This window comes from Aeromonas sp. 600479, from assembly GCF_049175515.1.
GTDB classification, from domain to species: Bacteria; Pseudomonadota; Gammaproteobacteria; order Enterobacterales; family Aeromonadaceae; genus Aeromonas; species Aeromonas veronii_A.
Genome location: NZ_JAAKVF010000011.1, coordinates 57,134 through 155,999, shown reverse-complemented (window position 1 = coordinate 155,999; position 98,866 = coordinate 57,134). Strand labels below are relative to the sequence as shown.

Here is a 98,866-nt window from a genome sequence, read left to right as displayed (position 1 = left end):
GAGCGGGAAACGAGACTCGAACTCGCGACCCCGACCTTGGCAAGGTCGTGCTCTACCAACTGAGCTATTCCCGCAACTACCTTAAAACAGGCCGTACAGCATTTGGTTGCTTGCGCTACTGTACGGGAGCCGAATTATAAGAGCAGTCATTCCAATTGCAAGGGCTTTTTTGTCTGGTTGCGCGCGTTCGCTCAAAAGCTGGCCGAACTGTCGATTTTAGCAGCCAGCGCATGACAACCCCTTGCCGGGGAATCAGATCTTGAAGACGTGGCTGCGATAGAACTGCAGCTCGGCGATGGATTCGCGGATATCGTCCAGCGCCTGGTGGGTGCCGCTCTTCTTGAACTGCTCCAGCAGTTCCGGCTGCCAGCGGCGTACCAGCTCCTTGATGGTGCTGACGTCGACGTTGCGGTAGTGGAAGAAGGCTTCCAGCTCGGCCATGTGCTTGACCATGAAGCGGCGATCCTGACCGATGCTATTGCCGCACAGCGGGCTGGTGCGCTCCGGCACCCACTGGCGAATGAAGTCGAGGGTCTCGGCAACGGCTTTCGCCTCGTCATGCTGACTCGCCTTGACCCGGGCCACCAGACCGCTCTTGGTATGGGTGTTGACGTTCCACTCGTCCATCTTGGCCAGCTCTTCATCACTCTGATGAATGGCGATGACCGGCCCTTCGGCCAGCACGTTCAGGTCCTTGTCGGTGACTATGGTGGCAATCTCCAGTACCACGTTCTCTTCGGGGTCGAGACCCGTCATCTCCATGTCGATCCATACCAGGTTCTGCGCGCTGACTGTCATGATTACTCTCTCTGTTGGGAGGAATGGCGGAATTTTGCCAATTTGCATGTATCATACTGGCTTTGGATCTGTTCATAAACTGGCGAATCGAGTGGCAAAGAAAGCAAAACTCAATCTGGGTCAACAAAGACGCGTCCAGGCCAACCGCGAGCGGCGGCTGCAAAAAGAGCACACCACAGAGGTGGATGACACCCTGTTTGGCCCGGCCATCGAAGGGGTGGTGATCAGCCGTTTCGGTCAGCACGCGGACGTGGAAGCGAGCGATGGCACCATTCACCGCAGCAACCTGCGGCGCAGCAGCATCAGCAGTCTGGTCTGCGGCGACATGGTGGTGTGGCGTCCCGGCCTCAATGCCGCAACAGCGGGCGTCATCGAAGCGGTGCATCCGCGCCACTCGGTACTGACCCGGCCGGACTTCTACGACGGGGTCAAACCCATCGCCGCCAATATCGACCAGATCATCATCGTCTCGGCGGTGATGCCCGAGTTCTCCACCAACATCGTCGACCGCTATCTGGTGGCTGCCGAGGATGTGGAGATCCGCCCCCTCATCGTGCTGAACAAGGTCGATATGCTTGATGATGCCGCCAGAACGCGCATCGAGAGCCAGCTCGAAACCTACCGCAAGCTCAATTACGAGGTGCTGCTGGTGAGCTGCGAGAGCGGTGAAGGGCTCGATGAGCTGAAAGCCAAGCTCACCGACAAGATCAGCATCTTCGTTGGCCAGTCCGGGGTGGGCAAGTCGTCCCTCACCAACGCCCTGATGCCGGGGCTGGATGTGCTCACCGGCGAGATCTCCGAAAACTCGGGGCTCGGCCAGCACACCACCACCACGGCGCGGCTCTACCACTTCCCGAGCGGCGGCGATCTCATCGACTCCCCCGGGATCCGCGAGTTCGCCCTCTGGCATCTGGAAGCCGACCGCATCACCTGGTGCTTCGTCGAATTCCGCGACTACCTAGGTGGCTGCAAGTTCCGCGACTGTACCCACAAGGACGATCCCGGCTGTGCCCTGCGCGCCGCGGTCGACGCGGGCGCCATCAGCGCCGATCGCTTCCACAACTATCACCGCATCCTGGAAACCATGCAGGAAGCCCGTCACGGTCGCCAACAGGCGCGCCTGTGACCCTATTCAACCTACCTTGATGATGAACATGAGCATTACTGACAACCTGAAAATTGCCGGTCAATACTGTCTGCCCAAACACGCCCTCTCTCGCCTGGTCGGCAAACTTGCGGCTGCCGAAGCAGGCAACCTCACCACCAGGGTGATCGAGGCCTTTATCAAGCAGTACCAGGTCGACATGAGCGAGGCGCTGCACGAGAGTCCGGCCCACTATAAGAGCTTCAACGAGTTCTTCACCCGCGAGCTCAAGCCCGGTATCCGTCCCGTGGTAGAAGATGCCATGACCCTGGCGCTGCCGGTGGATGGCACCGTCAGCCAGCTCGGCCCCATCCAGCAGGGTCGCATCATTCAGGCCAAGGGCCACGACTACAGCGCCCGCGAGCTGCTGGGCGGTTATGAAGATCTGGTGGCTCCGTTCAAGGATGGCGACTTCGCCACCATCTACCTGGCGCCCAAGGATTATCACCGCATCCACATGCCGCTGGACGGCGTACTGGAGAGCATGGTGTTCGTGCCGGGGGATCTCTTCTCCGTCAACCCGCTCACCGCCGAGAACGTGCCCAACCTGTTTGCCCGCAACGAGCGGGTGGTCGCCACCTTCCGCACTCCGCACGGCCCCATGGCGCTGGTGCTGGTCGGTGCCACTATCGTGGCCAGCATCGAAACCATCTGGGCCGGTAACATTGCTCCGACCAAAGAGAAGAAGGTGGTGCGCTGGGACTACACCGGCGACGAGGCCATCACCCTGCAAAAAGGCGCCGAGATGGGGCTGTTCAAGCTGGGCAGTACTGTCGTCTGCCTGTTTGGTCCGGGCATGCTGGCCGGTTTCGAGCACCATCTGGCCAACGGGGTCACCACCCGCATGGGTCAGCCCTTTGCCAAGCTGGCGGAGCAGGCATGAGCGAGCAACCGAACGCCTCGCAGAAGAACAACCCGCTGCACGGGCTGACGCTGGAGGCCATCGTCACCGCGCTGGTCGAGCACTATGGCTGGGAAGAGCTGGGGCAGCAGATCAATATCCGCTGCTTCACCGATAATCCCAGCATCAAGTCCAGCCTGAAGTTCTTGCGCAAGACCCCCTGGGCTCGGGAGAAGGTCGAAAGCCTCTACCTCTACGTCCAGCGCAAGCAAGCCAAATCGAAGAAGGAAGGGCAAGATGGCCTTTAAGATTACGTACACCTATAAAAAACAGGCCAAAGAGCTCGGCTATGCCAACGACAAGTTCCGCAGCATCTACGACGCCATCGCCGCAGCCGAAGGGCTGGATCTCTCCAGTTTCCACGCCATGGAGGCCCAGCTGGCTCAGGTATGTCGCCGTGACAAGAAAAGCGTGAAGGATTACCAGGAGAACTACTTCAAAGAGTTGGGATTCTCCAACATCGTCATCGAACGGGATATTCAGGAGTAACCATGCGCACCTTGACTCTGATGGCCGCCTCTCTGCTGCTGGCGGCATGCAGTACACCGGAACAACATCTGGTGGGCAGCGATCGCGACAGCCACGGCTGTATCGGCAGTGCGGGCTATCAGTGGTCAACACTGACTGGCAAATGTGTGCGCCTGTTTGAAGAGGGTATCCGGCTCAATCCGACCGATGCCAGCCAGACCAGCAGCGCCTTCGTGCTGTTCAACGCCGATCAGACGCAGGCCGAACTGCATCTACCAAGTGGCGAGCTGCTTGCGCTGACCCGTCAAGGTGCGGAGGGCAACTGGTCGTGGCAGGGCAGCGGCTACACCCTCTTTATCTGGAAGGGTTATGTGCTCAAGCACGGTGACAAGGCGCTCTATCACGGGGAATAACCCCGAGGGATATCGCACTGCGTGGTATCGGCACGATACCCGCGAAAAAAATGCCGACCCAAGGGGTCGGCATTTTTGTATCTGACACAACCGGTTATCAGGCGCGGCTGAGGTAATCGGCCTGCCCTACCCACTTGTAGCTGGTGAGCTCGGTCAACCCCATGGGGCCACGGGCATGCAGCATCTGGGTCGACACCGCCACTTCAGCGCCCAGACCAAACTGGCCGCCATCGGTGAAACGGGTGGAGGCGTTGACATAGACAGCCGCCGAACCGGCGCCATTGACAAAACGCTCGGCGTTGGCCAAATCGTTGGTCAGGATGGCATCGGAGTGGCCGGCGTTGTGCTCGCGCATATGGGCCAGCGCCTCATTCACATCCGCCACCAACTTGACCCCCAGGGTCAGCCCGAGCCACTCGGTATCGAAATCCTCCGGCCCCGCCTCGCACAGGTTGTCGGCACCCGCTAACTGCGTCATGGCGTTGGGCGCGGCCACCAGCGTCACCTTGCGCTCGTTCATCAGCGTCACCAGCTGCGGCAGGAAAGCCGAAGCGACTTTCTCGTGTACCAGCAGGGTATCGAGGGCATTACAGGCGGAGGGGCGTTGCACCTTGGCGTTGTCGATGATCGCCAGAGAGCGCACCAGATCGGCACTCTCGTCGACGAAAATATGGCTGATACCGAACCCGCCGATGATGACCGGGATGGAGCTGTTCTCCTTGCACATCTTGTGCAGGCCGGCACCGCCACGGGGGATGATCATGTCCACATAGCGGTCGAGACGCAGCAACTCGCCGACCAGCGCCCGATCCGGGTTGTCGATGTACTGCACCGCCGCCTCGGGCAGACCGGAGGCCGCCAAGGCATGCTGGATCACCCGCACCAGCTCCAGATTGGAGTGGAAGGTCTCGCGCCCGCCGCGCAATATGCTGGCGTTGCCAGTCTTGAGGCAGAGGCTGGCGATGTCGATGGTGACGTTGGGGCGCGCCTCGTAGATGACGCCGATAACCCCGATAGGCACCCGACGACGAGAGAGTCGCAGGCCATTTTCCAGCACCCGGCTATCCATTTCGGCGCCGACCGGGTCATCCAGCGTGATCACCTTGCGCACATCCGCCACAATCCCGGCCAGCCGGGCCGGATTGAGCAGCAGGCGATCCAGCATCGCCTCTGACAAGCCCGCCTCACGGCCGGCGGCGATATCTTTCGCGTTGGCGGCGAGGACCTGCTCACTGCGCGCCTCCAGCTCGTCGGCGATGGCGGCCAGCGCCCGGTTTTTCTGCGCCGTGCTGACGGTAGCCAGCTGATAGGCGGCTTCACGGGCCGCCTGCCCCATTTTCTCCAGACTCATCTCGGTTCCCTTTTGTTCATGCCGTGCCGCTGATTAGAGCAGCACCATATCGTCTCGATGGATGGCTACTGAACCATATCCATAGCCCAGTACCTGCTCAATCTGATCCGAGTGGACGCCGCGCAGCTTGTCCAGCTCCAGATGATCGTAACGGCAGATACCGCGCGCCAACTCGGCTCCTTTGGGATCAAGAATGCGCACCACATCGCCCCGAATAAAGTCGCCCTTGACTGCGACAATCCCCTTGGGCAGCAGGCTGGAGCCTTTCTCCTTCATGGCGGCCACTGCGCCCTGATCCACATGTACTTCGCCGTGAGGGGGTGGGCCTGCCAGGATCCAGCTCTTGCGCCCTTCCAGCGGGGACGCCAGCGCCGGGAACAGGGTGCCAATCCGCTCGCCCTTGGCGAGACGACCGATCACCTCTGGCATCTGGCCGGTCGCGATCACCACGTTGACACCAGCGCGGCGCGCCACATCGGCGGCCTGCAGCTTGGTAGCCATGCCGCCGGTACCGAGGCCACTGACGCTGTCACCCGCCAGCGAGCGCAGGGTATCGTCGATGGTCTGCACCTCTTCAATGAGCTGGGCATCGGGATTGGTGCGCGGATCGGCGGTAAAGAGCCCCTTCTGGTCGGTCAGCAGGATCAGCAGATCCGCATCCGCCAGAATAGCGGCCCGTGCGGAGAGGTTGTCGTTGTCGCCGACCTTGATCTCGGCGGTCGCCACCGCATCGTTTTCGTTGATGACCGGAATGATGCGGTGATCAAGCAGGGTGCGCATGGTATCGCGGGCATTGAGATAGCGTTCCCGATCTTCCAGATCGGCGCGGGTCAGCAGCATCTGGCCGATATGCAGACCGTAGAGGTTGAACAGATCCTGCCATACCCGAATAAGCTGGGTCTGACCAACAGCCGCCAGCATCTGCTTATTGGGCAGGGTTGGCGCCAGTGGCGGGTGACCCAGATGTTCACGACCGGCGGCGATAGCCCCTGATGTGACGACCACGACCCTGTGGCCGTGACGGTGCAAGGCCGCACACTGTCTGACCAGCTCGACCATATGGGCACGATTGAGCTGGGAAGACCCCCCTGTGAGCACGCTGGTGCCCAACTTGACGACTATGGTTCTGTTTTCCATGGGAGCATAAAGGCTAAAAAAGTAAGGAATATCTTTATACCCACGGCCATGGTGCCCTGCAAGGCAATTCATGGTGCGGTGGAAGAGGAGAAAAAACGGGAGGAGAGAGAACTGGAGCCCTGCGAGTAACAGATGCAACTCGCAGAGCTTCAGGGGATCAGGCTGCCGTTACGGTCAACTCGTTGGTGACCTGCTCGGCAGGAGACAGGTGACACTCAAGCGCGGCCAGCTTGTCGCTGATGAGCTTGTAGAAGCGGTTGAGGGTGCGTTCCACCTCCACCTGATGCTTCTTGGGGATCGGCTTGTCGAGCCACTCACCATCGGCATTGTAAAAACCGAACTGATAGTGATAGCGGAACTGGTGATCGTCCTGCTCCAGCACCAGCCACCAGCCCCAGAACTCCCGTTTGTCCGGCGCCGGCTTGGCGCTGACACAGACCGACAGGCAGTCGAAACGATAATGCCCCTCTTCGCAGAGATCTTCGCGCAAATAGGGGCCAATGGCAGCAAACTGCCTCAGCAGTCGCTTGTAGGTCACTCTTTCAGACATGTTAACCTCCCTGTTAAACAAGCCGCGCCACCTCGGGATGGCGTCAGTTCTTTAGCGCAATGTCAGGTACACAAATGCTGTTTCAGCCACTCGACGATTTCGTCCAGAGCCTTGTCATACACCTCCAGCAAAGGCTGTTTGTCGAATACGATGGCCTTGCCGTTACGACTGGCCGCCGCCAATGCCCGTACATCCTGCTCGGGACAAATGAAATCTCGCTTGTGTCCAATACTCAATATCGGCACTGAGGTGCGAGTCCCCAGTAATCCTTGTGTTTTAAGTGAAAATACCTGGCACTTGGTACGCATGCCGTCCCACTGCGCTGCATCCGCCCCCAACCGGTTGGCCAGACTGTCCCGCATCATGCGCGGACACTTGGCAAACAGCTCCTGATTGGTAAACACCTGATTGACCCCGGCGCCGACACAGACCACAGTCCGCAGCTTGAACGGTTCGATAAACGCCAATCTGGCTGCGATATTGCCCGCCAGACGCATCCCCACCATGGCGATACGCTGATGATCGACCCAGGCCACTTCGGAAAGGTAATGGAGCACCGCCTGATGGAGGCGGCTGGTATCCTGCACCAATGGCCAATGCTCGGCATAGCCAATCCCGGGCATATCGAGGGATAGCATGCCGATACCGTTGGGCTCGAGCCGTTTGAGATAGAAGTTGAGGAAATCGAGCTGCAGGGAGTCGATCCCGCCGCTGATGATCACCAGCGGCACCGGCTTTTCGGTAGTCGGCAGGTGGAGATAACCCTGAATATGCTTGCCGCGAAAAGGCACCTGGATCTCTTTGAGCGGAACCTTGAACAGCCGACCCGCCTCGCGATAGGCCATGTTGCCAAGCAGCTGGGCCTGATCCGCCAGCTCATCGTCTTTGAGATGAGGATAGCTGGCGATGGAGTAATAGCGTACCGCCTTGAGTAACTGTTTCAGGGCGCCAGCATTATCCCCCAGCTCGCGCAGTGCGCGCCCCTGCTTGAAATAGTTGCCAGCCACCTGACTCCACTCGTAAATCCAGTTGCCGGGCACATAACCCTTGATGGTATCGAGATAGCAATCGTGGGTGCGTTCGCCACTAGCCATGGCGATGCGGGCCAGGGTTTGCTCCACCTCGATGGGATCAGCCCCCTGCCAGGCCCAGGAAGGACGACGCAACAGACGATACCAGCTCTTTGACATGGAGCCGTCGATAAACATCTCATCTGACTCGGCTTCCGCCAGGTCAGCCGCACTGGAGTTGGAGATCTCGGATGTTTCCAATACCTTCTTGACGCGGGTAAAGAGCTGTTCGGTCAGGTTAAGGTCTTCGTTCAAGTCCAAGATAGTGTCTCATTCATATCAGGCAATGGTTCATCTTAACCACTTTTGCCGCCACTCAGCCACCCCGCAACAGATTGATAGACAAAAAAACAGGGCTCCAAATTGGAACCCTTTGAAACCATTATTGACAGTTACGGCCAATGGACGCAGCGAGCGTCACATCCCGTTTCCGTTACTTTTCGTCGCAGATCGGTGTAGCGAACTCCAGCGCCATATCCCACGGCTGTTCGATCCAGGTATCCTGCGGGATCGCCACTTCGAAATCGTCCAGCAGCGCTTCGCCCATCGGCTTGGCGAAAATCGCGATGAACTTGGCTTTCGGGTAGAGCTCGCGGATCGCCTTGGCGGTAGTGCCGGTGTCGACCAGATCTTCCACCACCAGCCAGCCTTCGCCGTCACCAGCGGTGGTGGCAGCCTTCACGACCACCAGCTCGCGCTGGCTGTCATGGTCATAGCTGGAGATGCAGAGGGTTTCCACATTACGAATGCCAAGTTCACGGGCCATCAGGGCTGCGGGCACCAGGCCACCACGGCTGACCGCGATGATACCTTTCCACTGGCTGACAGGCAGCTGACGACGGGCCAGACGGCGAGCTTCACGTTGCAGGTTGTCCCACGACACATAGAATTTTTTAGGCATAGTAATGAACTCAACGACTTATAGTTAAAACAAAGGGTTATGACGCAACGGTGCGCCGTGTTATGCAATGCTTACGTAATTCTGCCGCCACTTTGCCGCCATTTTTTGCCTATGAGTGAGGGCTGGCCAGAGGGTTTAATCTGACCGCGTCATCAAGGTGATCGGGGGCAAAGTGTGCGTATCTCATGGTCATCGTGATGCTGCTGTGACCGAGGATGCGCTGTAGGACAAGGATATTACCACCGTTCATCATGAAATGGCTCGCAAACGTATGCCGCAGGACGTGAGAAAGTTGCCCTTCGGGCAGTTTTACCCCTGAATTTTCGGCGGCGTATTCGAATGCGTCATAGCATGGGGGGAACAGCTTGCCCTCATAGAGGCCCCGCTTGGGGATGAGTTCATAGAGTTCTGGCGAGATAGGGACCGAGCGATTGCGCTTGCTCTTGGTCTGGGTGAAGGTCAGCCGGTATTTGCTCACCTGGGATCGGGTCAACCCCTGCACCTCAGACCAGCGGGCGCCGGTGGCCAGACAGAGCTTGACCACAGTGGTCAGGGCCGGAACGCGGGACTTGGCACAGCTGGCCAGCAGCAGGTCGATCTCGGCCGCCGTCAGAAAAGACATCTCGTTTTCTTGGGTCTTCACCTTGCGCAGCCCCGTCAGCGGGTGGGGATTGACCCACTCCCCCAACCGGATCAGCTCGCCGAACACCGCATTGAGCAGCCGCTGCTCATCGTTGACCGTCTTTGGACCTGCCGCCCTGTCTCTGCATCGCCCGGGAAAGATGATGGCCCCAGTGAGCCGCCCCTCGCGGTAGGCAGCAAAATGGCTTTTGTTGAAATCGACGGCGTAGGGGTCACCCATCGCACCGGCCATCAGGTCGAGCTTGCGCCTGACCTGATCCCCCGCGACCAGCGTCTGGCCGTGCAGGCGGTACCACTGCTCGATGATGTCGGATAACCGGCGCTTATCTTCGGTCACCTTGTTGGCCGTCAGCCAGGGGTTGCTGTTGCTCTCTTCGAGTAGCCACTTTTCCCACACCTGCGCCTCGCCCTTGGTGGCGAACCGCTTGCGCTTGCGGGGGCCGTCGCGGCCTTGGGGATAGACTTCGGCAAGCCAGGGGCGCGGCTTGCCGTCATCGAGTTTGCGGACTGTCATTGGCCTAGCCTGTTACCTCTTGCTCTTGGCAGCAGAGACCCAATCTTTTACCGGGACTACTTCACCAGAGCTGAGTAGCGTGACATCCAGAATAATTGATTCTGTTTTGAACGTTCTCAACGCCTTCCGCTCGTGACACCAGCCTTTTATGTGCGTATTGGTAACCTGACTGACGCTAACTTCTCGCTGAGAGAAATCACCCTTGCTGTCGATGTAGGAGAATGCGATTTCCATCAGGTCAGCGCGTGAGTAATGGCTTAAATCTAACTTTGAGTTACTTGTACCTTTTTTAGAAAAGACAGGCCCAGAGGTGTTACTTGGCCTATGGGGATTGGCAGTTTTGTTTTTTTTGGTCGCCTCTTTTTTGTTGGCAAAATAACCAATTACAAAAAGAGCAACCAATACCCAAAAGACTATTTCCATTAACGTTGCACCATTATTTGCTGACGGTTATAAGCCAGTCATGTTCCATACCGGAAACGTTAACAGATAGGCCATTGATGAACTGCTTGCCGGGCTTAATTTCACCGGCGATAACATCATCGACAAGCTGGCCATCAGTGCCAGTAATTACGCTGACTAACTTCTTGGCGATGCCATTGGCCGTAGCATTTTTGGCTTCATAACCAGCCTCGGGGAATGTGCGCAAAGCGACGTTGATGCGGGGAGGGTTATCTCTGAACTCGATCGCCGCATCAGGGCTTTCTTGCATGTAAAAGCCATGCCCATCTTCAAGGCCATAACGTCGAACGGTTGTTAATCCTGACTCTTTCAGAATCGATGCTTCATCAAGCACCGGTGCAGTGACTGCTTGAGTCGTGGCGGTATCGGAAGAGGTGGCACTATTGCCATCGCAACCAGCCAATAACACAACGCCAAGCACCGCAGCAGATATAAAACGCATCACAAAACCCTCTTAGATATCAAAACTTTTTCCCAGCCCATGCCACGCGGCCAACGATGTGCACATCGGCCCGCTGCTCTTTGGTGACCACTTGGGTTTCATAGCCGGGATTGTCGGAAATCACCTTGATGCCGCCGAGCACATCGAATTGCAGCCGCTTGACCAGCAGACTGTCACCGATGCGCAGCACATAGAGGCCATCACGCAGCGCGTCACCGTTGCACAGGTTCACCAGGATGATGTCGTTATTACTGATGGTGGGCTCCATGCTGTCACCCTTGGCGCGGATCACGGCCAGCCGTTCGGGGGATAAACCCTCTTTCTTGAGCCATTCGGTACGGAACGCCATCGGCTCGGTTTTCAGTTCTTCAGAAACAACCGAACCAAAGCCAGCAGAAGCAAACACCTGATAGCAATCGACCAGCGTGTAGTCATGCATCTTGCTGTTGAAAGAAGCGGGTTCTTCAGCCACCGCAGTTTCATCTGCTGGGCCAGTAACATAAGACGGGACTGCGGGGAGTTCTGGAACCTGCTCTGGTCGCTCACCAATACCCAAACACATCCACAGAAACAGGTTCGGCTCATGGCCGCAGATCTGAGCTACCAAGCCAACGGATGGCATCGTTTCGCCAGTGACGTACTTACGAAGTACTGCATCACTGACACCGACACGACGGCCGAAAGACCTATAGCTCTCCCTGCCAATCATAGCTTCCATCCGTTTTGCAAACCCCTTCATATCGAATGCAGTGCCGTTAAGAATCTCCATTTTTTTGCGAGCCTCAGGTTGTTTTGAGATCTACCGGTTGCGCAATGCTGCGCGGCGGTGTATCTTCACCTAAAAGTCCCGTTGAAACCCAAAGATTGCGAGTCACAGGTTGCAACGTTCTAGTGGTGATGAAAAATTGACGCATAGGGGCGCAGTATGACGCAACAAGGCATTAAAAAACAGCCCAAAGGGGCTGCTGTAAAACCGATGGGTGAAACATCTAACCCGTCCGGCGAACCGATGGAAGTCGTATTGCGCGAGCTGGCGGCCATCAAACAGAGCCTTGCGCTCTCCCAACTGCCAGCCATTCCGCTGGAAGCCTTCCTCAACATGCTGCGCGATGACTTCAGTATCGATCTGCCGGTGCGTACCGCTCAGGCGATGATTGCTGATGGCCGTATCCCGCAGATGCCGAAACTTCGCCCCACCGACAAGCCGTGGGTCAATCTGGTTCGCTGGCGTGAAATGGCTAAAGAGCCATCCAACTATCTGCATATGGCACATGAAAACTCCCGTCACCGCATAGCCAAACCTGCAACCACCAAGTCAAAGCAGCAGCGAGCTGCTTAACCTAACGGTAGCGATTGAGCACAGGGGGTTAAAGTGTCTACCAATAAGCCTAGCGCACACACCGGATTTGCGAGCGCCTGCGACCGATTTAAAGCAGCGCACGACCTTGAGGCCATTGCACACGCGATCGGCATGAGCGGCCATGTGCTGCGCAACAAGTTCAATCCGGCGCAAGAGCGGCACAAGTTGACCGCGACCGACCTGATCGACATCTACCGCGTCACCGGTGACGACACCCTGTTTGATGGCCTGCTGTTTGATTGCCAGCTCACCGCCGTTCGCCTGCCTTCTTCCGATGCGGTGATCCAGCCAGAGGCCCGCGCCCAGCAGGCGCTCAACGCTGGCGCCAGCATCCTTGGCGTGACGGCTCAGGCTACCCAGGTGCTCACCGCTGGCCGTGTCACCAAACACCATCGCAATGCGGTGATGACCGGGTTAATGGCGGGCATCGAGCACATGGTGCTGCTCGCCACCGAAATCGAACAGAAATTCAACTCAATCCCCACCCTCGCCTGTGCCGCTGACATGGCGCGCGCCAGCCTGGGCGCATAGGAGAACACCATGAGACTGAAATGCCCCCACTGCCGCCACCAAGCAGGCGTTCGCAAAAGCAAAATGATTACCCCGCTGATCGGCGAGGCCAAATACCAGTGCAGCAATGTCGATTGCGGCCACAGCTTCAATGCGATGTTTGAAATCACCGCGACCATATCCCCCAGCGCGATGCCAAACCCAAGCATCGTGCTGGAAATGTCTCCACGTGCCAAAGAGCTGGCAAAAGCGCGCCAGTTCCCAGCCGTGGAAATCCTCAGAAACAAGGCAAAGGAGACTGCCCAATGAGACTACGCGCCGAGCAGCCGGGGTTGATCCCGCTGCCGTTTTTGCTGATGACCCGCGCCACCGTCGTGAGCGATTGCGACGAGCCAGTGATGCGCAACACCACCCGCTTTGATGGCAGCTATCTGGAAGACCATCAAGGCCGTCGCGGCACCCTGCGCTTTGCGCCGCGCCCGCACTGGCTGACCCAGCTGCTGCAGGCATAACCGGAGGGCCACCCCATGAACGCAACAGCAAAGGTAATTCCGCTCGTTCAACAGACCAACGCCGCAGAAGTGGCACTGGCAGAAATGCGCGCCCGCTTCGGCCGCAATGGGGCGGCCAGCCGCTGGTCACGCCTGCCGACTCGGGCCCGCGCCGTCATCTGTTATGCCGCGGGGATCTCACCGTCGGCAGCAGCGCAGGAGCTGGGCCAGTTCGAGTTTGACCAACAAGAAGCAATCCGGCTCGCACTGGGCGACCTGCTCGCCACCCTGCGGGAGTTTGATGGCTCGGTGCTGCACCGCCGCGAATGGCACCGCTCCGCCCGCCACATTGATGGGCCGACACGCAGCGAGCTGGAACAGGCAGAGCTTGAGAATAAGCGCCGGGCAGAGCTGAACGCTCAGGCCCGCGAATTGGAGAACCGCTTAGCGGTTGCAAGGAAAGTGGTCAGAAACGGCCAATAAAAAACCCCGCTATCGGTGTTGGCGCACCAGCGGGGCTTTCAATCAATCAGCGAGGTAACCCTCATGAACAATCTTACAGCAGAACAGGCGATCCGCAAAGTAGCGAACAGCCTCATTAATACCCACCGCCCCCAGCTGGGGGCATGCCATAGCACCGCCGTAGAAGCGAGCCTTGAGGCGTTGGCAGAGCTGGCCGACGAGTTGAGCCTGCTCGACATCTACGCCGAGCTGACCAAGCGCCTCGAGATCCTGCAGGGTGGCCAGCGGCCGCCGGTGCTGGTTGGCAGTACGCCATCAGACGATTTCGCTTTCCTCAAGCTGTTCAACGAGTTCGCCATCGCCAACCCGCGCGACGCCGACGAATGGCTGTTTACCGATGCCAAAGCCTGCTTTACGTGGCAGGACGATGAGCGAGGGCTGGTATTCCTGCCGCCAGAGGTTGTCGTGCAGCTGGACGATGATGAACTGCCGTTTATGGACGGCCCGCACATCATCGGCGTGGATATGGCCGCGCCTGACCATGATGTCACCGTGGAGTGCCTGTTCCATCCGCCCTTTGCCCACGCGCTGCAAGGGGGTGCCCAATGATCGCCATCACCACCAAGCACACCGCCCCATCACCGGCCGCTGCCGTCGCCTATCTGGTGCGTCACGGCTACATCAACGTGAAAAACAGCTGGCTGCGTGGCCAGCGTCAAGCCGCCCGCATCGAGCTGCTGCCGTCTGGCCGCGCTCGGGTTCTGGAAGGAGTAGCAGCATGAGCGACCTGTTTGAACTGGAGCCGCCCGTTGATGAGCTGGGCAACTGCGAAGCGGGCCCCGCACATCTGCAGGCCCCTGCACCGGTCAGCCAGCTGACCAAGCACTGGGAAGTAGCACAGGAGGAGTTCAACACCTCCGGCAGCGATGCCAAGCACAACCGCAATATCACCAAGGAGCTGCTGGCACTGGGCGCCATCCGCGCCGTGTACTGGCTGGCCGTCGGCAGTGCCGAGCTGGCACTGGCAAAAGAGATCGCCGAGTGGTGGGCCGAATGCGAACCACTCCACGGACTGGGGGAGACCATCAAATGAGCCATCAAATGCACGAAATTATCAAAGATGACGACGGCGTAAATGCTGTGTTCAAGGCTGATATTGCGGCGAAGAACTTCATTATCACTGTGCATAGAGAGGCGCTTCGTCAGATTCAGCGTCAACTGATCATGTTGCGCAGAGCGAATCAGCCTAATACCAACGTTTATGCCATTAAGTCACTGCTCGCTGCCTGCCGCCGTGAAAGGTTAACTATCGCTACTTGTTTGGACATGATCGCGTTTCAAGAAGGCCTGCTGGATGAGAAAGCTGGTCGAGATGCTGCCATCGAAAATGGAACTTTCCTTGAGTGGTTGGGATGGGAACCCTGCGACCAACAAAACGGACTGGGGGAGACCATCCAATGAGCCATCAACAGCTGATCGACGTGTGGATAAACCGGATGCTGAACGCCAGTAACGAGCTGCGAGACCTGCAACGTGACTTGCTCGACCTGCGCAAAGATGGCCCCCACGGCCAGCGCACTCCGGCAAAAACCCATCTGACCCTGTGCCGTCTGGCCCGCCGTTCGGTTAAGGCGGCATCCAGCAAAGTCCGCTCTCTCCACATCGGAGGCGCCATCTAATGACTCACCAAAAAACAGCCGGGCATGCCCCGGCTTTGGGCATCGTGCGCCCTGCATTCCGCATCAACCCTACAAGCAAGGTCACGCTGGAGCCATGCACCAAGTGCAAACAGACCGCTGTTTGCCTGCCGGTGGCTGGCCGTCACGGTCGCCGCGCTTATCCCTACTGTGTCGAAACCTGCTGGCCACTGGCCCGCGCTGCCAGTGAAACCGTGGTGAAGGTTGAACCAGCAAGCCGCCCGCTGATGCGCTGCAGCTGCTGCGGAGAATTCGGCCATGTGCGGCCGGTGATCCTGTCTGGAGATCGCCTGACAAGTCTCGTTTTCTGCGAGCGCGCATGTTGGTCTGACCGTCTGGCCAAGCTGGAGCAAGTCCCCACCTGCGGCCAGTGCGGCCGCTATCTGCAACCGAACGAATACACAAACGGCAAGTGCGGAGTGTGCAAATGAAAGCCATTATCGATACCGCTGTTAACCCCATGGTTGAGTGGCTTACTCAGGGGTATGGCCTTTGCTGCTCGCTGTCGTGGGGCAAAGACAGCACTGTAGTGCTGGCGCTGATGCTGGAGGCCATGAAGCGAGCCAAGGCGGCAGGGGTAACTCTGCCTAAGTGCTTCGCCATCACCAGTGACACAACCATCGAGAACCCGGCTCTGGATGCGTACTTTGAGCACATGGCTGGCGAACTGGAGATGTTTTGCGCCAGAGAGGGGCTGCCGATGGAATACCATCAGGTATCCCCGCCGCTTTCCGCCACATTCCACTATGTCACCGTGGGGCGCGGCAAACTGCCGCGTTACCCGGGGATGAGCCGTGATTGCAGCGTGGACTGGAAGATTGAGCCCATCATCAAGGCCAAGAAGGCTCTGGCCAAGGAGGCTGGGCACCAGATCATCAGTCTGGTTGGAACCCGCTTTAGCGAGTCGGAGGAGCGCGAACAGCGCATGACCGAGCGCGGAGATGAGGCTGGCAAGATCCTCACCAACCCAGATGGTGACCTGTACGCTACCCCGATCGCCGATTGGGATGAGGTCGATGTCTGGACCCTGCTCCAGAAGTGCGATCAGCGTATGGGGCGCCAGCTGATTACCTCATTCACCAAGCATTTTGACCTGCTGGTGTCGCTCTACAAGGACGCGAACGGCGGCTGTGTGTCTGGCATGGCGGACAAGCAGCTCAACAGCTCGGCCTGTGGCGCACGGTTCGGGTGCTGGGCCTGTGTCGCTACCGGTGATCGTGACAAGTCGTTGCAGGCCATGATTGCCAATGACCGCGGAACCTATGGTTATCTGGAGCCCATTGCCAAGCTGCGTGACTGGCTGTTTGGCATCCGTTGGGACATGTCACGCCGTGAGTGGCTCGGGCGATCAGTTGATAAGGAGACGGGCTATATCGTCCTGCAACCTGACTACTTCAACTTCGTCACCCGCCGCGACTTGCTGCGCTTCATGCTGACTATCGATGCGGATGAATGCGCATGGGCTGATGAGCATAACGACGGCTTCCCACGGTTCCAGCTGATCAAGCCTTGGCAGCTGGTCATCATCGACTTCATTTGGTCTGTATACCGGGATGCTCGTCACGCATTCGGCGCGCTGTATGAGTACCACAACATCATGCGTTGCGGCCGCCGCTATTACCCGCCATGCACACAGCCAACCCAACAGGTGAAGATCCCATCACGGCGCTGGTTCAAGCCGCCAGAGGGAATAGCTCCTCCGCACGGAATTGGCGGCCTAACAGACCCCGCCCACATCTACGCAATGCAGCACGCAGGAATTGAGGCGCCAACCATCACCGATCGCCTGACCGGCAAGGAAAAACCAATCCTGTCGTTTGAAGCCTCACAGGAGATGGACATCGACAAAACGGCGGCTCTTGAGTGGCTCGAGCACTTCATCAGCAACCCTATAGCCATTGACTGCACGGGGGAGGACCCTGCAGAGGCAATCAAGTTCTATCTGCACAACCGGATCGTGACCATCAGCAAGGGACAGCCTGCCAGCCTGGACGAAATCATCCAGCGCGCGGAGTTCTGGCAGCGCCTGCAGCGAAAGCTCGGGGTGATGGATATCCAAGCCTATGCGCTTGAGCACTCCATCACTGACGACGAGCACAACGCCATCAAAGGCAATTTTCCTGTTGAGTTCCAGCTTGATCTGTTTCGGGAGTACGCCGCATGAACGAATCCATCACCAACCTGTGCGGTATCCAGCTGCCGCCGAAATACTGCACCGGCTTTGATGCCATCCAGATGGGTAAGGCGGCCAACCAGCTGGCCCGCGTCGAGTGGCACGTTGCCAAGCCGCTGGCAAAGACCTACCTGCGCCGCTACCCAGCCAACCACAAGACGGCAAACGTCTGGCTGCGCCGGATGGTGGATGCCTGCGCCACCGCGCAATCCCGCTTCCCGATCCCGGTGCATCACCTGCGCAACGACATTCGCCGCGAGCTGGTCGCCGCCGAGTGGGCCCGCCGCTGCCAGCAGTTGCTGATGACGGGCGCGAACGAGCGCACCGCCGCCGAGCTGCTGGCTGATCTGGGGGCGCAGGCGCAGGCGTGGCACTTCTGCCCGCCCCTGCCGAACGACCCGCGCACAGCCGCCAGAAAACTGCTTGGCCGCCAGCTGACCGACGAAGAGCGGGCAGATATGGAGCCAGCTGTTGAGAAGTTCGAAGGGGCCGCCGCCAGCCTGCTTGTGCGCCTGCTCGATGAATCGTGGTGGCTGCGCAAGATTAACCGCGCCTGGGCAGTCTATTGCGAGCTGATCGCCATCTTCACCGGTCAGGTGCGCAAGGGGGTTAGCCCCTACGCCAGCGCCCACGCGGTGCGCGAGTTCACACAGCGCAAGGCAGCACAACAGGCGTGGATGGCGAGCATGAGCGCCGTCAATGAGGAGCTGGGGCAAGAGATTGATCTGGCCGACGCCATCATGGGGTCGGTAGCCAACCCCGAGATACGCCGTCATGAGCTGTTTGTGCGGATGCGCGGCTTTGAGGATTTGGCGCAGGAACAGGGCAAGCTGGGCCTGTTCCTGACCCTGACCGCGCCGTCTGGCTATCACGCATGGCGCCAGGGCACGCAAGACAAGAGCAAGACCTACCAGAACGAAGATTTCAACGGCAGCACCCCGACCGAGACCAACCGCCTGTTGTGCAAACAGTGGGCCCGCTTTCGTGCCGCACTGGCCCGCGAGGGGATCATGGCCTTCGGCTTTCGGGTGGCGGAGCCGCACCACGACGGAACCCCGCACTGGCATTGCCTGCTGTTTATCGATCCGGTTCATCAGAACGACTTCTTGACCCTGCTGGCCTACCACTTCACCGATTCAGCCCGGGCAGAACTCAAGATGCCAAACGGCGATCTGCTCGACCAGCTGGCCAAGATGAAAATCCGCAACAAGCTGCCGCGCATCAAGTGGTTGCTGGATGTGAACGACAAGGCGGTGGTGAAGGCCATCAACCCGCGCGTGAACTGGAAGGAGATCGACCCGACCAAGGGCAGCGCCACCGGTTATATCGCCAAATACATCGCCAAGAATATCGACGGCCATAAGGTCGGGATGGACTACGAAGCCGAGGCGCCGATTGACCATACCACCATCGCGGTCGCCGCCTGGGCAAGCTGCTGGCGCATTCGCCAGTTTCAGCAGATCGGCGGGCCGTCTGTGTCGGTCTGGCGCGAGCTGCGCCGCCTGGGCGATGAGGTGATTGAATGGGATTGCGTGCTGGAGGCTGCCCGCTATGCCGCTGATAACAAGCAGTGGGGCCGCTTTATCGAGGCGATGGGCGGCATCGAGACCCCGCGCAAAGACCACCTGATCAAGCTCTCAAAGCGTCTCGACGAAGCCGCCAACAAATACGGCGAGGATGTGCTGCGCCTGATGGGGGTGATCTCCGACGTGGGCCAAACCACCGCCGTCACCCGAACCGACGGCTGGCAGATAGTGCGCAAGGGTGCCGCTGTGTCGTGTTTGGGCGAGCAGCGCGAGCCTGCAGTTGGCGAGCGCAGCGAGTTGCACTCAAGCGGCGGCAGCCGCGCCCCTCGGAGTTCTGTCAATAACTGTACGGAAGGATCCAAAAAGGGGGTTAAAGGATCCGCTCTGGCTAAAGAGCTGAGCCGTATGGGTCTTGATGTGAGTAACGAAGACCTGCTGTTGCGGGGCTGCATCATCAACGCCGACGGCCAATATGTGCGACTGGTCGGAGATCGGTTGATTGTGACCCGCAACTGGCCAGGGGCAGGCGATGCGGTAGCCGACCAGCTGACCGCAGAGGTCGAGGCCGAGCTGGCCCGCAACCGTGCCGCCAGCAGCAGCGAGCTGAAACAGCAGGCCCGCGAGCTGATGCACAACGGCGGCAGCGTGACCGACTGGCTGGCCAGCCTGCCGCTGCAGCAAGCCGATGAGGCGATCGCCACCCTCACCCGCTTGGTGGATGACGAAGAGGATCGCGGGCGCTATCAGCCCACCGAACAGGAGCAGGCCCGCGTTGCGGCCTTGCACGCCGACAACCAGCACCACAGCGCAGAGATTGCCAAGGCGCGGGCGCGCCTGGTCGTTGAGCAAGCATGAGCGGCAGCAGGATTATCAAGAAGAGAGGGAGCTCTCAGCCAACCGAGTATTTCAGTTGCGGCTTGTATTTCTTTTGATGAACTGACCTGCCAAGCAGGTATAAACTTCTCCAAACGGAGCTTTATAGGAAATCAATCAGATGGAACGCCTGAAAGACTTTTTTGCTTCACTAATTATGGAACCGGAAGTCATGAAGTTTTTCGGTGGCATCCTGATGATGGTCTCTTCTGCAGCGTTATTGCTTGGAATGAGATCTCTTATGTTCGAGCACCGTCTTGAACGAGCATTTAGCCGGATCCTTTCTATCACTGATGGCAAAGCTAACCTGCCAACACCACCTGGTTTGTTCGATCAATGGCCACTTATTCAAGCCATGGTGCCAGAAACAGTCATTGGGTTCGTCATTTGGCTCACCTTCCTAGCCACAGGGTGGGTCATTGTTAGTTATGGCAAACAGATCGATCGCATGTTCTGATTTGTCACAATATCACTTCACCACTGGCAGCTCGTCGATCGCAGTGGTATAGCGGGGGCTTAACTGCTCCCGCTTCATCATCCACTCCCGGGTGTCGCGGCCACGGGCCGCAAAGTAGACCTTACCCAGCCGCCCCTGGTTGATCTTGTCGATGACCTGCATCAGCGCCTCGCTGCGCGGGGATGGCTGCTGTGCGGCGAACAGGTCGCCCTGCTGCATGCTGGCGGGGGTGAAGTCGGCCAGCATGACACCCCCTTTCTGGTATCGCTGCTCATCGCGCCAGATGCGCGGGAGCAGCTCCGGGATCAGAGCCAGCAGGGCCCGGGTGTCATGGGTGGGCGTGGCCAGCTTGGTGCTCACCTGGTTGCCGTAATAGGGCTCCCGGTCGCTGAACGGGCTGGTGCGGATGAACAGGGTCACGTGTCGGCAGCACATCCCCTCCCCCCGCAGCTTCTCGGCGGCCCGCTCCATGTAGCCGGCCAGCGCCTGGTGCATGGGGCCGATCTGGGTGATTCGCTCGCCGAAGGAGCGCGAGCAGATGATCTGCTGCTTGGCCTGGGCCTCTTGCTCCAGCTCGGCACAGGGGATCCCCCGTAGCTCCTGCACCGTGCGCTCGACCACCACGCCATAGCGGCGCCGCAGAGCCTTGGGATCGGCGGCGACCAGATCGGCCACCGTCTTGATGCCTTGTGCCTCCAGCTTGGCCGAAAGCCGCCGGCCAATACCCCATATCTTCTCCACCGGGGTAATCGCCATGAGCCGAGCTCGCCGCCCTTCATCACGCAGATCCACCACGCCACCGGTGGCCGGCCACTTCTTGGCGGCATAGTTGGCAAGCTTGGCCAGGGTCTTGGTGGGGCCGATGCCGACCCCCACAGTCAACCCAGTCCACTGCTGCACCCGCTCGCGGACTTGGAGGCCATAGGCCACCAAGTCGCCCGCCCAGGACTCGCTCAGTTCGATAAAGGCCTCGTCGATGCTGTAGACCTCTACCGCCGGGGCCATTCCTTCCAGAATGGTCATCACCCGGTTCGACATATCACCATAGAGGGCATAGTTACTGGAGAACCATACCCCGCCCAGGGCCTCGAAGAACTGGCGGATCTGAAAGTACGGCACACCCATCTTGATGCCAAGCGCTTTGGCCTCTACCGAGCGGGCCACCACGCAGCCATCGTTGTTGGAGAGCACCACGATGGGCCGCCCCTTCAAGTCAGGGCGAAACAGCCGCTCGCAACTGGCGTAGAAGTTGTTCACATCGACCAGGGCGACGGCGCAGCGCTTGTTCATGGGGTATCCACCTGATGCACGATAAAAGACACCACCCCAAAAATCTCCAGCTCCTGCCCCTCACTGAAATGAATGGGCCGATATGCCGGGTTGCCTGGGAGCAAGGCGACTGTGGGCTCAAGCTGCAGCTCCTTGACCGTGAACTCGCCATCGACCGCGGCGACCACCACGCTGCCGTGGCGCGCCTTGCGGCTGCGGTCGACGACCAGCAGGTCACCATCGCGGATCCCATGGTCCACCATGCTGTCACCGGCCGCCCGCACAAAATAGGTGGCCGCTGGGTGGGCAACACATAGCTGATTGAGATCGATGGTCTGCTCGGTGTAATCCTGCGCCGGCGACGGAAAACCGCAGGCAACAGGTGAGAGGAACAGGGGGATCTCTAACAAGGGGGCATCAGGGGTAGGTTGAGCAAACATGCTGGCGACCTCGAAACAACTGTATTTATAAACAGTATAGCAAGACGCCAAAACCGGATCACCGTGCGGCGTTTGGCTCCGGAATTAGTTGAGCGACACAACTAATGATCCTGAGAACACCGCAACCAAAGGAGGGGGATGAGATGTCAAGCTGACCCAATAAGCAACAAATTGTTGCTCATTTTTGAATGAAAGTTATACTGACGACGAGCCGTCAAACCAACGAATCGACAAACCAACGAACTGACAAACCAACAAACCAACAAACCAACAAACCAACAAACCAACAAACCAACGAACCGACAAACCAACGAACCGACAAACCAACGAACCGACGAACCGACGAACCAACGAACCGACGAACCGACGAACCGACGAGAAAATAGGATAATGAACATGGCTCAAACAGTACGCTTAGACGATGACTTCATCGCCGACGTGAAAATCCACGCGTCTGCTGCACATCGCTCTTTGCCGAAGCAGATTGAGTACTGGTCAAAGATCGGCCGCATGGTCGAGGACAACCCAGACCTGCCTTTTAGCTTCATCAAAGACGTGATGCTTGCTGCGGAGCAAATCAAAGAAGGGCAAGTAACTCGCTATGTCAGAAGAACAAAACGAGATTGAGGTTTTTGAGTCTAGCCTGTTTAGCAAGCAGCTCAAAAAGCTCTCTGCAAATGACCTGAAAGTAGTGGAAGACGAGATTGACCGGGTGATTGACGACCCAGAGATCGGCGAACAGAAGAAGGGGGACCTGTCGCACCTGCGTGTACACAAGTTCAAGCTCAAGGGGCAACAGGTACTCTTAGGATACTCCTGGAAAGACGCAGAACTGCAGCTCTACCTGCTGAGCGTTGGCCCTCATGAGAACTTCTATGACGCACTGAAAGAACGTCGCAAGGCCGATTTGAAACTGATCGGTTGACTAAAATGGGCCCGCTCGGGCCCATTCTTTTCCGCTAATGAGCAGTACTCTCCAAGAACGAGGTAGCGATGAGTTTTAACCTGTGTGACCTGCCGCCAGCAGAGAAAGCGCTGATAGAAGTAGACAAGGCCGCAGCCTATGCGGTGTGGAAGGAACGAAACGGCCATCTGGCCACCGCCGAACTGGACAGCAGCGCATTCAAAGGCCATGAGCTGGAGGTGTTCACCAAGGCGCTGGCCAAGTACCGCGCCAGATAGTGGTCACCATCGAGACAACCAGTAAAAGCCCCTCATGCAGGGGCTTTTTATATTAATTGCATATATTTTACATATGCTTTTTATATTTAAGGTAACAAAGCAAGCATTTAAATATCCATCCGGCTCTTGAATAACCACACCACTATTTAAAATACTGCACCACTATCAAAATATTCAGGGTGTATCGTTGATAATTTTCAAGACTTTAAATGGTGTTTAAAGGTGGTTTAAATGCCGTTTAAAGATTTGATGAGCAAGAAGCGTACAAAACCAGTGGTAGCAAGGGTTTTGCTCAATCGTCTAGTGTCTAGTGATCAATTCACTCGCGTGATTAAGCGCCTTGGCTTTGTCGGGTTGACCTATTTTCTGGTGCGGGATGGAGGTCTTTTATTTGCGTATAACATCAAAAGATAACAGATAGGTGTTATTACTCATGATGTGAGATTAGGATGTTTGACTTGCAATAAACAACCTGTCTATCATGCGGCAAAACTTAGTTGCTTAAAACAAAAATCCAGCCATGCCGGAGGGGGTTATTTTGCCTGAAAATAAATATATCTCAGTGAGAGATTTTTATCGCGCCAGAACAGACAGCGAGCAACCTGCCGATCTCAGCATCGCAGATGGGACATTCGTGTCACACAAGGGGCTCATGAGGAAGGATGAGACATGGAGGTGAAGGTATTTGCGGCCCTGCCAATCAGGCTGTATTGGCGATAGGGTATTTTTGTCAGAACACATCTGTGGTCTTCGGAGGCCCCATGCAAGAGAAGCTCGAATCCATCTTGAAAGACGTCCAAGAGATGCGCTACTTGGTTAGAAAGTTGACAGTAACCGAGACACCAGAGGATCTAGGGATAGTGGAAAACTTGATGGAAAGAGGAACCAAGCGGATAGAGAAAAAAGCTCTTCAACTTTTGAAAGGATCTGACGGAAAGTGAAGGATCGCCAAAAGGATCTGGAAAGCTGCGCGCGGCCAGTGCTGGCGTGGGGAGCTGGTAACCGGCACCAGTCTTTCACATGAATGGAAATCGACACATAAAGCGGGCAGGCGAGGCGGGGGGTCGATTGCGCGCGCTGGGTGTTAAGGGAGCCTTCGAGGCTTCGCTCATACACTCAGATGCGTATGGAAGGAGCTCGGGAGTGTGGTTGCCCGGGGATAACCGACGTTGGCCAGGAATGCGATTGGTGAGGTCTGGCAGAATGGAAAATCAGCCAAAGCAAAGCCCCCTGAAGATGGGGGCTTTGAATTAAATCATGGAGGAATTTGGAGGAATTCCGATTTGAAGATAGTCGGTATTCTCAACTTTGCACTGTCAGACCTGCCAGCTTGTAGGGGTTGAACCTGATCACCTCTTCCCCTGCCCAGTCGTTGATCTGCAGCAGGCTGGCCTTGAGGCTGTCCACCTCGTTCACATCGAACACCTGGGCGGCCTTGGTCACATCACCGAAACCGCCGGTATTGTTCGGCATCACCCCCATCAACTGGGGCGGTACCCGATGGGTCGCCAGCTGGTCGTCGCGGCTCACGTTCTTGATGGAGAGAAAATCATCCTTGGCCGCAACCTCGGCCACCGGGATCAACTTCACCCCGTCTTTGCTACCGTTCGGGGTGTAGAGCAACAGGTTGCGGAAGTTGCCGGGGCCCTTGCTCTGGCGCAGCGCCTCTTTCAGCTTCTTGATGTCGTCCTCGTTCTGCACCGCGTCGGTGATGTGCATGATGAACCCGGCATGGCTGCCGTTCTCGTAATACTTGCGGCGGAACAGCGTGGCCGACTCGTTCAGCAGTGTCGAGTTCAGGCCGCCAACATAATCGGGGATGCCGTAAATCTCCTGGTTGATGTCGCTCTCCATCACATGGCCCACCGAACCGATCTGCATCTGCTGCTCCTTCCCGAGCTGCGCAATCCACCAATAGGCATCAAGATCCACCCCGCGCCGCACATACTTGGCCCGCAGATGGTCATAGCGCAACACCCCGCCCAGCCGGTTCAGCACCGCGTGGGGGTAGCAATTTCCGAAAATCAGATAGTCATTCACCAGACCGGTGAACGCCGTCAGGCTCAGTTTGGGATGTGGCACAAAGCAAGAGCGCAAGATGTTGCGCTTCACCTGAATAGCAGAGGCATGATGCACCCCGGCACGATAAACCCGCGCCAGCCCCTGCAAACTCAGCGGCGGCTCATACCAGCGGCCGTTGTGCATCGCCTCCAGGTAATCGAACACCTCCCGCTGACTCAGCACCGGCACCGGCTCGCCAAAGGAAAACGCCTCGATCGCATCAGCGGCGGGCGCTTGGGTCGCCGTCACCGGCGGGGTCTTGCGCGGATTGCGGCGCTTTGTCATGAAAAAATCTCCATCATGCTGGTATTGGTACCGTTGGCGCCTGCCAGCGGCTCATGTAACAGGGCATGCATGGTTGCCCATGCGATATCGGCGTGGCTGGTCTCCTCGGAACGGCTCGCCTCAAACGTCGGCATCTTGCCGCCAGCGGTCACCCCGCGGCGAATGCTCATAAACGCCTGCGCAAGGTCAGTCATCCCGCTGTCAAACTCAAGCCGCCCCTTGTTCATCACATCCTGCGCCTTCATCACCATCTGAATCTTCACGCTCGGGTTGTACTGGATGGAGTGAACCGCCGGATAAAACTGCTTAACCAGCTGATAAACCCCCTCCCCGATCCCCGTCGTGTCGATGCCGATATAGGCCACGTTGTAGCGATCGCACATGGTGCGAATGGCCCGCGCCTGCGCGTCAAAGTCCATCCCCTGCCAGCGGTGGCGCTCCAGCACCCGAAACTTGCCGCCGGGCACCGCAGGCGGCGCCAGCACGGCACAGCCTGCGCTGTCACCCTGCCCGCCCTTCGCCGGGTCATACCCGATCCACACCGGCCGGTTACCCATTGGCCGCATCGCGTGGGGCTTGTAGTCCTCCCACACCTCCCAGCTGTCAACCATGCAGCGCTGCAGCGTGGCGAGCGGGAACACGCTGGACGTGTCATCCATAAACTCGCACATCAGCAGATTGCGGTACTCCTCCTCGGAATACTCGCCGCGCAGCTGGTCCAGGTCGAACAGGTCACAACCACCACGCACCGCATCCTCAACCGTCACAATCTGCCGCCACTGACCATCAGCGCACAGCTTGCCGCTGGCCAGATTGGCGTGGCTAAGGTCAATCTCGACCCGATCGGCCTTCGCCTTGCCTCGGTTGAAGTTGGCACCAGACCAGAACGAATACGCGGGGTGTGACAGGCTGGACGGGGTGGAGATGTAGGTCTGGCGCCACTTCTTGTGCATCGCCATGCCGGAGGCCACCTTGCGGAACTCCAGAAAGCCATGGATCCAGAAATACTCATCCATGTAGATGTTGCCGTGGTAGCTCTGCGCCGTGCGGGCGTTGGTACCGAGGAAGTAGAGGTGCGCCCCGTTCGGGAAAACGAGAGGGTCGCCTTTCAGCTCGACACCCTCCTCCTTGAAAAACTGAATGATGTACTGCTTGAACACATGGGCCTGAGCCTTGCTGGCCGACAAGAAAATCTGATTGCGGCCAGTCACCAGCGCGTCGATAGCCGCCTCGAAGGCGAAAAAGTAGGTTGCCCCGATCTGACGCGACTTGAGCAGGTCACGGATCCGGTACTCAAGGCCAGCCTGATACCAAACCCGCTGATAATCGAACATCGTCGACTCGAACCGCTCAATCAGCCGCTCTTGCTGCTCGGGCTCCACCACATTGCGCTCTGGCGCCTTCTTCGGCCCCTTATTGCGGTTCGCCACCTTCGGGTTGAGATCGGCCTCATTGCCGCCGTTGCTATACCTGTTGACCCGGGCGACCCGCTCCAACTGGCGGCCCAGTAAGTCAATCTCCTTGAAATCGCCACCGGTTTTCATCTCCTTGGCGATCAGCTGGCACAACCTCGCCTCAAGCGCGAAATCGACCCGGTCAATCGGTTTGATGTCATCCCAGCCGTCGCGCTTCTTCCAGGTCGAAACTGTCCCCTCCGGCGTCTGCAGCAATTCAGCAATGGCGCGGAGCGGGTAGCCCTGAAAGAACAGGTGCATGGCCTGCCGTCTGGGTTCGATATGGGGGAAAAGTAAGGGTGCTGTAGTCATGGCGACAGCCTACCGCCCGTCAATGCCGAAAGGATGGCTGCGCGGGTGTGTAGGCGCGCCACACACCCGCAACCGATTGAAGGATTTAGCGCACCAGACAGACCATGAGCCCGACCAGAAACCCAATTCACAAAGGGATCCCAGCATGCCTAAGTCCAAATTTTTCCGCGTCGCCGTCGAAGGGGGCACGACCGACGGGCGCACCATCACCCGCGAATGGATTGAACAGATGGCCGCGCGCTACAACCAGTCCACCTATGGCGCGCGGGTCAATATGGAACACATCAGGGGCTATGACCCCAACGGTCAGTTCAAGATGTACGGCGACATCACCGCAGCCAAGGCCGAAGAGGTCGATCTGGAAGGTGAAAAGCGTCTGGCCCTGTTCGTGCAAATCGACCCGACCCCCGAACTGGTCGAACTGAACAAGAAGCGCCAGAAGGTTTACACCTCCGTCGAAATCCACCCGAACATGAACGACAAAGGCGCCTACCTCATGGGTCTGGCCGTCACCGACAGCCCGGCAAGCCTTGGCACCGAAATGCTCCAGTTCTGCAGCAAAGCGAAGGTAAACCCGCTGGGCGATCGCAAGCAGCACAAGGAGTGCCTGTTCACCGAAGCGCTGGAAACCGTCATCGAATTCGAAGACGACAGCGACAAGGGACCAAGCCTGGCTGAACGCATCAGCTCCTTGTTCAGCAGCCACAAAAAACAATCGGCCGCAGATTTCAGCGACGTCCATCAGGCCGTCGAAGCTGTGGCCAAAGAAGTCACCACCATCAGCGCCGACCTGCAAAAGCAGTTCAAAGAGCAGGCCACCACCATCACCGAACTGACCAGCAAGCTGGAAGGCACAGAAAAAGAACTGGCCGACCTGAAAACCTCGCTGGAACGCCAGGAAGATTTTAGCCACAAGCGCGATCCCGCCACCGGTGGCGATGGCACCACCACCGTATCCACCGATTGCTAAGGAGCATCATCAATGCGTAACGAAACCCGTGTGAAGTTCAACGAATACACCGGTCAGCTGGCCAAGCTCAACGCCATCACCAGCGCCATGGTGCAATTCAACGTGCAGCCGAGCGTCCAGCAGACGCTGGAAACCAAAATGCAGGAGTCGGTCGAATTCCTGCAGATGATCAACGTCATCCCGGTCAACGACATGAAAGGCGAAAAGGTGGGCGTTGGTATCAGCAGCACCATCGCTGGTCGCACCGACACCACCACCAAAGACCGCCAGCCCAACGATCCGAGCGCCCTCTATGACCACAGTTATGAGTGCGCACAGACCAACTACGACACCATGATCGGCTATGCCAAACTGGATGCATGGGCCAAGTTCCCCGACTTCCAGACCCGCATCCGCGACGCCATCATCACCCGTCAGGGGCTTGACCGCATCATGATCGGCTGGCACGGCACCAGTGCAGCCAAAGACACCGATCGCAATGCCAACCCGCTGCTGCAAGATGTCAACATCGGCTGGCTGGAACATATCCGCCAGGACGCACCGGCCCAGGTCATGAAAGAGGTCAAGCCGGGCAGCGGCAAGATCTACATCGACCCGACCAATGGCGACTACAAGAACATCGACGCAGTGGTGTTCGACGTCGTCAGCGAAATGATCAAGCCGTGGTATCAGGACGACACCGATCTGGTGGTCATCTGCGGCCGCAAACTGCTGTCTGACAAGTATTTCCCCATCATCAACGACGCGGGCGACAACCAGAACAAGCTGGCCGCCCAAGTGCTGGTGAGCCAGAAGCAGATCGGCGGCCTCAAGGCCGTGCGCGTCCCCTTCTTCCCAGACAACGCCATGCTGGTCACCAAGCTGGAAAACCTCTCCATCTACTGGCAGGAAGGCGCCCGCCGCCGCCACATCGAAGAAGAGCCGAAGCGCAACCGCATCGTCAACTACGAAAGCTCCAACGATGCCTACGTGGTTGAGGATTACGACTGCGCGGCGCTGGTTGAAAACATCGTCATCGCACCGAAACCGGCCGCGTAAGGGGAATGACATGACATCACCAGCCCGCGCTCACCGCGAACGCATGCTGGCCGCCCTGCAAGGGGCGGCTTCTCCTGAACAGGACCGCACCGCCGCCAACGCCTACGAACTCCAGCTGATGCAGTTGGCAGAACACCGCCGCACCCTCAAGGGCATCCAAAGCATCGAGCGCAAGATTGACGCCAAGCGCACCATGCTGGCCACCTACAAACCGTGGATTGACGGCCTGCTGGCTGCCGATCGCGGCGGTCAGGATGACGTACTTGTGACCATCATGCTCTGGCACCTCGACACCGGCGATCTGGAAGGGGCCTTCAACATGGCCGACTACGTGATCCGCCATGGCCTCAACACCCCAGACCAGTACGACCGCACCGCCCCCACCCTCATTGCCGAAGAAGTGGCCGACACCGCCATCAAACTGCAAGAGGCGGGCACCGGCCCCAGCTATGGCCTGCTCTCTGCCTACCTCGAACTGCTGAAAGAGTCGGACATGTTCGACCAAGTCCACGCCAAGTTGCACAAGGCGGTGGGCCGTGCCGCACTGGCCGAAGGGTTCAAAGAACCGGCAGCCGAGCACTACCGCCGCGCCCTCGAACTGCACGACAAGGTGGGCATCAAAAAAGAGCTGGAAGTGCTCGAGCGCGACATCAAGAAGGACAAAGAAGCCGAACAGGCAGCCAAGGCAGAGGCAGAACAGGCAGCAGCAGAACAAGCCGCCAAAGACGCCGAGCAGCAGGCCACTGAAAACGGCACCACCGAACAGCAAGGCCCCGCCGACGGCGAGACCAGCTAACCGAGCGTACCCCGCACCCTGGGCGGCTCGGGCCTGACGAATGCCAACGGCATACCAGACGGCCCGACCACCGCCCAACAAACAGGGCAGGGGCAAGGAGCCGCCATGACATCAGGATTTCTCCCCACCAATCCGGCCAACAAAGACGAAGGCGAAGTATCCAGCGCCCCGTTCTGGCCGGTCATCAAACTCAAAGACCTGCGCGACATCATGCGCACCGACGGCACCATCACCACCGAACGGCTGCGCCATGCAGTGATTGACGCCGTCGCAGCCGTCAACAGCGATCTGAGCGGCTGGGCCATCAACCGCCAGAGCGAAGGATACGAACAACTGGCCGACGTGCCATCCCAGACCGTCAACGCCGAATCCGTGCTGGTTCACTGGTATCGCCGCGCCGTCTACAGCATGGCCCGCGCCAACCTCTACGAGCGTTACCTCGACAGCTCGGCCACCGCCGAAGCCGTCAAAGACACCGACGCCCGCGACCAGACCGCAAACGACCTCTACCGCGACGCCCGTTTCGCCATCCGCGACATCCTTGGCGAAACCCACACCACGGTTGAACTGATCTGATGCAACTGCGCGCCAAACAGGGGGAAACCCTCGACCTCATCATCAACCGGCACTACGGCTACACCGCGGGCATCACCGAACAGGTGCTGACCCTCAATCCGAGGCTGGCAGACAAGGGGCCCATCCTGCCGATGGGCACTCTCATCACCCTGCCGGATACCCCGACTCAAGCCGAAGCGCCCCTGATCCAGCTATGGGACTAACCATGAGCCGCCTCGACGACGAACTTGAACGACTGGCAGACATCAGCGAGCAGCAACTCGCGGCAAAAATCCACGCCGCCCGCATCAGCGGCACCGGCCCTCACTACTGCATTGACTGCGACGACCCGATCCCGCAGGAGCGCAGAGAAGCGATCCGGGGCTGCGAACGCTGCACCGACTGCCAGACCATCCACGAATTTCAACACGACCGCCAATTCGGCGGCAGACGATAACAACAGCACTAGGAGAGCACGATGCCCGAACCTATCTCATCCAGTGCAGCAACCAGCGCCCTCACCGGTCTGGCCCTGCTGTCGCTATTCCCCGGCGTAGATCCCGGCGTGCTCCTTGGCGCATTCGCCGGGGCGCTGATCTTCATCGTAACCACCGCCGAACTCGGCAACCTGCGCAAGGCGGGGCTGTTCATTGCCGCCTTTGTCGCCGGTGCGCTGGCGGCCCCGCTGGTTGCCGCCATGCTGGCCAGCGTCCTGCCGCAAAGCGTCGAAGTGCCCAAGGCAGTCGGCGCCCTGCTTGCCTCGGCGCTGGCCGTCCACCTGTTGCAGTGGGTCTTGCGCAAAGCGCCTGACGACCTGCTGAAACTTCGCAAAGGAGGCTGACATGCTGACCATCCTCTATGCCCTGATCTGCACTGCCATCGCCATCCGGCTGGCCACCTTCAATCGCAACGGGGGCGACTATCGCCCCCTCCCTGCCATGCTGGCGTGGCTGCTCACCGTCGCGGCGGGCTCTGTCCCGCTGCGCGCCGTGCTCGGAGTAATGCCCGCACCGGATCCAGCAGCCGTGCTGCTGGCCGCCGTGGTGCTCACCGCCCTGCTCGGCTCGCGCGGCTCGGTCATGCGCCTGCTGCCGCGCCGCCACCCGCGCCCCAGCCATGCCTCTGACATCTACCGGAGGTTTCAACCATGACCATCAAAAAAGGCGCCATTGGCGCATCGGTGGCCGAACTGCAACAACTGCTCACCCGGGCAGGCTACAAGGTGGCCGCAGATGGCTGGTTTGGTGACGCCACCGAGCAAGCCGTGCTCGCCTTCCAGCGCGATCACCTCATTGTCGCCATCGGTCAGGCAGGGCCGCGCACCATGGCCGCCCTGCACGGGGCCGCCATCGGCAACCAGCTAACCATCACAGATCTGCAGCAAGCCGCCGACCGCCTCGGTGTCGAACTGGCCAAGCTCGCCGCCTTCGCCCAGGTCGAAGCCGCTGGCGAAGGGTTCGACGAATGCCAGCGCCCGCGCCTGCTGTTCGAGCGTCATGTGTTCTTCAAGCAGATCGCCAAACAGCAAGGCGAAGCCGAGGCCACCCGCCTCGCGGGCCTCTATCCAGCCCTCTGCAACACCAAGCGCGGCGGCTATCAGGGCGGCCCAGCTGAATGGGCCCGCCTGCAAACCGCCATGACCCTGCACCGCGCCGCCGCCATCGAGTCGGCCAGCTGGGGCATGTTCCAGGTGATGGGCTACCACTGGCAGGCGCTGGGCTACGCCTCGGCAGATGACTGGCTGGAAGCTATGCAGCGCAGCGAAACCGAGCACCTGCGCGCCGTGGTCTGCTTTATCGAGCTGGACCCGCAGTTGCACAAGGCGCTCAAGGCGGGCAAGTGGAGCGAGGTGGCCCGCCGCTACAACGGCCCCGCCTACAAAGAAAACCGCTACGACACCAAACTGGCCGAGGCATACGACCACTTTGCCAAGGTCTATCCGGTGCAGGAGGTGGTTGATGTGGCGTAACCTCCTGCGCTCTCCAATCACCTGGCTGCTGCTGGCCTTGGTCGTCACCCTGGGCGGCTGGGGCTGGTCGGCCCGCTCTGCCGCCAAGGCAGAGGGGCAGGTATCCACCCTGCAAAGCGACCTCAAGGCAGCCGACGACAAGGCCAAAGAGACCGCGCTGCGGGAACAGGCCAAAGACAGCACCATTAACACCCTCACCATCGAGCTGACGGCGCAAGCCACCGCCGCCCAGCAGTTGCAGAGCCAGCTCGACCAGCTGGCCACAACAGCCGCAACCCGAGCACAAACCATCGCGAGGCTCAAACGTGAAAATGATGAACTTAAGTCTTGGGCTGATCGCCCTCTGCCTGCTGCTGTTGTCGGCCTGCTCCAGCGCCCCGCCCTCACCGGCGCCGCAGCTTATCAGGCTCACCTGTCCCGCTCCGGCCCCATGCCAGCTCACGCGGGCGGATCCCCTCAATAACGGCGATCTGCTCGACCTGCTGACCACCACCGAGGCCGCCTGGGCAACCTGCGCGGCCAAGGTCGACAGCGTCATCAGCTGTCAGCACCGACTGCAACAAAAAGGGAATGAGGATGGAAAAGCCAAAACAAATCCGTGAGTTGCTGCAACAGTCGGTACCACAACTTGGCCAGAACCCTGAACGGCTCATCCTTACCATAGGCGAAGGCCAGATAGTGGCGACCGGCGCTGAATCCCTCTCGTTTGAATGGCAATATCCGCTCGAAATCGGGGTGATCGATTTTGCCGGTCACCCCGACATGTTGCTGATCCCCCTGATGGCATGGCTACGCCAACATCAGCCGGAACTGTTCACCAACCCGGACAAACGGGAAAACGCCATCAAGTTCCAAGCTGAGGTATTGGCAGGTGACCTCTACGACCTGCTGATCACCATCAAGCTCACCGAGCGGGTCATCGTCACAAAGACAGACCAGGGCATCAGCTGGCAGCACGTACCTGAACCGCCAGAAGACCCCTATGACGGTATCACTTGGGAACTGTTCATCAATCACCAGCCAAACGAGAACAACTTCAACGGCTGGGCATTTGTTGTCGAACAGTCGTGCAGCCTTGGGTTTGACAAACAATGACGGACGCGCTTGAGCAACTTGGCCGGCAAGCGGAAGCTCTGATAGGCAAGCTCTCAGCCACCGAGCGCCGCAAGCTGGCTGCCGAACTGGCCCGTACCATGCGGGCCACCCAGGCAGAACGGATCCGCGCCAACAAACAGCCAGATGGCACCTCTATGACCCCGCGAAAGCCACAGCCAAGGCTGCGCGATCGGCGAGGTGGTACCCGCCGCAAGATGTTCGCCAAGCTGGTCAAGCCTGCATGGTTCAAGGCCACCGCCACCGCCAACGAAGCCGCCGTTGAGTTCAAAGGCAGCGCCAACCGGCTCGCCATCGTCCATCACTTCGGCCTGCGTGACAAAATCAACGGCAAAGAGGTGCAATACCCCGAGCGCCAACTGTTCGGCATAACTGAAACCGATATTAATAGAGTAGAAGATTCTCTGCTCTCCCATCTCATCAAATGAGGCTAGTTACCAAAAAATTAATCACCATTGATATCAAGGTGATGATGTCAATACAGAAATGAGATACGAGGCAGTAAAACCACCTCGTATCATCAAAAATACCATCCATAACAAAGACACTCTATTTTGATACAGGAATTTCAATAACATCACTCTCTGTGGATAAAGTAACTGTTGGTGGTGAGGATATTACTGGAGCATTAACCTTAGTATTTTGGGGGGGAGCTATAACACTTTCTGATTGCGAAACAGGTACGTCAGTGATTATGAGTGGCTTCGGTGCAGTCGGCGCAGGCAATGTCAATTCTTTAGCTACATCATTAGATACAATAAGAGACTCCACTTTTTTCTTTTTCAAACTTTCGACATCAATAGTATTGAGTGTAATAACATAGTTATTTAATAACTGTGATGACGCTTTATACACCTTATTGTTAAAACCAAAAACAGGCCCATAAGTGATAGTGGCCCCAGCGTCAATTTCATCAAGCAGTGTAGTTCTAACAAGAGATAATAATGTCCCTGTAATATATACTAGCTTTTGATTATCTTTAGGTGAAACAAGCTCTGCCCGCTCTAAAACAATATCTCTGGGGACATCTGTTAGTATCGAACGAGCTTGCTGTCTTATTATTACCTCTGCTCTTTGCTCATTGGACAAATTCGCATCGATAGAGACTGCCTTTAATATTGACTCTCCCTCACTCGAAATTAATGAGCTATAAATCAACCCAGATTCCTCTGGAATTGAAGTAACTACAGGTGGTTTCAATGGATCAATAGCTCTCAATACTGGTGTTATAGTGCCATGACTATCAACGATCGCTAGTTGACCAGTCAAAGCGGTTAAATCATGGCGATAAATTGATGCTGGTATAGATGATTCTATTTCTGGTGGCACCATTTTATTTTCAACTACTTCTGTACTTGTAAATTTAACCCCAGAGGGAGAACAGCCGAAAAGCATCGAAGTCAAAGTTGCCAACAAAACCTTATTATAAATCATATGCTCTCCACATTACGATTGTATGTATAATAATCAAGCCAAATGATAACACCCCAAACTAAATTTACGTTCTCTCAGTAAATGCTGCTTATCAACTGCAATAGTAGTTGTTATTTTTCCTATCAACAGGAATGATGTGAGGTTATTTTTACGACTTACATCACACTTCAGTTTATTCTTTTATGTGCTTAGGGCAAATATCTCAATTACCTTTCCTGCTATTACTAAAACAATAGCCTGATCTACCCGACATCGACCGAGCTTCTATGCCAGATCGACAACCAGCCAACTGACACTCTTACACACATGCTCATGACGGGAACAGCCAGCGTCTACAGGGTGAATATGTGCAGCTTAAACACCTCACCACCTAGCGCGGGTGTGTAGCGCCGCCACACACCCGCCGCCGCTGGTCAGCGCAAACGACGCCGCTACACACTCCCCCTCATGAACATTATCGAGCTAAGCAGCAAAATCGACGACCTGATCCGCATCGGCACAGTGACAGAAGTGCGATCCGGTGAATGCCGAGTCAAAACCAAGGGCAACCACACCAACTGGCGGCCCTATCTGGTACTGCGCGCCGGTCGCACTCGCCGCCGCATGCGCCCGAGCGTAGGCGAACAGGTGATCCTGTTAAGCCTTGGGGGTGACCTGCGCAACGCCTTTGTCTTGGCGGGCATCTACCAGGACGAACACCCAGAACCACTAGCCGATGATGACAACGGCGATCTCGACCGCACCGAATACCCGGATGGCGCGGTCATCGAATACAACCCGAACACCGGTGAACTCACCGCAGAGGGCATCAAAAACGCCACCATCACCGCCAGCGTGGCGGTCAAGCTGATCACCCCGCTGGTTGAGTGCTCAGAACTGCTCAAGGCCCAGCGCGTCGTCAGCGAAACCGCCAAGGTGGGCAACATCGAGGTCACCACCCACAAACACAAAGACACTATGCCGGGCGGCGGCACCAGCGGGGGCCCAGTATGAACTGGCATGGCATGAATGCCGCCAATGGCCGCGCCATCAGCGAGACAGCCCACATCCTGCAATCGGTGCGGGATATTCTCACCACCCCCATCGGAACCCGCGTCATGCGCCGCGACTACGGCAGCGAGATATTCAGCCTCATCGACCAGCCACAGCACGGCGCAACCCGCCTGCGCCTGATGGCCGCCACCGTTCACGCGCTCACCCTCTGGGAGCCGCGCATCCGCATCACCAAGGTCGAGATCGGCGCACCTGAACTGGGCGGCGGCTGCGCCGTCACCCTCACATGGCGCCGCGCCGACAACGGCCTGCTCGAATCCGGCACCGTCCAGCTACCGACCGGAGCAACCTCATGAACATCATCGACCTGTCAAAACTGCCAGCCCCGGATGCCCTTGAACTGCTCGACTTCGAGGCCATCCTTGCCGAGCGTAAAGCGGCGCTGATCGCCCTCTATCCGCCAGAGCAGCAAGCCGCCGTTGCCGCCACGCTGGAGCTGGAATCTGAGCCGATGAACAAACATCTGCAAGAGAACGCTTACCGAGAGCTGCTCCTGCGCGCCCGCATCAACAGAGCCGCCGTGGCGAATATGGTGGCATGGTCAACGGGCAACGACCTCGACGGGCTGGTATCAAACTGGGATGTCGAACGGCTGGTCGTGCAACAGGGTGACGATACCGCCACCCCGCCGCTCCCCACCATCATGGAAAGCGACGAAGCACTGCGCGAACGAGCCCTGATGGCATGGGATGCCATGAGCACCGCAGGCCCGCGCGGCGCCTACGAATTTTGGGCCCGCTCGGCAGATGGCCGCATCATCGACGCCAAAGCCATCAGCCCCAGCCCTGCCGTCGCAGTGGTCACCATCATCAGCAGCGAAGGCAACGGCACCGCCAGCGCAGAACTGATCGCCAAAGCCACCGCCGAATGCAGCGACGAAGACCGGCTGCCGGTTGCCGACCGCCTCACCGTACAGAGCGCAGGCATCCTGCCATACACCATCAATGCAAAACTGCACATGGATCTCACCGGCGCAGAGGCAGAAATGGCACTGACAGCAGCCCGCGACGCCTTGGCCGCATGGGTCAACCCGCGCAAGCGGATCGGCGTGCGCATCGCGCGCTCGGGCATTGATGCCGTGCTACATGTGCCGGGCGTCGTCTGGGTTGAGCTGATCGGCTGGGCCGACATCATCCCGACCGACACCCAGGCAGCCTACTGCACCGGCTACACCGTCGAGGTCGCATCATGACCGACCTGCAGCCACCCTCTGCCACGCCGACCGAGCGCAAGCTGGCCACCGTCAACGCCAAAGCTTGCGATCTGCCGGTCGATGTGTTGCGCACCCTCTGGAACCCGCACACCTGCCCGGTCTGGCGCTTGCCAAGTCTGGCCGCCGAGCGGTCGGTCGATCGCTGGGATGAAAACTGGTCGGCAGCGACCAAGCGCAAGGTCATCGCCAACGCCCCGTTCGTGCATCGCCACAAGGGCACCGTCGGCGCATTGCGTCGCGCCGTCGAACCACTCGGCTATCTGATCCGGGTACTGCACTGGTATCAAGAAACCCCGAATGCCACCCCGGGCACCTTCAAGCTCGATGTCGGCGTGCTCGATACCGGCATCACCGAGACGATGTATGCAGAGCTGGAACGTCTCATTGACGACGCCAAGCCACTGACCCGCCACCTGACGGGGCTCGCCATCAGCATGGAAACCCGTGGCCCGCTCTACCTGGGCGCAGCCTGCCACCTTGGCGAAGAACTCACCGTTTACCCCTATCAGCCGGGGCCCATCGTGGTATCAGGCAGCGAGGTATATGGCGCCGCCGTGCACACCATCGACATCACCAGCATCAGCTCGGAGGCTGGCGACTACCACTTCAACAAATGGGCCACAGCAGTTGAAAACAGCTGCGCCCTTGGCTTTACGGAGGTAATTAATGGCGTCCATTAACCAGGGCGATGACGCTGTCGAACGGCTGGATAATGCCGTCACGGCATTCGAACAGATCATGACGGGGCCGGAAGGGCAGACCGTGCAGGTTCCGGGGCACCAACCCCAGCCTACACTGGCCGAACGGGTCAAGCAGAACCTCAAGCCCAGCACCGATGCGGCGGCTGGTTATGCCGCGCAGGCATCAGCCAGCGCCAAGGCTGCGGATGAATCGGCAAAATTAGCATCACAGATCTCCGGTCTTGACACTGTAGCTGATGCCATAGCTATGGCAGCTATGCCGATGCCAGACGTTTGGGTCCCGTTCAGTGACTCGCTCAGAATGTTTGTTGGGTATGGCCGCGAGGTTAAAGTCGGCGACGATGTCATTGCTCGCTTTGTCAATTTCAGCCGGTCAACGACTGCGACATATATTGATAAAACAGGAGAGTTAAAAACTGCCGCCATCAATGAGCCACGATTTGAAAAAGAAGGGCTGTTAATTGAAGGGGTGTCATCAAACCTTATTACTAATACGACAGCGGTTGAACCAGCAGTTACCAGTCCGATCGCATCAGATAGGCTGTCTGTTTCAGTTGATGTCGATGGATGGTTTGTGGCGACACTGAAAGCTGCAGGAGTTGGACAGGTTGCATATATTCGAATCTACGCGACAGGGGAGGCACCAAATGGTGTTGACACATTCACCGCATCGGTAGAGGTCGATACGTCACTATGCTCAGGGACTGCGCTGGTCGGGATGATTCATGGCGATGGCAATGGATATGTAGCCCCACAAAAGGAGGTCGCTGAGAAGTCAAAATCCTTTGTTTCGTTTACTGGTGTTCCTCGGCAGGTTGCCCAAAATCGCTGTGAGTTGCGCATTCAATTTAACACCGCGCTGGCAAAAGAGGGTGATTCAATTCGATTTAGGCGTCAACAAGTCGAAAAGTTGCCATTCCCAACGTCATACATCCCCACGAATGGGTCTGTTGTCACTCGCGCTCAGGATGTTGTGAATATTCCATGGAAGGGGAATATAGAGCCACTCCTGGCAGCTGGAAATAGAACCACCGCTGCAGTGGAGTATAAGCTGATGGGATCGGGACCTGCCCACACAAGTCGTGCGCTTCTATACCACTTTGGTGAGCCAGGCGGCCCTGGGAATCTTATCTTACGCCTTAACTCTGGGTCACCGCTTCTGGCTTTTTATCGTGGCGCATCAACCACTGCGCAGATTGATGTTGGCACTTCTGGCCGCTCTGGGATTGCCGCTATCAGAGTTAAGGCCGACAACGTCACCAATCTGTTTGTCAATGGGGTGCCATCTGGTGGCGGTAGCTCTGCCCCAGCAAAAACGGGGCTTCCTGTTTCCCTGGGAATCGGTGGGTCATCATCCGGTTCATTCCCCCTGTATGGTCACATCAGAAACTTAAAGCTGTGGAATACAGACCTTTCTGACTCGCAGATTAAGGCGCTGCGATGACCCGCAACTACTGCACGGGGCTTGGCCCCGTTTCCCCTGGCACTAACACCTGTTGTCAGCAGCACGACCGCGACTATGGCGCAAAAGGAACAGTCTCTCGCGCCGAGGCTGACCGCTGCCTGCGCCAGTGCATGATGGCCCAGGGTAAGCCGGTGCTGGCTTGGTTGTTCTGGGCCGCTTGCCGCCTTGGCGGCTGGTATTTTTGGAAGGATAAAACCCATGGAAATGATTGATCTTTATCTCAAGGCTGGCAGCAAGTCGGCCATGACAACCGCTCTCAAGACTGCAGGGTTTAGCCAAGATCCAGAAGGTGGGTCGCTTTATAACTCGGAAGCTGCACTTGATGTGATCGGCACCATCTACCAACCAACTGGTGAAACCACAATTGTCGATGGTGAATCGATACCGGTAATGGTTGCACTCCCTGGCTATCACGCCAACGTTCGCACCACCTCGAAAGAACTGGCTGTGGCACTTGATGCACTGCGAACCTATCCAACAACTCCCGTTAGGGTCTGGGCATAAGGAGCTAAAATGGCAAACTTTTTTGCAATACTGACCAATGCGGGAGCGGCCAAACTGGCCAATGCGGCCGCACTAGGCATTCCTCTTAAACTGACCACGATGGCCGTCGGCGATGGTAATGGTCAGGCAGTCACCCCTAATCCGGCAGCAACCAAACTGGTCAACGAAAAGCGCCGCGCCCCGCTGAACGCCCTGTTTGCTGACCCACTTAACGTAAGCCAACTGGTAGCAGAACAGATCATCCCCGAAACCATTGGTGGATGGTGGATCCGTGAACTCGGGCTGTACGACGAAACGGGAACCCTGATCGCTGTGGCCAACTGCCCGGATACCTACAAGCCACTGCTTTCAGAGGGGTCAGGCCGTACCCAGGTAATCCGCATGGTGCTGATTGTCAGCAACACAAGCGCGGTCGAGCTCAAGATTGATCCTGCTGTCGTACTGGCAACCCGCAAGTATGTCGACGACCTGTTGGAAGAACACAAGCAAAGCCGTGACCATCCAGATGCCAGCGAAACAGCCAAAGGCTTTGCCCGCTTCGCAACCCAAACAGAAGTGAACGAGACTATCACAGCCAATCAGAAGGCTGATGCTGTTGTCACGGTGAAAAGCCTGTGGGGGTGGGTAAAGCAGGCCAGCGAAAGCGTGCTCGGCATGATGAAGGTTGCAACACAGGCGCAGACAGACGCTGGGACGGTTGATGACGTTGCCGTCACACCAAAAAAAATACGAAATGGTTTCTCTTACAGCTTGTCGGCATCAGGTTGGTACATCGTGTTCCCATCATGGCTAGGCGGGTTAGTAATCCAGGGAGGGCCTATCGCCCCCATTTTGGCAGGACAGTCCACAGTGATCACGCTACCGATTGCATGGCCAAAAGGCCAGCAAAGAGCGTTGCTGGCGCAACCAGCGGTGATTGGTGATTCAACAGTGCCACTCAGCTTTTGCGTTGACCCATCTCCAGGCGGGAATCAATTCACAATCAGAAATCGATCTACGGTATCAAACGGAAACTCTTTCTGGGTCGCATTTGGTTTTTAAGGGGGTATGGATGAATACGATCTATTTTTTGGCGGACCCAATAGGGTTCTACCCATCCAGCGTGTTTAATACGCCGCCAGACGGCGCTGTTGAGATATCGCAGGATCAATATAACGAATTGATGGAGCAATCCTCGAAAGGGTATGAAATCTCAGCAGATGAGCATGGGAACCCCATCAATTTACCGAAAAAAGAACCAAGCCCGGAACAAATGGCCGAGCAAGAGCAATTTGCAAGAATGGCAACGGCCAATAAACAAATCGCAATCATCGCTCCGGCCGTCGAAGGCGGCTACGCCAAGCCGGAGCACACCCAGTTGTTGGCAGACTGGCAGCGCTACCGATACGAGCTGACGCTGGTGCCAGAACAAACCGGCTGGCCTGAGTCGCCACAATGGCCCACCGAACCGGAAAAGGTCATCTGACCAAACCATCCACCCCGCCCTGTGCGGGGTGTTTTCTTTGTGCCTGCCACCGTCATCGGGTGTGTAGCGGCCCCACACACCCGCGCCAGCTCGCCCGCCGTGCGCCGCCCCTGCATCCTGACCGTGCTTATTGATCACTTCAGATCACCTCCGTCCGGACACAGGAGAACCGCCACCATGGCACTCGACAGTTACCACCACGGCGTGCGCGTCGTCGAAGTCAACGAAGGCACCCGCACCATTCGCACCATCGCCACCGCCGTGATCGGCTTGGTCGCCCATGCGGACGATGCCGACGCCATCACCTTCCCGCTCGATAAACCCGTTGTCATCACCGATGTGCAAAAAGCCGTCGGCAAAGCGGGCACCCAGGGCACATTGGCCAAAACCCTGCAAGCGATCGCCGACACCGTCAACACCATCACCATTGTGGTGCGCGTGGCAAAAGGGGCAACCGATGCAGCCACCAACACCAACGTCATCGGTGCAGCCAAGCCTGACGGCACCTTCACCGGCCTCAAGGCCCTGCAACGGGCCAGCTCTGCCACTGGCATCACCCCGCGCATCATCGGCGCTCCGGGGCTCGACACCCTGCCGGTCGCCACCGAATTGGCCGCCGTCGCCCGCAAGCTGCGCGCCTTCACCTATATCGCCTGCGTCGGCAACACACCGACCGAAGCGAAAGCCTACCGCGCCAACTTCGGCCAGCGTGAAGTCATGCCCATATTTGGCGACTTCACCAAGTGGGATACCGCCGCTTCGGCCCAAGGCACAATCTGGGCCACCGCCAAAGCCATGGCCATGCGGGCGCTCATCGACAAAGAGATCGGCTGGCATAAAACCATCTCCAACGTCGCCGTCACTGGCGTAGACGGTCTGAGCAAACAGGTATTCTGGAGCCTGCAAGACCCCGACACCGACGCGGGCCTGCTCAACGCTGACGACATCACCTGCCTGATCCAGGCAGAAGGCTTCCGCTTCTGGGGGTCACGCACCTGCTCGGACGATCCCCTGTTCGCCTTCGAAAACTACACCCGCACCGCCCAAATCCTCGCCGACACCATCGCCGAGGCGCACATGTGGGCAGTCGATAAACCGATGACCCCTACCCTCGCCAAAGACATCGTCGAAGGCATCAAAGCCAAGGGACGTGAGCTGGTCAGCCTCGGTTACCTCATCGGGTTCGACTGCTGGTACAACGAGGAGGTCAACGACAAAGACACCCTCAAGGCGGGCAAGCTCTACATCGACTACGACTACACCCCCGTGCCGCCGCTTGAAAACCTCATGTTCCAGCAGCGCATCACCGACCGCTATCTGGTCGACTTCGCCGCCCGCGTGGCCGCAGCATAAGGAGCATCAACAATGGCACTACCTCGCAAAATCAAGCGCTTCAACATGTTCGGTCAGGGTGAAAACTGGATCGGCATCGCCGAAGAGTTCACCCCGCCGAAACTCAGCCGCAAGTTTGAAGCCTATCGTGGCGGCGGCATGCCGGGCATCGCAAACATCGACATGGGACTCGATGACAGCGCCCTCGATATTGATTTCACCCTGGGCGGCTATGGCGACGAGGTGCTCGGCTACATCGGCGAACCTAAAGTCGATGGCACCATGATCCGCTTCTCCGGCTCCGTCCAGCGCGATGACACTGGCGAAGTCTCCGCCGTCGAAATCCTCACCCGTGGTCGGGTCAAAGAGATCGACCGAGGAACCTTCAAGGCTGGCGACAACACCCAGGCCAAGGTAAGCATGACCTGCACCTACTACAAAGAGACCATCAACGGCGCCGTCATCCACGAAATCGACACCGTCAACATGATCGAGATCGGGCCGGATGGTGTCGACCGCATGGCCGAACACCGCAAAGCAATGGGCCTCTAACCAACCCAACCGCCACCGGGCGGCACTGCCGCCCGTTACTACATACCGAACAGGACAAACACCATGAAAATGAACACCGTCACCCTCGACACCCCCATCCAGCGCGGCGAAACCACCATCACCGAGATCAACGTGCGCAAACCGCAATCCGGCGAACTGCGCGGTCTCAACCTGACCGACATCCTGCAGATGGATGTCAATGCCCTCACCAAACTGCTGCCGCGCATCACCATCCCGGCTCTGACAGAAGCAGAAGTCAGCGCCCTCGAACCGGCAGACCTGATGCAACTGGGGCATGAGGTAGGCTCTTTTTTGGTACCCAAGAAAATGGCCTACCTCACTGCGTAGACGACCTGATGGCCGACTTGGCCATCATCGCCCACTGGCCGCCGTCTGAAATGGCGGCCATGGAGCTCGACGAGCTGATGGGGTGGCACCAACGCCTTGTTGAGCGATACAACCACATCAACGGGGCAGACGAATCATGAGCACCCTCAAGTTACAAATCCTGCTCGGGGCGGTGGACAAACTCACCGCCCCCCTCAAGGCCGTCACCGGCCAAAGCCGCATCACCGCCAAAGACCTCGCAGACACCAAAGCCAAAGTCCGCGATCTGGAAAAACAGAGCGGCCAGATTGACGGCTATCGCACCCTCGGCAAACAGATCGGCGCCACCCGGGCTGAGCTGACTCAAGCGCAGCAAACCGCCCAGCGCATGGCCCGCGAACTGGCCGCGACCAGCAACCCGACCAAAGCCATGACCCGCGATCTGGAAAAGGCCAAGGTGGCAGTGCGTGACCTCACCAACAAAGAGCGGGAAATGGTCAGCCGCCACGGCGCCATGAAAACCGCCATGCAGCAGGCAGGCATCAACACCAAGCAACTCAGCCAGCACCAGCGCCAACTCAAGACAGATTTGGCCGCCACCACCGCCCAACTGGAACAGCAACGCAGCAAGCTGGCACAGGTCGGCGCACAGCAAAAGCGCCTAGCCCAGGTCAAAGCCAACTACCGCCAGACCCAAGAGCTGCGCGGACAGATTGCAGGTCACGGAGCCGCGGCACTGGCAACCGGAACAGCTATGGGCATGACCACCCTCAAGCCGGTGATTGAGTTCGCCAAGGCCGAAACATCTGTTGTTGACCTCAAGGTGTCGATGATGGGTAAAGGGGGACAACTCAGAAAAGAATTCCAAGCCATCAGCGATCTGGCGACCAAGTTGGGCAACAAGTTGCCGGGCACAACTGCTGACTTCCAGAACATGATGAGCACCTTGATACAGCAAGGCATGAGCGCCAAAGCCATCTTGGGCGGGCTGGGGCAGGCAACCGCCTATCTCGGCGTACAACTCAAAATGCCATATGACCAAGCCGCCCTGTTTGCCGCCAAGCTGCAAGACGCCACCGGCACCGCAGAAAAAGACATGATGGGCCTGATGGACGTGATCCAGCGCTCCTACTATCTGGGCGTGGATAGCGGAAACATGCTCGGGGCATTCAGCAAGCTGACGCCTGCGCTCGGTGTCCTGAAAAAAAGCGGGCTTGATGCAGCTGCTACTCTGGCTCCACTCATAGTCATGGCTGATCAGGCGGCAATGAGTGGTGAAGCTGCTGGTAACGCCTATCGCAAAGTGTTTCAGCTAAGCATGAACACCAAGAAGATCAGCAAAGCGACAAAGGGAACAGGGCTTAATCTCAACTTCACAGACGGGAAAGGGGAATTTGCTGGGCTTGAGAACATGTACGCCCAGCTGGCAAAGCTGAAAACACTGAATACAGAGCGAAGACTACAGGTACTTAAAGACATTTTTGGTGATGATGCCGAAACCCTGCAGGCACTTGAGCTCATGATAAATAAAGGACTCGATGGTTACAGAGAAACCCAGAAAAAGATGGCAGCTCAAGCAGCCCTGCAAGAGCGGGTCAATGCCCAGCTGGGCACCTTGGGTAACCTGTGGGATGCAGCCACCGGCACATTCACCAACGCCATGGTCAACTTCGGGGAGGCCATCAGCCCGGAACTTAAATCGGTTACCGAATGGGTAGCTGACCTATCTGAACGCCTCGGTAACTGGTCAAAGCGAAACCCTGAGCTGTCAAATACCTTGATGCGGGTTGCCGGTTTCACATCAGTAGCCGCCATTGCCTTCGGTGGGTTGTCTCTGGCCGTTGCCGCAATCTTGGGGCCGATGGCAATCATGAAACTGACCTTCGGGGTACTGGGGATTAAAGGAACCCTGCTGGGCAAGGTGATCACCGGATTACTTGCCCCGCTCAAGTGGCTAACCATGGGCTTTGTAAAACTGGGGCTTGCCATCCTCACCACCCCCATCGGCTGGATTATCGCGGGGATTGCCGCCATCGCTGCCGCTGCTTACCTCATCTACAAGAATTGGGATCAGCTCGGGCCGTGGTTCAAATCCACCTGGGAGAAATGCAAAGCGGCTACCGGTGAATTCTGGGACTATCTGACCACCCTGCCATCCAGGGCGCTCAACGCGGGAAAAGCCATCATCGACGGTCTGATCGGCGGTATATCGGCCAAATGGGAAGAGCTCAAGGCCAAGGTGACATCCATCACCGACATTCTGCCGGACTGGATGAAAGGGGATTCATCAACAAAAGTAGCCGTGCAGCACTCATCAACAACACCAGCCGTACAGGCTAGAAAAGAGGGTGGGTTTGCAGGATTTTACGATAAGGGCGGCCTGATCCCGGCGGGTAAATGGGGTATCGCAGGGGAGCATGGGCCAGAAGTGGTGAAAGGCCCCGCCAACATCATCAGCCGTCGTCACACCGCAGCCATGGCATCAGCTGCCATGCTGGCCAGCATGCCACTGGCTGCCATGCAACTGCATCAGGATGCAGTGCGCCCAATCCGAGAGCAGGTCATGCCTGCCGATCTGCGCCAGTCGTCGGAGATAGCAAGGTCTGAGCATCGCATCATAGAAACGCCAAAGCTGGCACCAGCCAGAGTAGGCGGAACGATTCATATCAACGCCCCGATCAGCATCGTCCAGCAGCCGGGGCAATCAGGCGCCGACGTGGCGCAAGAGATAAGCCGTGAACTGGACCGCCGCGAACGGCTGGCATCTGCCCGCACCCGCGCCAGCCTGCGCGACACCAACTAAGGAGACACCACCATGATGATGACCTTGGGCTGGTTCGTGTTCCAGCGCTCAACCTTCGCCCCCCAGTCACAGCAGGACGACCGCGCATGGCGCCACCCGGGCAACCCTCGGGTCGGCGCCCGTCCGGCCTACCAATACACAGGGCCGGATGATGAAACCACCGTGCTATCTGGCACCCTCTACCCTGAACTGACGGGCGGGCCGGTTACCCTCGACCTGCTCCATGAAATGGCCGCCACCGGCAAAGCCTTCCCCCTGATCCAGGGGGATGGCGTGATGCGGGGCTATTTCGTCATCGAACGCACCAGCGTCACCCGCTCCGAATTCTTCTCGGACGGCGCCGCCCGCAAGCTGGATTTCACCATGAACCTCAAGCGGGTGGACGACGACGAAAACACCCTGGGCAACAAGCTGATGGGCCGCGCCATCGGTGGCATCGCCAGTCGGCTGGGCATCAGCAACATCGTCGGCACCATCGGCAACAAGATTGGGGGCCTGCTGTGAGCCTGACAAATAACGTGGTGACGGCTGTCACCAGCACACTGACCAGCCAGCTGGGGCAATTCAGCATCACCGGGGCCGATCATCCGGCCCCGGCTTACCAGCTGCTGATCGACGGCAAGGACGCATCAACCACCATCCGGCCACGCCTGATAAGTCTCAACATCACCGACAATCGCGGGTTTGAAGCCGACACCATCGACATCGAACTCGACGACAGCAACGGCAAGCTGGCGATGCCGCGCCGTGGCGCCAGAATGCGCGTCATGATCGGCTGGCAGGGCCAACCGCTGGTTGATAAGGGGGAATACACCATCGACGAGGTAGAGCACACCGGCACACCGGACAGGCTCACCATCCGGGGCAAATCGGCCGATCTGCGCGGCAACCTCAACAAGCTGCGCCAGACCAGCTATCACCAGCAGACCGTCGGCAGCATTGTCGATGCCATCGCTCGGCGCCACAGCCTGATCCCCGCCTGCGCCGAACGCTTCAAGGGCATGCAGATTGACCACATCGACCAGCAGAACGAAAGCGATCCCGCCTTCCTCACCCGCTTGGCCGGTCAATGTGGCGCCCTGACCACCGTCAAATCGGGGCGGCTGCTCTTTATCGGCCAGGGCAAGGGGCTCACCGCAAGCGGCAAACCGCTCCCCTCCGTCACCATCACCCGCCAGGACGGCGATCAGCACCGCTTCGCAGTCGCTGACCGTGACGCTTACACCGGCGTCGTGGCCAACTGGCACGACCCGAAGAAGGCGACCACCGAAGGATCGACCCTCAAGCGCAAACGCAAGAAGAAGCCAAAGCCGGAGCAGGCGCTGCCGAGTGACACCACCGTCGACAAAGAAGGCCGCGAACTGCTGATTGGCGACAGCGAGAACGTCAAGGTGCTGCGCCACATCTACGCCAACCAGACCAACGCCATGCGCGCCGCCCGCGCCGAGTGGGAACGCCTGCAACGTGGCGTTGCCGAGTTCGAGATCTCCCTCGCCAAAGGCCGCCCCGAACTCTACCCGGAACAATCCACCACAGTCAGGGGATTCAAACCGCAGATCGACGAGGCCAACTGGGTGCTGACCAAAGTCAGCCACAGCCTGAGCAACAGCGGCTACACCAACACCATCAACCTCGAAGTCGCCATCGACGACCTGCCGGAAGTCGAGGAATAGCGAAGCAGGACAACAAGGTTGTGGTAGATACGGTATGAGTGCCGGATGCTGCTTCTGTACATCCACACAGTAATGTTATGATCGAAAAACCCTCAACTCTCGGCCAAACCTAATGAATGCTAACCAGATAAAATCGGCTGTACGGAATGCTATCCAAGCTGTAACTGATGACATGGATTTAGAGCTCGGTGTTGGCCCCATAAACGAGTCTGACTGGGCCTACTTATCTGGTGGGTATGGGCTCTTAAACTGGGAGGTCGGGCTAACTAAGTATGGCAACGATGATTGGTCATTCGACGTTGCCCTGAAAATAGCACCTGGGATGAACACTCTTGATGCTGCAATCCTAGGGGTCTTCAGGCCTGAAACTGATACGCTAGAAATGCATCTGGTCGAGTCCTTCATCAGGAACCCTCAACACCCACTGAAGGGGCGTGTTTTTGAGATGATGGTGATTGCATCTTACTTGTTCATTGCTGCCGTAGATGGTACCAATGTAAGACTGGTGGATGTGGGGCCAGAACTGACAACGTACTATCGTACCTTTGGCTTCGAGACTGACGGGCAAGACATGGTGCAAACCGTGTCAGGACTTGCAGAGCAGTTCATCATGATTGTAGCTGGGACTTCTGATGCCGATAACATGGAGTAAGTTCTGAGCATCAAGCTGGGACTTACTGACCAGTTTTCACTCGACATCAAGTGTCAACAGTGTAGAATTAGTCACCCAAAACGAGCCGGTAGCAGTAGTGAAAAACTACGTGCAACTCGACACAGAGATCTAGCGCACTTTACAGCCAAGAAAAAGTTGACTTTACTGGTATAAAATCAGATCAAATAGGCATGCGTTAGATTAAAGAATTTTAGGCCAACGCAAATAGAGAGCATGACATGAAACATACTCAGCATTGCGCCGATGAACGTAAACTCGGCGCCCAAGATGTATACAGCCGCCTGGGTGAAGCTCTTGGTAACGTACTGGCTGCGACTAAAGAGCTGAAAAAAGACAAATTTAAGTTTAACGGCCCTGAGCTTAGTGGCCCAAGAAAGTGCACGAAACAAGCGGCATGAAAGATTCAGTAATAAAAAAGCACCTTCGGGTGCTTTTTTATTACCTGGAAAACAGAGCCTTATCAGCCAGCAATGTAACTACCGAGTAGCCTCTGCCGCCATTTTGCCGCCACTGCCGAAACAAGCGAACCAGCAATCAAACGTAAGTTACTGATATAAAATGCCTTTTAAGATGTTAAAAATCCCATACTAAAGAGCATAGAACTTTTTCGGCATGTTATCGATCTCGAATAGTTATTTAAAAACAATCACTTAAAATAACAACACCCGCAATTATCCCTGCGGATGCCAGTAAATGGCGGCCCTTGCCCGACTGAATTCAGATTGCACTTCGGCTGCCTCAGGGCTAAGCCTCGGCAGCAAATCTGATAACAATGGAAGCAAGATGGGCTTATCCGGCGATCGGTTAGATGATGTGTCCAAACCGCGGACAGGCTGTTGGGCCGATATGATAGCACCGTTTGCAGAGAAAATGCCTGGCAAACGTATGCCAAAAACAGGAAAAATCGGCATCACCCTCTCCATTCGGCACATCTAGAGCGCCAAACGACTAACCTGCCGTCCCTGCTGCCGAGTCCTAATGGGCTGTACGGCAAATCGCAGATAAAAAAATAGCAGGGGGAGGATTTACCTCACGCACCTGCTGCTTTCTCGCCTCTGCCTGGTTGGGCAGCTCGTCTTAGCGACGAGTGACGAAGGGGTTAGGGTAGCTGAAACCCTGGGTATACAAAGAAGGGGCAAACCAATAGGTTGAGTTGCTGCCTGGCATATTGAAACTCCTGATTGCTTAACAAGTTACGTACCTTTAATGCGGGCTCAAATCCTTGAACGAACACTCGGTTCCATGGAGGCGCACTTGCTTTGCTTCGGTTCCCTGGAGGCTTTCATCGTCATCCTGACGGGTGGCGAACCACGGGAGCTAATTTACCAGTCGGTGCGTTAAATTCAATATTTTTGTGAGATCGGTCACACATTTTCTTTTCTATCGGTCAGCGTCGTCCGAACCTGACGATCGTACTGCCTGGTTGCCATCAGCCAGCACAAGCTGCCTGCGATTTGCGCTGATTGCTCACATTTTTGTGTGATTGACTGTATTATCGTTATCCTCTTCCCCGGCCCGCTGATGGGGCCCTGTTAATTCCGTGCTGGTAAGGAGTCCCGACGTGGCACAGCTTAGCTCTCTCTCTCCCAAACTGATTTGGCATTTCTTCGAACAGATCTGCTCCATCCCCCACCCTTCCAAACATGAAGCCAAACTGAGCGCCTGGATCATCCAATGGGCTCAAGGGGAAGGTCTGGCGGTCAAGCAGGACAAGGTCGGCAACATCATCATCAAGAAACCGGCCACCCCGGGGATGGAAAATCGCAAAGCCGTGGTACTGCAGGCCCACATCGACATGGTGCCGCAGGCCAACGCCGACACCAAACACGACTTCGCGACCGATCCCATCGATGCCTATGTCGATGGCGAGTGGGTCACTGCCCGTGGCACCACCCTGGGTGCCGACAACGGCATCGGCATGGCCGGTTGCCTGGCAGTACTGGCTGACAAGACCATCAAGCACGGCCCGCTGGAAGTGCTGCTGACCACAGACGAAGAGACCGGCATGACCGGCGCTTTCGGTCTGGAAGCGGGCTGGCTGGAGGGCGAAATTTTGCTCAACACCGACTCCGAAGAGGATGGCGAAGTCTATATGGGCTGCGCTGGCGGTGTGGATGCCAATATCCGCTTCCCGCTCGAGCTGGTTGATGCTGCTGAAGGTGAAGCGTTCGAGCTGGCGGTCAAAGGGCTGCGTGGCGGTCACTCCGGTTGCGATATCCATCGCGGCCGTGGCAACGCCAACAAGCTGCTGGTGCGTCTGCTCAAAGCAGCCGAGCCGCTGGGTGTTCGTCTGGCCGAGATCCACGGCGGCACCCTGCGTAACGCCATCCCGCGCGAAGCCCGTGCCACCCTGCTGGTGCCTGCTGCCAGCGTAAACGAGTTCAAGGCGCTGGTTGACCGCTACACCGGGATCTACCAGACCGAACTGGCCGCCACCGAGCCAAACCTGACCGTGCTGGTCAACAGCGCCCCTAAACCGGCCAAGCTGATGAGCGTCTCCCTGCAGCAGCGCCTGCTGGATGCCCTGATGGCCTGCCCGAACGGCGTGATGCGCATGAGCGATGCCATGCCCGGCGTGACCGAAACCTCGACCAACCTGGGGGTCATCAAGACTCAGGATGGCGAAGTGTACGTCCAGTGCCTGATCCGCTCCCTGATCGACTCCGGTCGCGAGAGCATCGAGCAGATGACCCGCTCCCTGTTCACCTTGGCAGGCGCCAGCTGCGAATTCACCGGTGCCTACCCGGGTTGGGCGCCGAACGTGGACTCCCCCGTCATGGCGCTGGTACGCAATAGCTACCAGACCCTGTTCGGCACCATGCCCAACGTCATGGTGATCCATGCCGGTCTCGAGTGCGGTCTGTTCAAGAGTGCCTACCCGGAGTGGGACATGGTCTCCTTCGGCCCGACCATCCGCGGTGCCCACTCCCCTGACGAGAAGGTACATATCCCGGCGGTCGAGCGTTTCTGGCAACTGCTGGTGCACGTGCTGGAAGCGATTCCGGCCAAATAACCCGGCCTGCGCCACACGGCAAAGCAAAGCCCCGCACTGCTGCGGGGCTTTTTATTGTCTGTTACAGCCAGATTTTGGCGCTTACCGGATGCCGCGGGCCTCGCGGATCCACTCCCAGGCTTGCTGGATCTCCTGGGTCTTCTCCTTGGCCATCTCCATCATCTCCGGCGGCAACCCCTTGGCAGCCAGCTTGTCCGGGTGATGTTTGCTCATCTCCTTGCGGTAGGCGCGCTTGATATCCTGATCGCTGTCGCTCTCGCTCACACCCAGCAGCTGGTAGGCATTCTTGAGGCGATCCGCAGAGGGTGCCGCCTGCCGATACTGCTGACCACCGGAATGGCCCCCCTGATACTGGCCATGAGCCTGATTGAAGAAGTTCATCTGCGCCTCGGCCATTGCCAGAATGCGAGCCAGCTCGATGCGGCTGAAACCCAGCTCGTCGGCAATGGTGTGCAGAATGGCACGCTCGCCCTCCTCTACCCGACCATCTGCAAAGGCCGCCTGCAGTTGTACCTCGAGGAAGAAGCGCAGAATGTCGCGCTGGCCGAGGCTGGCACGGCGGAACTCGGCCAGGGTCTCGCGCAGCGGGAAGTCGGCCTCTTTACCGAGACGAAATGACTCCTGTGCCCGAGCACGCTGTTCACCCGCCAGCCGCATCCGATCCATCAGGTTGGAGGCAACCCGGATCTCCTGTTCGGTCACCTGACCGCTAGACTTGGCGATGTGACCCATCACCGAGAAGGTGGCATGGAAAAAGACGGCTTGCTGCTCCTGACTCGGGCCGCGACGAAACGCCCCCTGCAACCCCATGCCACGGTCGAAACGGTGGCCGATCCAGAGGCCAATCAGGGCACCGATGATATTGCCGAGCAGAAAACCGAAGAAGGCGCCCAGCACCTTACCCCAAATACGCATGGTTCAAGACCTCTTGAAGTTAATGAGTGCGGGCCTGGAGCTGGTCATCCAGCTCGCGCAGTCGATCGACCGTGCCGATATCGCGCCACTCGCCAGCGAGCAGGCTGCCGCCCACCCGCCCTTGCGCCATCCAGTCACGGAGCAGGGGCGCCAGCTTGCGGGCACCGCTCGCGAGACCGGCAAAGGCCGCCGGATCATATAGTCCGACCCCGCTGAAGGTAAACGCTGGCGTATCCATGACTCGCCCTTCTTGCAGGGCAAAGTCCCCGCTCGGGTGCTGGGGCGGATTGGGCACCAGCCAAAGGTGGGCCAGATCATCGCCAAGGGGCTGGCTGACCAGTGTGTGATAATCGAGATCGAGCCAGGTATCGCCGTTGATCACCAGAAAAGGGGCTGCGCCCAGCAGTGGCAGCGCCTGCACGATGCCGCCCGCGGTCTCCAGCGCACTCTCCTCGGCTGACCAGTGGATGGTCACCCCAAGCGCACTGCCATCACCAAGGCTCTCGACCAGCTTGTGGCCGAGCCAGGCGTGGTTGATGACCAACTCGGTCACCCCGGCGGCTTTGAGTTTTTCGATGTGATGAACGATGAGTGGTTTGCCCCCTACCGCCAGCAGTGGCTTGGGCAGCAGGTCAGTCAGCGGGCGCATCCGCTCACCACGGCCAGCGGCCAGGATCATCGCCTTCATGATTTAACTCCAGCATTGGCGATCCCCGGCAACACCACCTGCTCCAGCCACTGACCAAAACGGGCCAGTACCGGATAGGCACTACCATGAGTACGACAGACATCCACCACATAGCCGAGGGTACGGGGAATATCCTTGAGATAGCCGGACTTGCCGTCGCGATGATAGAGCCGGGTGAAGATCCCCGCCGCTTTGAGGTGGCGCTGCATGCCGGTCAGGTCGGCATCACGACGGAAACTGGCATAATCAAGCTCGCCAAGCAGACCCTCCTGTTGCAGGGTGACAAAGCCGTGGCGCATCCCTTCATCGATCACCTCGTCCGGCCAGCGTACGTAGCAATCTTTCAGCAGGGAGACCAGGTCATAGCTCAGGGGCCCGATGACCATGTCTTGAAAATCGATGATGGCCAGCCGGCTGCTCTCGGGGGTATCTCCGCCACATACCATCAGGTTGCGACTGTGGAAATCCCGGTGCATGACCCCTTGCGGCTGGGCCAGATTGCAGGCGGTGAGACAAGCAAAGGTCTCGTCCAGCAGTTGCTGCTCTTCGTCGCTCAGGGTCAGTTTTAGATGGTGGCCCAGCAGCCACTCGGGAAAAATGCTGTTCTCCCGTGCCATAAAGGCGGCATCGAAGGGTTCAAGCGCCAGTTCAACCGCCCCCAGGCGGGGCAGCAAATCAATCGCCTTGCCATACCAGGCCAGCACGTTGTGCTCGTTCAGGCGGCTGATAAGCTGGGTATCGCCCAGGTCACTGACCGCCAGCAAGCCCTGTTCGTAGTCCACCGCCTTGACCTCTGGCGCCAACAGCTGACGCGCCAGCAAGGCCGCCGCGTTACGAACAAACTCATGATTTTTTTCGGTTTTCGGGTTGGCATCCACCCAAACCAGACCACCACCGCGATAGTAGCGGCGGAAGCTGGCATCACCGGAAATAAGGGTCAACTGAAGATTGGCATCGCCTGATATCTGGCGTGCCCACCGCAATAGCAGGGAATCGCGATCGTGCATAAGTAGAGGACCAAGGTGGAAAGCAGCACTTGGCTGTTAGCCCTGGCCGCAATAATGCTTTATCATTGCCGGCTAACATAAAGCAATGACATGCAATGTCAACTCGATGAAACCTGTCGTAAAATGCATGCCTTGGATCAACCGTATCTATCACGGATTGCACGAGTCTTTCACATGACCAAATGGACACTGGGGTACCGCTATCCCATCGCCCTGACTATCAGTCTGGCCCCCGCACTTGCCCCTGTGATGGTGCAGGCGGCTCCGTTCGAAGCGCCGCCAGCCACCGGCATTCTTGATAGTCTCTGCTATGACTATGTTCCCAAGATAGAGAAGCCAGCATCGGATCAGGATGCCAACGCACAGCCGGTCGAGGTTGATGCTGACCGTCTCGAGGCCAAACAGGGCGGCACCGCCGTCTATGAAGGTGACGTCAAGGTTCGTCAGGGTGTTCGCAAGTTTGACTCCGACTATGCCCAGCTCGATCAGAAGAGCCGGGATGTCATCGCCATCGGCAACATCTATTACAACGACGGTCAGGTGACCGTCACCAGCGACAAGACCCTCAAATCCAATCTGGATACCAAGAACTCCGAGCTGGAAGAGGGCAAGTATCAGGTGCATGGCTCACCGGTGCGCGGCTTTGCCAAGCGCGTAGTGATGACCAACAACAACCAGAACATCACCATGGAGGGGGCCCAGTACACCACTTGCCCCCCCGGTCAGGAGGTGTGGACCCTCAAGGCAGGCAACATCGATATCGACCAGAAAGAGGTATTCGGTGAAGCCTGGAACGCCAGTCTCTGGCTCTATGACTACCCGGTGTTCTATTTTCCGTACATCAACTTTCCCATCAAGGATGAACGGAAGACAGGTCTGCTCTATCCGGGTTACAAACAGAGTTCCGGCAATGGCATGGAGATCACCCAGCCCTTCTACTGGAACATTGCCCCCAACTACGATGCTACCATCACCTCTCGTTTCATGGACAGGCGAGGCCTGATGGAACAGGTGGAGTTCCGCTACATGCCGGATCCCGCCCATATCGGCACCCTCTATTTTGAAAATCTGAGGGATGACAAGCAGTTTGACTCGGGCAATCCAAGCTTTACCAACCCTTCAACAGGAACGCCGTACCTCTCTGATGGCCATCGCTATCTGCTGAACGTCCGTCACGGCTCCACCCTGATGGATGGTTCGCTACGCTTTGGTATCGATTACACCAAAGTCCGGGACAAGGATTACAACTACTTCAATGACTTCAGTCCGCAAGTAGGTACCCAGGTCGACAGCCAGTTGCAGCAATCCTTTACTGCTGGTTACTACCAACAAAACTGGAACCTCACCTCGGAGATACGCCGCTACCAGATATTGTTGCCTGGTGCTTTGCTGCCTCACGAGATGCTGCCACGCATCAACTACAACTACTACCAGCAGGGTAAGTGGTTCGATCTGGCCTGGAACAGCGAGCTGACCAAGTTTGGCTATGACAGCGGCAGTGCCACTGCCCAGCAAGCCGGTGAACGCTACACAGCCACCAGATTTCATTTAGCGCCCGCCCTGACAATTCCTCTGGTGGATGCGCCCGGCTATTACCTCACCAGCCAGTACAAGCTGATGTTTACCTCCTACAACCAGGAGGTTCCCAAGGATCTGGTAGCCACCGATCGAACCCGCTTCACCGATGTTGAAAGCAAGCAATTGACCCTGGCGGATGGAACCGTCAATCGCACCCTTCCCTCCTTCCGGCTCAAGGGCGGGCTCAACTTCGATCGTTCGATTGACTGGTATGATGGCAAGGGCACCCAGACGCTTGAGCCGGAGTTTCAGTATCTCTATGTACCCTATCGGAATCAGGATGAGATCGGGATCTACGACTCCACCACAACCCGTCAGGATTACTACAGCCTGTTTAGCGATCGCCGCTATGCCGGTCTCGATCGCATTAGTGATGCCAACCGGGTTACCGCTGGCTTGACCAGCCGGGTCTATGACAATGTGGGTGATGAAAGGTTACGCTTGGCGGTGGCTCAGGCCTTCGAAATGACGCCCCCCAAGGTACGCCTCTATCCATCGGATCCCAAGAGCACCAATTCGCGCTCACTGCTCTCGTTCGAAGGTGATGCCCGGATCACCGATGAGTGGTTTGCCCATGTAGGGAGCCAGTACGACACCTCCGAGGGTGATTTTACTGCTGGCAACGGTGCGGTCGAATATCGGGCCGGCAAGCTGACCACCCAGGTCAACTACCGTTATATCCAGGACGGCAACCGGGACTATCGCTACCCGAGCAACCCAAATCTGGCCGAAGACCTCAGCCAGGCTGGCCTGGTGATGATGGCACCGATCGCCGATCAGTGGCAGATGTATGGCGGTTACTACCGTGATATCAAGCAGGATGTGAACATTGACCGCAAGATCGGTGTCAAATACGACTCCTGCTGCTGGAGCATCAACATGAGCCTGGAGTGGCACAACCAGCCGGACAATATCACCCTGAAGCCAACTTCGGAAAAAGTCATTGGTCTGCAATTTGAAATGAAGGGACTTGGCAGTGTGGGTACCGGTGGCCGCAGTGTCACACTGGATACCGAGCTGTTGCCCTATGTTCGCCCGTTTAATCTGAAAGACCAGCAATGATGCTGGTCCAGCCTTGAGAGATGGATATGAAAAAGACCCTGATTGCCCTGCTGACCGCGGGAATGTTCGGCACCATGAGCCAGGCCGCTCTGGCTGCACCCGAGCTGATGGACAAGGTGCTGGCCGTGGTCAACAAGGACGTAGTGCTGTCCAGTCAACAGGACGCACTGGTCAACAAGGTAAAACTCTCCGCCCAGGAGAGCGGCCAGTCCCTGCCTGACGATGCCACTCTGCGCAAACAGGCGCTCGACCGTCTAATCCAGGAGAGCCTTCAGTTACAACTAGCGGATCGCCAGGGGCTGAAGATCAGCGATACCCAGCTGGAACAGGCTATTCAGGGCATCGCCGCCGACAACAAGATGACCCTGGATCAACTGCGTGCCCAGCTCGCCCGTGAAGGGATGACCTATGCCCAGTATCGGGAAGAGGTGCGCCGCGAGATCCTGATGAACGAGGTACGCCGCAACCAGGTGCGCCGTCGCATCAACATCTCCGAGCAGGAGGTGAAGCAAGTGGTGGAGATCCTGAAGAAACAGGGTCAACAGCAGAACGAATACCACGTCGGCCATATCCAGATTGCACTGCCGGACAACCCGACCGCCGCCCAGCTGGATGCAGCCAAGAGCAAGATCGAGCGCATTCTGGCCGCCCTCAAGCAAGGTGCCGACTTCCGCAAACTGGCCATTGCCGAGAGTAACGGTCCCAAGGCGCTGGAAGGGGGTGACTGGGGCTGGATGAGCCCGCAAGAGATGCCGACCCTGATGGCCGAAGCGGTACAGGGTGCCAAGAAGGGCGATATCGTCGGCCCGCTGCGCTCCGGCGCCGGTCTGCACATCGTCAAGGTGTTCGACACCAAGGGCCAGCAGCAGGTGATGCAGACCGAGGTGAAGGCCCGTCACATCCTGATCAAGCCTTCCATCATCCTGAGCGAAGAGAAAGCCAAGGGGATGCTGGACGGCATTCTTCACGACATCAAGAGCGGTAAGGCCAGCTTCGCCAGCATGGCGGAGAAGTACTCCGAAGATCCGGGCTCTGCAGTGCAGGGTGGCGAACTGGGCTGGTCTGACCCCAACGTCTATGTGCCGGAGTTCCGCGACATGGTTAACCGCCTGCAACCGGGCCAGATCAGCGCGCCCTTCCGCACCAGCCACGGCTGGCACATCGTCCAAGTGGAAGATCGTCGCAGCCAGGATGCCACTGACAAGGCTCTGGAACAGCGTGCCTATCAGCTGATCTACAACCGCCGCTTCGTGGAAGAGTCCCAGGCGTGGCTGGATGAGCTGCGTGATGAGGCTTACATCCGTGTCGAAGGATCTGCGAGCTGATGAGCTGCCGTCGCCTTGCCGTTACCCCGGGCGAACCGGCCGGGATCGGCCCGGATCTGGTGCTGCAGATTGCCCAGCAGGATTGGCCGCACCAGTTGGTGGTCATTGCCGATCCAGCTTTGCTGCGCGAGCGGGCGGCCCTGCTGGGGCTGTCCATAGAGCTTGAGCCCTACGATGCAGGAGTCCCTGCTCATCCGCAGCGGGCGGGCACCCTGACCGTCTGTCCGGTCCCCCTCGGAGCCCCCGTGGTACCGGGCGAGCTGAACGAAGGCAACGGCGCCTATGTGCTGGCGACCCTGCAACGCGCCTGCGATTGCAACCTCAGCGGCGAATTTGCCGCCGTGGTGACCGGACCGGTGCACAAGGGGATCATCAACCAGGCCGGCGTCTCGTTCAGCGGCCACACCGAGTTCTTTGCCCAGCAGTCTGGCACCGCCGATGTGGTGATGATGCTGGCAACCGAGGGACTGCGGGTTGCACTGGCGACCACCCATATTCCGCTGGCCTATGTAGCGATGGCCATCACCGAGGATCGCCTCGGCAAGGTGATCCGGATCCTCAACGAGGATCTCGCCACCAAGTTTGGCATCGCCAAACCCCGTATTTACGTCTGCGGCCTCAACCCTCATGCCGGGGAAGGTGGCCATCTCGGACGTGAAGAGATTGACGTGATCGAACCTGCTCTGGCCACACTGCGCCAGGAGGGGATCGATCTGGTCGGCCCATTGCCGGCCGACACCCTGTTCCAGGAGAAATACCTCAAGGATGCGGATGCGGTACTCGCCATGTACCACGACCAGGGGCTGCCAGTGCTCAAATACAAGGGCTTCGGCAGTTCGGTCAATATCACCCTGGGGCTTCCCTTCATCCGCACTTCGGTGGATCACGGCACCGCACTGGATCTGGCAGGCAAGGGCCTCGCCGACTCGGGCAGCCTGATCACCGCGATCAACCACGCCATCAAGATGGTAGAGAAAAAAAGATATGAGCAGTAAGGTGCAGAGCAACAAAGTGCACATGGGCCACACCGCCCGTAAGCGTTTCGGTCAGAACTTCTTGCACGATCGCTACGTGATCGATCAGATCGTGGCCGCCATCAATCCGCAGCCGGGTCAGAACCTGGTGGAGATCGGCCCGGGTCTGGCCGCGCTGACCGAGCCGGTCGCCTCCCAGATGGACAAGATGACCGTGGTCGAGCTGGACCGGGATCTGGCGGCACGTCTGCGTGAGCACCCGACCCTCAAGGACAAGCTGACCGTTATCGAAGCGGATGCCATGCGTTTTGACTTCGGCACCCTGATGGGTGAAGGCAAGGGGCCACTGCGTATCTTCGGCAACCTGCCCTACAACATCTCCACCCCGCTTATCTTCCACCTGTGCGAGTTTGCCGACCGGGTTGAAGACATGCACTTTATGCTGCAAAAGGAAGTGGTTCTGCGTCTGGCCGCCGGTCCCGGCAGCAAGGCCTATGGCCGCCTGAGCGTGATGACCCAGTACTACTGCCAGGTAGTGCCAGTGCTGGAAGTGGGCCCTGGCGCCTTCAAGCCGGCGCCGAAAGTGGACTCTGCCGTGGTACGCCTGATCCCGCACAAGAATCCCACCATAGTCGCCAAGGATATCCGTTGCCTGAACCGCGTCTGTACCGAGGGCTTCGGCCAACGTCGCAAGACCATTCGCAACAGCTTCTCCAACTTCATCACCGACGCCCAGCTGACCGAGCTTGGTATCGATGGCAACCTGCGCCCGGAGAATCTCTCCCTCGAGCAGTTTGTCATGATCGCCAACTGGCTGGCAGATCAGCCAAAGGCCTGATCCTGTGGCACTCCCGCACATCGAGATCCGCCCATACCCCGTATATGTGGCGGAATCCAAAGACCCTTACCAGTTTCACTATCTGATCGAGATTGAGAATCTGGGACCCGGCCCGGTGCAACTGCTGCACCGGCGCTGGCTCATCACCGATGCCAATGGCAAGATGCTGGAAGTGGCAGGCCCAGGCGTGGTCGGGGAACAACCCGTCATTGCCGAAGGTGAGACCTACCGCTACCAGAGCGGCGTGCCGCTGGCGACCCCGCTTGGGGTGATGGAAGGAAGCTATACCCTGCAAGATGGCTCTGGTCAGCAATTCGAGGCGCCCATCGCCCCCTTCACGCTGGCCATCCCCAATATTATCAACTGAGGTTTCATGGCGAACTGTTTTGTCGGTGACATCCAGGGCTGTTACGACGACTTGCGCCGTCTGCTGGATCTTGCCGCGTTCGATCCCGACCAAGACGTGCTATGGCTCTGCGGCGATCTGGTCGCCCGCGGCCCGGACTCCCTCAATACCCTGCGTTTTGTCAAAGGGCTGGGTAACCGCGCCGTTACCGTGCTCGGCAACCACGACCTGCACCTGCTGGCGGTCGCTAATGGCGTTGCACCGCTCAAGAAGAAAGACAAGCTGCAAAGCCTGATGGATGCCCCTGATCGGGATGAACTGCTGGAGTGGCTGCGCCACCGCCCGCTACTGGCCGAACATCCGGATCTCCCCATCTTGATGGTGCATGCCGGTATCTCCCCGGCATGGGATGTCCGCACCGCGCGCAACTGCGCCCGCGAGGTAGAGAGCCTGCTGCGTGGTGACCAGTACAGCTGGCTGCTGCACAACATGTATGGCGACCAGCCCGATGGCTGGAAAGATGATCTGGTCGGGATCGACCGCTACCGCTACATCATCAACACCTTCACCCGGATGCGCTTCTGCTATTTCGACGGTCGTCTCGACTTCAAATGCAAGAAGGGGCCCAAGGAATCGACCCCGGGGCTGCGTCCCTGGTTCGAACAGCGCGAACACCACGTGGATGACCCCATTCTGGTGTTCGGCCACTGGGCAGCCCTGATGGGCAACACCGGCAAGAGCGACATCAAGGCACTCGATACCGGCTGTGTCTGGGGCAACAACTTGACCCTGTGGCGCTACGAGGATGATGCCCTGATCGCCACCCCCTGCCCGGTTCACGCCAGCTAGGGAGTGCGATGCAATCTGGCGGTCGCGATCGCTGCCGCACGGATGGCCACAACTCGTTCCAATAACAAAGCCCGGCAGGTTGCCGGGCTTGCTGTTTTAGGTTCCCTGTTTTCCGACGAATGAAGTTACAACTTGCGCCCCAGCCGCTTCTCGATCTGGCGCCGCTCCCACTCGGGGCCAAACAGCTTGAAGGGCTGAAACACCCGAACAGCATGGGAGGCAAGTCCCAGCCCCCAACCCAGGGTTGGCCACCAGGCCCAGATGTACTCCGGATTGCTCAGGTAGTTGATGACAAACAGCCCGCAGATCACCACCACGTAGCTGGCGACATGGTGATAGAAGCCCTTGAGCTCCTCCACATAGCGCATTGCCGCCCGCTCCTCTGCCGATACCTGCACCGCATCCTGACCCATAGTGTCACTTCCTCTCATCTCGCGCTCCTGTTGCTCTGATCCATCCAGTTGAGCCACATCGAGTTCAAAGACGGCGGCCAGGGCCTTGAGAGATTCCAGTCCGGGTTGCTGCCCCTGCTCGATCCGCTGGATAGTGCGGACACTCAAACCAGTCAACGTTGCCAACTGATCCTGAGACCAACCCCGTTGCAATCTCAACTTCCTGACGATCATCTCGAACTCCTTGTGGTAATTGACAGGGCCAGCATAGGGCTTGCGCCGCGAAAGGTGACACGACAGATAGCCGACATACATCTGACAGTCCTTTAAAATCAGATGGTTAATATTTTGATCTTGTCAGTCAGCCGCTCGTTCCCCCAGATATTGCACAAACCGTAACAGATAACCATCGGGATCCTGCAGCAAAAATTCGCGCTGCCCGGCCAGCATCTCGCCCACTGGATACCAGACCTCAGTGGGCTGCCGGAAAAGTGCAATCTCGGCGGCCTGCAAGCGGTCGAGTAGCGGCTGGATCTCGGTCAGCTCCATCTGCAGATTGATCCCCCGACCGAACGGTGGCTCCAGCGCCCCGACCTGCCAGCCCGCCGGATGTACCTGCTCCAGCATCAGTTGTACCTGTTGCTGTTCAAGATAAGCAAAAGGAGGGTCATCGCGCCGATAGCGGACCGAGAAGCCCAACAAACCGGTATAGAAAACCAGAGATCGAGCCAGATCGGTAACCGACAGCTCCGGTACCATGGGATTCCAATACACCTCATCCACCGCGACAGTAGGGTTCGTCATGGCTTACAGGCTCTGCATCAGCTCGGCGGCAATTTCAAAGGAGCGCAGTCGGGCCTGATGATCGACGATGGGCCCATTGAACATCAGCTCATCGGCACGGGTTTCCGCCAGCAGCGCCTTGAGTCCATGACGAACCTGCTCAGGATCGCCCACCAGAGAGCGGGCCAAGGTCTGCTCCATCGCCATCAGCTCACGGGGAGACCACTCATCGCCAAGCTGGACGACCGGCGCGGGCAGCTTGCCCGCATCACCGCGATGAAGGCGCAAGAACTGCTGCTGCACGGTAGTGAACTGGAAGCGGGCCTCCCGCTCGCTGTCGGCGGCAATCATGTTGATGCAGACCACCGCATGGGGCTTGGGCCAGCGAGCGGAGGGGCGATACTGGCTACGGTAGATCTCCAGCGCTTGCAGCAACATGGCGGGTGCGAAATGGGAGGCAAACCCGAACGGCAAACCCATCGCCGCCGCCAGTTGCGCGCTGTAAAGGCTGGAACCCAGCAGCCAGATGGGCAGATGCAACCCCTGACCGGGCACCGCCTGCACGGCGCCAATCTCGTCGCCAAAGTAGCTCATCAGCTCACGCACATCGGCGGGGAAATCATCCACCTCACCGCTGCGCATACGCCGCAGCGCCCGCATGGTGCGCTGATCGGTCCCGGGGGCACGACCAAGACCGAGATCGATGCGGTCGGGATAGAGAGAAGCCAAGGTGCCAAACTGCTCGGCAATCACCAGTGGCGAGTGGTTCGGCAGCATGATGCCACCCGCGCCGATCCGCAAAGTGGTGGTGGCCTCGGCCAGATGACCGATCAACACCGAGGTGGCGGCACTGGCAATGCCCGGCATGTTGTGGTGTTCGGCCAGCCAGTAGCGCTGGTAACCCCAGCCCTCGGCATGGCGGGCAAGATCCCGCGAACGGCGAAATGACTCGGCAGGCACGGAACCTTCGGCAACAGGCACCAGATCGAGCACGGAATAGGGGATGGCAGACATGGGTCACTCCATTGATTTACAGACCAGTAACAAGTGGGGCAATGTAGCACGGGATACCTGAATGAATCACTATCTCCTGCCAAGCTCTTCCTGGCAGTGGGCAACCATGGAAAAGCACAGATATCAGGCCATTATTGTCATTTCTGTTATCGTATTGACACACTGCTGACAGATCGTCTCCGCAAGCATCACTGTGACAAGGAAATGTCCATGATCACTGCCAGATCCGGGCGCAAGCCCTTCTACGTTCACATTGCCACCCTGTTTACCCTGCTGTTCAGTGTGCTGGGCATGCTGCTGATTCTGCTGCAGTTCCAGCAGGGCTCTCGCCAGATGCTGGAACATGAGCGCCACAACTTCAAACAGTACCGGGAACAGCTGGCCCTCGCTCTGCAACTGAACGAGCAGCCAGCCCGTATGTCCCTCAGCCTGCTAGCCAGCAGCCGACTGGCCGACATGAGCGATCTGGCGAGCCGACTGGAGTATCTGCCGCAGCTGGCAGAGATCCTGGCCAATCGCGACAGCTATGGTGCCGTCTACATCGGCTATGAGAGTGGCGATTTCTTTCTGGTACGAAAACTCACGGAACGGGCCCGGGCCACGTTGCAGGCAGTGCCTGAAGGCAGCCAGTTGCTGGTTCAGAGCCTGAGTAGCGGGCGGGGAGAGTTCCTCTATTTTGACGAGCAGCTGCAACTTTTGGCACGGCGAGCCATGGCGGATTATCGATTCGATCCCCGCAGCCGCGACTGGTACCGGCTGGCTCGCGGTTCATCAAAGATTGTCGCCACCACCCCCTATCTCTTTTTTACCACCAGGGAGCCGGGCATGACGATGGCTGTCACCAGCCATAGCCAACGCGCCGTGATCGGGCTGGATGCCAGTGTCGAGGGGCTCTCGGCCTTGATTGGCGAGCTGCAGTTGCCGCTCCAAAGCCAGGTAGTGTTGTTCGATCGCTCCGCGGCACTGCTGGCGGCCGACCCTGTACATCTGCCAGCCTATGATCAGCTGACCCGGCTGCCAGCGATCACGGCTCTGGGCAGCCCAGTCATGGCCGAGCTGAAAACTAGGCTAGAGAGGACGCCTGTGCTGCTGGATGGCACTCCCCAGGAGCTGACCCTGACCACAGGGGAAGAACAAGAGTGGCTGGTCAATATCTCCCCCCTCGGCAAGGACACCCCTTTTTACATCGCCCTGCTGGTCTCGGCAGATCTGCTTTATCAGCAGGCACGCAACGAAGCGCTGGTCAATGTGGCATGGGCGCTGGGCAGCCTGCTGTTGTTGCTGCCGGTGATCTGGCTGGTCTCCCGCCGTACCGCTACCCCGCTGCTGGCCCTGACCCGTGAGGCTGAGCGGATCCAGCGTTTCGACTTTGGCGAGGGTCAGGTTCCTGAATCAGCCATCCGGGAAATAGATGACCTTGCGCGCACCATGTCCGGCATGCGCCAAACCCTCGGCAACTTCATGAACATGGGTAGAGCACTGGCTGCAGAGCACCGCGTCGACTCCCTGCTAAGCCGCATCCTGCATGAAACCATCGCCGCGGTACAGGCAAAAGGGGGATGCCTCTACCTGGCCCAACAGCAAAAGATGCAGCCGGTCCAGGCCCGCTGGCAGCAAACCGAACTGCCCCTAGGGCAGGTTCCCTGGCCACAACCATTGCTATCCGGCCCGGCCACTTCCCAGCGCATCTCCCTCAGCCTGGATGAGGCGGCCTGGAGGCAACACCTTGACAGTTGGGGTTCCTTTCCCGGCCTATGCCAGCTGGTAGCTGAGCCGCTCTGCAACCATCGTCAGGAGCTGATCGGCTACCTCCTGCTGATCCTGCCAAACTGCAGCGAACAGGAGCTGGCATCGCGCATCAGCCTGATCGAGGCGCTGGCGGGCACTTCGGCCTCCGCCATCGAGAACCAGCGCCTGCTGGAGGAACAGAAACAGCTGCTCGAATCCTTTATCGAGCTGATGGCTGGCGCCATCGACGCCAAGAGTCCATACACCGGCGGCCACTGCCAGCGGGTGCCTGAGCTGACCCGGATGCTGACCGAAGCTGCCTGCGCCCAGCAGCAGGGGCCGTTCGCCGAGTTTCGGCTCAACGAGGAGGAGTGGGAGGCCATCCATATCGCCAGCTGGCTGCACGACTGTGGCAAGGTGACCACCCCGGAGTTCGTGGTCGACAAGGCTACCAAGCTGGAGACCCTCTACGACCGGATCCACGAGATCCGTACCCGCTTCGAGGTGCTCAAGCGCGACGGCTACATCGAGGCGCTGGCGGCCCGCCTGCCGGCATCTGAGCGGGAAGAGGCCAGGAGCGAGGTGGCCCCACTCTGGAGCACCCTGGATCAGGAGTTTGCCTTCATCGCCGAGTGCAATCTGGGCGGCGAGTGGATGGCCCCCGAGAAGATTGAACGGCTCGACGCCATCGCCAGCCGTACCTGGCTGCGCACCCTGGACGATCGACTCGGCATCAGCCGGGAGGAGCTCAAGCTGCGTCAGAAAGAACCGTCTTCCGAGTTGCCCTGCCTCGAGCCACTGCTGGCCGACAAGTGCTGGCACCTTGTGCCTCGTCCAGATGGAGATCGGTTCGACGAGCACAATCCCTGGGGCTTCAAGGTCAAGGTACCGCACCATCTCTACAACCGGGGGGAGAGATACAACCTTGCCATCAGCAGGGGAACCCTCACCGAGGAGGAGCGCTACAAGATCAACGAGCACATCATCCAGACCATACGCATGCTGGAGCACCTCCCCTTCCCCCGTCATCTGCGCTGCGTGCCAGAGATTGCCGGCGGTCATCACGAGCGGATGGATGGCAAGGGTTACCCACGCCAGCTGACCGGAGCACAGATGAGCGTACCAGCCCGCATCATGGCTATCGCCGATATTTTCGAGGCGCTGACCGCCAGTGATCGCCCCTACAAATCTGGCAAGACGGTCTCCCAGGCTCTTGCCATCATGCAGAACATGGTGCGTGAACAGCATATCGACCCGGATCTGTTCGCCCTGTTTGTCAGCAGCGGCATCTGGCGCGATTACGCCAGGCGCTTCCTCGAGAGCGCCCAACTGGATCAGGTGGACGAAACCGCACTGCTGGCCGCACTGGCCTAGGCTGGGTCATATTTTCTTACATTTGCGGGCTGGCCTGAACGCCCCCGGCTGGTTATAACGGTGCCCCTATAGCGAAGGGGGAGCAATAGACTCCCCCTCACTCTTTGTCACACCACACTGTTCAGGTTATCTATGTCAAAACATCTCGTTCTGCTGGGCGCGCTGACGCTCTCCGGCTGCTCCCTGTTGTCTCCCCCAGCCCCCACCGTCACCCCGGTGCACCTTGCCGATACCAGCCAGCGCGGCTTCTACATCGAATGCAGCAGCATGAAAGCCTGCTTCCAGCAGGCCAACCAGACCTGCCCACAAGGTTACAAGGAGACCGATCGCCGCCAGCAGACGCTATACAGTACCCAGTATCTGGGAGGCAGCTACGACGAAGATAAGAAGGTCTACAAGGCGGCCAAGCCCTATAGCATCGCCAACACAGTCCACTCCCTGACAATTCAGTGTCCCGTCACTAGAGGCTGAGCCAGCCTAAGGGCGATGCTCTCCCCTTACCGCGGAAAAGAAAACGGTCAACCCAGGTTGACCGTTTTTCACTATGGCGTAGCCCTTAGAACAGCAGATGCGCTACACCGGCAATTACCGGCAAGGTAACCAGGGTACGCATCAGGAAGATCACAAACAACTCCCACAGTTTGACCGGGATCTTGCTGCCAAGCAGCAGGGCCCCCACTTCCGACATATAGATAAGCTGGGTTACCGACATGGCGGCAATGACGAAGCGGGTCATCTCGCTATCGATGGTCGAGGCCAGCACAGCCGGAATAAACATATCGGCAAAACCGACCATGATGGTCTTGGATGCCGCTTCCGCCTCCGGCAGTTGCAGCAGTTCCAGCAAGGGGACGAAGGGGGCGCCAAGCCAGTTGAAGATGGGGGTGTGTTCGGCCAGCATCAGGGCACAGGTACCGATCGCCATGACCACAGGCAACACGCCAAACAGCATGTCGAGCGCATTTTTTACCCCTTCCCGAGCGACGGCACCGAGATCGGTCATCCGCTCTGCCTTGGTCAATGCACGTTCGAGACCATAACTCATCACACTGTGCTGGTGGGGCACCGCCTCCTGCTTGCGACACAGGGGAGCACCATCGATATAGATATCCTTCTTCCAGCAGAGCGGCGGCAGACGTGGCACCACGATAGCTGCAACCACTCCAGCCAGACAGACCGTCAGATAGAAGGGAACGAACATGTGTTCCAGCTTCACCTGGGAGATCACTACCAGACAGAAGGTGATGGAGACGGCGGAGAAGGTGGTGCCAATCACCGCGGCTTCACGCTGGGTATAGAACTTCCCTTCGTACTGCTTGCTGGTTAGCAGGATGCCGACACTGCCATCCCCCAGCCAGGAGGCAAAGCAGTCCACGGCAGAGCGACCCGGTAACCGGAATACCGGACGCATGATGCGAGTCATCATGGTGCCGACAAATTCCAGCAGACCGAAATCGAGTAACAGTGGCAGCAGCAGACCGGCAAAGATAAATACAGAAAAGAGCACCGGCAGCAGATCATTGAGCACCAGGCCGCCGGTTGCGCCTGAATAAAGCACCTCTGGTCCCACCTGAAAGAAGGTCAGCAGCACGAAAATACCGCCCACCACCCGCACGCAGGCCCAGAAAGGAGAGACGTTGAACAGGCTGTTGAGGAATGGTCTACGCACCAGAATAGCCGGTTTGAACAACCAGGTGATGATAGTCATCAGCATGGTGGTAGTGATCACCGCACTGACCATGGCAACCAGATAATCGGCAAAAATCCGCTGCACCAGCTTGGCCAGCACGGCGACGGGGATGGTGACGTTACCGTCATAGACGACCGGCGTCATGAACAGCAAGATTCCGATCAGTGACGGTATTAGAAACATTAACAAGTTACGGCGGGTATTGACCGCAGGTGCTTTGAGACTCTTTTCCAACATGATATGACTGCCCTAATGTTACTTTTCCCTAGCCCGGCCAACCTGCGTATTCATGCATTAACCGGCAAAACGGGCGCAAGAATACTCTAAAAAAATGCACAAACAAGCCCTTAATGCAGGAATCTGCGCATAAATATTTCCACAGGCAAACCTTCCATTAAAACAATAAGATACAGCTGCGCATATCGATTCAATCGACATCGCCAGATGATTGTTTCGTTATTGTTAATTTTGGTGGGCAGTATAATCGGTTATCAGTGGCAGGCAATAAGTGACATCACAAATATATCTAATGAGTTGCTGTTCGATAGACATAAAAAAACCGGAGCCTGTTCAGGCTCCGGTTTTCAATGAGAGTGACGGGGATCAGTCACGGACGTAGATCACTTCCACACCATCATCATCTTCGTCATCCCAATCATCATCGTCGAGACTTTCGTCAAAGGCCATTGAGGCAGCAAGCGCTTCCGCTTCGGCTTTAGCCAACTGGTTCTTGTGGTAGTCGTCCCACTTGAACTCCACTTTCTCAATCGCCTCTTTGGCATCCTGTTCCAGTTGACGGGGCATGGTATCCAGCAGATCCAGAATGTCGTAGCAGACCTTCTTGGTCCCTTCCTTGCTGATGGCAGTGATGGCATAGACCGGACCTTCGTGGTTAAGGGCCGCCTTGACGCGATCCATCACCTCCTGGGCTTCTTCTTCCAGGATCAGGTCCATCTTGTTAAACACCAACCAGCGCGGCTTGCCAGCCAGTTCCGGGCTGTACTTCTCCAGCTCCTTGACGATGGTCACGGCATTTTCAGCAGGATCGGAGCCATCAACCGGGCAGATATCCACCAGGTGGATCAGCACGCGGCAACGCTCGAGGTGTTTCAGGAAGCGGATACCCAGACCTGCGCCTTCGGCAGCACCTTCGATCAGACCCGGAATATCGGCGATCACGAAGGAGCGAGAGTTCTCGCCACGTACCACACCCAGGTTCGGCACCAGGGTGGTGAAGGGGTAATCAGCCACTTTCGGACGGGCGGCGGAAACGGCACGGATAAAGGTAGATTTACCGGCGTTGGGCAGACCCAGCATACCGACGTCAGCCAGCAGCAGCAGCTCCAGCTTCAGGGTACGCACCTCGCCCGGGGTACCGTTGCTCTTCTGGCGCGGAGCCCGATTGACGGAGCTCTTGAAGCGGGTGTTGCCCAGACCATGGAAACCACCCTTGGCAACCAGCAGCTTCTGCTCGTGGTGAGTCAAGTCACCCAGCAACTCGCCGGTATCGTCATCGGTTGCACGGGTACCGACCGGCACACGCAGGATCTTATCCTTGCCACGGCGACCGGTACAGTTGGCACTCTGGCCATTCTCGCCACGCTCGGCAGCATGGAAACGCTCAAAACGGTAGTCGATCAGGGTGTTGAGGTTCTCATCGGCAACCAGATAGACATCACCGCCGTCACCGCCATCACCACCATCAGGACCACCGTTGGGAATATATTTTTCACGGCGAAAACTTACACAACCGTTACCACCGTCACCGGCATCGACTCGAATCTGGACTTCATCAACAAACTTCATAGGTAACCGTCACCTTAATTCGAAAAACCGATACGCAATTATAGTGGTACAGACCCCTGCGGGCGATACGCATCTTGCCTCTCCGGGCAATCTCGGTACCCGGTTCATCTGCGTTCCGTTTTTTCGTCATTATTTCGGAAAAACAAAAGCCCCGCCTGTTGGCGGGGCTTCGGATCCTTGCGGTCCGTAATTACTCAGCAACGATGCTAACGTACTTACGGTTCAGCGGACCTTTAACTTCGAACTGCACCTTGCCATTCGCGGTAGCGAACAGGGTGTGGTCCTTGCCCAGACCAACGTTCTCACCAGCGTGGAACTTGGTACCGCGCTGACGAACGATGATGCTGCCAGCCAGAACTGTTTCGCCGCCGAAACGCTTCACGCCCAGGCGTTTAGCTTCAGAATCGCGACCGTTGCGGGATGAACCGCCAGCTTTTTTGTGTGCCATCTATCGGACTCCTCTAATTAAGCGCTGATGCCAGTGATTTTGACTTCAGTGAACCACTGACGGTGGCCCGCTTGCTTACGGTGGTGCTTACGACGACGGAACTTGACGATAGTCACTTTCTCGCCACGGCCGTGAGCCACAACTTCAGCTACAACCTTGCCACCTTCAACGAAAGGAGCACCTACTTTAAAAGTGTCGCCTGCAGCAACCATCAGCACTTCGTTGAAGTCGATGGTAGCGCCAGTCTCAACGTTCAGCTTTTCCAGACGAACGATTTGACCTTCGGCCACACGGTGTTGTTTTCCGCCGCTTTGGAATACCGCGTACATTTTATTAACTCCGTAAAGGCATGTCATTTTGCTCAAGGCTAGACATGCGCAAAAACCTATAACAATGGGCGGGCATTCTACGCAAATCGATCTGCTCAGGCAAGGCCATTTTCGCAAAAAGTTTATTTTGTGCGCATATCTGCCGCCGTGGATAAACGCCTAACTGTAACCCATTGTGAAATCGTGTAGAATCCCTGCCACTACTAAAATCGCAGTTATTGCTGCTGTCACGTTACGAGACTTATGGACCAACAGACTATCCGTGCGCTCTGTGCCGCCGACATGACGGCGGTCAATGAACTGATCCTGGCCCGACTCCAGTCCGACGTTAGTCTGATCAATCAGCTGGGTTTCTACATTGTCAGCGCCGGCGGGAAACGGATGCGCCCCATGCTGACCGTGATGGCTGCGCGTGCGCTGGGCTATGAGGGTGAGGATCACCTGAAACTGGCCGCCATCATCGAATTCATTCACACCTCTACCCTGCTGCACGACGACGTGGTCGACGAATCCGACCTGCGCCGTGGCCGGGAGACCGCCAACGCTATGTTTGGCAATGCTGCCAGCGTGCTGGTCGGTGACTACCTCTATAGCCGCTCCTTCCAGATGATGGCCGAACTCTCCAACCTGCGGGTGATGGAGATCCTCTCGGATGCAACCAACACCATCGCCGAAGGGGAAGTGCTGCAGTTGATGAACTGCAACGATCCGGATACCACCGAAGAGAGCTACATGACGGTCATCTATTGCAAGACCGCCAAGCTGTTCGAGGCCGCCACCCGTCTCGCCGCCGTGCTGACCCATCAGCCCGAGCCCGTCGAGCAGGCCATGACCGATTACGGCAAGTATCTGGGCACCGCGTTCCAGATCATCGATGACGTGATGGACTACTGCTCCCAGAGCGAAGAGATGGGCAAGAACGTCGGCGACGATCTGGCCGAAGGCAAACCGACCCTGCCGCTGCTGCGCGCCATGGAAGTGGGTACGCCGGAAGAGCGCCAGCTGGTACGCGATGCCATCGAGCACCGCAACGGCATGGAGCATCTTGAGCAGATCCTTGGTATTCTCGACCGCACTGGCGCGCTGGAGTACTCCCGCATGCGTGCCAGGGAAGAGGCCGACAAGGCCATTGCCGCCCTCGCCATCCTGCCTGACTCCCCGCACAAACAGGCGCTGGAAACACTGGCCCACATGGCCGTGCAGCGCAGTGCCTGAGTAAACGACATGCATGAAAAAAGAGGCCTTCGGCCTCTTTTTTATTGTCTGCTATCTGCTGGACAGTGCATTTCGCCAAACTCAGCGACTCAGCATCCAGAGGATCATGCAACCCGCAACCACTAGCGAGCCGCCGATACGGCGCAACTGCTCCGGTGGCTGATCGCTCAGCAGCCGTAACATCTGCTGCCATGCCCTTGGCATCAACAGCGGGCCGAGCCCCTCGAACAACAGCAGCAATCCCAACCCCATCAGCATGGATGTCAGCATCCGACCTCCTTCAATGCAACCAGCCCCTCGGGTCAACGGCTGGCATTGGCACCAAAAACAAAAGGGTCTGACAATGCAGACCCTTTGAATGTGACCTCGTGGCGATTACTGCTTGGTGCCGTGAGGAGACTTGAGGTAACGGAAGAACTCGCTGTCCGGCTTCAATACCATCAGGTCGTTACCACCGGCGAAGCTCTTGCGATAGGCCTCCATGCTACGCACGAAGCTGAAAAACTCGGGGTCTTTCTTGTAGCTGTCGGCATAGATCTTGGCGGCTTCCGCATCCCCTTCACCGCGCAGCTGGCGAGCGTTACTCTCGGCGTCGGCGATCATGACGGTCACCTTGCGGTCGATATCGGCACGCAGGATTTCAGCCTTTTCGCGACCCTGAGAGCGGTGCTCACGGGCCACAGCGGTACGCTCGGCGCGCATCCGCTGGTAGATGGAGTTGGAGACTTCCACCGGCAGGTTGATCTGCTTGATCCGTACATCCACCACCTTGATACCGAGCTCGGAGGAGCGCGCCATCTTCTTCAGGGCATCTTCCATCACGGTACTGCGCTCACCGGAGACGATGTCCTTGATGGTACGGTTACCAATCTCGGAACGCAGACCGTTGTTGATCTTGCGCTTGAGCAGATCTTCAGCCTGCAGCTTGTTGCCACCACCGGTTGCCAGGTAGTACTTGGAGAAGTCCTCAATCTTCCACTTCACGTAGGAGTCGATGATCAGGTCTTTCTTCTCGGAGGTGACAAAACGGTCGGCCTGGCTGTCAATGGTCTGGATGCGGGCATCCATCTTGCGAACCTGGTCGATGAGCGGCACCTTGAAGTGCAGGCCCGGCTCATAGAGGCGGGGTTCACCGGAGTCAACCCGCTTCACCTTGCCAAACTGCACCACAATCCCCTTCTGACCTTCATCAACGATAAAGACAGAGGAGAAGCAGACCATGGCCGCGACAGCGATTGCACCAATAGCTAGCTTTTTCATCTATCAGTTTCTCCCTGAGCTGAAGCGGTCACCGCTACGCAGCGGCATTGTCGGGGTAGAGTTGGCACCCTCGTTGGAAACGGGGACCTGCTCTGTGACCGGGCCGACAGTGGCACGATCAGACTGGGCAGCCTTCGGCTTGCCAGACAGCTTGTCGAGCGGCAGGTAGATCATGCTGTTGTTGCCAGCCGGCATATCGACCACCACCTTGTTGGCCTGCTGATAGAGCTCTTCCATGGTTTCCAGATAGATACGCTCACGGGTCAGCTCGGGGGCAGCCAGATACTGGGGCAGCAGCTCGTTGAAGCGAGCAACTTCACCCTGGGCTTTCAACACGATCTGGGATTTGTAAGCTTCCGCTTCCTGCTCCAGACGCTTCACCTGGCCACGGGCCTTGGGCTCCACTTCACGGGCATAGGCTTCTGCTTCACGAATGAAACGCTGTTCATCTTCCTGAGCGGAGATGGCGTCATCAAACGCGTCTTTCACCTCTTCCGGCGGACGCGCCGGCAGGAAGTTGACATCGACGATCTGCAGACCCATCTGGTAGGGCTCGATGATGCCATCGATCACCTGCCAGGTCTCCTGACGCACCTTCTCACGACCGGTAGTCAGGACGTCATCCATCCGGGTATGACCCACCACGTAGCGCAGGGCGCTATCGGTGGCCTGACCCAGACTCTCGTCGGCATTGGTCACGCTGAACAGATACTGCTCGGGATTGACCACACGGTACTGCACGTCCATCTCGACCCGTACCACGTTCTCATCCTGAGTCAGCATGAAACCGGAGGCAGGCAGGGAGCGCACGGACTCGACGTCCACCGGGATCACCTGATCGATAAAGGTCGGCTTCCAGCGCAGGCCCGGCTCGACAATATGGGAAAACTTGCCAAACCGCAGCACGGCACCACGCTCCGCTTCGCGAATGGTGTAGAAGCCGCTGACGACCCACACCACCACAGCGACAACCAGCGCGATGGAGATACCAAAGCGACCTACATCGCCGCCAGATTTGCCGCCACCAAACAAGCCACCGAAACGGCGACTCACTTTGCGCAGCATTTCATCCAGATCAGGGGGTCCCTGATTCTTGCCGTTATTCCCCCAAGGGTCACGGTCTTTGCCGTTGTTACCAGGCTCATTCCAAGCCATCAGCGTCTCCATTAATACATGCGGATGGATATCATCTCTATCGGGCCATCATACGTTGAGAAGCCCCTAAGGGTTCATCTTCATCGACGAATCAATGCCTGATAAAGCGTTGTAAACTCTCACCTTCCTGTTTCACGAGGCGGTTCCAGTCGGCCACTTGCAAGCGGACTTCCAGCACGAAATCACCCTCCTCGCTAAAACCTTCCTGCTCAATCCCTTTCAGCTGATAGAGCGCACTGCGCAATCTCGCGGCAGAAGGAGGCAACTGCAGGGTGTGATGCACCATGGAGCCAGCCAGCAATTCGGTCAGCGCCGTAAACAGATGCTCACAACCTTCACCAGTCTGGGCCGACAACCAGACGCGCAACGGGCGCCCCTCGTCATCTCGCTCCAGACCTGCCGGACGATCCGCCAGCTTGTCAATCTTGTTGCAGATCATCAGCTGGGGCCTGTCATCGGCTTCAATCTCGGCCAATACCTGCTGCACGGAGTCGATATTCTCCTGCATCTGCTCATCGGCACAGTCCACCACATGCAGCAGCAGATCCGCTTCACGGGTCTCCTGCAGGGTCGCCTTGAAGGCCGCGACCAGATCATGGGGCAAGTGTCGAATAAATCCAACTGTATCCGCCAAAATCACATCACCCACATCCCGGATCACCAGTTTACGCAGGGTAGGATCCAGAGTTGCGAACAATTGGTCGGCAGCATACACGCTGGCAGCTGTAAGTTGGTTGAACAAAGTGGACTTTCCGGCGTTGGTATAACCAACCAGTGACACCGTCGGCACTTCGTTGCGGTTGCGGGCGCGGCGTCCCTGCTCCCGCTGCTTGGCCACCTTGTCGAGCCGACGCAAAATCGCCTTGATGCGTTCCCGCAGCAGACGTCGGTCAGTTTCAAGCTGGGTTTCACCCGGACCACGCAGACCAATCCCGCCCTTTTGACGCTCAAGGTGGGTCCAGCCTCGCACCAGACGAGTGGAAAGATGGCGCAACTGGGCCAGTTCGACCTGCAGTTTACCTTCATGGGTTCGGGCGCGCTGGGCAAAGATATCGAGGATCAGGCCGGTTCGGTCCACCACTCGGCACTGGAACAGACGCTCCAGATTGCGCTCCTGGGCAGGGGTCAGGGCATGGTTGAAGATAACGACGTCGGCATCCAGCATCTGGACTTGGGACGCTATCTCTTCAGCCTTGCCGCTGCCGACAAAAAATTTGGCGCTGGGCGCACTACGACTGGTGGTGATCACCCCCAGCGCATTGACTCCGGCCGAGCTCACCAACATTTTGAGCTCTTCCAGATCCTCCCGCTCACCCTCATCACTGAAGTTGACATGCACCAGAACGGCCTGTTCGCCAGCTTCATAACGGTCAAACAAGCGCTTGCTCCTTAACAGGAATCATGATGAATCTGAGTTGGCGAGTCGACTCGCCCAGGGATATCACGCCTCGGCATCACCCTGATCATCAGCCGCGCCACCCGGAGTGGGCTGGTGATGATTAACGGCACGGGCCGGTACGACAGTCGAGATGGCGTGCTTGTAAACCATCTGACTCACGGTGTTTTTCAGCAGGATAACAAACTGGTCAAAAGACTCGATCTGACCTTGCAGTTTGATGCCGTTCACCAAATAGATAGAAACAGGAATCCGCTCACGGCGCAGCGCATTCAAAAACGGGTCTTGGAGAGATTGCCCCTTAGCCATTTTTCTTTTCCTTATAGTTTGTTGTTTTTAAACACCGAATATCAATATAACAACCTGATTATACAGGGAGTGTCAAGCCGCACCAGCGCGAGCAAGCACGCGGTCGAGATTGCCAGACTCACCAGATTCCAACCAGGTCACGTCGGGCCAGCCGCGTAACCAGGTCATCTGTCGTTTTGCCAATTGGCGTGTGGCAACAATGCCACGATAACGCATCTCATCATACCCCACTTCACCGCACAGGTAGTCCCACATTTGGCGATAACCCACACAGCGAATGGAGGGGAGATCCGGGGTCAGATCGCCGCGCGCCATCAGCGCACGAACCTCCTGTTCAAAGCCACCTTGCAGCATCTTGTCAAAGCGCTGTTCGATACGCTGATGCAGCAAGGCACGATCGCTCGGGGCGATGGCAAACTGCAGCACCCGATAGGGCAAGCCCTCCCCCTGCACCTGCGTCAGCTCGGTAAGGGTCTTGCCGCTGATGCGGTAGACCTCCAGCGCCCGGGAGAGTCGCTGCGGATCATTGGGGTGGATCCGCGCCCCGGCCACCGGGTCGATGCGTACCAGCTCATCGTGCAGCGCCTGCCAACCGAGGCGGGCAGCCTCTTCCTCAATCCCGGCTCGAATGGCGGGATCGGCGGAGGGCAGCGGAGACAATCCCTCCAGCAACGCCTTGAAATAGAGCATGGTACCGCCCACCAGCAGCGGAATGCGGCCGCGATCGGCGATCTCTTTCATCTCCCGCAGGGCATCCTTGCAAAAATCGGCCGCAGAATAGCTCACTGCGGGATCAAGAATGTCGATCAGCCGGTGCGGGGCCCGTGCCAGCTCATCGGCAGTCGGCTTGGCCGTACCTATATCCATGCCACGATAGATCAGCGCCGAATCGACGCTGATGATGTCGCAAGGCAATGCCTGACACAGTTCAATGGCGAGATCCGTCTTGCCGGAGGCCGTCGGCCCCATCAGAAAAATTGCGGTCGGCAAGTCACTCGCCATGTTCAAACTCCTCCAGCACGGTCGCCAATGAAAGCGGGCGTACCATGCGAATATCTGTCAGTTGGTCAGCGTGAGCGGCTACAAGTTCCGTCAGCAGACGACTGGCAGTTGAAAAATCGTATATCTTCTCGCGGCTTATCCCCTGCTCCACCAGCCATTGGCATAATACTTCAGCCTGCTGACCAGCATCACTGTCAGATCCGCCCTCGATAATTTGCAGCAATTCGGGTAACAGACGCACCAGATCGGTCTGGCGCAGCAGAGCCGGCACCCGAGTCAGGATCATGGTGTCGCGCCCCCCGCTTTTCAACTCCAGCCCCATCCGTTTCAGCAAACGTTCCTGCTCGGTCACCAGCGCGATCAAATTCTTCGGCAATTTGAAGGAGACCGGCAGCAACAGCGGCTGGGCAGCCAGTCCCTGGCCCCAGGTCTCCAGCAGCCAGTGGCGCAGCAGTACCCGCTCGGCGCGTACCAGCGAGAGCAGCGCCAGCTGATTATCACGCTCGATCAACAGGTAGGCCTGCTCCACCAGTGTCAGGGCACGACATCCCCCCTGTTTGGGTGACGGCACTGGATCAGTGGGCTGCGCAGGAGCAGCCTCAGCTGCGATAGGAAGCGTAGTGAGCAGAGCGCCCATGCCGCGCATCGCCTCCCGGCTTGGGGGCTCGGGCGGTTGATAGTTGCTGGCTCGGCCTGCACCACCACCGTTCCCTTCCCGCACCTGTGCAGGTGCCCGGTAGCTGTGCTCGGCACCGTACCACTCGGTACGCGGAGCCTGACCGGGATATTCGATCTGCGGGCTGACCGGCAGCTCGACCAGGGTTTCGGCCAGCGGAGTGTCCTGATGAGCGGCGCTGACCCCTTCGCGACGCAGCGCAGTAAACAGCGCCTGAAAAATAAAGTCGTGGATCAACCGCGCCTGATGAAACCGTACCTCATGCTTGGCCGGGTGGACGTTGACATCCACCTGACGGGGATCCAGCTCGATATAGAGCACATAGGCTGCAAAACGGTCAGCGGGCAGCAGCTCGTCATAGGCCTGACGAATGGCATGATTGATGAGCTTGTCACGCATCATCCGACCGTTGACGTAGGTGTATTGCAGGTCGTTCTGCGGTCTTGCCCCCTCCGGGGTTGCCAGCCAGCCCCACAGACGCACGTCGCTATGCTCGCTCTCTACCGCCAGCGCATGGTGCATGAAGGGGGTGCCGCAAACGGCGGCAAGGCGGCGCTCCTGCTCCGGCACGGTATTGGCGGCCTTGTACTGGCGCACCACCTTGCCATTGTGGCGCAGGATCAGGGTGGCATCGAAGCGGGAGAGCGCGATGCGGCGCACCAGCTCGTCAATATGGGCAAACTCGGTCTTTTCGCTGCGCATGAATTTGCGCCGCGCGGGTGTATTAAAGAAGAGATCCACCACCTCCACCGTGGTGCCCACCGGATGGGCCGCAGGCTTGATGGTGACGCTCATCTCGCGCCCTTCCGCCTGGGCTTGCCAGGCTTCGGACTGCTCGGCGGTGCGGGAGGTGAAGGTGAGACGGGAGACAGAGCTGATGGAGGCGAGCGCCTCGCCACGAAAACCGAGGCTGTTGATCCCTTCCAGATCATCCAGCGTGGCCACCTTGGAGGTTGCATGACGCGACAGCGCAAGTACCAGCTCATCTTTGGCGACACCGCAGCCGTTGTCACGGATGCGGATCAGCTTGACGCCCCCCTTGTCGATGTCGATCTCGACCCGGTCGGCCCCCGCATCCAGGCTGTTCTCCACCAGCTCTTTCACCACAGAAGAGGGCCGCTCCACCACCTCTCCGGCTGCAATCTGGTTGGCCAGAATGGGTGGCAAAATACGGATCGGCATCATTTACTCCTGAATTTCAATCTTGCGGATAGGGAGCCGTTCCACCACCTCTCCACCAACCGGAATCTGGTTGGCCAAGATAGGGGGCAATATACGGATCGGCATCACTTACTCCTGAATTTCAATCTTGCGGATAGAGAGCCGTTCCACCACCTCTCCACCAACCGGAATCTGGTTGGCCAAGATAGGGGGCAATATACGGATCGGCATCACTTACTCCTGAATTTCAATCTTGCGGATAGAGAGCCGTTCCACCACCTCTCCACCAACCGGAATCTGGTTGGCCAGGATAGGGGGTAATATACGGATCGGCATCACTTGCTCCTGAATTTCAATCTTGCTGATGGTATTGGCTAACAGCGAGAGCGGTATCACCCGCTCCCGCGCGTCAGTTTTGCGGAATGTAGAGTACCTGCCCTACCTGAATATTCCGCGATTTGAGCTTGTTGATCTCTACCAGTCGCGCCTGACTCACCCCATGCTTCTCGGCAAGGCGGGAGAGACTCTCCCCCCGCTTGACCACATGGCGGATCATCTGCGACTTGTCATCACTGCGAACGGGGGCGGCAGCGCGGCTCTGCCCCTGCTGGGGAATATAGATGGTCTGACCAATCTGAATATCTCGGCTGCGCAGCTGGTTGATCTCTACCAAAGTGGATTGACTCACTCCATGCTTCTCGGCAAGGCGAGAGAGACTCTCGCCACGTTTGACCACATGGCGGAGCATCCGAGATTTGTCATAGTCGCCCACATTGCTAACCGGCGCACCAGAATCTTGCGCAGCCTCAGAATAGGGCTTGATCACACCGGCACCTGAACCGGTCGCAGTAGCGCCGTCACGCACTGTAGCCGGCATCTTGTTGGTCACCACCGGCTGCGACTGCACCGGCTTGGGCTGGCTCACCGGCTGCGAAGCTACCGGTGCAGAGCGAGTGGTCGCAGCAGGCCTGCTCGCCTGTCCCTTGCCGGTCAGCATGGCCCCCTTGGTCGGGTGGGCGCGGTAATAGTTGCGGATCCCCTCGAAAATGGCGCGGGCCAGCTGATCCTGATAGCTTGAGGTGGCCAGCAGCTTCTCTTCCGCATGGTTGGAGATAAAGCCGGTTTCGACCAGCACCGAGGGAATATCCGGCGCCTTCAGCACAGCCAGACTGGCATGCTCCGGCGCCTTCTTGTGCAGTCGGGCAACCTTGCCCAACGATCGCAGGATCTGACGGCTGACGTCGTAGCCTTCGGCACGGGACTTGTCCATTGAGAGGTCGAGGAAGGTCTGCGCCAGATAGGGGTTGGGATCGGATTCCGCCAATACCTTGCCAACCCCGCCCAGCAGCTCACCCTGCTTCTCCTGCTTCTCCAGCCAGCTTCCCATCTCGCGGTTGGCACGGTTGGTCGAGAGGACCCAGACAGAGGCGCCACGCGGAGTGGAGTTATGGAAGCTGTCCGCATGGACCGACACCAGCAGATCCGCCTTGGCCTTGCGGGCAATCTCGGAACGCTTGTTGAGGTCGACGAAATAGTCGCCACGACGGGTCAGCACGGCGCGCATCCCCGGCTCGCGGTCGATCAGCGCGGCCAGCTTCTGGGAGACCGCCAGCGTCACTCGCTTCTCATAGGTACGACGTGGACCGATGGAGCCCGGGTCTTCCCCACCGTGGCCTGGGTCGATGGCAATCACCACCCCCTTGCCCTTGCCACCCACTGGTGTGGCTTGTACCGCAGCAGCCGACCGCTTCTCTTCATAAGGTAGATCGATCACCAGACGGTGACCATAAGGCCCGGCTGGTGCCAGCGGAAAGACCACCGGCTTGATGGCTGAGCTGAGATCCAGTACCAGCCGCAGGCCACCCTTCTCCAGCGGAGTGCTCTCACGTATCTTGCGCACCAGCTCGCTGTTGTTCTCGACCTGGGCCAGATTGGCAGCGTTGCTCGCCCCTTTCAGATCGATCACCAATCTATCGGGGCCAGCCAGGGTGAAGTAGTTGTAGTTGGGGGCACTGCTCATATCGAGCACCACCCGGGTATTATCCGGTGATGGCCAGATTCGCACACTCTTGAGCTGATTCGCCCAGGAGGGTAATGCCATCAAGGAGAGAGCAATAACAAGGATCAAGCGCACGTAGATGACAACCGTTCCAGAATGGCTTCGCCAATAGCAGTGCGAGCCTCTATCAGAACCTCGCGCTGCTCGCCTACATAGGTGAGGGTAATTTCCAGGTCTGGGGCCGGTAACCAGCCCTCGCCCTTCTCGGACCACTCCACCAGACAGAGAGTATTGGCGGCAAAATAGTCCCGAATGCCCATGAATTCCAGCTCTTCCGGATCAGCCAGGCGATAGAGATCGAAATGGTAGACCTGCCAGCCATCGAGTTCGTAGGGCTCGACCAGGGTGTAAGTCGGGCTTTTTACCTTGCCCTGATGGCCAAGGCCCTGCACCCAGCCGCGGGTAAGGGTGGTTTTACCGGCGCCAAGCGTGCCATGCAAAAACACTGTAGTCGCCTGCTGGCAGGCCTGTGCCAGACGGCCACCAAGTGCCACGGTTGCTGCCTCGTCCGGCAGTGTCATCATCAACTGTTTTGCCATGTTCTTCTTTTTAACTTGTAATGGTGTCGGGATTAACCAGTTTGCGGATCAGCGGCAGCAAGTCTGACGCCAGCATGCCCCGCTCGCCGTCAGCGGCGGCCTGATCTGCAGCCTCGCCGTGGATCACGGCGCCCAGCCAGCTTGCCATGGTGGCAGACCAGCCCTGGGCCAAAAGGGCGGCGATTATACCAGATAACAGATCGCCCATGCCGCCACTTGCCATGCCGGGATTGCCTTCACAACAGAGAGCGACCCGCTCGCCGTCATAAATAAGTGTTCCCGCCCCTTTTAACAAAACCACACCGCCATAACGCCGCTGCAGTGCCTGCACGGCGGCAAACCGGTCGGTTTCAATGTCGGCAATGGAGCATCCCAGCAGGCGCGCTGCTTCGCCGGGATGGGGCGTGAGCACCCAATTATCCTGATGGCGGGGAGATTGCGCCAGCCAATTCAATCCATCGGCGTCCAAAACCAGTGGCAGCCGTTCGGTGAGATAACGGGTGATTTGTACTCTTCCCCACTCATCCTGACCGAGCCCGGGGCCAATGACCCGCACCGACGCCCACCCCTCGTAATCAGCGCTGGTGAGACTCATCAGTTCGGGTTGATAGAGGCTGACCGGCGAATGTTCCGGATGCTGACACACCCGCACCAGCCCGGCCCCCGCCCGCAGGCAGGCGCGAGCCGCCAGCACGATGGCCCCCTGCATGCCGCGATTGCCCCCCACCAGCAGCACCTTGCCATAAGAGCCCTTGTGGGAAGCGCGCGGGCGCGGGGTCAGCAGCGTGCTGAGCTGCGGATAATCGATACGCCAGGCGGCGGGCAGCATAGCTTCATCAGGCGTCACGCCTAGGGGATCACAGTCGAGCTGGCCGACACAATCCACCCCGTCGCCGGTGAGCATTCCCTGCTTGATACCGATAAAGGTGAGGGTGCGAGTGGCCTGCACCACGGCCCCCATGGCACGGCCGGTATCGCCGTTGAGGCCGGAGGGGAGATCCACCGCCAGCACGGGCACAGCCAAGCCATTGATTGTTGCGACGATCTTTGTCAGTAGTGGCGAGAGGGACGTGTTGACGCCGGTGCCAAGCAGGGCATCGACCACCAGATCCGGGGTGGTGTGCTGGTCCTTATCAAACTGCTCGGCCAGCCAGACCCGGCCACCGGCCGCCAGCCACTCATCGGCGGCCCGTCTGGCATCCCCCTTCAGCTGGTCGGGTGCTCTGGCGGCAATCACCACCACCTCGATGCCAATCTGGCGGGCAAGGCGGGCCAGCACATAGCCATCACCGCCGTTATTACCGGGGCCGACGAAAATCCACCAGCAGCGACTGTCGGGCCAATGCAGGGTGGCATAGGTGCGCAGCGCGGCACCGGCTCGCTCCATCAGGGCATAGAGAGGTTGCCCCTCACGCGCGGCCCAGTTGCGCTCCAGTGCGCGGATCTGTTCAGTCTGCCACAACCCCTGTGGTAAACTGCTCCCCTCTTTTGTGCCCAACGCGCCCCTGATGATCTCTACCATGACGGCTCCCGCCTCTTATCAATCGACCCACGCCAGCAAACACCGGCCAGGCCAAGCCGCATGAGCGCACCTGACTTCCACCAGCTGGCCCACGATATCAAGCTCTGGGCACGGGAGCTAGGTTTTGACCAGGCGGGCATCACCGACACCGATCTGCGTATCGAAGAGCCGAGATTGCAGGCCTGGCTGGATGCGGGCTATCACGGCAGCATGGATTACATGGCGCGCCACGGCATGATGCGCGCGCGCCCCCACGAGCTGTTGCCGGGCACGATGCGGGTGTTGTCGGTGCGGATGAACTACCTACCGTTCGAGGCGGGCTTCGCCGCTACCCTGCGCGATCCGACTCTCGGCTATATCAGCCGCTATGCTCTCGGTCGCGACTACCACAAGGTGCTGCGCAACCGGCTCAAACAGCTGGGTGATCGCATCGAAGCGCGCTGCGCCGAGCTGTTTCAAGGCACTGAAGAGACCTTGGGTGAGTGGCGCCCCTTCGTCGACTCCGCCCCCATCCTCGAGCGGCCACTGGCGGCCAAGGCGGGCCTCGGCTGGGTTGGCAAACACTCACTGCTGCTCAACGAATCGGCTGGCTCCTTCTTCTTTCTCGGTGAGCTGTTGATCAACCTGCCGCTGCCGCTCGACCAGCCAGTGGAGAAGGAGCTGTGTGGCAAGTGCGTCGCCTGCATCAACATCTGCCCGACCGGCGCCATTGTCGCCCCCTATGTGGTAGATGGCCGCCGCTGCATCTCCTATCTCACCATCGAGAACGATGGCCCTATTCCGGAAGAGTTCAGGCCCTTGATGGGCAACCGCATCTATGGCTGTGACGACTGCCAGCTTATCTGCCCCTGGAATCGCTATGCCGATGCCAGCCCGGAACCCGATTTCAGCCCCCGCCCCAGCCTGCATCGCCCGCCCCTGCTGGACCTGTGGTGCTGGAGCGAGGCCGAGTTCCTCAAACAGACCGAGGGGAGCCCGATCCGCCGCATCGGCTATCAACGCTGGCGCCGCAATCTGGCGGTAGCCCTTGGCAACGGCCCGGCGACCCCCGAGGTAATCGCCGCCCTGCAACTGGGACTGACCACCGCCGAGCCTATGGTGGCCGAACATATCGAATGGGCGCTGGCCACTCTGGCACTGCGTCAGGATGAGGAGAACAAGAAAACCCGTTTGCTGATCCGCTGCATCGAAAAAGGTTTGCCGGATCACGCATAGGTGATCTGCCCCTTGCCGGATTGCAGCACTTTTTTCATGCTCTGCCGACCCGTCGTGATCAACCCTGCGATCAAGACAACATGGTCGGCACACTAAAAGGACATTACAGATGCAAATGTTGGGAGTGGATATTGGAGGCTCGGGGATCAAGGGTTGCCTGGTCGACACCGAAACAGGCGAACTGATCGGCGAGCGTCATCGCATTGCCACACCGCAACCGGCCACCCCGGCCGCCATCGCCCATACCCTCAAGGCACTGGTCGAACACTTCGACTGGAAAGGGCCGGTGGGCTGCGGTTTTCCAGCCACCATCCACAACGGGGTTGCCAAGAGTGCCGCCAACATCGACAAGAGCTGGATTGAGACCGATGCCGAACATCTGTTTGCCGATGTCACCGGCAAACCCTGCTATGTGCTGAACGATGCCGATGCAGCGGGTCTGGCCGAGATGCGCTTTGGCGCAGGTAAAGATCGCAAGGGGGTCATCATCCTCATCACGGTCGGCACCGGTATCGGCACCGCCATCTTCGTCAACGGCCATCTGCTGCCCAACACCGAGCTGGGTCACCTGATGCTGGAAGGAATGGTCGCCGAGCACTACTGCTCCGATGCGGTGCGCAAACGGGAAGATCTCTCCTGGAACCGCTGGGGCAAGCGCTTCAACAAGTATCTGGCCCGCCTCGAGTTTCTCTTCTCCCCCGACCTCTTCATTCTGGGGGGAGGCAGCGCCGCCAAGCTGGATAAATTTGTCGATCGCATCGAGACCCGGGCACCGCTGATTCCGGCGGCCAGCCTCAATCAGGCAGGTATTATCGGAGCCGCTCTCTACGCAGCCGAACGGCATCAGAGCTGATTGCCCAGCAACACAGTCCCTTATAACCCTCCTATAAAAGAAGGGCCCGGCATGGCTGCCGAGCCCTTCTTTTTATCTGCGTACCAATCCTTCCGGTTTCCTACATATCATCAAGCCGATGCACCCCATGCACCAGACGGTGCAGGCGCGTCTGTTCCAACGCAGCCAGATTGTCGAGCATGGTTGCAGTAGCAGGCGTCGGACACTCCCGAGCCAGATGACCCAACTCACCGACCAGCTGCTCCTCCCAGCGACAAACCAGCGCAAGGATCTCCCCGGTTTGAGCCGAGGCTGGCAGCTCGCAACCGGTAATGGCAGGCAGCATATCCTCGCTAAAACCCTGCTCCAGCCAGGTTTCCCTGACCGCCTCTCCCAGTTGAGCGGCATATTCGTGCAGATGGGCACTAGCCGCATCCTCACGCCCTTGCAGATAGACCAGCAACATCCGGCTGCGTTCGCTGTCCACCTGACTGGTCAAACGCCCGTAACAGAGTCCGAGCTGGTGATGAACCTGCTCAAGATAGTGCAGCAACTCTTTGATCTGTTGGAATCTCATCGCACTGCCCTCCATGCTTGTCGACAACATCAGTATAAAAAACCGGCGCCACCGACCCAATCCCTATCCGAGCCCCTCTTGCGCTGCATCAAGGTTGACACCGACAAAGTGGCGATCAGGTGATCCGGTCACGAATAGGGAACGATTTGTGCAGCAATTTGTGTAACGATGGAGGAGCATTAAGCTAGACAGCAGATGTGAACAGAAACGGGCTAACACACTAATAAAACCAGCCTTACCCGGCATAAACCATCTTTAATTCGGTTATCTGCCGCAGGGACGAAACAGGATCTGGATGAGCAACAATACCATTCTGATCGTTATCCGCCTGACAGAAATCCTTATCACTTTTTTAGACGTCTAGACGTAAAAACATGCGTTGACATGGCCATCCAGACATCTTAGCATCATCCTCCATGATGACAGAGTAACCCAGTGGAACCTCTGCCCAATTTTCCCGCCTGTAGCGCCCTGTGCTTTAAGGCTGTTAGCACGGAAGAATCCATGATTAAGTTGATCGGTCTCAACAAAGTCTACGGTACAGGCAGTGATGCCGTGCACGCCCTGCGTGATGTGAGTCTGCATGTACCCCAAGGCAAAATTTTCGGGGTGATCGGTGCCTCCGGTGCCGGCAAGAGTACCCTCATTCGTTGTGTCAACCTGCTGGAGCGCCCGACAGAGGGTCAAGTCATCGTTGATGGCCAGGATCTGGTCGCCCTGAGCGAACGGGATCTGACCCAGGCTCGCCGCCAGATCGGGATGATTTTCCAGCACTTCAACCTGCTTGCCTCCCGCACCGTGTTTGCCAACATCGCCTTTCCGCTGGAGCTGGCAGGCTGGAGCAAAGAGAAGATCCAGCAACGGGTTGCCGAGCTGCTGGCGCTGGTCGGGCTGGAAGCCCGTGCCCAGGCCTATCCGTCCGAGCTTTCCGGCGGTCAGAAGCAGCGCGTCGCCATTGCCCGCGCACTGGCTCCGGCCCCCAAGGTACTGCTCTGCGACGAGGCCACCTCGGCCCTCGACCCGCAGACCACCCGCTCGATCCTGACCCTGCTCAAGGAGATCAACGTCAAGCTGGGGCTCACCATCCTGCTCATCACCCACGAGATGGACGTGGTGAAGGGGATCTGTGACGAAGTGGCCATCATCAGCGACGGCCGTCTGATCGAGCAGGGCGAAGTGGCCTGGTTCTTCAGTAATGCCAAAACCCAGCTGGCACGTGACTTCATCCACTCTACCATCCATCTGGAGGTACCGCAGGAGTATCAGGATCGGATGAGCAGCGAGCGGGTGCCGGGTAGCTACCCGCTGGTGAAGCTTGGCTTTACCGGCAGCACGGTCGACACGCCGCTGATCTCCGAGGCGAGCCGCCGTTTCAATATCGACATCAGCATTCTGAGCGCGGACATCGAGTACGCCGGTGGCGTCAAATTCGGTTTCCTGCTGGCCGAGCTGTTCGGGGATGAAGCCCAGTGCGAGGCCACCCAGCAGTTCCTTATCGACAACCACATTCAGCTGGAGGTAATGGGTTATGTCCGAAGCCATGATTAATCTGCTCATCACGGCCCTGGGCGACACCCTGATCATGGTGTTTGCCTCCGCCCTGTTCGGCTGCCTGCTGGGTCTGCCGCTCGGCGTGGCACTGCACGTGACCAAGGCGGGCCAGATCCTGGCCAACCCCTTGCTCAACCGTACTCTGGGTATGGTGGTCAACGTGGGTCGCTCGGTGCCCTTTATTATCCTGCTGGTCGCCATCATTCCGCTAACCCGGCTGATTGTCGGCACCAGTATCGGCACCATCGCCGCCATCGTGCCGCTGACTGTCGGCTGCATCCCTTTCATCGCCCGTCTGGTGGAAGGGGCCCTGATGGAAGTGCCGGACGGCCTGCTGGAAGCGGCCAAGGCCATGGGCGCCAAGCCGCTGCAAATAATCACCAAGGTGCTGCTGCCCGAGGCTCTGCCCGGCATCCTCAACAGCGTCACCATTACCCTCGTCACTCTGGTGAACTACTCGGCCATGGCCGGGGCCATCGGTGGCGGTGGTCTGGGGGATGTGGGTATTCGTTATGGTTATCAGCGCTTTGACCCGACCGTCATGCTGGTGACCGTGGTTATCCTGGTAGTACTGGTTCAACTTATCCAGAGCGCGGGTGAGCGCCTGGTCAACAAATGTGATCATCGTTAATCGTCGATTTCTGACAGGAGGTTTTATGAAATTTGGCATCAAATCCGTTGCGGCTGCCCTGCTGGCTGGTCTGGTTCTGGCCGGTTGCGGTCAAAAAGAAGAGAGCAAGGTTCTGAAAGTGGGCGCTATTGCCGGCCCGGAGACCGAACTGGTTGAAGTGGCTGCCAAGGTAGCCAAAGAGAAATACGGTCTGACAGTCGAGGTGGTCAACTTCTCCGACTACGTCACCCCGAACGTGGCGCTGAACGATGGCAGCATCGACGTCAACGCTTTCCAGCACAAACCCTATCTGGATGCACAGGTACGTGATCGCGGCTTCAAGCTGGTGCCGGTTGGCAACACCTTCGTCTACCCGATCGCCGGTTACTCCAAGAAGATCAAGGCGCTGAGCGAGCTGCAAGATGGCGCCCAGATCGCGGTACCGAACGATCCAACCAACCTGGGCCGCTCCCTGATCCTGCTGGCCAAACAGGGTCTGATCACCCTGAAGGATGGCGCCGGTCTGGAAGCAACCGTGCTGGATATCGCCAGCAACCCGCGCAACTTCAAGATTGTCGAGCTGGAAGCAGCCCAGCTGCCCCGTTCGCTGGAAGATGTGGATCTGGCTATCATCAACAACACCTTCGCCGGCCAGATTGGTCTGACCCCGACTGAAAACGGCCTGTTTGTTGAAGACAAAGAGTCCCCCTACGTCAACCTGATCGTCGCCCGCGACAACAACAAGGATGACGAGAAGGTCAAACAGTTCGTACAAGCTTTCCAGACCGATGATGTCTACAAGAAAGGTCTCGAGCTGTTCAAAGGCGGCCTGGTAAAAGGTTGGTAATTGCTCACTCGGCAAAAAAGGCCACGCAATGCGTGGCCTTTTTTATTGGCGCCGCTATCATATCCGCGAGCACGGCAACACGAACATACTCATAACATGAAAAAATGGTATCTGGCCTACTGCAAGCCAAAAGAAGAGGCCCGCGCCCGCGCCCACCTCGATGCCCAGGGTATCGAATCCTATTACCCCATGGTGGAGATCGAGAAGCTGCGCCGGGGCAAGCGAGTTCCGGTACGGGAACCCATGTTCCCCAACTATCTGTTTATCTTTGTCGATTTGGAAGAGGTAACACCGGTCACCCTGAAATCGACCCGCGGCATCAGCCGGATCATCCACTTTGGCAGTGAATGGACCCCCATCAGCAGCAAGCTGGTCTATCAGCTGATGAGTCGCGATGACAGCGATGAGGCGAGAGCCAGCTACGCTAACCTGCCCTGCTCGGGCGACAAGGTGCTGATTGAAGAGGGGCCGCTTGCCGGCTTCGAAGCCATCTATATGGAGCCGGATGGAGAGAAACGGGCGATTTTGCTGGTCAGCCTGCTCAACCGGGAGACCACCAGCAGCTTCGACAACCACACCTTCAGGCGTCTGGACTAAACCCACGGGCCAGACGGCCCGGTGCATGGCAATAGCAATGGCGGGATACTCCCGCCATCTCACGCATCAAGATCAAAGCGGGCGATGACCGCCTTCAGCTTGCCGGTATCGCCAGCCAGTCTGGCTACGATCTCCTCCCCCTGCTGACTGCGCTGACAGGATTGCCGACTGAGCCCGGCAATGTCGTCGACCGTCCCGGATACCTCGGCGGCCACCCGCGACTGCTGCTCGGTTGCCACCGAAATGGCCTCCAGCTGGCCCGACAGCGACCGCACCAGCTGGTTCATGGCACTCAGGGTATCGGTCACCAATCCGACTGCATCCCGCCCTTGCTCTACCAACCGGGTGCCGCTGCTGACGGTGCTCACCGTCTGGCGAGTCTGCTGGGAGATGGCCACAATAGTCTGGCTGATCTCGGCGGTGGATTGATGGGTGCGGGTCGCCAGCTGGCGCACCTCGTCGGCCACCACCGCAAAACCGCGTCCCTGCTCACCTGCCCGCGCCGCCTCGATCGCCGCATTGAGGGCCAGCAAGTTGGTCTGCTCCGCTATCGTGGCGATCACCTCGGTGATCTGCCCAACTTGTTCGCTCTGATGTGCCAGCAGCCCCATGGCCTCGTTGGCCTGCCCAATCATGGCCGCAATCTGCTGCATGGCGTCGGTCATCCGCGCCAGCGCGGCCTCTCCCTGACGAGTCTGGTGTTGCACCTGCTGGGCGCCACCTGCCGCGGCGGCGATATGGCCGGCCACATCCCGGGCGCTGACCGACATCTGATCGATAGCCGCCGCCACCGCATCGACCCGCTGATCCTGCTCCGTCAGATCCGCCACTATGGCTCTGGTGGTGCTGCCCACATCGAGACAGGCCACCTCGACCTGCCCCACTGCCCCCTGCAACTCCCCGACCAGATGATGTAACTGGGCAGACATCCGGTTGATGGAACCAGTCAATTCTCCCAACTCATCCTGCCCCGTGATGGGCAGGGGATCGGCCGCCAGTCGGCCATCCGCAACCTGTCCTGCCCTGGTCACCAAGCTGGCAATGTCACGGGTCAGACGACGACTGAAGAGCCAGGCGACTACCATACCAAGCACAATGGCGCTGCCGGTAGCCAACAGCAGTGTCTGGTTGATGGCACTCCCGGCACGAGTCATTTGCGCCGAAATCTGATCCACCTCGGCACGGGTTTTCCCCACCTGCTGGACCAGCTGCTCGCTGAGGTTGGACTGCATCGGTTCGATGTCGGTGGCCATCAGGTAATTGGCCTGATCCCAATCCGGTGCCTGGCGCTTCTCGATCACCTGCTCAACCAGCTCGGAGAAGGGACTCGCCATCTCTTCAAACAGCTGCCAGAGGCCGCGCTGGGTCTCGGTAAAGAGCGCGGCTTGCTGTTTCACCTCAGCCACCCGCTGCTGATGGAACTGGTAGTAATCCTGATATTTGCTGCGGTATTCGGGATCGCCGGAGATGAGAAAATCCCGCAGGGCAGAGAGTGCGTTGGCGAGGCTGTTATAGGCATCCCCCACCTGTTTGAGCAGCATGCGGCGATCCCCTGTGAGCTGCTCCTGCGGGGTTGCGACCTCCTCATTGGCAAAGGATTGCAGCTGATCGAGCGCCGCCTCCGCCAGTGGCCCAGCCTCCTGCAGCATCAGGGTGTGAGCGGGCAGATTCTCTTCACTCTGGGCGATGGTCCACACTTTCTCCTGATGGCTTTTGAAGGTCTCGAGAGACTTGGCGAGCGCCTGACTGAACGTCTGATGGGCAATCGCCTGCCAGGCCGAGTCCCACTCCTGCTTGAGGCGAGAAGCCTGAACCGGATCCTTGCCGAGGATAAGATAGCCACGCAGGGCTGAAACAGTGGCAACCAGCGCCTTCTGACTCGCCTCATCCCGCTGCAGGGCGGGCAGCGCCTGCTCCAGCAGGGTGTGTTGGGCCTGATTGATCTGGGTCAGCCGGTAATAGACCAGCGTGGAGGAGAGCAGGATCAGCAGGTTGATAAAACCGAAGCTGAGCAGCAACTTGTTTGAAATTTTCATGAACATCCTTGTTCAAACGGAGGATCCAGCCAACAGAATCAGATAGATATCAGTGTAGGCAATCTATCCTGCCAAGTTCGATTCCATGTTTGCAACTCACTGCGTGGCATAGGTCTGGCAGAGAAGAACCCCTGGCAAACATCGCAACCCAGCGTTGCCAGCAACCGCCAGGTCTGCTCATCCTCCACCCCTTCAGCCACCGACTTGAGGCCCAACTTCCGTGCCAGCTCGATGCTGGACTCGATAATTGCCAGACGGGAGGGGTCTTCAAAACAGCGATCGACAAAGGATCTGTCCAGCTTCAATTCGGTAAAGGGCAGAAGCGCCAATTGCTGCATGGAGGAGTAGCCGGTACCGAAGTCATCAATGGAGAGACCAAAGCCGTGCATCCGCAGCCGGGTCAGCACCTCCAGCGACTTGCCCAGATCCTGCACAAAGGCGCTCTCGGTCACCTCCAGGGTGATAAGCTCGGGGTTGATACTCCAGCGTTGACACTGATTGATTAGGGAGTTGCACAGATCGCCCTCGATCAGCGAGGTGGTGGAGAGGTTCATCGACAGATTCAGTGAGAGCCCGGTCTCTTCCCACAAGTGGCCATCACTGAGAGATTTGCCGATGATCACCTCAGTCAACTGATCGATCAGGCCGTTGTGCTCCGCCAGCGGAATAAAGCGCCCCGGGGAGATTAGGCCATACTCCGGGTGCTGCCAACGGGCCAGCGCCTCCATTCCGACCCACTCGCCGGAGGCAAAGCTCACCTTGGGCTGATACCAGGGCAACAGTTGATCCTGCTCGAGCGCCCGACGCAACTCATCCAGCCCGATTCTGTGTCCCTCTTCCTCCCTGGCAGGCTCCTCCTGGGGTGACCAGGCATCGATCAGTTGCTTGAGCTGCTGCTGGGTAGATGGTTTCTCTATGCGGCCGAGCACCTGCAAGCCATAGGCAGCACTCATTCGCAACACGGCTTCCACCACATCGTCTTCAAGGGCACTAGAGAGAATTATCCCTCCCCGAAAACCGCCCAGTGACAGGCGGCGCAGCAGCGCCATGCCATCCATACCCGGCATCCGCAGATCGCAAAACAGGATATCAACGGCGTGTTGCTGGCTCAGTGCCAGCGCCTCGGCACCATCGGCCGCCTCCAGCAGATTCTGGAATCCCAGGCTGCGGACCTGGTGCAGCAGCGCCTTGCGCTGAAATCCATGGTCTTCCACGACCATAATGACTAACTCATGTTGTGCTTTTTTCATCGAGCCATAATCCAATGTCGTGGGCGATCGCCGTCATCAATAGCTGCACCTTGCCGGTGAGCTCCTCCAGTTCATCAAACTGTTTCAATCTGGCAGCCGACTCCAGCCTGGCTGCCTGGCTGGCCAGCTCCTGTAGTCCGACCATGCGGGCCGCGCCCTTGATCCGGTGGGCAGTCTCTACCAATGCACCGAAGTCGTGGCAAACCAAAGCGGCCTTCATATGAGCTCCATCCTGACGATTGGAGTCGAGATATTCCGCCGCCATCACCCGCGCCGTCGGCTCATCGCCAAACAGGGTCAACCAGCGTTCTGCCTGAACGGCCAGTCCGTCATCAATCGCCGCCCCCACAGCACTACCCGCGGTTACCGACTCGGCAAGCCAGTGTGCCAACAGCTGGCGCAGGGTATCCAGCGGGTAGGGCTTGAACAGCATATCGCTCATGCCCGCCTCCACCATACGAGCATGGGCCTCTTCCGAGGTATCTGCTGTTACCCCGATAATGGGCGCCGTCACCCCCGCAGCCCGCAGCGCCTTGGTCAGGGCATAGCCATCCATCACCGGCATGTGGCAATCGGTCAGTAATAAGGAGAATGACTGCCCCTGCCAGGCCCGCAACGCCTTCTCGCCATCCTCTACCACTTGGGCTTCGATCCCGAGGATCGCCAGTTGTCGTGCCAGCAGGGCACGATTGACCGGATGATCATCGGCCACCAGTACCCGTCCTCCCAGCTTGTCAGCCAGCGCAGGCAAGGCAGGAACAACCTGCTCTTGCAGCAACTCGAGGCAACTTTCCAGCAGCAGATCCGGATAGAGAGGGGAGAGCCCCAACCGCCACCACTGCTGACCGCCAACACGGCCACGCAGGGCCTCGTTCGGTGACGCAATTATTCCTCTCAATGCAACATGTTGTAACCAGCCCTGCCACTCACTGCCAAGAGCTTGCTCCAACCACTGCTGGTCAGCCAGCAGCAATCCTTCCAGTGAGCGGTTGAGCTGGCCGGCATCCAGATGCTTGAGCCTGGCCCCCAACCGCAGCATGGCCGACTCGAGATTGGCATCGGCGCTAAAAAACCACCATTCGGTGCCAGTCAGCGGGGGCGCATCCCATTGAGGATGGGCCAGCGGCACAGTAAAGCGGAAACGGGAGCCCTCTCCCGCCTTGCTGGTCAGGGTCAGTTCGCCGCCCATTTTGCGCACCAGCTGATCACAGATCGCCAGCCCCAGACCTGTTCCACCAAAGCGGCGGTTGATATCGGACTCAACCTGCTCAAACGGGGTAAATAACAATGCCTGTTTCTCTTCGGCAATCCCGATGCCGGTATCACGGATGCTGATGGCAAGATGCTCGCGCAGGTAGCTGACCCGGATAGAGACTGCCCCCTGCTCGGTAAACTTTACCGCATTGTTGAGCAGGTTGGAGATCACCTGGCCGACCCGAACCCCATCGATATCGGCCCAATCCGGCACATGCTGACCCCACTCCAGCGTCACGTTAAGCCCTTTGTTATGGGCAAGGGTGGCGTGACCACGAATCGCATCGCAGATCACCGTCTGCAACCGGCTGACCTGACAATGCAGTTGCAATTGACCTGCTTCGATCTTGGAAAAATCGAGAATATCGTTGACCAGATAGAGCAGGTTGTTAGTCGAGGTGACAACATTGCGCACCATGTAACGCTGATCGTCGTTGAGCTCGCTCATTTGCAGCAACTCAAGCATGCCATGCATACCGGAAATAGGGGTACGCAACTCGTGGCTCATGGTGGCCAGAAAGCGGCTACGTGCCTGCATCGCCTGCTCGGCATAGGCGCGCGCCTCGCGCAGTTCATGTTCCTGCTGTTTGAGGGCCGTGATGTCCTGAATAACGCCGTTGAGGATCAGAGCTTGCTGCTCCTGACGTACAAAATTGCCACGAACTTGCAGATAGCGATCTCCCTCAGGACGCTCCACCTTGACTTCCAGATCGAGGGGAGCCAGCGTCTCGGCATGATTGGCCACCTTGCTGACAAACTCCTGCAGCGCCTGTTCGGTAAAGCCAAATACCGCACCACCCGATTCAGCGTTAAATAAATCCTGATGAGATACCCCCAGGATTTCACTGGCCCCCTGAGAAGCGTAAAGAAAACGCCCCTTCCCCGGTCCCTGCCACAGATATTGATAGACGACGCCAGGCATGCTGTCGGTGATCTGTGTGAGGCGAGTTTCTGCCTGACGGGCACGCTCCTCCGCCGCCTTGATCCGGCTGACATCGGTCAGCACAGTCAACACCCCCAGCATATTGCCATCGGGGTCCCGGTAAGGGCGCTTGGCATAGATCACATGAAAAGGGGTACCATCAGCACGCAAGCTGTTGCCAGCCCCCTCCAGCTCCTGCCCGCTTTGCCACACCCGGCGATCTTCTTCAAGCACGCTCTCGCGCAAGTGCTCTGGAATGCCTTGCAGGTCGTCGAGCGCTTCACCATTACCATCAACGAGGAAGGCGTCCCGATAAGCCTTGTTGCAGAGAGTGATCCGCTGCCTGCTATCACGCAATGCCACCATGGTCGGTAACGAATTGAGCAGGGTCTGTACAAACAGCAATTGCTCGTTGAGTTTTCCCTCTGCGATTTTCCGTTGCGCAATCTGGCGACGCAAACTGCGGGCCCAGAGCATCACCAGCAGACCACAGACCAATAAGGCAACACCGCCTAACGCCAGCCACTTGTAGACCAGGCTGTAATCAGATTCGATATTTACCGAGACATTAAGCCAGCGACGTTCCAGCAGCTGCCACTCCTCATCCGTGATGGTCAGCAACAGCTTGTCCATGATCCGCCGCAGCTCGGGCTGCCTGATGTCAATGGCCATGCTGATGGGCACGGAAAACTCGGGAGAACTCAGCACCACCTGATACTTCTCGTTGAACCCCTTCATCGCCTGTTGCCCCAGATTGGTCATTGTCAGCAGCACATACTCGGCTTTTCCCGTGTCAAGCAGGGTGAGCAACTCGGTATCCTTGCCCACTTCGATGACTTTGCCACCGTGGGCCTGTATGAGGGAAGCCTCATAAGAACCGGTCACGCCACCGATCAAACGCCCTTTCAGCTCCGCTAGCGACTTCAGCGGGCGGGCGCCATGGCGAGCCACCACATAGCTATCGAACTTGAGATAGGAAGAGCTGAATGACGCAAATGTCTCGCGATCCCTGAGTGCTGTCATCAAGGGGATCAGGTCAACCTTGTGCTGTTTCAGCAGCGCCAGTGACTCTTGCCAGGTGCTGGTGGGTTCCAGTTCAAAGCGGATCCCCGAGCGCAGACTCAACAGTTTCATCAAATCAGCTGCATAGCCGTGCAACACCCCTTCGTCATCGATCTCGCTGATACCGGCAAACGATGGCGCAACGGCAAACCTGACCACCTTGTTCTTCTGCTTCAGCCAAGCCACCTCGTCAGGCTCCAGCAATAAACCCGCTTTGAAGCGATTGTCCTCCTGACTCAGCCTCAATCGGGAATCCGCCACAGGGATCCGCTGGTAAGCCTGCCAGATGCGATCTGTCAGCACCGGGTCATTGGCACTGGTGGCAATAGTTAATGCACTACCGGGAATCCAATCAGGAATCACAATCCCCATCGACTCTGGCAGCCGCTCCATCTCCATGGCAATGATCGGCCCCAGTGCCAGATAAGCATCGGCCGCCCCAAGTTTGACCATATAGGTAGCCTCATCACGACTCTCCAGCTCGGTCACATGGGGCATCTCCAGTCGTGCCAGCTCATTGCAACTGCCAAAACCGCGAATACAGACCCAGCGAAGCTTGCGTGCCTGCTCCAGGGTCAAATGTTGATCCGGGTGGCGCATCAAGATGGCGCGAGCGTAGGATCCCAGATACCCGATATGATTCATCCCCTCGAGCTCGAGAGCATCGAGCTCGACCCCGATCAAGGCATCAACCTGACGGCTGTTCAGCGCAGCATGGGCATCCACATAAGAGTTGTAGGAGACATAACGCAGAGAGACCCCCATTTCTGCCGCAATGCGCGAGGCCAGTTCCTTGAGTGGACCGGCATAGCGCTGATTGGGCAGTTCGTAGAGAAACGGGGGATAACCACCACGGGGCACCCCGACCACCAGCTCTTCATCAGCAGTCTGGTTGCCCGCCAGTGCCTTTCCCAATTGGGGAACAGCGGCAGCAGGGATGCCGGAAAACAGCAGCAACAGGGGAAGAAAAAGCTGACGAAAGAGTGACATGAAGTCTTGTCCTGATGAGTAAAACAGATCGGCCACCATCTCTAATTTTGCCGATCCTGACGGCACAAGGCGAGAAAACATACGCATCTGTCACAAATGGGGCAGAGAGGATAGTGCCGGGACAAAGAAAAGTGAATAAAAAATCAACCTGCAAACACAAAAATGGCAGGCATTCCGCCTGCCACGTCACCACGGGGAGAGCGTTTACCCTCCCCTGTGGATCAGGTTATTCGATTCCCGAGGCGGAAGCCGGTTTGATACTCCCGCTCGCGAACGAGGGAGATCTGACCCTGATATCCTTCCAGCCCGATATCCCTGAGCAGAGCGGGTGACAGATTAACCTGTACGAGACGACGCTCGACCCGGGCAATCCGTCTCTGGACCAGGGATTCAACACTGCGCAGTAAAACCAGTTCGATAGACATGACATTCTCCAGTAGAACATACGGTTCTCCCGGAGAAAGTGGATATCACCCTGCGGGACGAACCGCGGGTGATAAAAAGACAGGGGTTACCTGTTTACGCCACGCGGTAAAAGAGCACGAGATTTCACGCCGCACGCAGTGCCGCGAGAGAATGCAATATTGAGCATCAGATGTTGCATTTTCGTCTCCTTACCGGATAAAAGTTGAACAGGTTGCAGAAGTCTAAAAAATATCCGAATTTAAAACAAGCCTCTTGCGACTCCTTTTTAAACGTTTTTACGGCATTTTATGCTGCCCGAAAAGGAGCTTGGGGTATCAGATCCCCGAGAGCAGCCGGTACTCCTCCAGCACATAGGTATCTGTCATGCCGCTGACATAATCGAGCAGCAGCCGCACCCGGTAATACCACTCCTGCTCATGCAGGCAGGCAAAGCGTGGATCAGGGGTGGCGATCGCCAATCGATAGGCCTTGAGATGGCGGGCCGAAAGGCGGTGATAGAGGCGGCGCGCAAAGAACAGCGCCTGACTCCCCTCCCCGGCCAGCAGGCGAGCAAACTGTGGTGCTGGCAGCGCCAACAGACAGGAATAACTGGTCAGCACCCCGCGCAGCGCCGCATACCCTTCCAGTTCGAGCGCCTCTACTTCGGGTCGCATAAAGACCTGCTCGCGGGCCACCTGTTTGAGGATGTCGAGCACCCGCGCCGCCGGCGCCTGGCCGTGCAGCAGCGCTTGCGGATAGGATCCCTGCAAAATTGCCTGATGTTCGCTGACATAGCTCTGCGCCGCCAGCGCCACCAGATCCCGGGTCAGCTGCTGGCGAAAATGGGGGAAAAAGCCTCGACCACTGGCAAGCGCGTCACCCAGCAAGGTACCCATGTAGTCACTCTGGTCAGCTGCTCGCAGCGCCGCCAGTAATTCACCCTGAGTCAGGATCCGCCTATCCACCGCATCTTCCAGATCGGCGATGCAGTAGGAGATGTCGTCTGCCGCCTCCATGATGTAGACCAGCGGATGGCGACAGCCGGGGGCCAGCCCCAGACTCTGGCCGAGGGCGCGGTAGAGCGGCTGCTCGCTAAAGAAGATACCTCGTTTGCTGCTCCAGCCATGATGCTGGCCATAGCTCACCCCGGGCTGGGGCTGCTGCGGGTATTTGCAGAGTGCCGCCAGTTGTCCGAGCGTCAGGTTGAGCTCGTGCAGGCTGTGCACCAGCCGAAGACTCTGGGCGTTGCCATCAAACAGCTGCAGATCCTGACGTAATTCAGCC

Annotated in this window: 113 protein-coding genes, 1 tRNA gene and 1 pseudogene (1 of these 115 only partly in view); 71 read left to right on the top strand and 44 right to left on the bottom strand. The window is 58.2% G+C overall.

Translation table 11 applies throughout. From position 1 onward, the window contains the following. Nucleotide 1: 1 nt before the first annotated feature. Both G5149_RS13315 and orn read right to left on the bottom strand, forming a co-directional pair. Nucleotides 2–74, bottom strand: a tRNA-Gly gene (locus G5149_RS13315). Nucleotides 75–252: 178 nt separating this feature from the next. Then, a complete protein-coding gene (gene orn / locus G5149_RS13310; protein ID WP_337073338.1) occupies nucleotides 253–798 on the bottom strand; it encodes an oligoribonuclease in 546 nt (181 codons plus the stop codon). 91 nt (nucleotides 799–889) lie between these two features. Between orn and rsgA the strand changes: the two genes are divergently transcribed. The 5 genes from rsgA to G5149_RS13285 are packed head-to-tail and all read left to right on the top strand — an operon-like array spanning nucleotide 890 to nucleotide 3,724. Then, a complete protein-coding gene (rsgA, locus tag G5149_RS13305) occupies nucleotides 890–1,924 on the top strand; it encodes a small ribosomal subunit biogenesis GTPase RsgA (protein WP_421212606.1) in 1,035 nt (344 codons plus the stop codon). Between the two features lie 28 nt (nucleotides 1,925–1,952). Next, nucleotides 1,953–2,825, top strand: a complete 873-nt coding sequence (gene asd, locus G5149_RS13300) for an archaetidylserine decarboxylase (protein WP_421212605.1) — start codon at nucleotides 1,953–1,955, stop codon at nucleotides 2,823–2,825. Next, complete coding sequence (locus tag G5149_RS13295) at nucleotides 2,822–3,091, top strand: VF530 family DNA-binding protein (RefSeq protein ID WP_005349372.1); 270 nt, start codon at nucleotides 2,822–2,824, stop codon at nucleotides 3,089–3,091. Before asd ends, G5149_RS13295 begins: the two co-directional genes overlap by 4 nt. After that, the gene (locus G5149_RS13290) at nucleotides 3,081–3,332 is read left to right on the top strand and encodes a DUF2960 domain-containing protein (protein WP_158111945.1); all 252 of its coding nucleotides are present in this window, start codon (nucleotides 3,081–3,083) and stop codon (nucleotides 3,330–3,332) included. The genes G5149_RS13295 and G5149_RS13290 overlap by 11 nt, the downstream gene beginning before the upstream one ends. Before the next feature lie 2 nt (nucleotides 3,333–3,334). Then, a complete protein-coding gene (locus G5149_RS13285; RefSeq protein ID WP_335875103.1) occupies nucleotides 3,335–3,724 on the top strand; it encodes a hypothetical protein in 390 nt (129 codons plus the stop codon). 97 nt (nucleotides 3,725–3,821) lie between these two features. Here the strand turns inward: G5149_RS13285 and G5149_RS13280 are convergent. The 9 genes and pseudogenes from G5149_RS13280 to G5149_RS13240 all read right to left on the bottom strand — a co-directional run. Continuing rightward, nucleotides 3,822–5,093, bottom strand: a pseudogene (locus tag G5149_RS13280) (glutamate-5-semialdehyde dehydrogenase); the annotation flags it as partial. A gap of 15 nt (nucleotides 5,094–5,108) precedes the next feature. Next, nucleotides 5,109–6,212 (bottom strand): glutamate 5-kinase, encoded by a 1,104-nt coding sequence (gene proB, locus G5149_RS13275; protein WP_033114873.1) that lies wholly within the window; start codon nucleotides 6,210–6,212, stop codon nucleotides 5,109–5,111. A gap of 157 nt (nucleotides 6,213–6,369) precedes the next feature. Further along, nucleotides 6,370–6,762 (bottom strand): sigma factor-binding protein Crl, encoded by a 393-nt coding sequence (gene crl / locus G5149_RS13270; protein WP_421212604.1) that lies wholly within the window; start codon nucleotides 6,760–6,762, stop codon nucleotides 6,370–6,372. A gap of 62 nt (nucleotides 6,763–6,824) precedes the next feature. Further along, entirely contained in the window at nucleotides 6,825–8,093 is a 1,269-nt protein-coding gene (gene frsA, locus G5149_RS13265; protein WP_421212603.1) for an esterase FrsA, read from the bottom strand. 172 nt (nucleotides 8,094–8,265) lie between these two features. Next, complete coding sequence (gene gpt / locus G5149_RS13260) at nucleotides 8,266–8,733, bottom strand: xanthine phosphoribosyltransferase (RefSeq protein WP_005339007.1); 468 nt, start codon at nucleotides 8,731–8,733, stop codon at nucleotides 8,266–8,268. Nucleotides 8,734–8,842: 109 nt separating this feature from the next. Next, nucleotides 8,843–9,889, bottom strand: a complete 1,047-nt coding sequence (locus G5149_RS13255) for a phage integrase (RefSeq protein ID WP_199427901.1) — start codon at nucleotides 9,887–9,889, stop codon at nucleotides 8,843–8,845. Between the two features lie 12 nt (nucleotides 9,890–9,901). Continuing rightward, nucleotides 9,902–10,312 carry a hypothetical protein gene (locus G5149_RS13250; RefSeq protein ID WP_421212602.1) on the bottom strand — a complete coding sequence of 137 codons (411 nt, stop codon included), beginning with the start codon at nucleotides 10,310–10,312 and terminating at the stop codon, nucleotides 9,902–9,904. Between the two features lie 13 nt (nucleotides 10,313–10,325). After that, nucleotides 10,326–10,793, bottom strand: a complete 468-nt coding sequence (locus G5149_RS13245; RefSeq protein WP_421212601.1) for a hypothetical protein — start codon at nucleotides 10,791–10,793, stop codon at nucleotides 10,326–10,328. Nucleotides 10,794–10,812: 19 nt separating this feature from the next. Then, nucleotides 10,813–11,562: a S24 family peptidase gene (locus G5149_RS13240; RefSeq protein ID WP_421212600.1), complete on the bottom strand. Its 750-nt coding sequence runs from the start codon at nucleotides 11,560–11,562 to the stop codon at nucleotides 10,813–10,815. A 240-nt stretch (nucleotides 11,563–11,802) separates the two neighbouring features. Here G5149_RS13240 and G5149_RS13235 point away from each other — a divergent pair, with 240 nt between their 5' ends. From G5149_RS13235 to G5149_RS13170, 14 genes are all read left to right on the top strand, one after another. Continuing rightward, the gene (locus tag G5149_RS13235; RefSeq protein ID WP_421212599.1) at nucleotides 11,803–12,132 is read left to right on the top strand and encodes a hypothetical protein; all 330 of its coding nucleotides are present in this window, start codon (nucleotides 11,803–11,805) and stop codon (nucleotides 12,130–12,132) included. A gap of 33 nt (nucleotides 12,133–12,165) precedes the next feature. Continuing rightward, nucleotides 12,166–12,684, top strand: coding sequence for a phage regulatory CII family protein (locus tag G5149_RS13230; RefSeq protein WP_421212598.1), 519 nt, complete (start codon nucleotides 12,166–12,168; stop codon nucleotides 12,682–12,684). A 9-nt stretch (nucleotides 12,685–12,693) separates the two neighbouring features. Next, a complete protein-coding gene (locus G5149_RS13225; RefSeq protein ID WP_376902026.1) occupies nucleotides 12,694–12,972 on the top strand; it encodes an ogr/Delta-like zinc finger family protein in 279 nt (92 codons plus the stop codon). Beyond that, nucleotides 12,969–13,175, top strand: coding sequence for a hypothetical protein (locus G5149_RS13220; RefSeq protein WP_421212597.1), 207 nt, complete (start codon nucleotides 12,969–12,971; stop codon nucleotides 13,173–13,175). The genes G5149_RS13225 and G5149_RS13220 overlap by 4 nt, the downstream gene beginning before the upstream one ends. Before the next feature lie 15 nt (nucleotides 13,176–13,190). Continuing rightward, nucleotides 13,191–13,637 (top strand): hypothetical protein, encoded by a 447-nt coding sequence (locus tag G5149_RS13215; protein WP_421212596.1) that lies wholly within the window; start codon nucleotides 13,191–13,193, stop codon nucleotides 13,635–13,637. Between the two features lie 63 nt (nucleotides 13,638–13,700). Continuing rightward, a complete protein-coding gene (locus tag G5149_RS13210) occupies nucleotides 13,701–14,225 on the top strand; it encodes a hypothetical protein (RefSeq protein ID WP_421212595.1) in 525 nt (174 codons plus the stop codon). Continuing rightward, nucleotides 14,222–14,398: a hypothetical protein gene (locus G5149_RS13205; protein WP_201296126.1), complete on the top strand. Its 177-nt coding sequence runs from the start codon at nucleotides 14,222–14,224 to the stop codon at nucleotides 14,396–14,398. The genes G5149_RS13210 and G5149_RS13205 overlap by 4 nt, the downstream gene beginning before the upstream one ends. Further along, nucleotides 14,395–14,709, top strand: a complete 315-nt coding sequence (locus G5149_RS13200; protein ID WP_421212594.1) for a hypothetical protein — start codon at nucleotides 14,395–14,397, stop codon at nucleotides 14,707–14,709. The genes G5149_RS13205 and G5149_RS13200 overlap by 4 nt, the downstream gene beginning before the upstream one ends. Continuing rightward, on the top strand, nucleotides 14,706–15,077 hold the full coding sequence (locus G5149_RS13195; RefSeq protein WP_421212593.1) for a hypothetical protein: 372 nt from the start codon (nucleotides 14,706–14,708) through the stop codon (nucleotides 15,075–15,077). The genes G5149_RS13200 and G5149_RS13195 overlap by 4 nt, the downstream gene beginning before the upstream one ends. Then, nucleotides 15,074–15,295, top strand: a complete 222-nt coding sequence (locus G5149_RS13190; protein WP_421212592.1) for a hypothetical protein — start codon at nucleotides 15,074–15,076, stop codon at nucleotides 15,293–15,295. The genes G5149_RS13195 and G5149_RS13190 overlap by 4 nt, the downstream gene beginning before the upstream one ends. Then, nucleotides 15,295–15,744: a hypothetical protein gene (locus G5149_RS13185; protein WP_421212591.1), complete on the top strand. Its 450-nt coding sequence runs from the start codon at nucleotides 15,295–15,297 to the stop codon at nucleotides 15,742–15,744. The genes G5149_RS13190 and G5149_RS13185 overlap by 1 nt, the downstream gene beginning before the upstream one ends. Beyond that, nucleotides 15,741–17,477, top strand: a complete 1,737-nt coding sequence (locus G5149_RS13180; protein WP_421212590.1) for a phosphoadenosine phosphosulfate reductase family protein — start codon at nucleotides 15,741–15,743, stop codon at nucleotides 17,475–17,477. The genes G5149_RS13185 and G5149_RS13180 overlap by 4 nt, the downstream gene beginning before the upstream one ends. Further along, entirely contained in the window at nucleotides 17,474–19,867 is a 2,394-nt protein-coding gene (locus tag G5149_RS13175; RefSeq protein ID WP_421212589.1) for a replication endonuclease, read from the top strand. The genes G5149_RS13180 and G5149_RS13175 overlap by 4 nt, the downstream gene beginning before the upstream one ends. A 139-nt stretch (nucleotides 19,868–20,006) precedes the next feature. Next, nucleotides 20,007–20,342 (top strand): hypothetical protein, encoded by a 336-nt coding sequence (locus G5149_RS13170; protein ID WP_421212588.1) that lies wholly within the window; start codon nucleotides 20,007–20,009, stop codon nucleotides 20,340–20,342. A gap of 12 nt (nucleotides 20,343–20,354) precedes the next feature. On the opposite strand, the gene umuC is transcribed toward G5149_RS13170, so the two are convergent. Then, nucleotides 20,355–21,632, bottom strand: coding sequence for a translesion error-prone DNA polymerase V subunit UmuC (gene umuC, locus G5149_RS13165; RefSeq protein ID WP_421212587.1), 1,278 nt, complete (start codon nucleotides 21,630–21,632; stop codon nucleotides 20,355–20,357). Beyond that, entirely contained in the window at nucleotides 21,629–22,051 is a 423-nt protein-coding gene (gene umuD, locus G5149_RS13160) for a translesion error-prone DNA polymerase V autoproteolytic subunit (protein ID WP_421212586.1), read from the bottom strand. The genes umuC and umuD overlap by 4 nt, the downstream gene beginning before the upstream one ends. Nucleotides 22,052–22,447: 396 nt before the next feature. Between umuD and G5149_RS13155 the strand changes: the two genes are divergently transcribed. From G5149_RS13155 to G5149_RS13135, 5 genes are all read left to right on the top strand, one after another. After that, nucleotides 22,448–22,678, top strand: a complete 231-nt coding sequence (locus G5149_RS13155) for a TA system antitoxin ParD family protein (protein WP_421212585.1) — start codon at nucleotides 22,448–22,450, stop codon at nucleotides 22,676–22,678. Then, nucleotides 22,653–22,976 carry a type II toxin-antitoxin system RelE/ParE family toxin gene (locus tag G5149_RS13150; protein ID WP_421212584.1) on the top strand — a complete coding sequence of 108 codons (324 nt, stop codon included), beginning with the start codon at nucleotides 22,653–22,655 and terminating at the stop codon, nucleotides 22,974–22,976. The genes G5149_RS13155 and G5149_RS13150 overlap by 26 nt, the downstream gene beginning before the upstream one ends. A gap of 68 nt (nucleotides 22,977–23,044) precedes the next feature. Further along, nucleotides 23,045–23,233 carry a DUF3283 family protein gene (locus G5149_RS13145; RefSeq protein ID WP_421212583.1) on the top strand — a complete coding sequence of 63 codons (189 nt, stop codon included), beginning with the start codon at nucleotides 23,045–23,047 and terminating at the stop codon, nucleotides 23,231–23,233. Nucleotides 23,234–23,464: 231 nt separating this feature from the next. Continuing rightward, on the top strand, nucleotides 23,465–23,647 hold the full coding sequence (locus tag G5149_RS13140) for a hypothetical protein (protein WP_421212582.1): 183 nt from the start codon (nucleotides 23,465–23,467) through the stop codon (nucleotides 23,645–23,647). A 347-nt stretch (nucleotides 23,648–23,994) separates the two neighbouring features. After that, on the top strand, nucleotides 23,995–24,174 hold the full coding sequence (locus G5149_RS13135; RefSeq protein WP_421212581.1) for a hypothetical protein: 180 nt from the start codon (nucleotides 23,995–23,997) through the stop codon (nucleotides 24,172–24,174). A 361-nt stretch (nucleotides 24,175–24,535) separates the two neighbouring features. Here the strand turns inward: G5149_RS13135 and G5149_RS13130 are convergent, their stop codons facing one another. Then, nucleotides 24,536–25,579, bottom strand: coding sequence for a phage portal protein (locus G5149_RS13130; RefSeq protein ID WP_421212580.1), 1,044 nt, complete (start codon nucleotides 25,577–25,579; stop codon nucleotides 24,536–24,538). Then, nucleotides 25,576–27,345 carry a terminase ATPase subunit family protein gene (locus G5149_RS13125; protein WP_421212579.1) on the bottom strand — a complete coding sequence of 590 codons (1,770 nt, stop codon included), beginning with the start codon at nucleotides 27,343–27,345 and terminating at the stop codon, nucleotides 25,576–25,578. The genes G5149_RS13130 and G5149_RS13125 overlap by 4 nt, the downstream gene beginning before the upstream one ends. A gap of 145 nt (nucleotides 27,346–27,490) precedes the next feature. Between G5149_RS13125 and G5149_RS13120 the strand changes: the two genes are divergently transcribed. From G5149_RS13120 to G5149_RS13060, 13 genes are all read left to right on the top strand, one after another. After that, nucleotides 27,491–28,315, top strand: coding sequence for a GPO family capsid scaffolding protein (locus G5149_RS13120; protein WP_421212578.1), 825 nt, complete (start codon nucleotides 27,491–27,493; stop codon nucleotides 28,313–28,315). Nucleotides 28,316–28,327: 12 nt separating this feature from the next. Beyond that, nucleotides 28,328–29,353 carry a phage major capsid protein, P2 family gene (locus tag G5149_RS13115; protein WP_421212577.1) on the top strand — a complete coding sequence of 342 codons (1,026 nt, stop codon included), beginning with the start codon at nucleotides 28,328–28,330 and terminating at the stop codon, nucleotides 29,351–29,353. 10 nt (nucleotides 29,354–29,363) lie between these two features. Then, nucleotides 29,364–30,149, top strand: coding sequence for a phage terminase small subunit (gene gpM / locus G5149_RS13110; RefSeq protein WP_421212576.1), 786 nt, complete (start codon nucleotides 29,364–29,366; stop codon nucleotides 30,147–30,149). 105 nt (nucleotides 30,150–30,254) lie between these two features. After that, nucleotides 30,255–30,725 (top strand): head completion/stabilization protein, encoded by a 471-nt coding sequence (locus G5149_RS13105; protein ID WP_421212575.1) that lies wholly within the window; start codon nucleotides 30,255–30,257, stop codon nucleotides 30,723–30,725. Continuing rightward, complete coding sequence (locus tag G5149_RS13100) at nucleotides 30,725–30,928, top strand: tail protein X (protein WP_421212574.1); 204 nt, start codon at nucleotides 30,725–30,727, stop codon at nucleotides 30,926–30,928. Before G5149_RS13105 ends, G5149_RS13100 begins: the two co-directional genes overlap by 1 nt. 2 nt (nucleotides 30,929–30,930) lie before the next feature. After that, nucleotides 30,931–31,161, top strand: a complete 231-nt coding sequence (locus G5149_RS13095; protein WP_421212573.1) for a TraR/DksA C4-type zinc finger protein — start codon at nucleotides 30,931–30,933, stop codon at nucleotides 31,159–31,161. A gap of 21 nt (nucleotides 31,162–31,182) precedes the next feature. Next, nucleotides 31,183–31,545: a putative holin gene (locus G5149_RS13090; protein ID WP_215803096.1), complete on the top strand. Its 363-nt coding sequence runs from the start codon at nucleotides 31,183–31,185 to the stop codon at nucleotides 31,543–31,545. A gap of 1 nt (nucleotide 31,546) precedes the next feature. Beyond that, the gene (locus G5149_RS13085; RefSeq protein WP_421212572.1) at nucleotides 31,547–31,855 is read left to right on the top strand and encodes a phage holin family protein; all 309 of its coding nucleotides are present in this window, start codon (nucleotides 31,547–31,549) and stop codon (nucleotides 31,853–31,855) included. Then, nucleotides 31,852–32,673, top strand: a complete 822-nt coding sequence (locus G5149_RS13080) for an N-acetylmuramidase domain-containing protein (protein ID WP_421212571.1) — start codon at nucleotides 31,852–31,854, stop codon at nucleotides 32,671–32,673. The genes G5149_RS13085 and G5149_RS13080 overlap by 4 nt, the downstream gene beginning before the upstream one ends. Beyond that, nucleotides 32,663–33,136, top strand: coding sequence for an Rz-like lysis system protein LysB (gene lysB / locus G5149_RS13075; protein ID WP_421212570.1), 474 nt, complete (start codon nucleotides 32,663–32,665; stop codon nucleotides 33,134–33,136). The genes G5149_RS13080 and lysB overlap by 11 nt, the downstream gene beginning before the upstream one ends. Then, a complete protein-coding gene (gene lysC, locus G5149_RS13070; RefSeq protein WP_421212609.1) occupies nucleotides 33,030–33,275 on the top strand; it encodes an Rz1-like lysis system protein LysC in 246 nt (81 codons plus the stop codon). Before lysB ends, lysC begins: the two co-directional genes overlap by 107 nt. Continuing rightward, complete coding sequence (locus G5149_RS13065) at nucleotides 33,250–33,768, top strand: phage tail protein (protein ID WP_421212569.1); 519 nt, start codon at nucleotides 33,250–33,252, stop codon at nucleotides 33,766–33,768. The genes lysC and G5149_RS13065 overlap by 26 nt, the downstream gene beginning before the upstream one ends. Continuing rightward, nucleotides 33,765–34,214 carry a phage virion morphogenesis protein gene (locus G5149_RS13060; RefSeq protein WP_421212568.1) on the top strand — a complete coding sequence of 150 codons (450 nt, stop codon included), beginning with the start codon at nucleotides 33,765–33,767 and terminating at the stop codon, nucleotides 34,212–34,214. Before G5149_RS13065 ends, G5149_RS13060 begins: the two co-directional genes overlap by 4 nt. A gap of 121 nt (nucleotides 34,215–34,335) precedes the next feature. On the opposite strand, the gene G5149_RS13055 is transcribed toward G5149_RS13060, so the two are convergent. Beyond that, entirely contained in the window at nucleotides 34,336–35,220 is an 885-nt protein-coding gene (locus G5149_RS13055) for a hypothetical protein (RefSeq protein WP_421212567.1), read from the bottom strand. A gap of 447 nt (nucleotides 35,221–35,667) precedes the next feature. Between G5149_RS13055 and G5149_RS13050 the strand changes: the two genes are divergently transcribed. The 13 genes from G5149_RS13050 (at nucleotide 35,668) to G5149_RS12990 (ending at nucleotide 43,993) form a co-directional block, all read left to right on the top strand. Next, a complete protein-coding gene (locus G5149_RS13050; protein ID WP_421212566.1) occupies nucleotides 35,668–36,213 on the top strand; it encodes a phage baseplate assembly protein V in 546 nt (181 codons plus the stop codon). Beyond that, the gene (locus G5149_RS13045) at nucleotides 36,210–36,569 is read left to right on the top strand and encodes a GPW/gp25 family protein (RefSeq protein ID WP_421212565.1); all 360 of its coding nucleotides are present in this window, start codon (nucleotides 36,210–36,212) and stop codon (nucleotides 36,567–36,569) included. The genes G5149_RS13050 and G5149_RS13045 overlap by 4 nt, the downstream gene beginning before the upstream one ends. Beyond that, on the top strand, nucleotides 36,566–37,465 hold the full coding sequence (locus G5149_RS13040; protein WP_421212564.1) for a baseplate J/gp47 family protein: 900 nt from the start codon (nucleotides 36,566–36,568) through the stop codon (nucleotides 37,463–37,465). Before G5149_RS13045 ends, G5149_RS13040 begins: the two co-directional genes overlap by 4 nt. Continuing rightward, the gene (locus tag G5149_RS13035; RefSeq protein ID WP_421212563.1) at nucleotides 37,462–38,166 is read left to right on the top strand and encodes a phage tail protein I; all 705 of its coding nucleotides are present in this window, start codon (nucleotides 37,462–37,464) and stop codon (nucleotides 38,164–38,166) included. The genes G5149_RS13040 and G5149_RS13035 overlap by 4 nt, the downstream gene beginning before the upstream one ends. Then, a complete protein-coding gene (locus G5149_RS13030) occupies nucleotides 38,153–39,631 on the top strand; it encodes a phage head spike fiber domain-containing protein (RefSeq protein ID WP_421212562.1) in 1,479 nt (492 codons plus the stop codon). The genes G5149_RS13035 and G5149_RS13030 overlap by 14 nt, the downstream gene beginning before the upstream one ends. After that, on the top strand, nucleotides 39,628–39,864 hold the full coding sequence (locus G5149_RS13025) for a hypothetical protein (protein ID WP_421212561.1): 237 nt from the start codon (nucleotides 39,628–39,630) through the stop codon (nucleotides 39,862–39,864). The genes G5149_RS13030 and G5149_RS13025 overlap by 4 nt, the downstream gene beginning before the upstream one ends. Then, a complete protein-coding gene (locus G5149_RS13020) occupies nucleotides 39,851–40,156 on the top strand; it encodes a hypothetical protein (protein ID WP_421212560.1) in 306 nt (101 codons plus the stop codon). Before G5149_RS13025 ends, G5149_RS13020 begins: the two co-directional genes overlap by 14 nt. Nucleotides 40,157–40,165: 9 nt before the next feature. Continuing rightward, nucleotides 40,166–41,197, top strand: a complete 1,032-nt coding sequence (locus G5149_RS13015) for a phage tail protein (RefSeq protein ID WP_421212559.1) — start codon at nucleotides 40,166–40,168, stop codon at nucleotides 41,195–41,197. A 10-nt stretch (nucleotides 41,198–41,207) separates the two neighbouring features. Further along, nucleotides 41,208–41,621, top strand: a complete 414-nt coding sequence (locus G5149_RS13010) for a tail fiber assembly protein (protein ID WP_421212558.1) — start codon at nucleotides 41,208–41,210, stop codon at nucleotides 41,619–41,621. A gap of 177 nt (nucleotides 41,622–41,798) precedes the next feature. Next, nucleotides 41,799–42,974, top strand: coding sequence for a phage tail sheath protein (locus G5149_RS13005; RefSeq protein WP_421212557.1), 1,176 nt, complete (start codon nucleotides 41,799–41,801; stop codon nucleotides 42,972–42,974). Nucleotides 42,975–42,986: 12 nt separating this feature from the next. Continuing rightward, nucleotides 42,987–43,505 (top strand): phage major tail tube protein, encoded by a 519-nt coding sequence (locus tag G5149_RS13000; protein WP_421212556.1) that lies wholly within the window; start codon nucleotides 42,987–42,989, stop codon nucleotides 43,503–43,505. Nucleotides 43,506–43,568: 63 nt separating this feature from the next. Then, on the top strand, nucleotides 43,569–43,853 hold the full coding sequence (locus G5149_RS12995; protein WP_421212555.1) for a phage tail assembly protein: 285 nt from the start codon (nucleotides 43,569–43,571) through the stop codon (nucleotides 43,851–43,853). Nucleotides 43,854–43,861: 8 nt separating this feature from the next. Continuing rightward, nucleotides 43,862–43,993, top strand: a complete 132-nt coding sequence (locus G5149_RS12990) for a GpE family phage tail protein (RefSeq protein ID WP_108572652.1) — start codon at nucleotides 43,862–43,864, stop codon at nucleotides 43,991–43,993. Between the two features lie 11 nt (nucleotides 43,994–44,004). Here the strand turns inward: G5149_RS12990 and G5149_RS12985 are convergent, their stop codons facing one another. Further along, nucleotides 44,005–44,340 (bottom strand): hypothetical protein, encoded by a 336-nt coding sequence (locus G5149_RS12985; protein ID WP_421212554.1) that lies wholly within the window; start codon nucleotides 44,338–44,340, stop codon nucleotides 44,005–44,007. On the opposite strand from G5149_RS12985, the gene G5149_RS12980 reads away from it, so the two are divergent. The 6 genes from G5149_RS12980 to G5149_RS12955 all read left to right on the top strand — a co-directional run bounded on the left by G5149_RS12980 (nucleotide 44,326) and on the right by G5149_RS12955 (nucleotide 51,994). Further along, nucleotides 44,326–46,635: a phage tail tape measure protein gene (locus G5149_RS12980; protein ID WP_421212553.1), complete on the top strand. Its 2,310-nt coding sequence runs from the start codon at nucleotides 44,326–44,328 to the stop codon at nucleotides 46,633–46,635. The two genes, G5149_RS12985 and G5149_RS12980, sit on opposite strands and share 15 nt — an antisense overlap. 12 nt (nucleotides 46,636–46,647) lie before the next feature. After that, complete coding sequence (locus G5149_RS12975) at nucleotides 46,648–47,139, top strand: phage tail protein (RefSeq protein ID WP_139461254.1); 492 nt, start codon at nucleotides 46,648–46,650, stop codon at nucleotides 47,137–47,139. After that, nucleotides 47,136–48,308 carry a phage late control D family protein gene (locus G5149_RS12970; protein ID WP_421212552.1) on the top strand — a complete coding sequence of 391 codons (1,173 nt, stop codon included), beginning with the start codon at nucleotides 47,136–47,138 and terminating at the stop codon, nucleotides 48,306–48,308. Before G5149_RS12975 ends, G5149_RS12970 begins: the two co-directional genes overlap by 4 nt. A 172-nt stretch (nucleotides 48,309–48,480) precedes the next feature. Next, nucleotides 48,481–48,960, top strand: coding sequence for a hypothetical protein (locus G5149_RS12965; RefSeq protein WP_421212551.1), 480 nt, complete (start codon nucleotides 48,481–48,483; stop codon nucleotides 48,958–48,960). A gap of 239 nt (nucleotides 48,961–49,199) precedes the next feature. Then, nucleotides 49,200–49,379 carry a hypothetical protein gene (locus G5149_RS12960; RefSeq protein WP_275115610.1) on the top strand — a complete coding sequence of 60 codons (180 nt, stop codon included), beginning with the start codon at nucleotides 49,200–49,202 and terminating at the stop codon, nucleotides 49,377–49,379. A gap of 1,163 nt (nucleotides 49,380–50,542) precedes the next feature. After that, nucleotides 50,543–51,994 carry an aminoacyl-histidine dipeptidase gene (locus G5149_RS12955; RefSeq protein ID WP_064338705.1) on the top strand — a complete coding sequence of 484 codons (1,452 nt, stop codon included), beginning with the start codon at nucleotides 50,543–50,545 and terminating at the stop codon, nucleotides 51,992–51,994. An 81-nt stretch (nucleotides 51,995–52,075) separates the two neighbouring features. Here G5149_RS12955 and djlA read toward each other — a convergent pair whose 3' ends face one another. From djlA to G5149_RS12940, 3 genes are read right to left on the bottom strand one after another with little or no spacing between them, the layout of a single operon-like run. Further along, the gene (gene djlA, locus G5149_RS12950) at nucleotides 52,076–52,909 is read right to left on the bottom strand and encodes a co-chaperone DjlA (protein ID WP_005358354.1); all 834 of its coding nucleotides are present in this window, start codon (nucleotides 52,907–52,909) and stop codon (nucleotides 52,076–52,078) included. 19 nt (nucleotides 52,910–52,928) lie between these two features. Beyond that, the gene (murU, locus tag G5149_RS12945) at nucleotides 52,929–53,597 is read right to left on the bottom strand and encodes an N-acetylmuramate alpha-1-phosphate uridylyltransferase MurU (RefSeq protein ID WP_421212550.1); all 669 of its coding nucleotides are present in this window, start codon (nucleotides 53,595–53,597) and stop codon (nucleotides 52,929–52,931) included. Then, entirely contained in the window at nucleotides 53,594–54,604 is a 1,011-nt protein-coding gene (locus G5149_RS12940; protein WP_421212549.1) for an aminoglycoside phosphotransferase family protein, read from the bottom strand. Before G5149_RS12940 ends, murU begins: the two co-directional genes overlap by 4 nt. A gap of 174 nt (nucleotides 54,605–54,778) precedes the next feature. Here G5149_RS12940 and lptD point away from each other — a divergent pair, with 174 nt between their 5' ends. The 6 genes from lptD to G5149_RS12910 are packed head-to-tail and all read left to right on the top strand — an operon-like array spanning nucleotide 54,779 to nucleotide 61,576. Then, on the top strand, nucleotides 54,779–57,244 hold the full coding sequence (gene lptD, locus G5149_RS12935; protein ID WP_421212548.1) for an LPS assembly protein LptD: 2,466 nt from the start codon (nucleotides 54,779–54,781) through the stop codon (nucleotides 57,242–57,244). 26 nt (nucleotides 57,245–57,270) lie between these two features. Then, nucleotides 57,271–58,569 (top strand): peptidylprolyl isomerase SurA, encoded by a 1,299-nt coding sequence (surA, locus tag G5149_RS12930; protein ID WP_421212547.1) that lies wholly within the window; start codon nucleotides 57,271–57,273, stop codon nucleotides 58,567–58,569. Further along, on the top strand, nucleotides 58,569–59,564 hold the full coding sequence (pdxA, locus tag G5149_RS12925; protein WP_421212546.1) for a 4-hydroxythreonine-4-phosphate dehydrogenase PdxA: 996 nt from the start codon (nucleotides 58,569–58,571) through the stop codon (nucleotides 59,562–59,564). The genes surA and pdxA overlap by 1 nt, the downstream gene beginning before the upstream one ends. After that, nucleotides 59,554–60,381: a 16S rRNA (adenine(1518)-N(6)/adenine(1519)-N(6))-dimethyltransferase RsmA gene (gene rsmA, locus G5149_RS12920; RefSeq protein WP_236348086.1), complete on the top strand. Its 828-nt coding sequence runs from the start codon at nucleotides 59,554–59,556 to the stop codon at nucleotides 60,379–60,381. The genes pdxA and rsmA overlap by 11 nt, the downstream gene beginning before the upstream one ends. Nucleotides 60,382–60,385: 4 nt before the next feature. After that, the gene (gene apaG, locus G5149_RS12915; protein WP_337073347.1) at nucleotides 60,386–60,748 is read left to right on the top strand and encodes a Co2+/Mg2+ efflux protein ApaG; all 363 of its coding nucleotides are present in this window, start codon (nucleotides 60,386–60,388) and stop codon (nucleotides 60,746–60,748) included. Nucleotides 60,749–60,754: 6 nt separating this feature from the next. After that, nucleotides 60,755–61,576 (top strand): symmetrical bis(5'-nucleosyl)-tetraphosphatase, encoded by an 822-nt coding sequence (locus G5149_RS12910; protein WP_337073348.1) that lies wholly within the window; start codon nucleotides 60,755–60,757, stop codon nucleotides 61,574–61,576. Between the two features lie 125 nt (nucleotides 61,577–61,701). Here G5149_RS12910 and G5149_RS12905 read toward each other — a convergent pair whose 3' ends face one another. From G5149_RS12905 to G5149_RS12895, 3 genes are all read right to left on the bottom strand, one after another. Then, on the bottom strand, nucleotides 61,702–62,202 hold the full coding sequence (locus tag G5149_RS12905; protein ID WP_021231934.1) for a 2TM domain-containing protein: 501 nt from the start codon (nucleotides 62,200–62,202) through the stop codon (nucleotides 61,702–61,704). Nucleotides 62,203–62,325: 123 nt separating this feature from the next. Beyond that, nucleotides 62,326–62,772, bottom strand: coding sequence for a bleomycin resistance protein (locus G5149_RS12900; RefSeq protein WP_179903209.1), 447 nt, complete (start codon nucleotides 62,770–62,772; stop codon nucleotides 62,326–62,328). Nucleotides 62,773–62,775: 3 nt separating this feature from the next. After that, nucleotides 62,776–63,765, bottom strand: a complete 990-nt coding sequence (locus tag G5149_RS12895; protein WP_139493731.1) for a luciferase-like monooxygenase — start codon at nucleotides 63,763–63,765, stop codon at nucleotides 62,776–62,778. 210 nt (nucleotides 63,766–63,975) lie between these two features. Between G5149_RS12895 and G5149_RS12890 the strand changes: the two genes are divergently transcribed. Together G5149_RS12890 and G5149_RS12885 are read left to right on the top strand one after the other, a co-directional pair. After that, a complete protein-coding gene (locus tag G5149_RS12890) occupies nucleotides 63,976–66,867 on the top strand; it encodes an HD domain-containing phosphohydrolase (protein WP_421212545.1) in 2,892 nt (963 codons plus the stop codon). A 132-nt stretch (nucleotides 66,868–66,999) separates the two neighbouring features. Continuing rightward, nucleotides 67,000–67,338 (top strand): hypothetical protein, encoded by a 339-nt coding sequence (locus G5149_RS12885; RefSeq protein WP_005341051.1) that lies wholly within the window; start codon nucleotides 67,000–67,002, stop codon nucleotides 67,336–67,338. Nucleotides 67,339–67,423: 85 nt separating this feature from the next. Here the strand turns inward: G5149_RS12885 and G5149_RS12880 are convergent, their stop codons facing one another. The 4 genes from G5149_RS12880 to rplU all read right to left on the bottom strand — a co-directional run bounded on the left by G5149_RS12880 (nucleotide 67,424) and on the right by rplU (nucleotide 71,140). After that, entirely contained in the window at nucleotides 67,424–68,794 is a 1,371-nt protein-coding gene (locus G5149_RS12880; RefSeq protein WP_005341054.1) for a YjiH family protein, read from the bottom strand. A 366-nt stretch (nucleotides 68,795–69,160) separates the two neighbouring features. Next, the gene (gene cgtA / locus G5149_RS12875) at nucleotides 69,161–70,363 is read right to left on the bottom strand and encodes an Obg family GTPase CgtA (RefSeq protein WP_005341056.1); all 1,203 of its coding nucleotides are present in this window, start codon (nucleotides 70,361–70,363) and stop codon (nucleotides 69,161–69,163) included. A gap of 190 nt (nucleotides 70,364–70,553) precedes the next feature. Continuing rightward, complete coding sequence (rpmA, locus tag G5149_RS12870; RefSeq protein ID WP_005304202.1) at nucleotides 70,554–70,811, bottom strand: 50S ribosomal protein L27; 258 nt, start codon at nucleotides 70,809–70,811, stop codon at nucleotides 70,554–70,556. Nucleotides 70,812–70,828: 17 nt separating this feature from the next. Further along, nucleotides 70,829–71,140 (bottom strand): 50S ribosomal protein L21, encoded by a 312-nt coding sequence (rplU, locus tag G5149_RS12865; RefSeq protein WP_005304210.1) that lies wholly within the window; start codon nucleotides 71,138–71,140, stop codon nucleotides 70,829–70,831. 243 nt (nucleotides 71,141–71,383) lie between these two features. On the opposite strand from rplU, the gene ispB reads away from it, so the two are divergent. Next, on the top strand, nucleotides 71,384–72,355 hold the full coding sequence (gene ispB, locus G5149_RS12860; RefSeq protein WP_019444890.1) for an octaprenyl diphosphate synthase: 972 nt from the start codon (nucleotides 71,384–71,386) through the stop codon (nucleotides 72,353–72,355). An 81-nt stretch (nucleotides 72,356–72,436) separates the two neighbouring features. On the opposite strand, the gene G5149_RS12855 is transcribed toward ispB, so the two are convergent. The 11 genes from G5149_RS12855 to G5149_RS12805 form a co-directional block, all read right to left on the bottom strand. Beyond that, nucleotides 72,437–72,625, bottom strand: a complete 189-nt coding sequence (locus G5149_RS12855) for a DUF2065 domain-containing protein (RefSeq protein WP_100646711.1) — start codon at nucleotides 72,623–72,625, stop codon at nucleotides 72,437–72,439. A gap of 105 nt (nucleotides 72,626–72,730) precedes the next feature. Next, nucleotides 72,731–73,615, bottom strand: coding sequence for a protease modulator HflC (gene hflC, locus G5149_RS12850; RefSeq protein WP_005339038.1), 885 nt, complete (start codon nucleotides 73,613–73,615; stop codon nucleotides 72,731–72,733). Nucleotides 73,616–73,618: 3 nt separating this feature from the next. Next, nucleotides 73,619–74,770, bottom strand: coding sequence for an FtsH protease activity modulator HflK (gene hflK, locus G5149_RS12845; RefSeq protein WP_216980179.1), 1,152 nt, complete (start codon nucleotides 74,768–74,770; stop codon nucleotides 73,619–73,621). A 91-nt stretch (nucleotides 74,771–74,861) separates the two neighbouring features. Next, nucleotides 74,862–76,148: a ribosome rescue GTPase HflX gene (gene hflX, locus G5149_RS12840; RefSeq protein WP_005339043.1), complete on the bottom strand. Its 1,287-nt coding sequence runs from the start codon at nucleotides 76,146–76,148 to the stop codon at nucleotides 74,862–74,864. Nucleotides 76,149–76,211: 63 nt separating this feature from the next. After that, nucleotides 76,212–76,475: an RNA chaperone Hfq gene (gene hfq, locus G5149_RS12835; RefSeq protein WP_216980178.1), complete on the bottom strand. Its 264-nt coding sequence runs from the start codon at nucleotides 76,473–76,475 to the stop codon at nucleotides 76,212–76,214. 72 nt (nucleotides 76,476–76,547) lie between these two features. Further along, entirely contained in the window at nucleotides 76,548–77,477 is a 930-nt protein-coding gene (miaA, locus tag G5149_RS12830) for a tRNA (adenosine(37)-N6)-dimethylallyltransferase MiaA (protein WP_337073350.1), read from the bottom strand. Beyond that, nucleotides 77,467–79,335 carry a DNA mismatch repair endonuclease MutL gene (gene mutL / locus G5149_RS12825; RefSeq protein ID WP_421212544.1) on the bottom strand — a complete coding sequence of 623 codons (1,869 nt, stop codon included), beginning with the start codon at nucleotides 79,333–79,335 and terminating at the stop codon, nucleotides 77,467–77,469. Before mutL ends, miaA begins: the two co-directional genes overlap by 11 nt. A gap of 213 nt (nucleotides 79,336–79,548) precedes the next feature. Further along, the gene (locus G5149_RS12820; protein ID WP_323913175.1) at nucleotides 79,549–79,710 is read right to left on the bottom strand and encodes a hypothetical protein; all 162 of its coding nucleotides are present in this window, start codon (nucleotides 79,708–79,710) and stop codon (nucleotides 79,549–79,551) included. A gap of 13 nt (nucleotides 79,711–79,723) precedes the next feature. Further along, nucleotides 79,724–81,415, bottom strand: a complete 1,692-nt coding sequence (locus tag G5149_RS12815; protein ID WP_254204557.1) for an N-acetylmuramoyl-L-alanine amidase — start codon at nucleotides 81,413–81,415, stop codon at nucleotides 79,724–79,726. 23 nt (nucleotides 81,416–81,438) lie between these two features. Next, the gene (gene tsaE / locus G5149_RS12810; RefSeq protein WP_005339056.1) at nucleotides 81,439–81,912 is read right to left on the bottom strand and encodes a tRNA (adenosine(37)-N6)-threonylcarbamoyltransferase complex ATPase subunit type 1 TsaE; all 474 of its coding nucleotides are present in this window, start codon (nucleotides 81,910–81,912) and stop codon (nucleotides 81,439–81,441) included. A gap of 10 nt (nucleotides 81,913–81,922) precedes the next feature. Then, nucleotides 81,923–83,434 carry an NAD(P)H-hydrate dehydratase gene (locus G5149_RS12805; RefSeq protein ID WP_245095004.1) on the bottom strand — a complete coding sequence of 504 codons (1,512 nt, stop codon included), beginning with the start codon at nucleotides 83,432–83,434 and terminating at the stop codon, nucleotides 81,923–81,925. 60 nt (nucleotides 83,435–83,494) lie between these two features. Here G5149_RS12805 and queG point away from each other — a divergent pair, with 60 nt between their 5' ends. Beyond that, nucleotides 83,495–84,649 (top strand): tRNA epoxyqueuosine(34) reductase QueG, encoded by a 1,155-nt coding sequence (gene queG, locus G5149_RS12800; protein ID WP_421212543.1) that lies wholly within the window; start codon nucleotides 83,495–83,497, stop codon nucleotides 84,647–84,649. Nucleotides 84,650–84,758: 109 nt separating this feature from the next. Next, a complete protein-coding gene (gene ppgK / locus G5149_RS12795) occupies nucleotides 84,759–85,502 on the top strand; it encodes a polyphosphate--glucose phosphotransferase (protein WP_421212542.1) in 744 nt (247 codons plus the stop codon). A 100-nt stretch (nucleotides 85,503–85,602) separates the two neighbouring features. Here ppgK and G5149_RS12790 read toward each other — a convergent pair whose 3' ends face one another. Further along, nucleotides 85,603–86,058, bottom strand: coding sequence for a hypothetical protein (locus G5149_RS12790; RefSeq protein ID WP_236348117.1), 456 nt, complete (start codon nucleotides 86,056–86,058; stop codon nucleotides 85,603–85,605). Between the two features lie 504 nt (nucleotides 86,059–86,562). Here G5149_RS12790 and metN point away from each other — a divergent pair. The 4 genes from metN to rfaH all read left to right on the top strand — a co-directional run bounded on the left by metN (nucleotide 86,563) and on the right by rfaH (nucleotide 89,663). Then, a complete protein-coding gene (gene metN, locus G5149_RS12785; protein ID WP_005339067.1) occupies nucleotides 86,563–87,606 on the top strand; it encodes a methionine ABC transporter ATP-binding protein MetN in 1,044 nt (347 codons plus the stop codon). Next, on the top strand, nucleotides 87,587–88,240 hold the full coding sequence (locus tag G5149_RS12780) for a methionine ABC transporter permease (protein WP_005339070.1): 654 nt from the start codon (nucleotides 87,587–87,589) through the stop codon (nucleotides 88,238–88,240). The genes metN and G5149_RS12780 overlap by 20 nt, the downstream gene beginning before the upstream one ends. A gap of 25 nt (nucleotides 88,241–88,265) precedes the next feature. Continuing rightward, nucleotides 88,266–89,066, top strand: coding sequence for a methionine ABC transporter substrate-binding lipoprotein MetQ (metQ, locus tag G5149_RS12775; RefSeq protein WP_005339072.1), 801 nt, complete (start codon nucleotides 88,266–88,268; stop codon nucleotides 89,064–89,066). Between the two features lie 96 nt (nucleotides 89,067–89,162). Further along, nucleotides 89,163–89,663 carry a transcription/translation regulatory transformer protein RfaH gene (rfaH, locus tag G5149_RS12770; protein ID WP_058057235.1) on the top strand — a complete coding sequence of 167 codons (501 nt, stop codon included), beginning with the start codon at nucleotides 89,163–89,165 and terminating at the stop codon, nucleotides 89,661–89,663. 59 nt (nucleotides 89,664–89,722) lie between these two features. Here rfaH and G5149_RS12765 read toward each other — a convergent pair whose 3' ends face one another. The 5 genes from G5149_RS12765 to dgt form a co-directional block, all read right to left on the bottom strand. Continuing rightward, nucleotides 89,723–91,699, bottom strand: coding sequence for a HAMP domain-containing methyl-accepting chemotaxis protein (locus G5149_RS12765; RefSeq protein WP_216980172.1), 1,977 nt, complete (start codon nucleotides 91,697–91,699; stop codon nucleotides 89,723–89,725). 38 nt (nucleotides 91,700–91,737) lie between these two features. Then, complete coding sequence (locus tag G5149_RS12760; RefSeq protein WP_337073354.1) at nucleotides 91,738–92,949, bottom strand: EAL domain-containing response regulator; 1,212 nt, start codon at nucleotides 92,947–92,949, stop codon at nucleotides 91,738–91,740. Beyond that, nucleotides 92,930–97,177, bottom strand: coding sequence for an ATP-binding protein (locus G5149_RS12755; RefSeq protein WP_216980170.1), 4,248 nt, complete (start codon nucleotides 97,175–97,177; stop codon nucleotides 92,930–92,932). Before G5149_RS12755 ends, G5149_RS12760 begins: the two co-directional genes overlap by 20 nt. 221 nt (nucleotides 97,178–97,398) lie before the next feature. Beyond that, nucleotides 97,399–97,602: a hypothetical protein gene (locus G5149_RS12750; protein WP_042059910.1), complete on the bottom strand. Its 204-nt coding sequence runs from the start codon at nucleotides 97,600–97,602 to the stop codon at nucleotides 97,399–97,401. A gap of 315 nt (nucleotides 97,603–97,917) precedes the next feature. Further along, nucleotides 97,918–98,866 carry the 3' portion of a dGTPase gene (dgt, locus tag G5149_RS12745; protein ID WP_216980169.1) on the bottom strand. Its footprint extends 416 nt past the window's final position, so only the last 949 of its 1,365 coding nucleotides appear in the window; its start codon lies beyond the right edge, outside the window; the stop codon is at nucleotides 97,918–97,920.

What these genes read in the sequence shown, in the direction of transcription:
- G5149_RS13245 (WP_421212601.1), bottom strand. Translation starts at nt 10,793, where the DNA reads ATGCGTTTTATATCTGCTGCGGTGCTTGGCGTTGTGTTATTGGCTGGT.
- G5149_RS13055 (WP_421212567.1), bottom strand. Translation starts at nt 35,220, where the DNA reads ATGATTTATAATAAGGTTTTGTTGGCAACTTTGACTTCGATGCTTTTC.
- rfaH (WP_058057235.1), top strand. Translation starts at nt 89,163, where the DNA reads ATGAAAAAATGGTATCTGGCCTACTGCAAGCCAAAAGAAGAGGCCCGC.
- G5149_RS12755 (WP_216980170.1), bottom strand. Translation starts at nt 97,177, where the DNA reads ATGTCACTCTTTCGTCAGCTTTTTCTTCCCCTGTTGCTGCTGTTTTCC.
- G5149_RS12750 (WP_042059910.1), bottom strand. Translation starts at nt 97,602, where the DNA reads ATGTCTATCGAACTGGTTTTACTGCGCAGTGTTGAATCCCTGGTCCAG.
- G5149_RS13175 (WP_421212589.1), top strand. Translation starts at nt 17,474, where the DNA reads ATGAACGAATCCATCACCAACCTGTGCGGTATCCAGCTGCCGCCGAAA.
- G5149_RS13120 (WP_421212578.1), top strand. Translation starts at nt 27,491, where the DNA reads ATGCCTAAGTCCAAATTTTTCCGCGTCGCCGTCGAAGGGGGCACGACC.
- ppgK (WP_421212542.1), top strand. Translation starts at nt 84,759, where the DNA reads ATGCAAATGTTGGGAGTGGATATTGGAGGCTCGGGGATCAAGGGTTGC.
- tsaE (WP_005339056.1), bottom strand. Translation starts at nt 81,912, where the DNA reads ATGGCAAAACAGTTGATGATGACACTGCCGGACGAGGCAGCAACCGTG.
- G5149_RS12995 (WP_421212555.1), top strand. Translation starts at nt 43,569, where the DNA reads ATGAAAATGAACACCGTCACCCTCGACACCCCCATCCAGCGCGGCGAA.
- G5149_RS12990 (WP_108572652.1), top strand. Translation starts at nt 43,862, where the DNA reads ATGGCCGACTTGGCCATCATCGCCCACTGGCCGCCGTCTGAAATGGCG.
- G5149_RS13050 (WP_421212566.1), top strand. Translation starts at nt 35,668, where the DNA reads ATGAACATTATCGAGCTAAGCAGCAAAATCGACGACCTGATCCGCATC.
- rsmA (WP_236348086.1), top strand. Translation starts at nt 59,554, where the DNA reads ATGAGCAGTAAGGTGCAGAGCAACAAAGTGCACATGGGCCACACCGCC.
- proB (WP_033114873.1), bottom strand. Translation starts at nt 6,212, where the DNA reads ATGGAAAACAGAACCATAGTCGTCAAGTTGGGCACCAGCGTGCTCACA.
- G5149_RS13155 (WP_421212585.1), top strand. Translation starts at nt 22,448, where the DNA reads ATGGCTCAAACAGTACGCTTAGACGATGACTTCATCGCCGACGTGAAA.
- G5149_RS13080 (WP_421212571.1), top strand. Translation starts at nt 31,852, where the DNA reads ATGACCATCAAAAAAGGCGCCATTGGCGCATCGGTGGCCGAACTGCAA.
- G5149_RS13060 (WP_421212568.1), top strand. Translation starts at nt 33,765, where the DNA reads ATGACGGACGCGCTTGAGCAACTTGGCCGGCAAGCGGAAGCTCTGATA.
- metQ (WP_005339072.1), top strand. Translation starts at nt 88,266, where the DNA reads ATGAAATTTGGCATCAAATCCGTTGCGGCTGCCCTGCTGGCTGGTCTG.
- G5149_RS13145 (WP_421212583.1), top strand. Translation starts at nt 23,045, where the DNA reads ATGAGTTTTAACCTGTGTGACCTGCCGCCAGCAGAGAAAGCGCTGATA.
- hflC (WP_005339038.1), bottom strand. Translation starts at nt 73,615, where the DNA reads ATGAAAAAGCTAGCTATTGGTGCAATCGCTGTCGCGGCCATGGTCTGC.
- G5149_RS12890 (WP_421212545.1), top strand. Translation starts at nt 63,976, where the DNA reads ATGATCACTGCCAGATCCGGGCGCAAGCCCTTCTACGTTCACATTGCC.
- G5149_RS13030 (WP_421212562.1), top strand. Translation starts at nt 38,153, where the DNA reads ATGGCGTCCATTAACCAGGGCGATGACGCTGTCGAACGGCTGGATAAT.
- umuC (WP_421212587.1), bottom strand. Translation starts at nt 21,632, where the DNA reads ATGAACAAGCGCTGCGCCGTCGCCCTGGTCGATGTGAACAACTTCTAC.
- G5149_RS13215 (WP_421212596.1), top strand. Translation starts at nt 13,191, where the DNA reads ATGAACGCAACAGCAAAGGTAATTCCGCTCGTTCAACAGACCAACGCC.
- rpmA (WP_005304202.1), bottom strand. Translation starts at nt 70,811, where the DNA reads ATGGCACACAAAAAAGCTGGCGGTTCATCCCGCAACGGTCGCGATTCT.
- G5149_RS12880 (WP_005341054.1), bottom strand. Translation starts at nt 68,794, where the DNA reads ATGTTGGAAAAGAGTCTCAAAGCACCTGCGGTCAATACCCGCCGTAAC.
- G5149_RS13150 (WP_421212584.1), top strand. Translation starts at nt 22,653, where the DNA reads ATGTCAGAAGAACAAAACGAGATTGAGGTTTTTGAGTCTAGCCTGTTT.
- G5149_RS13020 (WP_421212560.1), top strand. Translation starts at nt 39,851, where the DNA reads ATGGAAATGATTGATCTTTATCTCAAGGCTGGCAGCAAGTCGGCCATG.
- G5149_RS13285 (WP_335875103.1), top strand. Translation starts at nt 3,335, where the DNA reads ATGCGCACCTTGACTCTGATGGCCGCCTCTCTGCTGCTGGCGGCATGC.
- cgtA (WP_005341056.1), bottom strand. Translation starts at nt 70,363, where the DNA reads ATGAAGTTTGTTGATGAAGTCCAGATTCGAGTCGATGCCGGTGACGGT.
- G5149_RS12900 (WP_179903209.1), bottom strand. Translation starts at nt 62,772, where the DNA reads ATGACGAACCCTACTGTCGCGGTGGATGAGGTGTATTGGAATCCCATG.
- G5149_RS12765 (WP_216980172.1), bottom strand. Translation starts at nt 91,699, where the DNA reads ATGAAAATTTCAAACAAGTTGCTGCTCAGCTTCGGTTTTATCAACCTG.
- G5149_RS12780 (WP_005339070.1), top strand. Translation starts at nt 87,587, where the DNA reads ATGTCCGAAGCCATGATTAATCTGCTCATCACGGCCCTGGGCGACACC.
- G5149_RS13200 (WP_421212594.1), top strand. Translation starts at nt 14,395, where the DNA reads ATGAGCGACCTGTTTGAACTGGAGCCGCCCGTTGATGAGCTGGGCAAC.
- G5149_RS13005 (WP_421212557.1), top strand. Translation starts at nt 41,799, where the DNA reads ATGGCACTCGACAGTTACCACCACGGCGTGCGCGTCGTCGAAGTCAAC.
- G5149_RS13250 (WP_421212602.1), bottom strand. Translation starts at nt 10,312, where the DNA reads ATGGAAATAGTCTTTTGGGTATTGGTTGCTCTTTTTGTAATTGGTTAT.
- G5149_RS13240 (WP_421212600.1), bottom strand. Translation starts at nt 11,562, where the DNA reads ATGGAGATTCTTAACGGCACTGCATTCGATATGAAGGGGTTTGCAAAA.
- crl (WP_421212604.1), bottom strand. Translation starts at nt 6,762, where the DNA reads ATGTCTGAAAGAGTGACCTACAAGCGACTGCTGAGGCAGTTTGCTGCC.
- G5149_RS13190 (WP_421212592.1), top strand. Translation starts at nt 15,074, where the DNA reads ATGAGCCATCAACAGCTGATCGACGTGTGGATAAACCGGATGCTGAAC.
- G5149_RS12805 (WP_245095004.1), bottom strand. Translation starts at nt 83,434, where the DNA reads ATGGTAGAGATCATCAGGGGCGCGTTGGGCACAAAAGAGGGGAGCAGT.
- G5149_RS13220 (WP_421212597.1), top strand. Translation starts at nt 12,969, where the DNA reads ATGAGACTACGCGCCGAGCAGCCGGGGTTGATCCCGCTGCCGTTTTTG.
- G5149_RS13135 (WP_421212581.1), top strand. Translation starts at nt 23,995, where the DNA reads ATGCAAGAGAAGCTCGAATCCATCTTGAAAGACGTCCAAGAGATGCGC.
- G5149_RS13255 (WP_199427901.1), bottom strand. Translation starts at nt 9,889, where the DNA reads ATGACAGTCCGCAAACTCGATGACGGCAAGCCGCGCCCCTGGCTTGCC.
- G5149_RS13225 (WP_376902026.1), top strand. Translation starts at nt 12,694, where the DNA reads ATGAGACTGAAATGCCCCCACTGCCGCCACCAAGCAGGCGTTCGCAAA.
- G5149_RS13000 (WP_421212556.1), top strand. Translation starts at nt 42,987, where the DNA reads ATGGCACTACCTCGCAAAATCAAGCGCTTCAACATGTTCGGTCAGGGT.
- gpM (WP_421212576.1), top strand. Translation starts at nt 29,364, where the DNA reads ATGACATCACCAGCCCGCGCTCACCGCGAACGCATGCTGGCCGCCCTG.
- queG (WP_421212543.1), top strand. Translation starts at nt 83,495, where the DNA reads ATGAGCGCACCTGACTTCCACCAGCTGGCCCACGATATCAAGCTCTGG.
- G5149_RS12885 (WP_005341051.1), top strand. Translation starts at nt 67,000, where the DNA reads ATGTCAAAACATCTCGTTCTGCTGGGCGCGCTGACGCTCTCCGGCTGC.
- G5149_RS13100 (WP_421212574.1), top strand. Translation starts at nt 30,725, where the DNA reads ATGCAACTGCGCGCCAAACAGGGGGAAACCCTCGACCTCATCATCAAC.
- lysB (WP_421212570.1), top strand. Translation starts at nt 32,663, where the DNA reads ATGTGGCGTAACCTCCTGCGCTCTCCAATCACCTGGCTGCTGCTGGCC.
- G5149_RS12855 (WP_100646711.1), bottom strand. Translation starts at nt 72,625, where the DNA reads ATGCTGACATCCATGCTGATGGGGTTGGGATTGCTGCTGTTGTTCGAG.
- G5149_RS13085 (WP_421212572.1), top strand. Translation starts at nt 31,547, where the DNA reads ATGCTGACCATCCTCTATGCCCTGATCTGCACTGCCATCGCCATCCGG.
- pdxA (WP_421212546.1), top strand. Translation starts at nt 58,569, where the DNA reads ATGAGCTGCCGTCGCCTTGCCGTTACCCCGGGCGAACCGGCCGGGATC.
- djlA (WP_005358354.1), bottom strand. Translation starts at nt 52,909, where the DNA reads ATGCGTATTTGGGGTAAGGTGCTGGGCGCCTTCTTCGGTTTTCTGCTC.
- G5149_RS13210 (WP_421212595.1), top strand. Translation starts at nt 13,701, where the DNA reads ATGAACAATCTTACAGCAGAACAGGCGATCCGCAAAGTAGCGAACAGC.
- G5149_RS12965 (WP_421212551.1), top strand. Translation starts at nt 48,481, where the DNA reads ATGGATTTAGAGCTCGGTGTTGGCCCCATAAACGAGTCTGACTGGGCC.
- lptD (WP_421212548.1), top strand. Translation starts at nt 54,779, where the DNA reads ATGACCAAATGGACACTGGGGTACCGCTATCCCATCGCCCTGACTATC.
- mutL (WP_421212544.1), bottom strand. Translation starts at nt 79,335, where the DNA reads ATGCCGATCCGTATTTTGCCACCCATTCTGGCCAACCAGATTGCAGCC.
- G5149_RS13295 (WP_005349372.1), top strand. Translation starts at nt 2,822, where the DNA reads ATGAGCGAGCAACCGAACGCCTCGCAGAAGAACAACCCGCTGCACGGG.
- G5149_RS12975 (WP_139461254.1), top strand. Translation starts at nt 46,648, where the DNA reads ATGATGATGACCTTGGGCTGGTTCGTGTTCCAGCGCTCAACCTTCGCC.
- G5149_RS13185 (WP_421212591.1), top strand. Translation starts at nt 15,295, where the DNA reads ATGACTCACCAAAAAACAGCCGGGCATGCCCCGGCTTTGGGCATCGTG.
- G5149_RS13290 (WP_158111945.1), top strand. Translation starts at nt 3,081, where the DNA reads ATGGCCTTTAAGATTACGTACACCTATAAAAAACAGGCCAAAGAGCTC.
- metN (WP_005339067.1), top strand. Translation starts at nt 86,563, where the DNA reads ATGATTAAGTTGATCGGTCTCAACAAAGTCTACGGTACAGGCAGTGAT.
- G5149_RS13025 (WP_421212561.1), top strand. Translation starts at nt 39,628, where the DNA reads ATGACCCGCAACTACTGCACGGGGCTTGGCCCCGTTTCCCCTGGCACT.
- G5149_RS13180 (WP_421212590.1), top strand. Translation starts at nt 15,741, where the DNA reads ATGAAAGCCATTATCGATACCGCTGTTAACCCCATGGTTGAGTGGCTT.
- orn (WP_337073338.1), bottom strand. Translation starts at nt 798, where the DNA reads ATGACAGTCAGCGCGCAGAACCTGGTATGGATCGACATGGAGATGACG.
- G5149_RS13170 (WP_421212588.1), top strand. Translation starts at nt 20,007, where the DNA reads ATGGAACGCCTGAAAGACTTTTTTGCTTCACTAATTATGGAACCGGAA.
- G5149_RS13065 (WP_421212569.1), top strand. Translation starts at nt 33,250, where the DNA reads ATGGAAAAGCCAAAACAAATCCGTGAGTTGCTGCAACAGTCGGTACCA.
- hflK (WP_216980179.1), bottom strand. Translation starts at nt 74,770, where the DNA reads ATGGCTTGGAATGAGCCTGGTAACAACGGCAAAGACCGTGACCCTTGG.
- G5149_RS12815 (WP_254204557.1), bottom strand. Translation starts at nt 81,415, where the DNA reads ATGGCATTACCCTCCTGGGCGAATCAGCTCAAGAGTGTGCGAATCTGG.
- G5149_RS13140 (WP_421212582.1), top strand. Translation starts at nt 23,465, where the DNA reads ATGCCGTTTAAAGATTTGATGAGCAAGAAGCGTACAAAACCAGTGGTA.
- asd (WP_421212605.1), top strand. Translation starts at nt 1,953, where the DNA reads ATGAGCATTACTGACAACCTGAAAATTGCCGGTCAATACTGTCTGCCC.
- G5149_RS13040 (WP_421212564.1), top strand. Translation starts at nt 36,566, where the DNA reads ATGAACATCATCGACCTGTCAAAACTGCCAGCCCCGGATGCCCTTGAA.
- G5149_RS13095 (WP_421212573.1), top strand. Translation starts at nt 30,931, where the DNA reads ATGAGCCGCCTCGACGACGAACTTGAACGACTGGCAGACATCAGCGAG.
- hfq (WP_216980178.1), bottom strand. Translation starts at nt 76,475, where the DNA reads ATGGCTAAGGGGCAATCTCTCCAAGACCCGTTTTTGAATGCGCTGCGC.
- umuD (WP_421212586.1), bottom strand. Translation starts at nt 22,051, where the DNA reads ATGTTTGCTCAACCTACCCCTGATGCCCCCTTGTTAGAGATCCCCCTG.
- G5149_RS12895 (WP_139493731.1), bottom strand. Translation starts at nt 63,765, where the DNA reads ATGTCTGCCATCCCCTATTCCGTGCTCGATCTGGTGCCTGTTGCCGAA.
- G5149_RS13015 (WP_421212559.1), top strand. Translation starts at nt 40,166, where the DNA reads ATGGCAAACTTTTTTGCAATACTGACCAATGCGGGAGCGGCCAAACTG.
- rplU (WP_005304210.1), bottom strand. Translation starts at nt 71,140, where the DNA reads ATGTACGCGGTATTCCAAAGCGGCGGAAAACAACACCGTGTGGCCGAA.
- G5149_RS13115 (WP_421212577.1), top strand. Translation starts at nt 28,328, where the DNA reads ATGCGTAACGAAACCCGTGTGAAGTTCAACGAATACACCGGTCAGCTG.
- G5149_RS13130 (WP_421212580.1), bottom strand. Translation starts at nt 25,579, where the DNA reads ATGACAAAGCGCCGCAATCCGCGCAAGACCCCGCCGGTGACGGCGACC.
- G5149_RS13125 (WP_421212579.1), bottom strand. Translation starts at nt 27,345, where the DNA reads ATGACTACAGCACCCTTACTTTTCCCCCATATCGAACCCAGACGGCAG.
- murU (WP_421212550.1), bottom strand. Translation starts at nt 53,597, where the DNA reads ATGAAGGCGATGATCCTGGCCGCTGGCCGTGGTGAGCGGATGCGCCCG.
- G5149_RS12940 (WP_421212549.1), bottom strand. Translation starts at nt 54,604, where the DNA reads ATGCACGATCGCGATTCCCTGCTATTGCGGTGGGCACGCCAGATATCA.
- G5149_RS13105 (WP_421212575.1), top strand. Translation starts at nt 30,255, where the DNA reads ATGACATCAGGATTTCTCCCCACCAATCCGGCCAACAAAGACGAAGGC.
- G5149_RS13090 (WP_215803096.1), top strand. Translation starts at nt 31,183, where the DNA reads ATGCCCGAACCTATCTCATCCAGTGCAGCAACCAGCGCCCTCACCGGT.
- surA (WP_421212547.1), top strand. Translation starts at nt 57,271, where the DNA reads ATGAAAAAGACCCTGATTGCCCTGCTGACCGCGGGAATGTTCGGCACC.
- G5149_RS12910 (WP_337073348.1), top strand. Translation starts at nt 60,755, where the DNA reads ATGGCGAACTGTTTTGTCGGTGACATCCAGGGCTGTTACGACGACTTG.
- G5149_RS13235 (WP_421212599.1), top strand. Translation starts at nt 11,803, where the DNA reads ATGGAAGTCGTATTGCGCGAGCTGGCGGCCATCAAACAGAGCCTTGCG.
- G5149_RS13195 (WP_421212593.1), top strand. Translation starts at nt 14,706, where the DNA reads ATGAGCCATCAAATGCACGAAATTATCAAAGATGACGACGGCGTAAAT.
- G5149_RS12960 (WP_275115610.1), top strand. Translation starts at nt 49,200, where the DNA reads ATGAAACATACTCAGCATTGCGCCGATGAACGTAAACTCGGCGCCCAA.
- gpt (WP_005339007.1), bottom strand. Translation starts at nt 8,733, where the DNA reads ATGCCTAAAAAATTCTATGTGTCGTGGGACAACCTGCAACGTGAAGCT.
- G5149_RS12760 (WP_337073354.1), bottom strand. Translation starts at nt 92,949, where the DNA reads ATGAAAAAAGCACAACATGAGTTAGTCATTATGGTCGTGGAAGACCAT.
- G5149_RS13045 (WP_421212565.1), top strand. Translation starts at nt 36,210, where the DNA reads ATGAACTGGCATGGCATGAATGCCGCCAATGGCCGCGCCATCAGCGAG.
- G5149_RS13205 (WP_201296126.1), top strand. Translation starts at nt 14,222, where the DNA reads ATGATCGCCATCACCACCAAGCACACCGCCCCATCACCGGCCGCTGCC.
- G5149_RS12790 (WP_236348117.1), bottom strand. Translation starts at nt 86,058, where the DNA reads ATGAGATTCCAACAGATCAAAGAGTTGCTGCACTATCTTGAGCAGGTT.
- G5149_RS13035 (WP_421212563.1), top strand. Translation starts at nt 37,462, where the DNA reads ATGACCGACCTGCAGCCACCCTCTGCCACGCCGACCGAGCGCAAGCTG.
- ispB (WP_019444890.1), top strand. Translation starts at nt 71,384, where the DNA reads ATGGACCAACAGACTATCCGTGCGCTCTGTGCCGCCGACATGACGGCG.
- G5149_RS13010 (WP_421212558.1), top strand. Translation starts at nt 41,208, where the DNA reads ATGAATACGATCTATTTTTTGGCGGACCCAATAGGGTTCTACCCATCC.
- G5149_RS12905 (WP_021231934.1), bottom strand. Translation starts at nt 62,202, where the DNA reads ATGATCGTCAGGAAGTTGAGATTGCAACGGGGTTGGTCTCAGGATCAG.
- G5149_RS12980 (WP_421212553.1), top strand. Translation starts at nt 44,326, where the DNA reads ATGGTCAGCCGCCACGGCGCCATGAAAACCGCCATGCAGCAGGCAGGC.
- miaA (WP_337073350.1), bottom strand. Translation starts at nt 77,477, where the DNA reads ATGGCGAGTGACTTGCCGACCGCAATTTTTCTGATGGGGCCGACGGCC.